Source organism: Salmonella sp. SAL-020 (assembly GCF_017372215.1).
Taxonomy (GTDB): Bacteria; Pseudomonadota; Gammaproteobacteria; order Enterobacterales; family Enterobacteriaceae; genus Salmonella; species Salmonella enterica.
Genome location: NZ_CP071690.1, coordinates 3,963,452 through 4,078,794, shown reverse-complemented (window position 1 = coordinate 4,078,794; position 115,343 = coordinate 3,963,452). Strand labels below are relative to the sequence as shown.

Below are 115,343 nucleotides of genomic sequence, written 5' to 3'. Positions count from 1 at the left end.
GGTATGCCGACTGGTCGTTCCCGATCTTTGTTGGCCTGCTCTCCTCCGGCGTTTTCGCCGGGACGCATATGTACTATCTGTACGGCATCGGCGCATTTAACGAAGTCGCTTTTGTGGCGATGTTGAAAGCGGGGATGGATACCGGCGTCTACGGCGCGGTCGCCGCTTTCGGCGCCAGCTTTTTATTTGCCCGCATTATCGAAGGTTCGCTGGTCGGAATTCTGGATATCGGCGGGGCAATTCAGACCGGCGTGGGCTTAGGGGTTCCGGCGTTATTGCTGGGAGCCGGCTTTGTCTTCCCGGTGGCGAACTTTATCGCTTCGCTGATAACCGGTCTGGTGATTGGCCTGGCGATTGGCTACATCATTATTCTGGCGCGTAAGTTCACCATTAATCAGAGCGACTCCACGTACGGAGCGGACGTCATGATGGGGGCCGGTAACACTTCAGGCCGTTTTCTGGGGCCGTTAATTATCCTCAGCGCCATGACGGCATCGATTCCCATTGGTCTGGGCTCTCTGGTGGGCGCGCTGCTGTTTTATATCTGGCAGAAGCCGATTACCGGCGGCGCGATTTTAGGCGCGATGATCCTCGGTTCCATCTTCCCGATTGCGATTAGCTAACTGTTGATTTGTAGGCCGGATAAGGCGGTTGCGCCGCCATCCGGCAAAGGAGAGAGCGATGTTTGATTTACTCCTGCGCCATGCGCGTCTGGTCGATGACACGCTGACTAATATTGCCCTACAAGATGGCAAAATCGCGGTGTTGGGTGACGTTGATGGTCCGGCGGTGAAAACCATTGACCTGCGCGGCGAGTGTTACGTTAGCGCGGGTTGGATTGATTCTCACGTCCACTGCTACCCGACATCGCCGATTTACCATGACGAACCGGACAGCGTGGGTATTGCCACTGGCGTTACCACAGTGGTGGATGCAGGCAGCACTGGCGCAGATGATATTGACGATTTTTACACCCTGACTCGTCAGGCGACCACCGACGTTTATGCGCTGCTGAATGTTTCACGCGTCGGGCTTATTGCCCAAAACGAGCTGGCTAACATGGCCAATATTGACGCTGATGCGGTTCGGCAGGCGGTAAAACGCCATCCGGATTTTATCGTCGGCCTCAAGGCGCGGATGAGCAGCAGCGTGGTAGGCGTTAACGGCATCACGCCGCTGGAACGCGCTAAAGCCATGCAGCAAGAAAACGGCAACCTGCCGCTGATGGTACATATTGGCAATAACCCGCCGGATCTGGACGAAATCGCGGAGCGTCTGACGGCGGGCGATATCATTACCCACTGTTACAACGGTAAGCCGAACCGTATTCTTCGGCCTGACGGCGAGCTGCGCGCCTCGGTGACACGAGCGCTGGCGCGCGGCGTGCGTCTGGATGTCGGGCATGGTACCGCCAGCCTGAGCTTTGCGGTGGCGAAACGCGCTATTAGCCTGGGGATTTTACCGCATACCATCAGTTCCGATATCTACTGCCGTAACCGCATCAACGGCCCGGTACATTCGCTGGCTAATGTGATGTCGAAATTCCTCGCCATCGGCATGTCGCTGCCGCAGGTCATTGCGTGCGTGACGGCCAATGCCGCCGATAGCCTGAATCTGAAAACCAAAGGGCGTCTTCAGCTAGGTCTGGATGCCGACCTGACCCTCTTTACGCTTAAACGCCAGCCCACCGTGTTGGTAGACGCGGAAAACGACAGCTTACAGGCTGAAGAATTGCTGACGCCGCTTGCCGCGATACGCGCAGGCAAGGGCTATATGACCGAACAAGGGAGCGCGGAACATGCCTTCGATTTTTGAGAAGTATCAATTAAAACAGGTGATTAACGCCTCCGGACGTATGACGGCGCTCGGCGTCTCTACGCCGCGCCCGGAAGTGATAGACGCGGCGATGGCCGGAATGAATCAGTATTTCGAGATGAAAGATCTGGTGAATAAAACCGGCGAGTACATTGCGAAATTGCTGGAGGTGGAAGGGGCGACGGTAGTCTCCTGCGCCAGTGCGGGTCTTGCCCAGTCGGTTGCCGCGGTACTGGTTCAGGACAGCGACTGGCTGCTGGAAAACCTGCACGTTACACCGATTGAAAATAACGAAATCGTCCTGCCAAAGGGCCACAACGTCAACTTTGGCGCGCCGGTGGGAACGATGGTGGCGCTGGGCGGCGGCAAACTGGTGGAAGCCGGTTACGCCAACGAATGTTCCGCCGCGCAGTTGGCGGCGGCCATTACGCCGCGCACGGCGGCTATTCTCTATATCAAATCTCACCACTGCGTACAGAAAAGTATGCTCAACGTGGAGCAGGCTGCGGTGGTGGCGCGTACGCATAATCTCCCGCTGATTGTGGACGCGGCGGCGGAAGAAGATTTGCAGTGCTACTACCGCGTGGGCGCAGATCTCGTTATCTATAGCGGCGCGAAAGCGATTGAAGGGCCGACCAGCGGGCTGGTGATTGGCAAAACGCAGTATGTTGAGTGGGTAAAACGTCAGTCAGCGGGCATTGGCCGGGCGATGAAGGTCGGCAAAGAGGGAATTGTTGGCCTGACCTGCGCCATTGAATTGTACCTGCGGGCGCAAAAAGAGAGCGGCGCGGAGATGGTAGAAAAAATGGCGCCCTTTATCGACACGTTGAACACGTTTAACGGCGTCAGCGCCCGCGTGGTGTGGGACAGCGCCGGACGCGACATCGCGCGCACGGAAATTAAGTTTGATGAAGCCGTTACCGGCATCGCCACAGGCGAACTGGTCGACGCGCTGAAGCAAGGTGAATACGCGATTTACTTTCGCGGATACAAAGCCAACGAAGGGATTATTGAAGCGGATGTCCGCAGCGTCGATCGCGCGCAGTTAGCGATTGTGGCGCGTCGTATTGGCGAGGTGATTAATCAGGAGAAACAAGCATGAAACTGACCCCTAACTTTTACCGCGATCGCGTTTGCCTGAACGTACTGGCCGGTTCGAAAGATAACGCCCGGGAAATCTACGCGGCGGCGGAAGGTCATGTGCTGGTTGGCGTGCTCTCCAAAAACTATCCGGATGTGGCAAGCGCAGTCGCGGATATGCGTGAATATGCGGCGCTTATCGATAATGCGCTCTCCGTCGGACTGGGGGCAGGCGATCCTAACCAGTCGGCGATGGTGAGCGAAATCTCGCGTCAGGTACAGCCGCAGCATGTCAACCAGGTGTTTACCGGCGTAGGGGCCAGCCGGGCGCTGCTGGGGCAAAACGAGACGGTGGTGAACGGTCTTGTCTCGCCGACCGGCACGCCGGGACGGGTGAAAATTTCCACCGGCCCGCTAAGCAGCCGCGCGCCGGACGGCATCGTACCCATAGAAACGGCGATTGCGCTGCTCAAAGATATGGGCGGCAGCTCCGTTAAATACTTTCCGATGGGAGGACTCACCTGTCGCGACGAGTATAAAGCGGTGGCTGACGCCTGCGCCCGCCATGATTTCTGGCTGGAACCGACGGGCGGCATCGATCTGGAAAACTTCGCCGAGATTCTGCACATCGCCCTTGATGCAGGTGTAAGCAAAATCATTCCTCACATTTATAGTTCGATTATTGATAAGGTGAGCGGCAACACCCGTGCGGACGATGTACGTCAGTTACTCGCTATCGTCCGGTCGCGTGTCGGCTAATCATGAGGAGAGAGACGTGCGATTCCCCAACCAACGTTTAGCGCAGCTATTTGCGATGCTGCAAAACGAGACGCTGCCGCAGGATGAGCTGGCGCAGCGGTTGTCGGTCTCCACGCGTACCGTTCGGGCGGATATCGCCGCGCTGAACATGTTGCTGACGCCGCATGGCGCGCAATTTACTCTCAGCCGCGGCAACGGGTATCAGCTCAAAATTGATGATCCGGCACGTTATCAATCCCTGCAAACGCAGCAATCTCCCGCCCTGGCGCGCGGTCCGCGCACCAGCCAGGAGCGGATACACTATTTGCTGGTGCGTTTTTTAACCTCCGCCTTCTCGCTGAAGCTGGAGGATTTAGCAGATGAATGGTTTGTCAGCCGTGCGACGTTGCAGAACGACATGGCGGACGTGCGCGAGCATTTGCTGCGTTATCATCTGACGCTGGAAACGCGTCCGCGTCATGGCATGAAATTGTTTGGCGGAGAGATGGCGATTCGCGCCTGTCTGACCGACCTTTTATGGACGCTGGCGCAGCAGGAGCCCTCTCATCCGTTAATTGTTAGTACCACGCTGAACACCGAGGTGTCTCAACGGCTGCGGTCTCTTTTGCCGGATATTTTCTCTCATTGTCAAATCCGCCTGACCGATGAGGGCGAGCTGTTTCTGCGTTTATACTGCGCGGTGGCGGTACGGCGTATTCGCGAGGGGTATCCGTTATCGGAATGCGTGGCAGAGGAGGTCGATGAAAAAGTGCGCCATGCGGCGCATGAGATTGCGGAGCTACTACAACAGCTGGCCGACAAGCCGCTGTCGGAGCCGGAAGTAAGCTGGCTGAAGGTGCATATTGCCGCCCGCCAGGTACAGGAAATTGCCCCCAGCGCCATTAATGCCGATGATGAAGAGGCGCTGGTGCGCTATATCCTCAATTTTATTAATACCCAGTACAACTATAACCTGTTGAATGATAAACAGCTTCACGCGGACTTGCTGACCCACATCAAAACGATGATCACCCGCGTGCGCTACCAGATCATGCTCCCCAACCCACTACTGGAAAATATTAAGCAGCACTATCCGATGGCGTGGGATATGACGTTGGCGGCGATATCGAGTTGGGGAAAATACACGCCGTATACCATTAGCGAAAACGAAATCGGTTTTCTGGTGCTGCATATTGGCGTTGGGCTGGAACGTAGTTACAACATTGGCTACCAGCGGCAGCCGCAGGTACTGTTGGTGTGCGATGCTGGTAATGCGATGGTGCGGATGATTGAAGCGGTACTGGCGCGGAAATACCCGCAGATTGAGATTGCCCGCACTCTGACGCTACGCGACTATGAGGCGCGGGACAGTATTGTGGAGGATTTTGTGATTTCCACGGCGCGGATCGGCGAAAAAGATAAACCGGTTATCATGATCGCCCCCTTTCCTACCGACTATCAATTGGAGCAGATCGGTAAGCTGGTGCTGGTGGACAGAACCCGTCCGTGGATGCTGGATAAATATTTCGATGCCTCGCATTTTCGCATCGTGGAGGGGGAAATAGATCAACAGACGCTGTTTAAAACGCTGTGCGATCAGTTGCACGAGGAAGGCTTTGTTGATGCGGCGTTTCTCGATTCGGTTATTGAACGTGAAGCTATTGTCAGTACGTTATTAGGCGACGGGATTGCCTTGCCACACGCGCTGGGGCTGCTGGCGAAGAAAACGGTGGTTTATACGGTGCTCGCGCCGCAGGGGATTGCCTGGGGTGACGAAACGGCGCACGTTATTTTTTTACTCGCCATCAGCAAAAGTGAATATGAAGAGGCGATGGCCATCTACGATATTTTCGTCACTTTCCTGCGCGAACGCGCCATGACGCGCCTCTGCGCATGTCAGAATTTTACGCAATTTAAAACGGTCGCGATGGAGTGCGTGAGTCGTTTTTGAGAGGCGTTATCCAGAATTCGATGTAATGCGAATGTAATGCTAAACTGCATTACACATTCGATTCTACTGGAGGCATAATGGCCACGCTGAACGTCCGTCTGGATGACAAACTCAAAAATGAGGCTTATGCCGTGCTGGAAAAACTGAACATTACTCCAACGGAAGCCGTGCGATTACTGTTCCAGTACGTCGCGGAAACGGGGCGCATGCCAGTGAAAACCGTCACTCTTAGCGACAGTGAAGATGCATTGATTCAGACAGTTCGGGAGAGGCTGTCTAGTCCGCAAAAGGGAATCAAGGTTAGTCTGGATGACTTATGAACTGGAATTCGACCCGAGGGCCTTAAAAGAGTGGCATAAGCTGGGCGATACGGTGCAGGCTCAGCTTAAGAAAAAGTTGGCTGATGTGCTATTGAACCCCAGAATCGACTCTGCCCGTTTAAACGATCTTCCTGACTGCTATAAAATTAAGCTTAAATCGTCCGGTTATCGCTTGGTGTACCAGGTTCGGGATGACGTTGTGATTGTGTTTGTTGTCGCGGTCGGTAAGCGAGAACATTCAGCCGTCTATCACGATGCAAACAAACGGCTTTAGCGATCAACGCAAATGATGCACTACCTGGTTGCTGCTACCGCGCCAGATAAGCGCCGGGTCTTTCAGATCCTGCACAAATTTGCCATCGACCAGCACGTTGATGAGATCGACTACCTGCATCTGTGCGGCGTTGAGTTCATCAAGCTTGTAGCCGGTCCACACCCAGATATCTTTCCCCGGGCACTCCGCGTGGATGCGTTGTACCAGTGCCAGGATATCCGGTACGTTTTGCGGATGCAGCGGATCGCCGCCCGACAGCGAGATCCCCTGACGGTGAATGCGCGTGTCGTTCAGATCGGCAATGATCTTATCTTCCATCTCTTTGGTAAACGGCTGGCCGGAGTTCAGCCGCCAGGTGCTTTTGTTATAGCAGCCAGGGCATTCATGCACGCACCCTGACACAAACAGGGTGCAGCGGGTGCCGGGGCCGTTAACGATGTCTACGGGGTAGTATTGATGGTAGCGCATAGCGGGTGTCCAGAAAGCATGTAGGCCGGATAAGGTGCTTGCACCGCATCCGGCAACATTGTGATGCCTGATGACGACGCGATTGCGTCTTATCAGGCCTACGGTCTTTGCAAACGGAGAATTAACCTATCTGCCCATTGCCTAAATGCTTCACGCGGCGCTTCACTTCTTCCTGCTTACCGGCGTTAAACGGACGCGCGTCCGGGCTGCCTAAATAACCGCACACGCGGCGGGTGACCGAGACGCGTGCGGCGTCGTGGTTGCCGCATTTCGGGCAGGTGAAACCTTTACTGGTACATTCGAACTCGCCGGTAAAGCCGCACTCGTAGCATTCATCGATCGGCGTATTGGTGCCGTAATAGGGTACATGCTGATAGCTGTAATCCCAGACATCTTCCAGCGCTTTCAGGTTGTGCTGAATGTTCGGGTATTCGCCGTAGCAAATGAAACCCCCGTTCGCCAGCGGCGGATACGGCGCTTCGAAATCGATTTTGTCGTACGGGTTGACCTTCTTCTCCACGTCGAGGTGGAAGCTGTTGGTGTAGTAACCTTTATCGGTTACGCCCGGCACCACGCCGAACTCGGCGGTATCCAGACGGCAGAAGCGGTCACAGAGGTTTTCACTTGGCGTGCTGTACAGACTAAAGCCGTAGCCGGTCTCGTCTTTCCACTGATCCACGGCCTGGCGCAGACGCTCCACAATCGCGATGCCTTTAGCGCGAAGTTGCTCGCTGTCGTACAGGTGTTCGCCGCCGAACAGCGCGTTAATGGTTTCATGGATACCAATGTAGCCCAGAGAGATGGACGCACGACCATTTTTAAAGATTTCAGACACGTCGTCGTCCGCTTTCAGCCGCACGCCGCAGGCGCCTTCCATATACAGGATAGGCGCGACGCGGGCTTTCACGCCTTCAAGGCGGGCGATACGGGTCATCAGCGCCTTCCGCGCCAGCGCCAGACGTTCATCCAGCAGTTTCCAGAATGCGGTTTCGTCGCCTTTTGCTTCCAGCGCGATGCGCGGCAGGTTAAGGCTAATCACGCCCAGGTTGTTACGCCCGTCGTGGATCTGTTCGCCGTTTTCGTTCTCCCACACGCCGAGGAAGCTGCGGCAGCCCATTGGCGTTTTGAACGAACCGGTGACTTTGACCACCTGATCGTAGTTGAGAATGTCCGGATACATGCGCTTGCTCGCGCACTCCAGCGCCAGTTGTTTAATGTCGTAGTTCGGATCGCCAAACTTGTGGTTCAAACCATCGCGGATAGCGAAGACCAGTTTCGGGAACACGGCGGTTTTGCGATTTTTACCCAGACCGGCGATACGGTTACGCAAAATAGACGCCTGGATCAGACGCGACTCCCAACTGGTGCCGAGGCCAAAACCAAAGGTCACGAAAGGCGTCTGGCCGTTAGCGGTGTGCAGCGTGTTAACTTCGTATTCCAGCGACTGGAAGGCGTCGTAGCACTCTTTTTCGGTGCGAGAACGCGCATATCCTTCGGCATCAGGAATCTGCCACTCATCGGCGGTTTTGCGGTGCTTGTTATAGCTTTCGGTGACAAACGGCGCCAGCACTTCGTCGATACGGTTAATGGTGGTGCCGCCATAAATATGGCTGGCGACCTGCGCGATAATCTGCGCGGTAACGGCAGTGGCGGTAGAGATAGATTTTGGCGGTTCGATCTCGGCGTTACCCATCTTAAAGCCCTGGGTCAACATGCCTTTCAGGTCGATCAACATACAGTTGAACATCGGGAAGAACGGCGAATAGTCGAGATCGTGATAGTGGATATCGCCGCGCTCATGCGCTTGTACTACGTCACGCGGCAATAGGTGCTGGCGGGCATAGTGTTTGGCGACAATCCCGGCCAGCAAATCGCGCTGGGTGGGAATGACTTTACTGTCTTTGTTGGCGTTTTCATTGAGCAACGCGGAGTTGGTTTGCTCTACCAGGCCGCGAATTTCCTGGTTCAGACGACCACGCTTTTCACGCTGAATGTCGCGATCGTGACGGTATTCGATGTAGGCGCGGGCAAGCTGTTTGTACGGGCCGGACATCAGTTGGTTTTCAACCGCAGTTTGGATCTCGTTAATATCCACCTGACTGCGCGCGTTCATTTGGCTGCTAACGACTTCTGCGACGGTGGCACAGTAATCTGCGTCATCGACTCCCGCTGCTTTAGCTGCACGTAGAATGGCTTCCTTAATGCGCTCTGATTTGAATGGCACTTTACAGCCATCTCGTTTCATCACATGCGGTGTCATGATCACTCCATATTTGTAAGAACAGGTTATCCACAGAGGCTGGGGAAGCCATAACAGGTTTATTCATCTCTTTTCCAACGACTTCCCGCAATCCTGACCCAGGTTATCCACAATTCACCTTGTGTCGAGTGAACAGGTGTTGTAGCAATTGTAGTCAATTAATACAACATATTGGGTCGGCGTGCATTTTAAAGTCTATATGTAGTGATTTGCATCAAGGATGTTTGCAATTTTATTGATGTAGAACAAGGTAAAAATCAGAGCGTACAGATGGCGGGCGCTGTAGCGTTTGTAAAAGATAGCAAGAAAAATCTGATTAATTATTCAACAAAAACAGACAGTAACCTGGAGCAACGCCACAGCCCGTGTCAATAGGTTTGTGGCGTTTATCCGTATAAGGACGTCGCGTTAGCGTTGTAACCACCAGATGGCTTCAAATGGGCGGAGCGTCATCGCGGCTGGCTGGCTGGTGACCTCGCCATAATTGTGCAGTAGCGCCTGCCACTGTCCTTTGATATGCGGTGGATGCCACTCCTGACACTGGTTACTCAGATTGGCGACAACCAGCAGGATTTGCCCCTGCCACTGGCGGCGATAACACCATACTGATGGGCTATCCGGGAGGAGATCCTGATAATCGCCCCAGATCAGTACAGGCTGGGTTTTACGTAGCGCAATCAGCTTTTGATAGGTGTAAAACACCGAGTTTTCATCGCGTAATGCCGCCGCGACATTAACCTCCGTATAGTTATCGCACAGGCTTATCCACGGCTCGCCCTGGGTGAAACCGGCGTTTTTACCGTTGTCCCACTGCATCGGCGTGCGGCTGTTGTCGCGGGATTTACTGGCCAGGATAGCCAGTAGTTCGTCGGGGTCGCGTCCGGCGGCGCGTAGCGCGGCAAACATGTTATGGCTTTCCACGTCGCGATAATCGGTGATGCGGGTAAAGTGTGGGTTGGTCATGCCGATTTCTTCGCCCTGATAGATATAAGGCGTCCCTTGCATACCGTGCAGCGCCATCGCCAGCATTTTCGCGGCTGGAACCCGGTATTCACCCTCGTCGCCAAAGCGGGAAACGATGCGCGGCTGATCGTGATTACACCAGAATAACGCGTTCCAGGCGACGTTATGCATCCCCTGTTGCCAGTGGCGGAACAACGCTTTCAGCGCCACATAATCAGGTTTTGCCAGCGTCCACTTTTCGCCATTGGGGTAATCCACCTTCAGATGATGAAAATTGAAGGTCATCGAGAGTTCGTCGCCGCTAAGCGCGGCATATTGCTGGCAGTTTTCCAGCGTGGTAGAGGACATTTCGCCTACCGTCATCAGATTACGCGGCGTAAAAACGTCACGGTTCATTTCGCGTAAAAACGTATGCGCGCGCGGTCCGTCGGTATAAAAGCGGCGTCCGTCGCCCGTCGGATCGTCAGGAAAATCCTGATCTTTGGCGATCAGGTTCACCACGTCCAGACGCAGGCCATCCACGCCGCGATCGGCCCAGAATTCGCAGACCTTTTTCAGCTCGGCGCGCACGGCGGGATTTTCCCAGTTCAGGTCGGCCTGTTCAGGCGCGAAAAGGTGTAAATAATATTGTTCGCTCTGGCTATGCCAGCGCCAGGCGCTGCCGCCAAATTTGGATTGCCAGTTATTCGGGCAGACATCCGGCGTGCCATCGCGCCAGATATAAAACTGACGGTATGGACTCTCTTTGTTCAGCGCTTCGCGAAACCAGGCGTGCTGGGTAGAAGTATGGTTAAACACCATATCCAGGATGATACGAATACCGCGTGCTTTCGCCTGCGCGACCAGCTCGTCAAAATCATCCAGCGTGCCGTAGGTCGGGTCGATAGCCGTATAATTTGCGACGTCATAACCGTTATCCACCTGTGGCGAGATATAAAACGGCGTGAGCCAGATGGCATCTACGCCGAGTCGCTGTAGATAGTCAAGGCGCTGCGTCACGCCGCGTAAATCGCCGGTGCCGCTGCCGGTCGTGTCCTGAAAACTTTTCGGGTAGATCTGATAAATAACGCCGTTTTGCCACCAGAGGGGAATAGTCATTGTTGTTTCCTGCAAGTGCGTTGGGACGCAACTGCGCCCCGAAGAAGAATTAGACAATTTGTAATGTGCCCTGACGATGCTTACGCTGATAGATAAAGGTGGTCAGAATCACCGGGATCACGATCGCGATAACCATCGCCATGCTGTACACCTGCCAGTAGCGCGGCGGTATAGACAGGATGCCCGGCAGGCCGCCCACGCCGATACCGTTGGCGATGACGCCGTTCAGACCGCAGAGCAGTCCCGCCAGACCAGATCCGATCATCGCGCACAGCATCGGAAAACGATACTTCAGGTTGATACCGTACATCGCCGGTTCGGTTACCCCAAGGTAAGCGGAAATGGCGGCAGGAACGGAGATCTCGCGTTCATTGTGTTTACGGCTGGAGATGATGATGCCCACCACGGCGGAGGCCTGCGCGATATTCGACAGCGCAATCAGCGGCCAGACTGGCGTACCGCCCATGCTCTGGATCATCTGCATATCGATAGCGAGCGTTGTCTGGTGGACGCCGGTAATGACCAACGGGGCATACAGGAAGCCGAACAGCGCCGCGCCTATCGGGGCGAAACTGCCGGTCATCAGATAACGTACCGCAAAGGCCACGCCGTCGCCGATCATACGACCAAAGGGGCCGATAAAGGTGTGGGCGAGAAAGACGGCCAGTATCAACGAACACACCGGGACGACGACCAGGTAGAGATAATCCGGCACGATGCGTTTCAACCGCGTTTCAATAAACCCAAGCGCCAGCCCTGCCAGTAGCGCCGGGATAACCTGCGCCTGGTAGCCCACTTTCTCAATGCTAAATAAGCCGAAGTTCCAGACGTCCGGCGTTTGCTGGCCCAGCAGATACGCATTCATCAACTGCGGCGACACCAGTGTCACGCCGAGCACGATACCAAGAATCGGCGTGCCGCCCATTTTTTTCACCGCCGACCAGCAGATCCCCACCGGCAGATAGAAAAAGATCGCTTCGCCGATCAACCATAAAAAATCATAAAGCGTTTTTAGCGCCGGATGCATCTGCGCCAGCGTTTGGCCGTTGCTCATCGGCACATCGCCGATCACGTTACGAAAGCCTAAGATCAAACCGCCGCTGATCAACGCCGGTAGTAGCGGAAAGAAGATCTCCGCAAAGTGGGAAATTAACTGCTCATGCCATTTCATGTTCTGGCGAGCGGCTTTTTTGGCCTGCTCTTTATCAGCATACGCTTTGCCGGTGGTCTCCAGCAGCGCGTTATAGTAATCGCCAACGTCGGTGCCAATCACCACCTGAAACTGACCAGCGTTGGTGAAACAACCTTTAACCATCGGTAATTGTTCGATCTTTTTTGGCCTGGCGTTCGCGGGCTGGTGGAGCACAAAGCGCAGGCGAGTAATGCAGCGGCTCACCGTGGCGATGTTGTCGCGCCCGCCGACCAGGTCAATCAGCCGGTCGATATCGGCTTGTTTTACTTTGCTCATCGTAAAGCCTCATGGCAGAGGAGGTAAGTTATGGGTTGGCGCAAGAGTAGCTCTTCAACGTTGGTTTAAAAATGGGAACGTTCCCGAAACGCAGCGACGATCACAAATTACTCGTGGTATTCCGTTTAATCAGTCACTCAGGCGAGGGTAGAAGGAATGACGATCCGGCGCGGATCGCAGCGGCCATTGATCTGTTCGATCAGCTGCGAAGCCGCCTGCCGTCCGGCTTCAGCATAGCCAGGATCGACAGTGACGATCTCCGGGTGCAGGAATTTTATCAGCGGCGTGTTCCCGACGCTTGCCAGTTGCAGCGTCTCAATACGTTGCTCCTGTAAATACTTACTGGCGCCCAACGCCAGCGTATCGGTGGCGCAGACTAACGCGGTGGTATCCGGCATGATGACACTTGCCGTATGCTCATAGCCCTGCTTCATGGCAAGACCGGGCAGGGCGGCGACGGGATGAAGTTTATGTTTTTTGCAAAACGCCAGGTATGCGTCATGCCGACGTTTGCCGGTGGTAATATCGCTATGGGGAACGCCCAGAAAGCTAATGTTGCGGTGTCCCTGCTCATACAGCCGCTGCATAAGGATATGAATCGCGCCCTCGTCGTCGTAACAGACGGAGGCAAAACCTTGCGCATCTCTTGCCAGCAGCACCAGCGAGGCTTTCCAGGGGGCGATCAGCTCTTCTGTGATGCCGGTAAAGCCAAACAGCACCACGCCATCAATGTTACGTCGTCTGAGCATGCCCAGATGTTCCATTACCAGCGTCGGCGAGAACTGACTTTCCATCATAATAGGGTCGTAGCCCTGTTCATAAAACGCAGGCAGCATGGTCTGAACCGCGAGGTTTTCAGACAACGAATCAAGGCGAGTGACGATAATAGCGACCACTTTATCGCTTTGTCCCCGCATCGCGCGGGCGGAGCGGGACGGGGAGAAACCGTGTTGATTCATCACCGCTTCGACACGCTCGCGGGTACGTTCGCTTACGCCGCTTTCATTGTTAAGCACGCGGGAAACGGTTGATTTCCCTACGCCGCTCAGGCGGGCGATGTCTTTGATAGTGAGCCGGTTTTGCATCCTGTTTTCCCGTGGCGTGACGCTGATGGTGATAAAAAGAGTAACTTTACTCAAGCGAAGGGCAATGGGCAAAGTCTGGTTTATCGTTGGTTTAATTACGTAACGGTATGATACCGCCATAATTGCCACAAAACTTATGGATTTATGCGTATAATCCGCGGCGCAAATTATTTACTTACCGGAGGCGACATGGACCCTGAACCCACCCCTCTCCCGCGATGGAGAATTTTCCTTTTCCGGTAAGCCTGCCTCTGCTGTCTTACCGGTGTGTAAGACAGTGACACAATAACGTCCCTGTTTTTATTTAAACATTGCTCATCGGGCAAGGCTTTGCCGTGCCTGAAGAATTTTCTGCGCCTGACTTCGGCGCGGAGGGATTACCTATGCTAAAAACCATTACCCGCCAGCTTTTTGCCCGGCTTAATCGTCATTTGCCTTATCGTCTGGTTCACCGCGATCCGCTGCCCGGCGCGCAGACCGCGGTAAATGCGACTATCCCGCCTTCGCTGAGCGAGCGCTGTCTGAAAGTCGCGGCAATGGAGCAGGAGACTCTCTGGCGCGTTTTTGATACGCACCCGGAGGGATTAAACGCTGCCGAGGTGACGCGCGCGCGTGAAAAGCATGGCGAAAACCGCCTTCCGGCACAGAAACCCTCGCCGTGGTGGGTGCATCTGTGGGTATGTTATCGCAATCCTTTCAACATCTTACTCACGATTCTTGGCGGCATTTCTTATGCCACGGAGGATCTGTTTGCCGCAGGCGTTATCGCCCTGATGGTCGGTATCTCAACGCTGCTGAATTTTGTGCAGGAAGCGCGCTCGACAAAAGCGGCGGACGCGCTAAAAGCGATGGTGAGCAATACCGCTACCGTACTGCGGGTTATTAATGAAAATGGCGAAAACGCCTGGCTGGAATTACCCATCGATCAACTGGTGCCCGGCGATATTATTAAGCTGGCGGCGGGGGATATGATCCCGGCGGATTTACGGATTATCCAGGCGCGCGATCTGTTTGTCGCCCAGGCGTCGCTGACCGGCGAATCTCTGCCGGTCGAGAAAGTCGCCGCGACGCGTGAGCCCCGGCAAAATAACCCGCTTGAGTGCGACACGCTGTGCTTTATGGGGACGAACGTCGTGAGCGGAACGGCGCAGGCCGTGGTGATGGCGACCGGCGCCGACACCTGGTTTGGTCAATTGGCGGGGCGCGTGTCGGAACAAGATAACGAGCAGAACGCTTTCCAGAAAGGAATTAGCCGCGTCAGTATGTTGCTGATCCGCTTTATGCTGGTCATGGCGCCGGTAGTACTGATTATTAATGGTTACACGAAAGGTGACTGGTGGGAAGCGGCGCTATTTGCGCTCTCGGTCGCGGTAGGGCTCACCCCGGAAATGTTGCCGATGATCGTCACCTCCACCCTCGCGCGCGGGGCGGTGAAGCTCTCGAAACAGAAAGTTATCGTGAAGCACCTTGATGCGATTCAGAACTTCGGCGCGATGGATATTCTGTGCACCGATAAAACCGGCACACTGACGCAGGATAAAATTGTGCTGGAGAATCATACGGATATTTCTGGTAAGCCCAGCGAGCATGTACTGCATTGCGCCTGGCTGAACAGCCATTATCAGACCGGTCTAAAAAATTTACTGGATACGGCAGTCCTGGAGGGAGTAGACGAAACCGCCGCGCGTCAGCTCTCCGGACGCTGGCAGAAAATCGATGAGATTCCGTTTGATTTTGAGCGTCGCCGGATGTCGGTGGTGGTGGCCGAAGATTCGAGCGTGCATCAACTGGTCTGCAAAGGCGCGTTACAGGAGATCCTGAACGTGTGTACTCAGGTGCGCCACAACGGCGATATTGTGCCGCTGGACGACAATATGCTGCGCCGGGTGAAACGCGTTACCGACACGCTGAACCGTCAGGGGCTACGCGTGGTCGCCGTCGCGACCAAATACCTGCCTGCGCGTGAGGGCGATTACCAACGTATCGATGAGTCTGACCTCATTCTGGAAGGGTATATCGCTTTTCTCGATCCGCCGAAAGAGACCACCGCGCCGGCGTTGAAAGCGCTGAAGGCGAGCGGAATTACGGTGAAAATTCTCACCGGCGACAGCGAGCTGGTAGCGGCGAAAGTTTGCCATGAAGTTGGGCTGGATGCGGGCGATGTCATTATTGGCAGTGATATTGAAGGGTTAAGCGACGACGCGCTGGCGGCGCTGGCCGCCCGTACGACGTTGTTTGCGCGTCTGACGCCGATGCATAAAGAGCGCATCGTCACTTTACTCAAACGCGAGGGGCATGTGGTCGGTTTTATGGGCGACGGGATTAACGATGCTCCGGCGTTGCGGGCGGCGGATATTGGTATCTCGGTAGATGGCGCGGTGGACATCGCCCGTGAAGCGGCCGATATTATCCTGCTGGAAAAGAGCCTGATGGTGCTGGAAGAAGGCGTCATTGAAGGTCGTCGTACTTTTTCTAATATGTTGAAATATATCAAGATGACGGCCAGCTCAAATTTCGGTAACGTGTTTAGCGTGCTGGTGGCGAGTGCCTTTTTGCCGTTCCTGCCAATGCTGCCGCTGCACTTGCTGATTCAAAACCTGCTGTACGATGTATCCCAGGTGGCGATTCCGTTTGATAATGTCGATGAAGAACAAATTCAAAAGCCGCAGCGCTGGAATCCGGCGGATTTGGGGCGCTTTATGGTCTTTTTCGGTCCGATCAGCTCGATTTTCGACATTTTGACCTTTTGTCTGATGTGGTGGGTATTTCATGCGAATACGCCAGAAACGCAAACTTTGTTCCAGTCCGGCTGGTTTGTGGTGGGATTACTGTCGCAAACGCTGATTGTGCATATGATCCGTACCCGCCGTCTGCCGTTTATTCAAAGTCGCGCTGCCTGGCCGCTGATGGCGATGACATTGTTGGTGATGGTGGTGGGAGTTTCGTTGCCGTTTTCGCCGCTGGCGTCTTACCTGCAATTACAGGCGCTGCCGTTAAGCTATTTCCCGTGGCTGATTGCCATTCTGGCGGGCTATATGACGTTAACCCAGTTGGTGAAAGGGTTTTACAGCCGACGTTATGGCTGGCAGTAAACACTTTCGTCGGGGATTCGCCAGCGTGCTTAATCCCCGATATCGCTAACCAGGTCAGATGCCCGTAAAGCTCGACAAGTTTAACGCGATCGGCTTTATCTTTAAATTTCAGGGCTTATTCAAGCAACTGTAGAATGCTATATGCAGGCATAAAAAAGAGGAATGTCCAGCTAAGTTTGTAAAATACATTCTCTGCCCCCAATCCGGAACGAGAGGAGGAGATGTCCCACCGCCGGATATGTTTTGCGGATATGCGACGAAAGCGGCGAATATAGCTAATGCAATAAACTAAGTAAGGAGGAATCGCTAAGGCGGCAGTGGGTTTAGGAAACATAAGGGTAAGCAATATGGCTGCGACAATGAAGCATAAAAAGACTATCTTCGCGGTAGATTCTATCTGTTTTAATTCCTGGCGTATGCTTTCAGCATGTTTCTCCTGCCAGCGACGGAGCGTGCTGTTGCTAAATCCATATTCTTCGCATAACGCCTTATTCGGTACGCCGTTTTTAGACTGTTGCAGAAAATCGGCGATTTGTTCCTCGGTAAAACGCGCTCTTACCATTGCCGCCTCTCCATGGCTGTTGGTGCCCCGAACCGGGCAAACTTGCGCCGCCCGGCGGGGATGACGTCCGGCGCTTAGCGACGAACAGCGATCGCTTCAATCTCAATTTTCACGTCTTTCGGCAGACGGGCAACTTCCACGCAGGAACGCGCCGGGAAGGTCGCGTTGTGCTCGGTGAAGAACGCTTCGTAGGTGGCATTGACGGTCGCGAAATCGTTCAGGTCTTTCACGAATACGGTCGTTTTCACAATGTCGCCTACTTTCAGGCCAGCGGCTTCCACGATAGCTTTAACGTTTTCCAGCGACTGACGTGCCTGAGCGGATACGTCTTCCGCTACGGCACCGGTTTTCGGATCGACCGGAATCTGACCGGAAGTGATTACCATGCTACCCAGGTCAACGCCCTGTACGTATGGGCCGATTGCTGCTGGTGCATTTTCCGTCGCAATAGTTTTGCTCATGATTTCTCCTGAATTACAGCGGTAATAGAATGTCCCCGCTCATTATAGGGAGCCAGGATCTCATAACCAACCCAAATTAGTTGGCCAGCACCACATAATGCGAAAACTCTTTTTCACAGTATTTGCATTTGAGGGCGATATCATTGGCGCGTTTTTTCACTGCAAAGCTGGAGGATACTGGTTCCGCGTGGCTGATGCAGTTGCTGTTCGGGCAAACCAGCACATTATTAATACGCTCTGGCAGGCTGGGGCGTGATTTCCCGACTACGTCGTAGTTGTCGATGCGGTTAACGGTGGCCTGCGGCGCGTACAGAGCAAGTTGGTTAACCTGCTCTTCGGTGAGAAAGGTGTTTTCTATTTTGATTAAGTCTTTACGCCCCATCTCGCCAGACGGGAGATTCAGACCGATAGTGATTCGCTGATCGGTCTCGGTCAATTTAAACAGACTCAGCAGTTTAAAGCCTACCTGCGCAGGGATATGGTCAATCACGGTGCCGCATTTAATGGCTTCAACCTGCAGTTTGTTATCGTGTGTCATCGTTTTTCTCCCTTACAGACTCAGTTCGCTATTCAGTACTAACGCCAGTAACGCCTGGCGAGCGAAAATACCGTTGCCCGCCTGTTGGAAGTACCAGGCGTGTGGCGTTTTATCCACATCCGTGGTGATTTCATCAATCCGCGGCAGCGGGTGCAGCACTTTCATATTTTCACGCGCGCCGTTCAGGTCGCTGGCGCGCAGAACAAACTGCGCCTTCACATTGGCGTACTCCGACGGGTCGAGACGCTCTTTCTGTACGCGAGTCATATAGAGGATGTCGACGTCGGCCATGACCTCTTCAATAGAACCATGCAGGCTCCAGGCCATCCCTTTTTCATCAAGCATATCCAGAATGTACTGCGGCATCGCCAGCGCGTCCGGCGCGATAAAATAAAAACGGTTGCCGCTAAATTTCGCCAGCGCCTGGGTTAGCGAATGCACGGTGCGGCCATATTTCAGATCGCCGACCATCGCGATATGCAGGTTATCCAGACGGCCCTGCGTTTCCTGGATGGTGAACAGATCCAACAGGGTTTGCGTCGGATGCTGATTCGAACCGTCGCCCGCATTGAGCACCGGCACCTGACCGGAAAACTCCGTCGCCAGACGTGCCGCGCCTTCTTGCGGATGGCGCATCACAATCGCGTCCACGTAAGTGCTAATCACTGAGATCGTGTCGGCTAACGTTTCTCCTTTTTTCCCCAGCGACGTGTTGGCGCTGTCGGAGAAGCCCACTACGCTGGCGCCCAGGCGATGCATTGAAGTTTCAAACGACAGGCGGGTACGCGTGGAGGCTTCGAAAAAGCAGCTGGCGATCACTTTATGTTTCAAAAGCTCCGGCTGCGGGTTGGCTTTTAATTTCGCCGCCGTGGCCAGTACCAGATTAAGATCGTCGCGGCTGAGGTCGTTTATGGAAATGATATGTTTTTGATATAGCGGGTTAGCCATGTTTATCTCCTGACGCCTGGGCAAAAAAAAGCCCCTCAATTGAGGGGCTTGGTATTGGTTTTCAACGGAAAGAAAAACGGCAGGCCTGCGTCCTTTTTCAGACGCGGTAAGACAGAATGTCGTACACACTGAACCATGCTTCCTCCCGGCAAATTGTCCGCGATTATACTCAGCTCTGTTTGGGGATCAAGCGAATTAATGCATGATTTACTCATCGCAAACGGTTCTTATGAATTTAAATTCATTTTAAGCAAATAATTAATTTGTTTGTGTACCAGCGCCGTACGCTGAACGACCCGTGGTGCGACCCAGACAATACTGCTACCGGCAACGACGCCGAGAATTTCCGGCAATGCGTGGTAATCCAGAATTCTCGCGACGGCGCGACCATAACCTGCCGCCGTATGGATAAGGATAAATTCGCTATTATGTTCAACGCTGACGACCATTTCAGCTATTGAACGTCCGGCATCCGGCGAAGGACGCCGCTGGGGATTTACGGAATAAATCTTTTGTCCCTTCGTATTTCTGATTTTTATTGCGCCCAGCAGCTTGAGCAGGCGCGAAACCGTAGACTGGCTGATACCTTCAAATCCCTCATTTTGTAAATCGCGGCGAATCTCCTCCTGGGACAGGTAACTTTTTTCACTAATCAGGCGCTGACAAACCGCCAGTTGCTGTTGTTCTTTGGCGGAGTAATCATCGTATTCCTTCATAAATGCACCTTATCTTTATTATTAATATCAACGGACTGGCGAAATTCATCACATTTGTCACATCGATTGCGGATCAATCGGGCGGTTTTGCAGGAAAATGAGAAGCCGATCAAAAAAGGTGACGGCGTGCCTGATGGCGCTGTGCTTATCAGTCCTGTCGGATAAGACGCGTCGCCATCTGGCTCGTTACATCATCGCTCCGATGCTCAGTACCGCCATATTCAGCAATGTCAGGATCAGCAACAGCGGCGCGACCCATTTCAGATAGCGGACATAGGGAACCCGCGCGATTGCCAGACCGCCCATGACCACGGCGGAGGTGGGAGTAACCAGGTTCACAATCCCGGAGGCCGACTGGTAGGCGGTTACGACCAAATCCCGCTGTACGTGGGCAAAATCCGCTAACGGCGCCATAATGGGCATCGTCAATACGGCAAGACCGGAAGAGGAGGGCACCAGGAAGGAGAGCAATACTTCCAGCCAGTAGGTTACGTTTATGAAAATAGTGGTAGAGAGGCCGGAAACCAGACTTTCCGCGCTGTGCAAAATGGTGTGGGTAATCATACCGTTATCCATGACCACCACAATGCCGCGCGCGATACCAATAATTAGCGCCACGCCGAGCAAATCCCGCGCGCCGTCGATAAAGGTACTGGTAAACGCTTCCTCACCCATCCGCGTTATCACGCCAACGATAATCGCCGCCGCCAGAAAGACGCCGGAGATTTCCGCCATCCACCAGCCGAGAACCGCCACGCCGTAAATCATCACCGCGAAAGAGGCGGCGAAGATCAGCAGCACCCATTTCCGGGTAGCCGTAAACTCCAGCAGTGTATTGGCGCGATTGCCGAGAAAATGAGCGCGATTTTCCTCCATTTTATCCGCCACGATAGAAAGCTCAGGATGGGCGCGGACTTTGCGCGCATAGCGCATTACCCAAAACACGCACAGTACGTAGCCGACAATTAACAGCAGTACGCGCATCAGCATTCCCTGAGTAAAAGGGATGCCGGCGGCGTTGGCGGCAATGACCGTGGCGAAAGGGTTAATGGTCGAACCGAGCGTGCCTATCCCTGCGCCGAGCAGTACGGTTGCCGCCGCCACTAACGGATCGAAGCGGGCCGCCATCATGACCGGTACCAGCAGCGTGTAGAAGGGCAACGACTCCTCCGCCATGCCATAAATAGTGCCGCCTGCGGCGAACAGCGCCATCAGAATGGGGATCATCCACTCATCTTTGCCGTTGAGTTTGATAGTTACCCGTTCAATACCGGCATCAATCGCCCCCGTTTTATTCACCACCCCCAGAAAGCCGCCGATAATCAAGACAAACAGCGCGACGTCAATGGCGCCGGCGGTGTAGGTTTCGTGGTTATAGAGGCCGTCAATCGGCGCCAGTAAAACAGCGGTAATCCCTTGCGGATGCGCGTCCACGGGGGCATACGTTCCCGCCACCGGCACCTCTTTTCCCAGCGTGGCGTTCATCGCCATTTGGTATTTTCCCGCCGGCACAATCCAGGTCATCACCGCGACCAGGGCAATAAGAATAAACAGGATGGTATAAGCGGTGGGAAATTTAAATTTACCCATGATGTTCTCTCCTGATATCACGGATATGCGCCGCGAGGGCGCATATCCTGTGGGATTAGTCGCCGAGCGTCGCCACCATGACTGCTTTGATGGTGTGCATCCGGTTTTCCGCTTCATCGAAGACTATCGAGCCTGCGGACTCGAACACCTCTTCCGTGACCTCCAGTCCTTTCAGGCCGTAAGCCATTTCGATTTCGCGTCCCACTTTGGTGTGCTCGTTATGGAAGGCGGGCAGGCAGTGCATAAACTTCACATCAGGATTACCGGTAGCGTTTACCACCTGCTGGTTGACCTGATATGGCGTCATCAGACTGACGCGCTCCGCCCAGGCTTCTTTGGGTTCTCCCATCGAGACCCAGACGTCGGTATAGAGGAAATCCACACCGTGAACGCCGTCTTCAACGCTCTCCGTTAAGGTGATACGAGCGCCGGTAACGCTGGCGATTTCCCGGCACTGCGCGACCAGCGCGGCATCAGGCCAGAAGGACTTTGGCGCTATCAGGCGGATATCCATGCCCATCTTCGCCGCGCCCACCATCAGCGAGTTGCCCATGTTGTTGCGCGCGTCGCCCAGGTAGGCGAAGCTCAGTTCCGGCAGCGTTTTGCCCGGCGCATGTTCCAGCATGGTCATCAGATCGGCCAGGATCTGTGTGGGGTGAAATTCATCGGTCAGGCCGTTCCAGACGGGAACGCCCGCGTATTCCCCCAGCTCTTCCACAATGTGTTGACCAAATCCGCGATATTCGATGCCGTCATACATCCGCCCTAGGACGCGAGCAGTATCTTTCATGGACTCTTTATGGCCGATCTGCGAGCCGCTTGGGCCGAGATAAGTCACCTGCGCGCCCTGGTCGAACGCGGCGACTTCAAACGCGCATCGGGTGCGGGTAGAGGTTTTTTCAAAAATCAGCGCGATGTTTTTGCCGATCAGTGTTTGCTTTTCGCATCCGGCTTTTTTTGCGGCTTTCAGCTCAATAGCCAGATCGATGAGGTGTTGGATTTCCGCCGGGGTGTAGTCAAGCAGCTTCAAAAAGTTACGATTTTTCAGTGAAATAACCATTACAATATCCTTGTTAAAATGAATTGCCTGATGGCGCTGCGCTTATCCGGCCCACGGTTATGCGCGCTCTGTAGGCCGAATAAGGCGGAAGCCGCCATCCGGTAAAAAGCCTTATGCGTCAACGTCGGCGGTTTCACACCGAATCAAAGTACCTTTCTCGCCCGCGAGAATGGCTTGCCCATCCGCCAGCGAGCCGATTCCGGCAATGCCGCGGCAATGGCTGACAAACTCAGCGCAGGCGGTCACTTTCGGGCCCATCGAACCGGCGTCGAACTGCATTTCACGAAGCAGCTCCGGCGTAACCTGCGCCAGCGGGCGTTGGGTGGGTTTGCCCCAGTCGAGATACACCGCGTCGGCATCGGTCAGAATGAGCAGCGCGTCGGCGTGAATTTGGCTGGCAAGCAGGGCGGCGGACAGATCTTTGTCGATCACCGCCTCGATACCGTGGTAGCCATCGGCTTTTTCCACTACCGGCACGCCGCCGCCGCCGTTACAGATAACCAGGTGATCGCGGCTAATCAGTGCGCGGATGGCATCGTTTTCCACAATGCGTTTCGGCTGCGGGGAGGGCACAACGCGGCGGAAGGCGTTACCGTCGGCTTTGAATACCCAGCCCTTTTCTGCCTGTAACGCACGGGCCTGCGCTTCGTCGTAAATGGGGCCGATATATTTGGTTGGATTGAGGAATGCCGGGTCGTTGGCATCGACTTCGACCTGGGTGAGCAGGACGCTGATTTCACGCTCCGGCAGATGATTCTTCAGCGCCTGTTGCAGCATGTAGCCAATCATGCCCTGGCTTTCCGCACCGAGAATATCGAGCGGGTAGGGCGTAACGTTAGCGTAGGCGCTATTTTGTAGCGCCAGCAGTCCTACCTGTGGGCCGTTGCCGTGCACTAACACCACGCGCCATTGCCGCGTAAGCTGGGCGATGGTTCTGGCCGCCAGTTCGATATTTTTACGCTGAATATCAGCCTCCAGCGGTTCGCCGCGTTTGAGCAGCGCATTGCCGCCCAGCGCGACGACCAGTGTGCGTTTGTTTTCCATAACGTCTCCTTTAAATACCATCGCGTTCCAGTGGACAGCTCATGCAGCGTGCGCCCCCGCGCCCGCGACCCAGTTCATCGCCGGGAATGGGAAGGACGGTAATGCCGGCTTTGTCGTATTTTTCGTTGGTCCAGATGTTGCGCTCATAGCCCACCACCACGCCGGGACGCAGGGTGAGCACGTTATTGGCGTCATTCCACTGTTCGCGCTCAGCTTCAAATGCGTCGCCGCCAGTGGTGATTAAGCGCACCTGATCGATGCCAAGCGCTTTTTCAAGAGCATGAACCAGCGTGCTCTCCTGGGTTCGTTTCAGACCGCCGCGTCCGTCTGGCGTCAGCGTCCAGCACTGAACGTCCGGGCGAACGACTTCCGGATAGACGGAGAAGGTGTCGATATCAATGTGGGTCATGACGGTGTCAAGGTGCATGCAGGAGCGATGTTTTGGCAGTTCAACGGCAATGACGCGTTCCGCCTGACGATGTTTAAACAATGCCTGCGCCAGGAACTCGACGCCCTGCGGCGTAGTACGTTCAGACATACCGATCAACACCGCGCCGCGGCCAATCACCAGCACATCGCCGCCCTCTAAAGTGGCGTGGTCGTAATTAATGTCCTCGTCGCCGAAATATTTAATGAAATCACCGCCTGCGAATTGAGGATGCCAGCGATAAATAGCACGTAAATTATTCGTTTCACGTTGGCGTGCAGGTTTCGCCATGGGGTTAATTGAGACGCCGTTATATATCCAGCAGGACGTGTCACGGGTAAATAGGTGATTCGGTAATGGCTTCATAATAAAGTCATTAATATCGTGAGTATCGACCACCATATTTTTTATGGAGGCGGGAATTTCGCCGTAAGTTAAACCGCCGCTTAAATGGCGAGCCAGTTCACGGTGCGGCATATCCGCCAGCCAGGCGCGAATATCTGCGGCAAAGGTGGGCCCAAGGCGATAATCGGAAATTTGCGTATCCAGTAGCCAGGCTTTAGCGTCAGCCACATCCAGCGTTTGGGTGAGCAGGTCGGTTAACAGCAACACTTCTATCCCTTGCTGGCGCAGCGTGTTGGCAAAAATGTCATGCTCTTCGCCAGCGCGCTCTACGGATAATACATCGTCAAAAAGTAATTCCTGACAATTTGAAGGGGTAAGTCTTTTTAGGCTGAGATTGGGCCGATGCAACATTACGCTGCGTAATTGACCGATTTCAGAACCGACAAAATGCTTTTCCATCATTATACCTTTTACATAATTTCAAGAATAAAGAAGGAGTGGCTGCAAATATTTAGCGTGCTTGCAGTCGCGGCGTTTCAGTTAAATTCGGGAGCAATGATTGAATTTTATTTGGGTTGTTAATGTGATGAGATTCACATCAATCAAGGAGTGCTATTTTTCTTACTTAATATATGAGCCGGGTCAGAGAAATTCAAAAAACAATAAGGCATTAAATGAATTACTACGCAGCTATATGGTTTGTTATTTTTTTATTGTTAATTATTTGTTTGTTGTATTGAATGATATTTAAATCTTAACTCATTGAAAATAAAATGATTATTTTTAATGGTTGCATAACTATGCGTGAGGGGGATTTTATTATCGGGGATATTTAAATAATTTAAAAATAACTATGGATAGAGAAGTCATTTATGCAGGGAGAGCGAATTGTGATCGCTAAAACGTTTTTATGTTAACGCCTTTAATATCAAAGCGTTGTTAGTGATGGCAATTTGGCGCCGCTGGGGTTTATGCATAGGTACTGCATAAAGTTGGGCGAACTATTAACAATATAGAAACACCGCTGGCGATAAACATGCGCTGGCGCAAAATCGATGAGAGTAAGGGTAGTATGGCAGCCATTTTTCTCGTATAAAGAGAAATATAAAACGCTGTTTTAACTAAGGGGATGCGATGATTATTGGCAATATTGAATATCTGGAGGCCTGGCTGCCGACGGCGTTACGGCAGGCGATTGAGCACGTCAATGCGCATGTCACGGCAACGACCGCGCCAGGTAAGTATGACATTGACGGCGACAGGCTGTTTTATATGATTTCTGAAAATATGACGGAGCCGGGCGAATCGCGCAGCGCAGAGTATCACGCCCGTTATCTTGATATTCAGATTGTGCTACAAGGTCAGGAAGGGATGGCATTCAGTACCCGGCCTGCGGGAACGCCGCACACGGACTGGCTGGCGGATAAAGACATTGCATTTTTACCGACGAGCGTCGACGAGAAAACCGTCGTCCTGAACGAAGGCGACTTTGTGGTGTTTTATCCCGGCGAAGTGCATAAGCCCCTGTGCGCGGTGGGAGAACCGGCGCGGGTACGTAAAGCGGTTGTGAAAATGCTGATGGCGTAATATTTTGTGCCGGATGGCGGCGCCTGCACGTTGCGATCTTGTAGGCCAACCGCCATCCGGCATCATCACGACATTATTTAGACAGCGTCGCTACCATTACTGCTTTGATGGTATGCATGCGGTTTTCCGCTTCATCAAAGACAATGCTGGCCGCAGACTCAAAAACCTCGTCGGTCACCTCCATCCCGCCATGTAAACCGTACTCTTCGGCCATTTTTTTGCCGAGCGTGGTTTCGTCATCATGGAACGCAGGCAGACAATGCAGGAACTTAACCTGCGGATTGCCGGTTAACGCCATCATCTGGCTGTTGACCTGATAATCACGCAGCAGGGCAATACGCTCCGCCCATTTCTCTTTGGGTTCACCCATAGAGACCCAAACATCGGTATAGATAAAATCCGCGCCTTTTACGCCTGAGGCGATATCTTCGGTCAGGGTGATGGCGCCGCCGTTCTTTTTCGCCATGGCGCTGCACTCCGCCACTAACGCGGCTTGCGGCCAGCAGGCTTTTGGCGCGACCAGACGGAGATCCAATCCTGTTAACGCGGCGGCTTCCAGCATGGAGTTACCCATGTTATTACGCGCGTCTCCGGCATAGACCAACGTCATCTCGTTAAAGGCTTTACCCGGCAGATGTTCCTGCATGGTGAGCAGATCCGCCAGTAATTGCGTTGGGTGATACTCATCGGTTAAACCGTTCCATACCGGCACACCGGAATATTCAGCCAGCGTTTCGACGATCTCCTGGCCATATCCTCGATACTGAATACCGTCAAACATCCGGCCCAGGACGCGGGCAGTATCTTTGATGGACTCTTTATGGCCGATCTGGCTCCCGCTGGAACCCAGGTACGTCACGCGCGCCCCCTGATCGTATGCGGCAACTTCGAAAGAGCATCGTGTCCGGGTCGAGTCTTTTTCGAAGATGAGCGCAATATTCTTACCCACCAGCTTTTGTTCTTCTTTACCGTTTTTCTTATCGGCTTTCAGTTTGGCGGCAAGCTGCAACAGAGCAGTGAGCTCGCTGGCGGTGAAATCAAGTAACTTTAAAAAAGGTTTTTGGTAAAACGTAGACATACTTCCCTCACATGGCTTAGGCCTCTCATTGAATTAAAATTCACTTTATATGGATGATTATTCATTTGCAACCCTGTTTGATAAAACTTTTCTCGATAAGGTGGAGGCAACGTCGGCGGTATGTGACAATAAGAGTATCGGCAGGACATCTATGAGGAACGAGCTATGGCAAACCCGGAATTACTGGAAGAGCAGCGTGAAGAAACGCGCTTAATTATTGAAGAGTTACTTGAGGACGGCAGCGATCCGGATGCGCTGTACACTATCGAGCATCACCTTTCCGCTGACGATTTCGAAACGTTGGAAAAAGCCGCGGTAGAAGCCTTTAAACTCGGCTATGAAGTGACGGAGCCGGAAGAGCTGGAAGTGGAAGAGGGCGATACGGTTATTTGTTGCGACATCCTCAGCGAGTGCGCGTTGAACGCCGAACTCATCGACGCTCAGGTTGAGCAACTGATGAACCTGGCGGAAAAATATGATGTCGAATACGACGGCTGGGGAACCTATTTTGAAGACCCTAATGGCGAAGAGGGTGATGACGACGATTATGTCGATGAAGATGACGACGGCGTGCGTCACTAAAGCTGCATAGTATGACGGTACGGCAGCGTCTGCTGTCGTATTTTTTTAACAGGTTACGTATGAATTACCCGCAAATACTCTCTCCGGTGCTTAATTTCCTGCATTGCCCGACGCCGCAGGCGTGGATTGTCCAGGCCCGCGATCCGCAAAATCTTCCTCTTCTGCTTACCGATCACCTGATCTGCGAACTGAAGGCTGCGCAAACCGCGTTGCTGTTGGTGCGTAAATATGTCGCCGATAAATCGGGCGCCGACGCGCTGCTCTCCTGGCTGCAACCTTACGAGGCGTTCGCGTTTCGTCAGGGGCCGGAGCCGGATTTTGTTGCCCTGCATAAACAGATTAGCAAAAGCGCCATGCCGCAAACTGATGACCCCTGGGGACGTCAGCTTATCGACCGTATGGTGTTATTGATTAAAGAGGAGTTGCACCATTTTTGGCAGGTACGCGAGGTCATGCAGGCCAGAAACATTCCTTATGTGAAAATCACCGCCAGCCGCTACGCGAAAGGAATGTTGAAAGCGGTACGCACGCACGAACCGCTCACCTTAATTGATAAGCTGATTTGCGGGGCGTATATCGAAGCCCGCTCCTGCGAACGTTTTGCCGCTCTGGCGCCCTGGCTGGATGAGGATTTACAGACGTTTTATCTCTCGCTTCTGCGCTCCGAAGCGCGGCATTATCAGGATTACCTGGCGCTGGCGCAGCAGATTTCCGCCGAGGACATTTCTGCGCGCGTGCGCTATTTTGGCGAGGTGGAAGCTGACCTTATCTTGTCGCCAGACCGCGAGTTTCGTTTTCATAGCGGCGTGCCAGCCGCCGGATAAAGGGTAAAATTAAAGATTAGCGTTTTTATCTTTTACGCTGTTGCCACCTGCGTGGTCATCCGCCCGGCATCAAACTGCTGGCGAGCAGGAAAAGTCATTTTCATGATATTCTGTCCTGAGTAAAGCCTGCCCTGAGGCAGGCAAAAAGAACTCACTCAGTGTTATATTCCCGAAAGGTTACCGTGAACAATGCCCTTTTTGCATCATCACTACGGGTTCTTGTGTTGAAATACTTACTGTTTCACGCCTTTTGACGCTTCAGAGCAGGTCTTGCCAACAAAGGTTTGTTTAATTTTGTTGATGGAGGTTGTTTTATTACCTCCTGCATCGACATCCGATTTCATGGTCATCGCAAATTCTGTATCGCTTATTTTCGTCGTTTCTACAATAGAGTGCGATTTGACATCAGGATTATTACAGACAGTCTCATTGATCAGTTTGGTATCCGTACTTTCTACAAATGTTGTCGTGCAACCGCCTGCACTGGTAGAAAAACCCTTCACCATTTTTTTAGAATCTTCAGACATTTTAGGGGTATAACACATAAGCGTCGCTATGCCCGAATTTTTTTTCATCCATTAATACTTCTTTTGTATCTGGATTGATGGTGCGCATTTCTATATTTTCCATTTTCCATTCGCCGGGCTGTATATCTAATGCATATACATTAGAGATACTAATAAACATAGCGGGGAAAACAATTGCTGATAATAGGCGTTTCATTTATAACTTCCTTGAATAATAAGTGATTCCCGGATAACAGGATGTTTCCGGGATTACTTATATCAGCAAAAATAATACCTGGCGAGGATAAATAAACGCCTGGTTTTCAGAGATCCTTTAACATCCTCACTTCGCAATCGACATGTCCGGTGCAACCGAGCGGTTCGCTAATATGTTCAAATCCTAAACGTTCGTATAGCGCAATCGCCTCGCGTAAAAAAGCCGTTGTTTCCAGATAGCAGCGTTTAAAACCCTGTTCACGGGCATGATCCAGCGCCATCAGCGCCAGCTTTTTCGCTAGTCCCTGACCACGAATCACCGGTAAAAAATACATTTTTTGCAGTTCACAAATGTCTGGTTCGCTACAGGATAACGGCGCCACGCCGCCGCCGCCCACCACACAACCGTTTTGCTCTACCACCCAGTAGGCCGCGCCCGGTTGGCTATAAACCTGATACAGTTCATCCAGATTGGGGTCGGCAACGGTATAACCTTTATCGGCGGTAAGTCCGTATTCCGCTGAAACCTGACGGATGACACGGGCAATAGCGGCATTGTCAGCGGTAGTGATTCGGCGCACCGTGAGCGTTGGCGAGGCGACATTATTCATAATATGGCTCAATTTTTAAAATTTATTTATAGATTACTTTAATACCACCGTCTTGAGTTACGCGCAAGGAGATCCTGAATCAGACAAAATAAAAGGCGGAAAAATTAAACAAAAATAGTATCGTAGTCAAATCAGTAACAATTTACTGGTTTTTATTATTAATTCTAATAGATTGTAATTCAGGGATATGATTCATGAATAACGTTATCAGTAGTAAAGATAACCATAATCACACGTTGGTGTTTACAGGCAAGGGCGGAAAGTATTTTGTTATTTGCCTTGTGAATTTCTTGTTGACGTGTATCACGTTGGGAATCTATGCGCCGTGGGCGATGGTGAAATGTCGACGTTATATTTATACTAATATGACGCTAAACAATCAGCCTTTTGCTTACAAAGCCACGGGCGGCGCATTATTTATTAGTGTGTTGTTAGTTTTTATTATTTATATTGTTAGCCTCTCTCTTATTGAACACGGTCATCCCGGTCTCGGTTTTACGCTATTCGGCTTATTAATTGCGATTATTCCTTTTATGGCGGTGAAAGGATTACAGTATCAGGCGATGATGACTTCGCTTAATGGCGTACATTTTGGATTCCAGTGTTCCATGCGGCGCGCCTGGTGGTACATGTTCGCTCTTCCTGTACTCCTGATGGTGGCGCTTTATATTGTTCTTTATATTATCTCACTGGTAACCATCGCCGTCGGCGGTTTAGTGTTCAGTATCGTTTTTCTCGGTTTGCTGGCTATTATTGGGATAGGGGTCATTAACGGTATTACCTACAGCAAATGGATGACCTTGTTTGGTAATGGCGCAAACTTTGGCATTCATCGTTTCTCGATTCAGGTTAATGTTAAAACGTGCATCAGAGGGTGCGTGTTGGCAATGTTGACCCTTTTCCCTTTTGCTGTCGTGATTGGTTATCTAATCGCGCCGGTGTTCACCGACATGATTCTTTTGAGTATGATGGGGAATGCGCAGGCAGGAGGGGCGCTTATTCTGCAATATTATGGCCAGATAATGGCATGTTATTTCCTCTATTTTCTCGCGATTATTGTGGTAACCAGTTACTTATATGTGGCGTTACGCAACCTGTTTTTAAACAATTTGTCACTGGCGAACGATTCGATTCGTTTTCATTCCTCTGTCACTGCACACGGTATGCTGTGGCGGTTACTGGTGGTGTTTGTGATTTCCGGCGTGACCTTAGGGCTGGCTTATCCGTGGTTGAAAATTTGGCTGGTGAGCTGGCTGGCGCAGAATACACAGGTCCAGGGCGATCTGGATTCGCTTGAGTTAACCAATGATGAGAAGCCGCTGGAAAACAGCCCGCTAATGTGGATTTCTCGTGGCATCATGCCTTACTTCCCGTTTATCTGATGTAAAAAGGCCGACGTTTACGTCGGCCCATAATTCATGTTGTCGGATGGCGGCGTGAATGCCTTATCCGGCCTACCGATCGCGCCATGTCAATAAGCGAACGTGTAGGCCTGGTAAGCGAAGCGCCATCAGGCTTTCAGATTACAGCGCGCTAATAACTGCCTGCTGCTCAATCAGCTTCGCTTTGGCTTCTGCATAACCTTCCAGCTTCTCACGCTCTTTGGCAATCACCGCTTCCGGCGCACGGGCGACGAAACCTTCGTTGGACAGTTTGCCTTCGATACGGGCAATCTCGCCTTCGATTTTCGCCACTTCTTTCGCCAGACGCGCCAGCTCATCGTCTTTGTTGATGAGGCCTGCCATCGGGATCAGCAGTTCGGCGCCGTCGATGATTTTGGTCACGGAAACCGGGCCTTTGTCATCGGCTGGCAGCACGGTGATGCTTTCCAGACGCGCCAGGGTTTGCAGGAAGCTACGGTTGTCGTTAACACGACGAACGGCTTCTTCACTACAGCCGCGCAGCAGCAGTTCCAGCGGTTTGCCCGGGGCGATGTTCATTTCCGCACGAATGTTACGTACTGCGACGATCGCCTGCTTCAGCCACTCGGTATCGGCCAACGCGGCTTCATCCACCTGTGCGGCGTTATATTCCGGGAACGGCTGCAGCATGATGGTGTCGGCGGTAATACCGCAAATGACCTTCACGCGCTGCCAGATGGTTTCGGTGATGAACGGGATGATCGGGTGCGCCAGGCGCAGCAGACCTTCCAGTACGGTGACCAGCGTATGGCGGGTGCCGCGCAGTTCAGACTCGGAACCCCCGGTCATTACCGGCTTGGTCAGCTCCAGATACCAGTCGCAGAACTGGTTCCAGGTGAATTCATACAGAATGCCCGCGGCGATGTCGAAGCGGAAGTTATCCAGTGCTTCGCGGTAGGCTTTAACGGTCTGGTTGAATTCCGCCAGGATCCAGCGGTCCGCCAGCGACAGCGTCATTTCGCCGCCGTTGAAGCCGCAATCCTGCTCTTCGGTGTTCATCAGCACAAAGCGGCTGGCGTTCCACAGCTTGTTACAGAAGTTACGGTAACCTTCCAGACGCTTCATATCCCAGTTGATGTCGCGACCGGTAGAAGCCAGCGCCGCCAGGGTAAAGCGCAGGGCGTCGGTGCCGTGCGGCTCAATGCCGTTCGGGAACTGCTTCTCGGTACGCTTGCGAATTTTCTCCGCCATCTGCGGCTGCATCATATTGCCGGTGCGTTTTTCCAGCAGTTCCGGCAGGGAGATGCCGTCGACCATATCCAGCGGGTCGATAACGTTACCCTTGGATTTGGACATCTTCTGGCCTTCGTCGTCGCGAATCAGACCGGTCATGTAGACGGTATGGAACGGCACCTGCGGCTTGCCGTTTTCATCTTTGATGAAGTGCATGGTCATCATGATCATGCGGGCAATCCAGAAGAAGATGATGTCGAAGCCGGAAACCATCACGCTGGTCGGGTGGAACTGACGCAGGGCGTCGGTGTTTTCCGGCCAGCCGAGGGTAGAGAAAGTCCACAGCGCGGAGGAGAACCAGGTATCGAGAACGTCTTCGTCCTGACGAAGCTGAATGTCGGCGCCGAGGTTATTTTCCTGACGCACTTCGTCTTCGGTACGGCCAACGTAGACGTTGCCGTCGTTGTCATACCATGCCGGGATACGGTGACCCCACCACAGCTGACGAGAGATACACCAGTCCTGAATATCGCGCATCCAGGAGAAGTACATGTTTTCGTACTGCTTCGGCACGAACTGAATGTCGCCGTTTTCAACCGCTTCCACCGCCGGTTTCGCCAGCACGTCTGCACGGACGTACCACTGGTCGGTCAGCATCGGTTCGATAACCACGCCGCCACGGTCGCCGTAAGGGACAGTCAGATCGTGCGGTTTAATTTCTTCCAGCAGGCCCAGCGCGTCAACGGCAGCAACGACTGCTTTACGGGCAGCAAAGCGTTCCAGCTTCTGGAACTCAGCCGGAATCTCGCTGGAATAAACGTCAGACTCTTCACCTTTGGTATCGAACACTTCCGCGCTTTCGCGGATGTCGCCGTCAAAGGTCAGGATGTTGATCATCGGCAGGGCATGACGTTTCCCGACCTCATAGTCGTTAAAGTCGTGCGCCGGGGTGATCTTCACGCAGCCAGTGCCTTTTTCCATATCGGCATGTTCGTCGCCAACGATTGGAATGCGGCGGTTAACCAGCGGCAGAATAACGAATTTGCCAATCAGATCTTTATAACGCGGATCTTCCGGGTTCACGGCCACGCCAGTATCGCCCAGTACGGTTTCCGGACGGGTGGTGGCGACGACCAGGTAATCTTTACCGTCTGCGGTTTTCGCGCCGTCGGCCAGCGGATAGCGGATGTGCCACATGGAGCCTTTGGACTCGCGATTTTCCACTTCCAGGTCAGAGATGGCGGTGCGCAGCTTCGGGTCCCAGTTCACCAGGCGTTTGCCGCGGTAAATCAGGTCTTCTTTGTACAGGCGGACAAAGACTTCTTTCACGGCATTGGAAAGACCTTCGTCCATGGTGAAGCGCTCGCGCTCCCAGTCAACGGAGTTGCCGAGACGGCGCATCTGACGGGTAATGGTGCCGCCGGATTCCGCTTTCCATTGCCAGATTTTGTCGATAAACGCATCGCGGCCGTAGTCGTGACGGGTTTTACCTTCTTCAGCGGCAATCTTACGCTCAACCACCATCTGGGTGGCGATCCCGGCGTGATCGGTGCCGACCTGCCACAGGGTGTTTTTACCCTGCATACGCTGGTAACGGATCATGGTATCCATGATGGTTTGCTGGAAAGCATGTCCCATATGCAAACTGCCGGTGACGTTCGGCGGCGGGATCATGATGCAGAAGGACTCTTTGCTTTCGTCGCCGTTAGGCTTGAAATAGCCCTGCTTTTCCCAGTGCTCGTAAAGCGGCTGTTCGATATCTTGGGGGTTATATGTCTTTTCCATTATTTCCAGGTTGCCGTATTCAGGTTAAAACCAGCCACGCGGTAGGCTTTGTAGCGTTCGCGCGCCAGTTGTTTCAAAGTTTCTTCGTAAGGGACGAAGTCTACCACTTCTGTGAAAGCGGTGGCAAAATCTGCAAAGCTTGTACGCAGGCTGATTAAAATATCGCGCGGGCTGCTGTTGCGTTTTTGCGGCCAGGCGATTTCAACCGGCGCGCCGCCGCGTGGGCCTTCGCCTGCCAGATTGTGCGGGACAAAACTTTCCGCCGGTCTTGCCCACAGCGCTTCATCCAGCCGAATGGCCTGCTTCTCATCTTCGCAGGCGATCAGCACGCGCTTGCCCGCGCGCCAACGTTCTGCGGCAATTTCACACACCAGTTGTTCAACGGCGCTTAAACCGTTGACGGTGGTGTCATTATCCAGAAGATAGAACGTCGCATTTTTCATATATGGGGCTTCTTGTGGTGGATTTAAATGCGTTGTCATGATGCCTCCCGTAGGCCGGATAAGCGCAGCGCCATCCGGCAAAACGCCTGATGGCGGCGCTAATGCGCCTTATCAGGCCTACGGGGTAATCTCAAACTTACTCTTCGCCGTTAAAGCCCGCACGATTGAGCAGGAACTGCGACAGCAGCGCTACCGGACGACCCGTCGCGCCTTTCGCTTTGCCGGAACGCCAGGCGGTACCGGCGATATCCAGGTGCGCCCAGTTGTACTTACGGGTAAAGCGCGACAGGAAGCAGCCCGCGGTGATAGCGCCGCCAGGACGACCACCAATGTTCGCCATATCCGCAAAGTTGGACTCCAGTTGTTCCTGGAACTCATCGCCCAGCGGCAGACGCCACGCGCGGTCGCCCGCTTGCTCGGACGCGCCGATCAGTTCATGCGCCAGCGGGTTATGGTTCGACATCAGACCGGTAATGTGATGGCCCAGCGCAATCACGCAGGCGCCGGTTAGCGTCGCGACGTCAATGACGGCTTCCGGTTCGAAGCGCTCAACGTAGGTCAGCACGTCGCACAGTACCAGACGGCCTTCAGCATCGGTATTCAGCACTTCAACCGTCTGACCGGACATGGTGGTCAGTACGTCGCCCGGACGATACGCGCGTCCGCCCGGCATGTTTTCACAGCCCGCCAGTACGCCGATAACGTTAATCGGTAGCTGAAGCTCGGCGACCATACGCATCACGCCGTAAACCGCCGCCGCGCCGCACATGTCGTACTTCATCTCGTCCATCCCTTCAGATGGCTTGATGGAGATGCCGCCGGAGTCGAAGGTCAGGCCCTTACCCACCAGCACGATCGGACGCGCGTCTTCGGACGGATTGCCCTTGTACTCAATCACCGACATCAGCGATTCATTCTGCGAACCGTGGCCGACCGCCAGATAAGCGTTCATACCCAGTTCGCGCATTTGCTGTTCGCCGATCACGCGGGTGATGACATTTTTGCTGTAGCTGTCGGCCAACTGGCGCGCCTGTGACGCCAGGTAGGCGGCGTTACAGATATTGGGCGGCATGTTGCCGAGATCTTTCGCAGCCTTAATCCCGGCGGCGATGGCCAGACCGTGCTGAATGGCGCGTTCGCCGCTGGTGAGCTCACGGCGGGTCGGCACATTAAAGACCATCTTACGTAGCGGGCGGCGCGGCTCGCTCTTGTTGGTCTTGAGTTGATCAAAGCTATAAAGCGTCTCTTTGGCCGTTTCGACGGCCTGACGCACTTTCCAGTAGTTGTTGCGGCCTTTAACGTGCAGTTCGGTCAGGAAACAGACGGCTTCCATCGAACCAGTATCATTCAGAGTATTTATCGTTTTCTGAATAACCTGCTTATACTGACGTTCATCAAGCTCGCGCTCTTTGCCGCAACCAATGAGGAGGATTCGCTCGGAAAGAACGTTAGGAACATGGTGCAGCAACAGAGTCTGCCCCGGTTTTCCTTCCAGTTCGCCGCGACGCAGCAATGCGCTGATGTATCCGTCGCTAATTTTGTCGAGCTGTTCTGCAATCGGAGAAAGGCGACGCGGTTCAAAGACGCCCACGACAATGCAGGCACTCCGCTGTTTCTCCGGGCTACCGCTTTTTACACTGAACTCCATGCACTATGCTCCTGAATCTTAAAGACAACAGTGGTGGCTACAGCTATACTCGTCGTCTTTCAAGTTGCAGATGCGTTGGCTGCGCCTGCTCGCCCCTGTCGCTTACCTGATGTAAGCTCCGGGGCTTCACAGTCTTGCCGCCTGCCTGCAACTCGAAATCCATTAGAGTATAGAAATTGAAAGCTTTCGTAACTCATGTCCGCTGTTGCGGTGACTTCGTGTTAATCTTAACGTTATTACGGCATTGGCACGTCAGAACAAGTTCTGAGAGGTGAATCCGCTGAGTATAATGATCTTAGCGATGATTTCGACGACTCAAGAGAATAAATGACGTTTAAGCCATGAAACAAGCTAAATTCCAGCAAAAAAATGGGTTTTTACGGGCGTATTTAAAGTGATAATCATAAGATATCTGGTGCGGGAGACGCTCAAAAGCCAGCTGGCGATACTCTTCATCTTACTTTTGATCTTCTTTTGTCAAAAGTTAGTGAGGATTCTCGGCGCGGCGGTTGACGGCGATATTCCCGCAAATCTGGTGCTCTCGCTTCTGGGGCTGGGCGTACCGGAAATGGCGCAGCTCATCCTGCCTTTAAGCCTGTTCCTGGGGCTGCTGATGACGCTGGGCAAACTGTATACCGAAAGTGAAATTACGGTCATGCACGCCTGTGGGTTGAGCAAAGCCGTGCTGGTAAAGGCCGCCATGGTACTGGCGTTATTTACCGGTATCCTTGCGGCGGTTAACGTGATGTGGGCCGGCCCCTGGTCGTCAAAACACCAGGATGAAGTACTGGCAGAGGCGAAAGCGAACCCCGGTATGGCGGCGTTGGCGCAGGGACAATTCCAGCAGGCGACCAACGGCAGCTCGGTGCTGTTCATCGAAAGCGTTGACGGCAGCGACTTCCACGATGTTTTCCTGGCGCAAATTCGCCCTAAGGGCAATGCTCGTCCTTCTGTGGTCGTGGCCGATTCCGGACACCTTACTCAGTTGCGCGATGGTTCCCAGGTTGTCACCTTAAACAAAGGGACGCGTTTTGAAGGAACGGCGTTGCTACGCGATTTTCGCATCACCGACTTCCAGAACTATCAGGCAATTATTGGCCATCAGGCCGTGGCGCTGGACCCGAACGATACCGACCAGATGGACATGCGCACGTTGTGGAATACCGACAACGATCGCGCTCGCGCCGAGCTGCACTGGCGTATCACGTTAGTCTTTACCGTATTTATGATGGCGCTGATGGTCGTGCCGCTCAGCGTGGTGAATCCACGTCAGGGGCGTGTCTTGTCTATGTTGCCCGCCATGCTGCTTTATCTGCTGTTCTTCCTGATCCAGACCTCCATTAAATCGAATGGCGGTAAAGGCAAACTGGACCCGGTTATCTGGATGTGGGCGGTCAACCTGATCTATCTGGCGTTGGCGATTGGTTTGAACCTGTGGGATACGGTGCCGGTCCGCCGCCTGCGTGCCCGTTTTCTGCGTAAAGGAGCGGTATAATGCAGCCATTTGGTGTACTTGACCGCTATATCGGTAAAACCATTTTTACCACCATCATGATGACGTTGTTCATGCTGGTGTCGCTCTCCGGGATCATCAAGTTTGTCGATCAGCTGAAAAAAGCGGGGCAGGGTAACTACGACGCGCTGGGCGCGGGTATGTACACCCTGCTCAGCGTACCTAAGGATATCCAGATCTTCTTTCCTATGGCGGCGCTGCTTGGCGCGCTGCTGGGACTGGGGATGCTGGCGCAGCGTAGCGAACTGGTGGTGATGCAGGCATCGGGTTTCACCCGTATGCAGGTGGCGCTGTCGGTGATGAAAACGGCTATCCCCCTGGTGCTGTTAACCATGGCGATCGGCGAATGGGTCGCCCCGCAGGGCGAGCAGATGGCGCGTAACTATCGTGCGCAGGCGATGTATGGCGGCTCGCTGCTTTCCACCCAGCAAGGTCTGTGGGCGAAAGACGGGAATAACTTTGTCTATATTGAACGGGTGAAGGGCGACGAGGAGCTGGCCGGCATTAGCATTTACGCTTTCAACGATCAGCGTCGTTTGCAGTCGGTGCGTTACGCCGCTTCGGCAAAATTCGACCCGGAGCATAAGGTCTGGCGTTTGTCGCAGGTGGATGAGTCCGATCTGCAAAACCCGAAACAGATCACCGGTTCGCAGACGGTGAGCGGCACCTGGAAAACGAATCTGACGCCGGATAAGTTAGGCGTGGTGGCGCTGGACCCGGATGCGCTTTCCATCAGCGGTCTGCATAACTACGTTAAATATCTGAAGTCGAGCGGACAGGACGCCGGACGTTATCAGCTCAATATGTGGAGTAAAATCTTCCAGCCGCTCTCCGTGGCGGTGATGATGCTGATGGCGCTGTCGTTTATCTTTGGACCGCTGCGTAGTGTGCCGATGGGCGTGCGCGTGGTGACGGGGATTAGCTTCGGCTTCGTCTTCTACGTCCTCGACCAGATTTTTGGCCCGCTGACGCTGGTATATGGCATTCCGCCGATTGTCGGCGCGCTGCTGCCGAGCGCGTCTTTCTTCCTGATTAGCCTGTGGCTAATGCTGCGTAAGTCGTAATCACAGTAATCGTAGGCCTGATGGCGCTGTGCTTTTCAGGCCTACTCCGGACCCGTAGGCCGGATAAGTCCTTTCCGCCGCCATCCGGCAGACAGCCTGGTATTCCTCGAATGATGTAGCGCGTAACCTGACACGTGGCGCTTTTGGCTACGCGTTAAGCACAGGCAAGCTGCGGGAAAGAGCATAAGCGCAGTAGTTCAAAAAGTTATAATGTGTTGCCGTGATAAATCTGATAACCCAAATCAATCGTATTATGGTTGAGATCGTTATTTTTAATTTTGTTGAGCAACATCTGCGCGGCTCTGCGCCCGATCTCAAAACGAGGGGTAATTACGCTGGCGAGGCTCGGTATCATTTGCCTGCCCATCTCCAGACCGTGGAAGCCGGCGATGGAGATCTGCTCCGGTACGGCCAGTTGACGCTCGCGGCACCACAGTAGAGCGCCCATTGCGATATCGTCGTTAGTACAAAAGACGCCATCCACGTCCGGGTGCGCAGTAAGCGCATCACGCATTAGCTGTATCCCCAGATGGATAGAGGAGATAGCGCGGGGATTGATGCGCAACGGCGCCAGCCCCCGGCGCGTCATCGCATCGCAGTAGCCGTGATAACGCTGCTCATCTCGGATATCGTCTTTTGAACCCAGATAGAGGATTTTTCGCCGCTGGCGTTTATCCAGCATGGTGCTGACCATATCAAAGGCGGCCTGACGGTTATCAAACCCCACCTCCATATCTAAGCGATCACCCTGGATGTCCATGAGTTCTACAATCGGAAGGGTAGCTGAGCGCAGGAATTTGACGGTTCTGAGGGTATGATATTTTTCTGAAAGAATAATGCCGTCGATATTGTAAGACAGTAAATTGATAACGGACTCTTCTTCCGAATCGCGATTGTAATTGTAATTCGCAATGAGAGTTTGGTAGTTATGACCCGACGTTACGGATTCAATCCCGGCAAGAATGTCGGCAAACAACTGGTTCTGGAAAGAGGGGATCAGCACGCCCAGAGTGTAACTTTGCGCGTTTAACAGCATAGCTGGCGCGCGATTTGGTATGTAGTTAATTTCCTCCATGATCTGCGCAATACGCTCGCCGGTTTCCCTGGCGACTTTTTTCGGCGAGCGGATGTAACGGCTCACCGTCATTTTTGTCACGCCAGCAAGCGTAGCGATATCCTGCAAAGAAATTCTGTGATTCCTCATGTTTTCTCCAGTACCGGGGGCGGGAACGTCGCCCCCATGGTTAATTGGGCTGCGGATGATGAATTAATGCAGAACCGCATTCAGCGCCAGTACGCCCAGTAACCCCATGACAGAAATCAATGTTTCCATAACGGTCCAGGTACGTAGGGTTTCCCCGACGCTAAGATTAAAATACCCTTTAAACAGCCAAAAACCGGGATCGTTAACATGTGATGCAATAACGCTTCCCGCGCCTGTCGCCAGTACCATTAACGCCGGATCGGCGTGGGTTACGTTAATAATCGGCAATACGACGCCCGCTGTGGTTATCGCGGCCACGGTCGCGGAACCTAACGCAATACGCAGCACGGCGGCTACCGTCCAGCACATTAATAACGGAGATAGCGAGGTGCCGGTCATTAATTGCGAGATATATTGGCCCACGCCGCTATCCACCAGCACTTGTTTAAACGCGCCGCCGCCCGCGATGATAAAAACAATCATCGCAATAGCGCCAATGGACTCGCCGACGATATCCATCACCTGCTCAACCGTACGTCCGTTGCGTCGGCCCAGCGTAAAAATGGCGATGATAATGGCAATAAACAACGCCACTGCTGGATTACCGATAAATTCGAAGAAAACCCGCACGGCATTCGTTTTTGGCAGCGTGATTTCACATACCGCTGCGATGGCCATCAGAATGACCGGGATCACGGCGGCAAAAATACTGTTCCAGAATGACGGCATCTCTTCTTCACTGAATAGATGAGGATTAAATAATCCTTCAGGCGGCGCTTTCTCAAAGCGCGCCAGCAATTTTGAAAACAGCGGGCCGGCAACAATCACGGTCGGTATGGTAATGATTAACCCATACAGCAGGGTCGTACCGAGATTTGCCTCAAAAATTGTCGCAATAGCGGTAGGGCCGGGATGCGGCGGCAGGAAGCAGTGCGTAACGGATAAGGCGGCGACCATTGGAACCCCGACATACAGCAAGGGCAGTCCCGATGAGGCCACAATCGTAAAAACGAGCGGCAACAGCAGTACGAATCCGACTTCAAAAAACATTGCCAGGCCGACGATAAGCCCGGTGATCACCAGCGCCCATTGCACGCGTTTTTTGCCGAACGTATTAATGAGCGTCGTCGCAATGCGCTGCGCGGCGCCGGTATCGGAAATTAATCTTCCCAGCATCGCGCCAAAACCGAGGATCATGGCGAGTCCGCCCAGAGTACCGCCAATTCCGTTTTGTATGGAGTGCAGGACGTCTTGCGCGCCCATCCCTTCGGCAAATCCCACCACGGCGGCAACCAGAACAAGGGCGATAAAGCCGTTAACTTTAAAGCCAATCATTAAGACCAACAGCAGCGCAACGCCTGCCGCAATAATTATTAATGGCATATTCGTCTCTCTTATTAGCGCCAAAATAGCAGCGCTTACGCGCTGCGTCGTATTTCCCTGGTCAGACGGCAACCAGCATACCGCCATCGACAAACAGCAGATGTCCGTTAACAAAGTCGGAGGCTTTTGACGAGAGAAACACCGCTGCGCCAATAAGCTCCTGGGGATCGCCCCAGCGTGCGGCAGGCGTACGTTTGCATAGCCAGGAGGTGAAGGCTTCATCTTCAACCAGCGCTTTGGTCATCTCCGTTTTGAAGTATCCCGGCGCAATACCGTTGACCTGGATATTATGACGCGCCAGCTCCACGCACATGCCGCGAGTCAGCATCTTCACGGCACCCTTCGACGCGGCATATGGCGTAATCGTGTCGCGGCCCAGCTCGCTTTGCATCGAACAGATATTGATCACTTTTCCTGCCTTACGCGCCACCATACGGCGCGTAACGGCCTGAGAGACGAGAAAAACCGCGGTCTGATTTACGGCGATGACATCATTCCACTCCTGCTCGGGAAACTCAGTAAACGGATGACGGCGCTGGATACCGGCGTTATTTATCAGGACGTCAATGACGCCGATATCTTTTTCGATATGTTCAATCGCAGCTTCAATATCCTGTTTATGGGTGACATTAAAGGGAGCGGCAATAGCCTTTATCCCTTCCTGCTGAAGTTTCGTCACGGCTGTTTCGGCGCGCTCCGGAGTAATATCGTTAACAATAATGCGCGCGCCATAGCGACCAAGACCGGTTGCCAGCAAATAACCAATTCCCTGAGCGGCTCCGGTGATAAGGATATTTTTACCTGCCAGTGAAAAAAGATCGTTCATGATAGTGTCCCTTATTTTACTTTCTCAGAAAATGAGCTGAACTTTTGCCGCCTGTGTTTTGTCTCCGGCAAAGATCAGCGCCGCTTCCAGGTCGGTAAATGGATATTCCGCGCTCAGTAACGGCAGCGGATTGATAACGCGGTTGGCAAGCCAGGAAACCGCAGTATTAAATTCGGTAGTAAAACGGAAAGAGCCTTTCAGGGAGATCTCTTTGCTTATTACCATCATCATCGGGAAGTTGGGGACTGCGCCGCCCATGCCAACCTGCACCATCACGCCTTTGGCCCGTGTGACTTCCAGACACGTTGAGATAGAGGAAGGATGCCCAGAGACTTCAAAACTGATATCGAAATACCCTTTTTCTGCTTTCCAGCCATCAAGAGAATCATGCTGTGGGTTCACCAGCGTATCCGCGCCCATCTGCCGGGCCAGCGAGAGAGAACGGGCGCTGATATCGGCACATACCACTTCCGCCGCGCCCAGCGTTTTTACCGCGCTAACAATCAGGCAGCCGATAGGGCCAACGCCGGAGATAAAGACGCGTTTGCCCTGCAGATCGCCCGCCTCATGAGCCGCATGAATGGCAACCGCCAGCGGTTCGGCAAAGGCCATGGCTTTTTCGTCCGCCTGTTCCGGCCAGGGAATGCACTGAGCGGTATCGACAGCTTTAAATCGGGTAAAACCGCCATCGACATGCGGAAAATACATGGCGCTGCCAAAGAAACGCATTTCAGTACAGTGGTTTTCTTCATGCTGCAGACAGTATTTGCAATGACCACAAGGCTTCGATGGATTAATCGCTACCGGTTGTCCTTCACGTAATAAATCTGAGTCGCTATGAACGATTTTGCCAATCACTTCATGACCTAAAATCATTGGCGCTTTTACTGTAAAATTGCCGACTTTGCCTTCCTGATAATAATGTAAGTCAGACCCACAAATGCCGCCACGGGTAATTTGTACGAGTGTTCCTTTATTATTCCATTCAATATTTTGTTCCGTAACGGCAACAGCACGCTTACCCGCAACAACGCAGGATTGAGTTTTTACTTCCATAAATTCCTCACTGGTCAGGTAGTTACCCTGAACGCATTTAAGCGGTTTTATTTGTCATTATTTGTGACTTACGTCACGCTGGAAAATTGTTACACTACAATGTTACGCATAACGTGATGTGCCTTAGAGTTCTTCTCTATGGAAATTAAAAAACGTGAAATTGTCGAACGTAGAGGCGTAATATTGTGGAGTGGAATATGACTCAGAGGTATTTAAATGGCCGGGGAAAGCTATATTTTAATGGGTGTTTCAGGTAGTGGTAAGTCTTTAATAGGCAGCAAAATTGCAACATTATTTTCTGCGAAGTTTATTGACGGCGATGATCTCCATCCGGCGAAAAACATTGATAAAATGTCTCAGGGAATACCGTTAACTGATGAAGACCGCTTACCCTGGCTGGAACGATTAAATGACGCTTCATACAGTCTTTATAAAAAAAATGAGACGGGATTTATTGTCTGCTCGTCATTAAAAAAACAGTACCGCGATATTTTACGTAAGAGCAGCCCTAACGTACATTTCCTGTGGCTGGATGGCGATTACGCTACCATTCTGCAGCGAATGCAGCGTCGTGCCGGGCATTTTATGCCGCCAGACCTGCTGCAAAGTCAGTTTGACGCGCTGGAGCGACCGTGTGCCGATGAACATGATATTGCGCGTATCGATGTTAATCATGACATCGAGCACGTGACGGAGCAGTGCCGACAGGCTGTACAGGCTTTTCGTCAGGCACTCAGCGCTTCCTGATCATTGTCAAAGCGCTGAGTCAGGCGGTCAGAAGTCAGCTTTTAGCACTACACGATAGCGGGCTTTGCCGTCGCGAACGTGCTGGATAGCCTCGTTGATTTGTGACATCGCGAACAGTTCCGTGGTGGGCGCGACTTTGCTGCGTCCGGCGAATTTCATCAGTTTGCGAAGTTCATATGGCGTTCCGGTTGCCGAGCCTGAGATACTGCGATCGCCGGCAATTAATGTAAACGCCGGTACGGGCAGCGGCTTCAATACGGCCCCAACGGTATGGAAGTTGCCGCCATACGTCAGCGCTTCGAAGTAGGGCTGCCAGTCGAGATCGACGTTGACCGTGTTAATAATGAGATCGAACTGGCCCGCCAGTGCTTTTAACGCTTCCGGATCGCGGCTGTTCACCACGTTATTGGCACCCATCGCCAGCACTTCCTGCTCTTTCGATGGATTGGAGCTGAACGCGGTGACTTCGCAGCCCATTGCATGTAACAGCTTTATGGCGATATGCCCAAGCCCGCCAATACCGATGACGCCAACGCGGCTGGTAGCAGTAATATGGTGCATCAGTAGCGGTTTAAAGACCGTAATGCCGCCACATAACAGCGGGCCTGCGGACGCCATATCCATATTCTCCGGAAGAGGAATTACCCACTGCCAGCCCGCGCGAAGCTTCTCGGCAAAACCGCCACGATTGAGGATAGTGGGCACTGCCCCTTCCAGGCAGTTAATTTGATTGCCGCTGATACAGGCATCGCAGTGTCCGCAGCTGCGCGCCGTCCAGCCGATTCCAACGCGCTGGCCGACTTTTAGTCCCTTATCCTGTGCCGCGCTACCGAGTGCGGCCACCCGACCGATGACCTCATGTCCGGCAACCAGAGGGTATTGAGAGAACCCCCATTCATTGTCGATCATTGACAGATCGGAATGGCAGATCCCGCAGTAGTCGACCCGTACCTCGACATCTTCCGGTTGGAGTTCTCCCGCGTCATATTCATAGAGTTCGAGTTCGCCGCCCGCCTCTTTGGCGGCGTAGCTTTTTATTATCGTCATTGTGCTTCCCTTAATGTGGTGTTGAACTGAAAAGTGTAGAGCATGGAGGCAAGGGACGCCCGGCGTTAATCTGCTGGAGAAGGCGGGAAGTAGCCTGATTATTCTATTTAATCCTCAACGCTGCTGAAATTTTCAGCACTTAGCGATACAGGTGTATGCTCGTGCTTGCATGGCGGCGTATGACAGGTATAATCCACAACGTTTTCCGCATACCTCTTCAGTGCCGAAGTGGCGAAATCGGTAGACGCAGTTGATTCAAAATCAACCGTAGAAATACGTGCCGGTTCGAGTCCGGCCTTCGGCACCAAAAGCATGTAAATGGACCTCAGCTGAGGTCTTTTTTATGTCTGAAATCCGCGCTATACAAGGCCTTCCACGATTTTTCCTTCAACTGAAGTCAATCTAACTCAACCCACATCAACAAGCTTGTGAGTATACTAATGAGTATATTTTCCGATTCTATATTGCTTGTATACTCACGAGATACCAATCGAAGGAGGTCTATCATGACCTAACGGATACTAAAGTTCGTTCTGCGAAACCTGAGGATAAAGAGTATTCACTTGTTGACGGTGACGGCATGTCCTTACTTGTAAAACCTAAATAGCTGCGCCAAATAGTAGATCACTTTGAGGGAACTCAGCCCGGATTGTGCGATCTGATCAATCGCCAAAAATCACAAATCACCAACCGGACTGAGCGATGCCGATCATAGCACCAATTCCCCGTGACGAACGACGCCTGATGTAGAAAGCTATCCATAAAACGCACGATAAAAATTATGCCCGCAGGCTGACTGCCATGCTGATGCTGCACCGGGGCGATTGCGTCAGCGACGTTGCCAGAACGCTCTGCTGTGCCCGTTCCTCCGTCGGTCGCTGGATTAACTGGTTCACGTTGTCGGGTATTGAAGGTCTGAAATCATTATCTGCCGGGCGTACCCGTCGCTGGCCGTTTGAGCATATCTGCACGCTGTTACGTGAGCTGGTAAAACACTCTCCCGGTGATTTTGGCTACCAGCGTTCCCGCTGGAGTACAGAACTTCTGGCAATAAAAATCAATGAGATAACCGGTTGCCAGTTACATGCCGGAACCGTTCGCCGCTGGTTGCCGTCTGCGGGGCTTGTGTGGCGAAGGGCCGCGCCAACTCTGCGTATCCGTGACCCGCATAAAGATGAAAAGATATCTATTCGCTATTTTCAGAAGGGCAGCGGGCATATCACGTTTAAGCGTCTGGATCTGGTGGAGAAGATGAATGATATCGTGGCTAAACACTATCCGGGGATGTTGCCTGTGAAATAAGATGTGATGTTTTTATAGGCACCTCTATACTAATCTTAATAGGAGTTATTAAGTATTATTAAACGAGGTAATCCCTATGGCTTCTTCCGCTAAACAGACCATCAGCGCCCAGATTCCAGTTGAGTTGGCTGCTGCTGTTGAAAATCTGGCAATTGAGTTAGATCGTTCTAAGAGCTGGATTATTAAGGAAGCATTGACCAGTATGCTGGCCGAAAGAGAACGGCGTCATCAGAGCATCCAGGCCGGTCTTGCCGATGTGGATGCTGGTCGTGTAGTGAGTCATTCGGATATGGTAGATTTTGACAACCGTTTAAAGGAAACCTGACAGGCAAAGATGTTGCTATCCGAGATAGTCGCCTCTCATTGCCATTTGCTTAAATATTCCCCATACTAGATACATGTGTTTATTACACGTGTAATTTTAGGAGGCTCTATGCCGGGTATGAGTGTACGACATAAAAAAACAGTCAGTGTCACGCTGGAACCTGCATTGCTTCAGCAAGCCCGTGATGCAGGTATTAATCTGTCAGCGGTGCTTACCGCCGCGCTGAAAGAGGAAATCAGTGCCACAGGCGTTGAACGCTGGAAAGCAGAAAATAGAGCGGGTTTGCAGGAGCTCAATCGTATTACTGATGAGCACGGCCTTTTATCGGACGATTACAGGACGTTTTAATCATGCAATACATGGTTTATCGCAATAAAGGAAACAGCAAGGCTTATCCTTATTTACTTGATGTGCAAAGCGATATTATTGATGAACTGCATACTCGCATGGTTATCCCATTGTTTCCTGTGAGCAGATTGGTAAATAACCCAGTTAAGCGCCTCACGCCCACTCTGAATGTGGAAGGTAATGACTATCTGGTGATGACTCACGAAATGGCGAGTATCAGGCTTTCGCAGATTGGTGATGAGGTGATGGACGTTCGTTCCCACAGGCAAACCATCAAAAATGCTCTCGATTTTATCTTTGACGGGTTCTGAATGGCTTGCAGGTCAAATGGAGAGTTGTTCACCGTTCTGGAGGGGACTTGACGCGCTTGAACCTGTGGAAGAAGATGAGGCGTGATTTTAAGTTAACTGCGTTTTCAGAGAATCGCGCATGAGTATACATGTGAGTATATATAGCGGTTCTCTTGTTTTGTAATCTTATTTACTTCAATAGGTTACGTCGAGAATCGCGGTGCGGCCTTCGCACCATACAAAGCTTTTTTCAAGTCTACTAACGTCTACTTTAGTCGATAAAAACAGTAAGTTAAGCAGGTTTCTGACTTAGCCTAGTCTGTTCACGTCTACTCAATTCCTTGAACATATACCAACCGATGATGGTGTAACTGATGGTATTCCCGGTTCGATTGATTTTGGTACCAACACTGGAGATATCAACTGATGGCTCTCACCGATATCAAAGTTAGGACTACCAAGCCCTCCGACAAACCTTTCAAACTCACAGATGGGCAGGGTATGCACCTGCTGATCAACCCCAATGGTTCAAAATACTGGCGACTCCAATACTGTTTCGTGGGTAAACTGATCCTACCCGCGTAATAGGGATACAACCCTAAGCGCGGTTCTGGTTTTCAAATTGTTCCGGACTGAGACCGCCACAGGCACTGTGGCGACGCCAGCGATTGTAATCGCACTCAATATAATTAAACATTGCTGCCCGCATTATTTCCCGGCTGGCAAAGTCCTCTCCATGAATACATTCCACCTTCAGCGTGTGGAAGAAGCTTTCCGCACAGGCATTATCGTAACAACAGCCTCTGGCGCTCATCCTGCCCCGAAGATTATGCCGTTTCAGTAAGCTCTGGTAATCCGCTGAACAGTACTTACTGCCTCTGTCTGTATATATGATGACTTTTCCGGTCTTTTACGCCGCCACAGCGCTATCTGTAATGTATCGCAGGCAAACTGTGCCGTCATCCGCGAGGACATAGACCAGCCAGTGGCTGACCGCGGCCACAGGTCAATAACCACGGCCAGATAAAGCCAGTCTTCACCGGTGCGAAGATACATGATGTCACCCACCCATTTCTGATTCGGGCCACTGGCGTAAAAGCCCTGCTTCAGCAGATTCTCTGGACTGGCAGACCATGTTCGCGGTAACTGACTGGACTGATCTTCCGTGAAGCTTTCGCCCGCAGCACCTGCCGGCGCAGGCTGGCCGCTACGGTTTTTATGTTATACACCCGTCCCTGAGCACGAAGCTCATCCGTCAGGCGTGGCGTACCGTAGCGCTGTTTTGCGTCACTGAATGCCTCCCGTACGACGTTATCACAGACAAGTCGGAACTGCTGACGCCGGACGTACCAGCTGTTACGGGCAACCTGAAGTACACGGCATATGGCTTTGATACTGAACTCAGCCTGATGTTTTTCGATGAAGACATACTTCATTTCAGGCGTTTCGCGAAGTATGTCGCGACCATTCTGGAGAATGGTCAGTTCCTCATCCCGTTCTGCCAGTTGACGCTTCAGACGGACGATTTCTGCGGACATCTCCTGTTCGCGTTCAGAAGAAGAGAGCTGATTTTGCTGTTTGCTTCGCCAGTTGTAGAGCTGCGATTCATACAGGTTAAGCTCGCTGGTAGCCGCAGCCATCCCAATGCGTTAGCCAGTTTCAAGGCTTCGTCGCGAAATTCAGGCGTATGTTGCTTGCATGGCTTTTTGGTGGTTGATGCTGCTTTTGTCATGTGAGACACCTCTTTCTTGAGAGTTTACTCACTTTGTCGCATGTCCACTCTTGCTGGGTAAGATCAGACAACCCATTCTCTCAATAAATAACATAAACATTTTTATTTGGATGTGTTTTTTTGTTTATGCTTTTTAAATAAAGGGTTGATATGAAATTTTTTAAACATGTGGATATTAGATATTCCACAAAAAGTATTAATGGATCATCCACTTATTAATGGGGATGTTGTGTAAAGATAAAAAAATAGTGATCCTTGTTTTTTTTCTTAAATTTTTAAAATGGCGTGAGTATATTAGCATCCGCACAGATAAATTGTGCGAATGCTAATAGTTGATTTTTGGAGATTTTGTAATATGCGTAAATCAGCATCTGCAGTAGCAGTTCTTGCTTTAATTGCATGTGGCAGTGCCCACGCAGCTGGCTTTGTTGGTAACAAAGCAGAGGTTCAGGCAGCGGTTACTATTGCAGCTCAGAATACAACATCAGCCAACTGGAGTCAGGATCCTGGCTTTACAGGGCCTGCTGTTGCTGCTGGTCAGAAAGTTGGTACTCTCAGCATTACTGCTACTGGTCCACATAACTCAGTATCTATTGCAGGTAAAGGGGCTTCGGTATCTGGTGGTGTAGCCACTGTCCCGTTCGTTGATGGACAAGGACAGCCTGTTTTCCGTGGGCGTATTCAGGGAGCCAATATTAATGACCAAGCAAATACTGGAATTGACGGGCTTGCAGGTTGGCGAGTTGCCAGCTCTCAAGAAACGCTAAATGTCCCTGTCACAACCTTTGGTAAATCGACCCTGCCAGCAGGTACTTTCACTGCGACCTTCTACGTTCAGCAGTATCAAAACTAATTTAATTTAAACTTTATAAATGCCCTCAATATGAGGGCATTTGGATAATTTTATTATTTTAAAAATATCTATTTTGAATAGATAGGTTTTATGCTTCCATGCAAAAACTTAAAGAGGGATTATGTATATTTTGAATAAATTTATACGTAGAACTGTTATCTTTTTCTTTTTTTGCTACCTTCCAATTGCTTCTTCGGAAAGTAAAAAAATTGAGCAACCATTATTAACACAAAAATATTATGGCCTAAGATTGGGCACTACACGTGTTATTTATAAAGAAGATGCTCCATCAACAAGTTTTTGGATTATGAATGAAAAAGAATATCCAATCCTTGTTCAAACTCAAGTATATAATGATGATAAATCATCAAAAGCTCCATTTATTGTAACACCACCTATTTTGAAAGTTGAAAGTAATGCGCGAACAAGATTGAAGGTAATACCAACAAGTAATCTATTCAATAAAAATGAGGAGTCTTTGTATTGGTTGTGTGTAAAAGGAGTCCCACCACTAAATGATAATGAAAGCAATAATAAAAACAACATAACTACGAATCTTAATGTGAATGTGGTTACGAATAGTTGTATTAAATTAATTTATAGGCCTAAAACTATAGACTTAACGACAATGGAGATTGCAGATAAATTAAAGTTAGAGAGAAAAGGAAATAGTATAGTTATAAAGAATCCAACATCATCATATGTGAATATTGCAAATATTAAATCTGGTAATTTAAGTTTTAATATTCCAAATGGATATATTGAGCCATTTGGATATGCTCAATTACCTGGTGGAGTACATAGTAAAATAACTTTGACTATTTTGGATGATAACGGCGCTGAAATTATAAGAGATTATTAGTTTAAGGTGTAAACAAATGAAGAAAACCACAATTACTCTATTTGTTTTAACCAGTGTATTTCACTCTGGAAATGTTTTCTCCAGACAATATAATTTCGACTATGGAAGTTTGAGTCTTCCTCCCGGTGAGAATGCATCTTTTCTAAGTGTTGAAACGCTTCCTGGTAATTATGTTGTTGATGTATATTTGAATAATCAGTTAAAAGAAACTACTGAGTTGTATTTCAAATCAATGACTCAGACTCTAGAACCATGCTTAACAAAAGAAAAACTTATAAAGTATGGGATCGCCATCCAGGAGCTTCATGGGTTGCAGTTTGATAATGAACAATGCGTTCTCTTAGAGCATTCTCCTCTTAAATATACTTATAACGCGGCTAACCAAAGTTTGCTTTTAAATGCACCATCTAAAATTCTATCTCCAATAGACAGTGAAATTGCTGATGAAAATATCTGGGATGATGGCATTAACGCTTTTCTTTTAAATTACAGAGCTAATTATTTGCATTCTAAGGTTGGAGGAGAAGATTCATACTTTGGTCAAATTCAACCTGGTTTTAATTTTGGTCCCTGGCGGCTAAGGAATCTATCATCTTGGCAAAACTTGTCAAGCGAAAAAAAATTTGAATCAGCATATATTTATGCTGAGCGAGGTTTAAAAAAAATAAAGAGCAAACTAACAGTTGGGGACAAATATACCAGTGCAGATTTATTCGATAGCGTACCATTTAGAGGCTTTTCTTTAAATAAAGATGAAAGTATGATACCTTTCTCACAGAGAACATATTATCCAACAATACGTGGTATTGCGAAAACCAATGCGACTGTAGAAGTAAGACAAAATGGATACTTGATATATTCTACTTCAGTCCCCCCCGGGCAATTCGAGATAGGTAGAGAACAAATTGCTGATCTTGGTGTTGGGGTTGGGGTTCTTGATGTTAGCATTTATGAAAAAAATGGGCAGGTCCAAAACTATACAGTGCCATATTCAACTCCTGTATTATCTTTGCCTGATGGATATTCTAAATATAGTGTAACTATTGGTAGATACAGGGAGGTTAACAATGATTATATCGATCCTGTTTTTTTTGAAGGGACTTATATATATGGTCTGCCTTATGGGTTTACTTTATTTGGTGGAGTGCAATGGGTAAATATTTATAATTCATATGCCATAGGCGCAAGTAAAGATATTGGTGAGTATGGTGCTCTGTCTTTTGACTGGAAAACATCTGTTTCGAAGACTGATACATCCAATGAAAATGGTCATGCATATGGGATTAGATACAATAAAAATATCGCTCAGACAAACACCGAAGTATCTTTGGCTAGTCATTACTATTATTCGAAAAATTATAGAACTTTTTCTGAAGCAATTCATAGTAGCGAGCATGATGAATTTTACGATAAAAATAAGAAATCAACAACCTCTATGTTATTAAGTCAGGCATTAGGATCTCTGGGTTCTGTTAACTTAAGCTACAATTATGATAAATATTGGAAACATGAAGGTAAAAAATCAATAATTGCTAGTTATGGGAAGAATTTAAATGGTGTTTCGTTATCGCTTTCATATACGAAAAGTACATCAAAGATTAGTGAAGAAAATGAAGATTTATTCAGTTTTCTACTCAGTGTACCTTTGCAAAAACTTACAAATCATGAAATGTATGCTACATATCAAAACTCATCCTCTTCAAAGCATGATATGAATCATGATTTAGGTATTACTGGTGTGGCATTTAATAGCCAATTGACATGGCAAGCAAGAGGGCAAATAGAAGATAAATCGAAAAATCAAAAGGCTACATTTTTAAATGCTTCTTGGCGAGGTACTTATGGGGAGATCGGAGCAAACTATAGTCATAATGAAATAAATCGTGATATTGGGATGAATGTTTCTGGTGGGGTGATTGCTCATTCATCAGGAATTACGTTTGGTCAGAGTATATCGGATACTGCTGCACTGGTAGAGGCTAAAGGTGTAAGTGGGGCAAAAGTTCTGGGCCTACCAGGTGTTAGAACCGATTTTAGAGGCTATACAATATCCAGTTATCTTACTCCATATATGAATAACTTCATATCTATAGATCCAACAACGTTACCAATAAATACGGATATTAGGCAAACTGATATTCAAGTAGTTCCTACCGAAGGTGCTATTGTAAAAGCTGTATATAAAACAAGCGTGGGTACTAATGCATTAATTAGAATTACAAGAACAAATGGAAAGCCACTAGCTCTTGGCACAGTTCTTTCACTTAAGAATAATGATGGAGTAATCCAATCAACATCTATTGTTGGCGAAGATGGTCAGGCATATGTATCTGGATTGTCAGGAGTGCAAAAATTAATCGCTTCGTGGGGGAATAAGCCCTCCGATACTTGTACAGTTTTTTACTCTCTTCCCGATAAAAACAAAGGTCAGATTAGCTTTTTAAATGGAGTGTGCAAATGAATCAGTATAATTCGTCAATACCTAAGTTCATTGTCTCTGTTTTTCTGATTGTTACTGGTTTTTTCAGCTCAACTATTAAAGCACAAGAACTTAAATTAATGATTAAAATAAATGAGGCTGTTTTTTATGACCGTATTACAAGTAATAAAATAATAGGTACGGGGCATCTATTTAACAGAGAGGGAAAAAAAATCCTCATTAGTTCAAGTTTAGAAAAAATTAAAAATACCCCAGGGGCATATATTATTAGAGGTCAGAATAACTCAGCCCATAAGCTTAGGATAAGAATAGGTGGAGAAGACTGGCAACCAGATAATTCAGGTATTGGTATGGTATCTCATTCTGATTTTACTAATGAATTTAATATTTATTATTTTGGGAATGGAGACATTCCTGTTGACACATATTTAATAAGCATATATGCGACAGAAATTGAATTATAATAAAGGGTGCGCAAATTGGCGCACCTATAACTCTTAATTATAAAGCATAAATGCAGCTTTTTCTCCTGTATTTCTATGCTTATATTTTAGATGGAATTGTTTTGGGGTTAAGCCATAATAGTCAGAAAATAATTTAATGAAATATGATACGCTTGACATTCCTACGGCATATGATACTTTATTAATATGGGTGTCGCTATCAAGCACCAAACGCGCTGCTTTTTGCATCCTGGCATCCAGAAGGATTCTGTAAAAATTAGTATTTTCATTCTCAAGTTTTTTTCTGATAGTCACTTCTGATAAATTTAGTTTTTCGGATAATGTTTTTAATCTCCATTTCGTTGAAATGTCATTATCTATTGTTTTTCTAACAATATCAGAAAAACTACGTGAGACTGAAATGCACAGAGATGTGTATAGCTGCTCGATATTATTCACTTTTGAAAATAAGCAGGCAATTTCATAAATATCATTATTGTTATTTTTTCTCTTTTTAAATATTCAAATAAAATTCCATTAATTCCATTGTCGGTTATAATAAAAACCTTATCGCTAAATGTTCTGTAGCGTATTGGTGATAAACTTTCTGAGCAATTAGAAGCCTCAAATAAGCATAAAACTCTACTTAATAATTCATCTGGCAAAGTAATAATGTCAAATGATTCAATGTCATCCATATATTCAATTTCCACAACGGCTTCTATATTTTTTTCTATTAAGGCTATGTTGCCTCTAGTTATTTTTATTTCCTCTGGCTTTGACTTGTTCTTAATGGTAACAATACAGTTTTTCGAATGTAAAATAGCATAACGATATAGTTTTATTTTTATGGCGTTTTTTTTCAACATGGAATCGCACCTAATTTTCACGCTTCACTGCAGAAGCCGATTTTATATTATTGTAGGTATTGTTTTATGATATAAAAATAACTTTATTAGATATGATTATCCGAAGGTGATGTTTTAAAATATCTAAATGCAGTGTAAGCCATGTGTGGTTGTTATAAGTGCTTTATAGGAGTTGTTGTTTCGTTATGCTCAATTAATTATGTTCATCTATATCCAACGGAGAGCCATGTGATATTTCTTTTAATGCCGGTACTGTACAGTCCGGGCAGGCTTGATTGGATCTATAAAAATAGATATGACTATCTCCTAAGATTTTAAATTCTCCGTATAAATGTTGAATGGGGATACTGCAATGCCTTTGATGTGACGTCTTAAAGGTAGGGCTTTATACATAACCAATACTCGAGTGAATCTGATGAAAGTGAATATGCATAAATGAACCATCAAAATATTCACATATTTTTACTTTTCGTCTTGGTTTGACCATATCGTAATGAGGTTGCTATAGAATGGATTAGTATTATTTTGTGGTAGTGGTAAATACATTTATTTTAACCTTGAAGAGTGGGGCTGTTTATGGGTGAATCCATCATTACAAACATCATCTCCATAATCCGGGAGCGTCAGAGTGCGGACAACGCGCCTGTTAAAATCCGCGATATTGCTGATGCTGCCGGACTCAGTATCTACCAGGTCCGGTCATATCTTGAGCAACTCCGTGCTGTCGGGGTGCTTGAGAAAGTAAATGCCGGAAAGGGAGCGCCCGGATTATGGCGTCTGCTTTGACCGTTTTCCCGGAAGACGGGGACATCAACCGGATATGGTACGATCGGTTTTGTATCGAATTTAACAGCGACGGCGGACTGAGTCCGGCTGAACTGCGGGTTATCCGACTGCTGCTGCAGGGCTATAACTGCGGGCAGATTGCTGCCCTCTGTTTTCGCAGCGTCAAAACCATTTCAGCCCAGAAAGTTCTGGCTTTCAGGCGCCTCGGCGTCAGGAATGATGCCACCCTGTTGCCAACCCTGATGCTTCTGGGGATGGTGACACTGTATACCGACCTGAACCGGTGTCATTCACTGGAGGAGGGCGGCCCGGAATGTGGGTCGGAAGCCGGATAAGTATCACTGAAAGTTATTTTATCATGTTCATGAAATTCGTTTATTACGCCTGTCTGGCCGTCGTCATATTAATGGCAATGGTCTTTTGTGTGTCAGTGCTTTTTATTCTGGAAAACTCATGACCGGAATATTCCGGCTGCCGGCTTAATGACCGTGCCGGATGAATTAAGATTTACTGCTGCTGTCAGGCGGTGCCGTTAAGCGGCCTTTCATTCTGTATATCTGTTATCCATGGAGTGTTTCCGTGACGATGAATTATGCCCGGGAGCTGTTTTTCCTGAGGGGAATATTATTTTCTTTTTTTTTACCTGGCTGCGCCCGTCCTGTGATTGCGCAGGAGTGGGAGTTCATAACGCCCTTGGTGGCTGATGCCCCCGCCGAGGTGGAACTATTTTCCTTTTACTGTCCGCCCTGCTATGCGTTCTCACAGACGATGGGCGTGGCCCAGGCCATCCGGCACGTACTGCCGCACGGTGACCGGATGATCAAGTACCATGTCAACCTGCTGGGCCCCCTCGGCCATGAGCTGACACGGGCCAGGGCGCTGGCCATGATGATGAAGGAAACTGACGTGGTCGAGAAGGCCTTCTTCATGGCCGACATGGTGGAGAAACGCCTGCATTCCCCGGACGATGTCCATCGGGTGTTTATGTCTGCCACCGGTATCAGTCGCGGGGAGTATGACAGAAGTATAAAAAGTCCCGCCGTGAATGACATGGTGGCATTACAGGAACGGTTGTTTAAGGAATATGGCGTGAGGGGGACGCCTTCCGTGTATGTCCGTGGCCGTTACCACATCAACAATGCCGCCTTCAGCGCATTCTCCGTCGAAGACTTCAGGAGCCGTTATGCTGCGGTGGTCCGGAAACTGCTGGCCGGTAACCCTGATGCCGACTGATGATAAAGGCACCATACAGGCCGGAGATATCCTCCCGCTCCGTGCGCTGATTCTCCTGCTGCTGACCAGCGTCTTTATCTCCGGCTTTCTGACCGGCGTCCTGGCCATGCTCTGGCTTATCTGCCGTGGGGCATGATGTGAAGTCCGGTCTCCCCTGTAACAGAAAACATAACTTTCACCACCACGATGTTCAGATATTTATGTAACCAGAAAGCAGCACTGCTGACCGCCATTCTCCTGATGGCGGCCGGCGTGCTCACCCTGTGTTTCCCGGAGTCCTGGTACCCGCAGGAAACAGAATGGCAGCTCACGGCAGAAAAAGAAATTACCGGGATACACGGCGGCCTCTCCGGCCTGACATGGAACCCGGACAGCAGAACGCTGTTTGCCGTGACCGACCACCCCTCCTCGGTGGTGGAGCTGGACACGGAAGGGAACGTGCTGCGGGTGATACCGTCAGACGGCGATCACGATTTTGAGGCCATCGAATACCTCGGCGGGAACCGCTATGCCCTGTCCCGGGAGCGGGAACGGACGCTCACCACCCACTGCATTGACAGCAGCACGACCGTCCTCCCGCCGGCAACATACAGCCTGACGCTGGATGTGAACAGGCACAGCGACAATGCCGGTTTTGAAGGCCTTGCCCAGGGGCGGGGAGAGCATGCCCTGATGGTGGCGCAGGAGAAAAAACCTCTGCGGCTTTACGTGACGGACCAGAGCCCTGATGCGCTGTCGGTGAGTGACTCGCTGACACACCGGGCCTCCCTGCCATGGTTCCTGAAGGATATCTCCGGCCTGCATTATGACCGGAACAACGGGCTCCTGTATGTACTTTCTCATGAGTCTGACGTGGTCGTGGTGTCGGACCTGGACGGCGGGAGAAAGGTGATGTCGCTGCGCCGGGGACACTATGGCCTGCGAAGGGATATCCCGCAGGCGGAGGGGATAGCCTCAGATGACCGGGACACGCTGTGGATAGTCAGTGAACCGAATCTGTTTTACCGCTTCACCCGCACGGCTTCGTCCTGAGGATGAGGCGGCGTGGAAGGTGAAGTAAAATTCGCCGCGTGAAGCCGGCCGGCATTGGTGCCGGTGTCAGCGGTGGATGCTGACAGTGGAAAGATGATGAAAAACATAACATTCAGCGCATCTTTTTTCAGGGAATTATTCTGGTTTGTGGTGATGGTGGGAAGCTGGTTGATGACCTTCCCCTGTAAGTATCCCGCATAATCGTGCCATTCACATTTAGAGATCCTCCGGCATAATCAATCTGCCAACAAAGGAGATCGCTATGCGTAAAGCCCGTTTTACTGAGCATCAGATCATTGCCGTAATTAAATCGGTTGAAGCCGGACGAACCGTTAAAGATGTCTGCCGGGAGGCCGGTATATCTGAAGCCACCTGGTACAACTGGAAGTCCAGATACGGCGGCATGGAGGCTTCTGATATTAAAAAGATCAAGGATCTTGAGGACGAGAATCGGCGTCTCAAACAGATGTTTGCCGACCTGAGCCTTGAGAACCGGGCGCTGAAAGACGTTATCGAAAAAAGCTTTAAAACCAGCCTTTAAGCGTGAGCTGGTCACTCATCTGATAACGACATTTGGACTCAGTATCCGTCAGGCCTGCCGGAGTCTGAACCTGAGCAGAACGGTTTACCATTACCGTCCGGATAACACGCGTGACGAACCCGTTATTGTCGCGTTGCAGGCAGTGGCAGAGCGATACCCACGGTACGGTTTTCCAAAACTTTTCCAGGTTCTGCGGCGGCAGGGATACCCGTGGAATCACAAAAGGATCCATCGTATTTATTGTCTGCTGAAGCTGAATTTTCGCCGTAAAGGCAAACAACGGTTGCCGGTGCGTAATCCCTCGCCACTGGCCACACCGGAAGCGCTTAACCAGAGCTGGTCTGTCGATTTTATGCATGATGATCTGGTCTGTGGCCGTCGTTTTCGCACGTTCAATGTCGTTGATGACTTTAACCGTGAGGCATTGTCGATTGAAATCGATCTGAATCTGCCAGCTTTGCGCGTGGTCCGTGTACTCGACAGGACCGCGGCAAATCGCGGCTATCCGGTTATGCTACGCATGGATAATGGTCCGGAATTTATCTCACTTGCACTGGCTGAATGGGCAGAGCAACATGCAGTAAAACTGGAATTTATTCAGCCGGGTAAGCCGACGTAGAGCGCTTTTATTGAGCGCTTTAACCGAACATACCGTACAGAAATACTCGATTTTTATCTGTTCAGAACGCTGAATGAAGTGCGGGAAATCACTGAAAGATGGGTGTCAGAATATAACTGTGAACGCCCTCATGAATCACTGAACAATATGACGCCGGAGGAATATCGGCAACACAATCATTTGGCCGGGATCTCAAAAAATGCCTGGAACTAAAACGGGTCTATTTACAGCGAGTCCGGCCTTCGCACCAAAAGCATATAAATGGACCTCAACTGAGGTCTTTTTTATTTCTAAAATCCAGAAGTTACCTACCTTTCTCGGTTGAGCGCTGTGTTTTTTCCGTTGTTATCAGAATGCTAACTGTCAGTACAGAGCCGACAGACAAAAAGTATGTCTGCAATAATGTCTTGAATGTACATATAGTTGCGAGCATCATCGCAACTATGTGCTCATGGATTCTTCAACGTAATGACCTCTGACAAAACCCTAAAGCAAGCGATATCAAATATTACTATCTGGCGCAAAGGCGAACAGCGAGCGCCGCATAAGCCGTTATTGCTGTTATATGTCCTCTCGCACTATCGGCAGGGCCACGATCGTCTATTTGATTATGGTTCTGAAATTCATGAGTAATTGCTGGATTTACTGGAGCGCTATGGGCCACAGCGCCGTGAACAGCGCCCGGATATGCCGTTCTGGCGTCTGAAGGGCGATGGTTTCTGGGAATTGCAAAACGCGGAATTCTGCTCAACCAGCGGTAGCCGCCAGCCACCTAAACGTGAACTCATTGAATATAATGTTGCTGGTGGGTTTGATGCCGTCAATTTCGCGCTGGTAACAAAAAAACGTAAGCTAATCGACACGCTGGCGCAGCAGATCCTTGAGGCGCATTTTCCGACCAGTATTCAGGAAGACATCGCTGACGAGATGGGTTTTGATATTCGCACCTCTCTCCGTCAACGCGATCCGAAGTTCCGCCAGGCGGTGCTACGAGCTTACAATTATCAATGTGCGGTCTGCGGCTTCAATATGCGCCACGACAACGCCCCTATAGCGCTTGAAGCAGCCCATATCAGATGGAAGCAGCATCATGGTCCTTGTGAAGTACCTAATGGCCTGGCGTTGTGCGCAATCCATCATAAAGCGTTCGATCGTGGTTCGATTGGCCTGGATGAAAATATGCGCGTGGTGGTTTCCGACGCGGTGAATGGTGGCGGGGTGGTACAGCGGCTGTTCTGGGATTTTGCGGGGAAAGAGATCGCGTTGCCGCAGATGAAAGAAAATTATCCGGGTGAACGGTTTGTGGAATGGCACAAGAGGGAGGTGTTCAGAGGAGGGCATTGATCTGGGGGAGTATTTTGAGTGTGGTATACGTTATCTGTAAAAAATAGCTCCACATCAAAGGCATCAAAGTAATCGGCCACGGTTCTCGCACTATGGTCTGTAGCGCGCTGGTGGAGTCACACCTGTGGTCAATCGACGCGTAGAGCGCCAGATGAGCCATCATGAGCGCAAGCGGAATTTATAAGGCGCGGCGCCTTAAAGAGCACAGGGAGATTGTAAGTAGCCCGATATTGCTGGCTTTTGCTTAGCTTGCTGACGGGATTCGTCGTATGAAACATGAAAATTACCTCATGTTTTATATAAGGATTCGACACTATATCAAAACCGGTAACTCTCAATCTTTCAAAGCTATGTGTCAGATCAGGTCGTGATAAGACACGTAAATTTAAAGATCTATATATCTGGCCAGATAGACTTTTTTATAACAGCTTTATAAATTAAACAAATCTGTCATAGAGACAGATTTGTTTAATTTATAATTAGAGGTTTGCAACGTTATGATATACTTTTTGCACATCATCATCATCTTCAAGGGCATCAACAAGTCCTTCAAAGATTTCTAAATCTTCTGGTGAAAGTTCAACTTCTGATTGAGCAATCATTTCTAATTCTGTTGTTGAAAATTCAGTAATTCCAGCTGCTTTTAGCGCTGCAATTCCTTTGTGCAGGTCTGTAGCTTCAGTATAAATAACGATGTTTCCTTCTTCTTCGGTTACATCACGAACATCAACTTCAGCATCAAGCAAAATTTCGAAAATATGGTCAGGGTCTGTTCCTTTAAATACAATCACTCCAGTATTGTCAAACATATAGCTGACAGCACCTGCCGCTCCGATATTCCCGCCTTTTTTATTGAAAATTGTGCGGATATTAGCAATCGTACGGTTAACATTAGACGTCAACGTTTCAGCGATAACCATTGAACCATTGGGTCCAAAGCCTTCATAACGCCCTTGCACGAACGTTTCATCTCCGCCACCTTTGGCTTTATCAATAGCTTTATCAATAACATGTTTTGGAACCTGTGCTTGTTTCGCACGTTCAATAACGAATTTTAAAGCTGAGTTTGATTCCGGGTCTGGTTCACCTTGTTTAGCCGCAGCATAGATTTCTACACCAAATTTTGCATATACTTTAGACGTTGCACCGTCTTTAGCCGTTTTTTTAGCAACAATATTTGCCCATTTACGTCCCACTGGAAACATCTCCTCAAAGAATTATTTACATTAATGGCAGGTTAATAATCTGCATGTTTTTCTGCCGTATTATATCATAATATATAAATTCTCGTCTATGAGAAATAAAAAGTTCCAGCTTTTACGGAGGATTACTTTGATTTTAACAATAGCTAATATGGTGGGTAAGTCATTTTTTAATTTTCTTCTGGTTCTTTTTTTATTCTTAATAATTGAATCGCAGCAATAACGTCTTATTGATGGTGGTTTCGTTCATCAGGTGAGGTGGAACGCTTGCACGTTTTGCGACATATTGTGGCAGAAACTTAATGGCGAAATTAAGAGCCTATCCCATTAGGGCTATTTTACTTGCCATTTTGGACCTGGGCAGTGCTCAAAATCCTCACGTACTACGTGTACGCTCCGGTTTTTGCGCGCTGTCCGTGTCCAAACTGGCTGCGCCAATAACGCCTGGTGGGATAGTCTCTAAGACGATATATTCCCGCCTTGAGCCGCGTTAATTTGTTGCATACTTTTAAATGGAGGTATACCTCTTGTAGGCTATACCTCCTGCTTCACGTTATCGCGCGATTAACGCAAATACGCCCCAGCCAAAGTATTCTCGCGTCCAGGTGACGTGACGTTTGGGGGCTACCGTCAGTTCTGTTCGAACCTCCTGCGCAAACTCATCGTCAGGGTTTTCCTCCAGCCAGCGACGCATGGTCATCCACTTCGCGGCTTCATATCTGTCCCAGCCTTGCGGGTCCGCCAGCACCATTTCCACTACGTCATAGCCGAGTTGGTCGAAAAAGGCGACCAGCTCGGGCAAGGGGCGAAAATCGGCGACGGATGAGACGCCACAGGCGTGGGCGATCTCTTCCGTTGCGGGGATCTGACGCCAGTACGGTTCACCGATGAGAATGATCCCGCCAGGTTTGAGGCTTTTGGCCAGCAGATCTATTGTCCCCGCGACACCGCCCGCAATCCAGGTCGCGCCTACGCAGGCCGCCACGTCATATTTTTCCTCGTCGATATAACCGGCCGCGTCGTTATGAATAAAATGTACGTATTCACTGACGCCGAGCTCTTCTGCACGTTGTTTTGCCTGTGTGGTGAAGAGCGGGCTTATGTCAATGCCAGTACCTGTAACACCGTAATCGCGAGCCCAGGTGCAGAGCATCTCACCCGAACCGCTACCGAGATCGAGAATCCGCGTGCCTGGCTTCATGCGTAACGCATGGCCCAGTGTGGCGTACTTTTCCGCTGTAAACGGATTATGGATACGGTGTTCGCTTTCGCTAATGGTAAAAATACGTGGGATATCCATTGGGTTATTCCTTTTACTGAGGGTGATTCCCTCAGCGGGAGGGGCTTTTTCAGCCAGTAGCGCAAACAGCTTGCCTGCAAAAGTCTCGCCGACCGGCCAGGTGTGACTGTCCGGGCGCTGCAACACAGTGAAGCCAGCATCACCAAGCAGGCTGATATATTCATCATCGCGCCAGGCCTTCATTTGACTGCCGAAACGGGTGGTACAGCCGTTTTCCGCTATCGCCCAGAACTGCGTTGAGCTGGTTTGGGCCTCTTCATCCCAGGCATTTTCCGTTAACAGCAGATGAGGCTCGGCAAGAAACAGGCCGTGCGGACAACGCTGCCAGCATGGCTGCGCCATGCCCTGGCGTTTAACTTCATCGAAGGTATGCACTTCAACAAGCAGTTTGCCGTCCGGTTTCAACCACTGCGCGCAATGACTGATGAGGCTTTGCGCATCCGCAGCGCTAAAGACATTCAGTTCCCCAAACGTCATCATAATGAAATCGAAAGGTTCCGTGGGGTGGTATGTACGAATATCTTGCTGAATGTAGTCAATATTCAGGTTTGCGGCTTGCGCCTGCTGGCGAGCCCATGTGATGGATGCCGGAGAGAAATCTACGCCTGTGCAGTGAAACCCACGCTCCGCTAACAGGCGGGTATAAAAACCGGGTCCACAGCCGAGATCCAGAATGCGGGCGCCAGCGGGTAACTGACGGGTAATCCATGTTACCTGTTGCTCAATCACGGTTAGCCGGCGGCTGGCCCAGTCGTGGTCCTGTGACAGATGATTTTCCAGCATGCGTTGGCTGAAGGCTGGCTCGTCCCAGGGGATTTTGCCTTCATCGGGTAATAGCCGAATGCGATGCGTTGCAAAAATAACGGCGCTGATATCCATCATCATCTCCTTAGCGATTATCAGGCTGGGCGCGAACGTTGTTCAGCCCGGTTGTATTAATGCGGTAGGGCTGACCGTTAACGGATTTGATCAGCTTTTTGGTTTTGAGTTTTTTGAATACAGCGAGCGTGCAATCGGCGAGCAACAGCCCTTCGCGGCTATAGCACTCAACGGCGGTGACGCGGCCTGACGCATCGCGGATGTGCGTAATGCGTCCGCCTTTGGCGAGAACGTGTAAGGTACGTTGTTCCTGACGGGATAAATTCATACTGAAGAACCTGTTTAATCATCATAGGCAAAACGTGCAAACACACTGCGGTGTCCGCATTCGATTTCGGCACATTGATAATCAGTCCGGCCTGAAAAGGTCGGGGAACTGATTATCAGATGATGACATTCTCCAGCATCAAAGCCTCGGGTTGAGTTGAAAGGTATTTACGTCGTGAATGATAACACCTGATTTCTGTAAGTGAATAACCGGGAGTGAAAAGTGTGATCTCAAAGGGAGGATCATGCGTTTAGTAAGTCAGTTGAATAGATCCCGCCGCTACCATAATGAATATTGATTAAATTCATATACCCGATAATGGCCGCTTTGATAATCTCGGCGTATCTTTTTAGCCATTGACAGGGTTGTTGCGTTGGAAATCTTTTTTTAACCCACTGAAAAATATCACTTAAATATTTTTCATACATAAACATTTATGGTCCGCTGAGTTCGGATCCGGTTTTGTATGGGTTAAAAAAGGTACGTTATGAAAGTCATATGGACTGTCACTCCTGTGGGGTATCAGCGCATAGCGAAACGTTGCCCTTCATGCAGCGTAAAACGGGACTTCACGCCTTCTGGGGCATTTCGGGTTAATTCGCAAAAGAAGGTACTCGATGTCTGGAGTATCTATAAATGCACACACTGCGATTACACCTGGAATATCTCCCTGTTCTCGCGCCTGCCAGTCAGCAAAATTAACCGCGATCTTTATGGCCGACTGATGGCGAATGATGCCGCCACGGTGCAATATTTTGCTTATGACAACGCGATCCTGAAGCGAAACAATGCTGAATTATCGGGGCAGCCTGATTTTCACATTCAGGAACGGTGGCTGGTCAGTATCGCCTCCCACAAGCAGGTCAGTGTTAGCGTCAGGATTTCCCGTTCTTTTCAGGTCAGCCTGCTGTCGATTTTGAAGAAGCAACTCCTGTTAAGCGCAGCCGAAATCAAGAGACGGATTGAAACAGGGCAAATAAGTGGCGTCACGATGAAAATGCTTAAATCGCGAAAACTGAAGAATGCGAAATATGATTTGCAGCTCTCAGTTGAAACACTGTATGACCGGCGAAGGATTGTTCTGACCCGTCGATAAAAATAATAAGCTCACCTTATGTTTAAGTGTGCTGGTATGGCAACGACGCAACGGAATGAAAGAAGGATTAAGGGACAGGTGAGCTTTAGTTGAATAACGCTTGTCTGTGGCATTCAGTGAAGGCTGAATGCCATGGATAATCCAGATTTTCGCACCAGTGATGATCAGCAGAATGACAAAGGGCGATGGGCTACAATTATCTGTAGAGTAAATAAATATTCACGCAACACCATTAAAAAATAAGAAAAAATGGCTCACTGTTGAACTGATATTAATACCTGAACCACTGAATTAGAGTAATGTGGCGCTATTCATAGCGTAATTTTTTCTGTTGCGGTTACAGGGGGAGGAATGCACACCTTTAGACCATACTCACTAAGGCATAGCGATCTGTTATATGAAGATATTCCGTTAGAAATACGCGAGCAAATAATCTTATTGATTATCAATACGCTAGGAAACTGCTCCTCTTTTTATGATATGACATTATACTGCTATCATAATAGTCATTCTGACGAAGTTTATCGAAGAATATGTAAAACGTTGCGCAAAGAGTATGGCTTATTCACCTTATATGCGCATTCAACGTCATATCTGGATGAAATGAGTAATCTGTTATTAAAAACAGATGATAAAAGAAAGCATATTGATACCATTGAGCTTGCTTTTAACTATATAGATACTTACCTTCGGACCTATGAAGTTACGCTTGGGTTAGAACCGGATAAGGCGATTAGTGAATTAAACAATATATTTCATGAGCATAGTTTAAAATATCGCTATGAAAATGGTAGAATTGTAAGGCTGCGCAGAATAAAACGGCTTAAAAACATATGTTATTATTTGTACTCTCCTGGAGAGTATGGCTTTGTCGAATATGATCTTATGGAAGCGTATAATCGCCTGATACTTAATGATTTTGCCTGTGTCGTAAGGGAATGTCATGCAGCCTTCAGAAGCGTTCTTCTCAGAATTCATGAGAGAAAAGGTATCGTATATCATGAACAAGATAGTTTAAATACACTAATGGCTAATCTGATGGCGAGAGGCGTTATATCTGCTGAATATGTACATAAATTTCATTTTTTAAGTGACGTGCTGGAGTCAGAAATATTTCTGCCGATGGCGCCAGAAAAGTCGCATCATCACTACGCAATGATGCTCCGTATCTCTGAAGAGTTGGCCTGTAGTATCTATTATCTTACTGAGCGGAGTATATTTTTTCTTACCCAGCGGGCTGAAGAAGACAGTGTCGCGCCATAATAATGATCGCGCTGTCGCTCAGTCAGACTGGATCATCGTTATTTAAATTTGTTCAGACGTCGGAATTTTTTGTTCTGCCGTCTGTTTTTTTAGTGATGAGCTGTTCAGTGCAATAATAAGGGGTACAGTACGATGACTGATTTTTAAACTGCATATCATCTGTGTCGCATTTACTCATGGGTATTGGGTCAGGGAGAGAGAAGAATGAGCACTATTTTAAAGCCTTTTTTATTGGCGGTAACCCTGATGTTAATCTTAATAAGGCTTGGCTTTGCAACGGAGGATGGAGCGATAACCATGGTTAAAACCTACAGCGCTTATGACTATTTGCAGACCCGAGCGCGGTTGATGCACGCTGTCGCCGATCACGGTCTGGTGTTATTTGGGGAATTTGATCATGCCAGAGCGGCACAGAATGTTAACCTGAAAATGCCGCCGACAACGGTTCTGGTCTTTGGCAATCCTAAAGGCGGAACGCCTCTCATGCTGGCGCATCCCGAACTGGCACTGGATTTACCGTTTCGGGTGCTCATTAGCCAGCAAGCCGATGGGCGAACGTTAGTCAGTTATCATCCCGCTGAAACGCTGCAACGTTATGGTCTTGATGCCGCAGCCATACAGGCTTTGAAAAAACTGGAACAGCTCGTTGAAAAAAGTCTCCACTAAAGCTGAAAATATGGCTTCAATCGGGCGATGTGTTTGCACGAGTGATGTCGCGAATAAATGCGCTCACATCGTCCATTACCTGATGCGATAAGGCGGCATCGAAGGTGGCGCTATCAGCATCACAGAACCCGTGCCGCGCATCGTACATTTTACACCGCACCCAGGGTCGCTTTTCCAGCGTCTGTCGCATGGCGAGGGGATCAAACGCCGGCTCATAACGCGCGATAATAACCAGTGTCGGACAGAGAGGCGCAAGATGAAGGTACTGGCGTATACGGGAACCGTAATAGCAAATGACGCCATCGCATAACCCACTGGCTGCACTTAGCCATGCGAGCGTTGCGCCGACGCTATACCCTACGACGATTAGCGTCTCGTACTGCGTTCTGAGATCGTGGAGTAATGTGGTAACGACGGCGGGATCAAAGCCGACATTTGCTGAAAAGTGACGGTAAGCCTCCTCCTGCTGTTCATAGCGAAAGGGGGTATGGTGAGGAAACAGCGCGGGAATATAGATGTCGAATCCACGCGTCATCCATTCATGGCCTGCGCGTTGGATATGAGCGTTAATACCATAAATTTCATGCAGAATAATCGCTGCCCGGCGATGGCGGCTCGACAAACTGGAGGCGTTGCTTCCCCCGGATACGCCTGGGGCGAAAAACACGGTGTCTTTTATCATAACGCGTTTTTGATACAAAGAGAGCGGCTGGATTTTCGCCGATCACGCTATGTCAGAGGCATTGTTCCTGTCAATGTACAGACACATTTTATGGCCTGATTTTTGGTTGATAAATTTTATATTGGTAAACCAATATGCTGTTCATATTCAGGCATCAGGGCTAAAGGTGGAACATCAGTCGTGTATTGTCTATTGCCTTTCCTTTCATCTGGCCTCACTAGCGAAACGGGGCGCATTATTATTTTGTTGGTTGACCAGTTTCGCGTTTTTGGTGTGCTACGCGTGCTATCCCTATTTACAAATGCTATAGTCTGATACCGGGAAATCGCATCGGACGGGCACGACCAATATGAAATCAAACACTTCTCAGCAAAGACCTTACCAGGAAGTGGGCGCAATGATACGGGATCTGATTGTTCAGACGCCGTACCGCCCCGGGGAGCGCTTGCCGCCGGAAAGAGAGATCGCTGAGAGGCTCAATGTGACGCGTACCGTCGTGCGTGAAGCGCTGATCATGCTGGAAATTAAAGGTCTGGTTGAAGTCCGCCGCGGCGCCGGGATCTACGTGCTCGACAGCGCGGATAATAACGAGATGGAAGGCGCTGACGTCAATCACTGTAATGACGCCGGGCCGTTTGAACTGTTACAGGCGCGTCAGTTGCTGGAAAGCAATATCGCTGAATTTGCCGCTCTGCAGGCCACCCGCGAGGACATCATTAAAATGCGCCAGGCGTTACAACTGGAAGAGCGAGAGCTCGCCTCCAGCGCGCCGGGCGGCTCAGAAAGCGGCGATATGCAGTTTCATCTGGCCATTGCCGAAGCGACCCATAACAGTATGTTGGTAGAGCTCTTCCGTCAGTCCTGGCAATGGCGTGAAAATAATCCGATGTGGCTCCAGCTTCATAGCCATCTGGGCGATACGCTTTACCGTAAGGAGTGGCTGGTCGATCATAAGCAGATCCTCGCGGCGTTAATTAAGAAAGACGCCCGCGCAGCGAAGCTGGCGATGTGGCAGCACCTGGAAAACGTGAAGCAGCGTCTGCTGGAGTTTTCCAATGTTGATGACATCTACTTTGATGGCTATCTGTTTGAGTCATGGCCGCTGGACAACGTTGATGCCTGATTATACCTGGAATAGCGTGGGCAGGCCCAGTCCACGTTTTACTTCCTGTAGCGTCTTTTGAGTGACCTCATGCGCCCGCTCGCTACCTTTTTTCAGTAATTCCATTAGCATTCCCTTATCTGCAATAAAGGTTGCCCGTCGTTCGCGTATGGGCGCGATCAGTTCTTGCAGGCAGGTCTCCAGCTCATTTTTACAGACACGGTCGCCTAATCCGCCTTGTTGATAATGTGCTTTCATCGCCGCGACTTTGGCTTTATCCGGATGGAACGCATCCAGCCACGTAAAGACGACGTTACCTTCTATTTTTCCCGGATCGCTAATTTTTAAATGGTTGGGATCGGTGTACATCGCGCTGACCGCACGGTGGATGGTCTCTTCGCTGGCGGAAAGAAGCAGGGTATTGCCGAGCGATTTCGACATCTTGGCGCTGCCGTCAATGCCTGGCAGACGGCCCATATCGCTCAGGAGCGCCTGACAGGGTCGCAATACCGGCGAGGAGAAAAGACTATTCATCTTATGAACGATCTCATTCGTTTGCTCAATCATGGGCAATTGGTCGTCGCCAACCGGTACCATTTCGGCCTTAAAGGCGGTGATATCTGCCGCCTGGCTAATGGGATACGCCATGAACCCGACCGGCAGGGAACGGGTAAAGCCTTTTTGGGCAATCTCATTTTTTACCGTAGGATTACGCTCCACTCGGGCGACGGTAACAATATTCATATACAGCACCGTTAATTCGGCGAGGGCGGGTAACGCGGATTGCAGGCAGATCGTCGTCAGCGTGGGATCGATGCCGACGGCCAGATAGTCAGCTAACACTTGCGGAATATTATCGCGGATTTTTTGCGGATTACTGCCGTTATCGGTGAGTCCCTGCAGGTCGGCAATCAGGACATACTGTTGGTGATCCTGCTGTAGCGCGACGCGCTGGCGCAGTGAACCGACATAATGGCCGAGGTGCAGCGAGCCGGTGGGGCGATCGCCAGTCAGAATGATAGGAAGGGTGTTCATTAAGGACTCCTTTATGCTTACTGTAAAGCCGAAAGACGTCCCGAAACGCAGTAGCCGCCTTTCGGCGGCTACTTAAAGAGGGATAGTGATCCGTGCCGCCTTCAGGAAGGCAGCCACCAGCGGAGATGACGTTGCGTAGCGTTGGATCGTTTCGTGTTCATGTGATCTAACGTATCACGACTAAACGTAAGGGTAAAGCGGCTGGCGTATCGTCCGGGCATAAAGTCATATCGCCTGAACAGATAACATGTCACTGACTTTGAAACGCGATTTTATAATTTGCTGCCCAAAAATACGTGGCGCTGAAAGGCGCATTTTTGATGCAAATCATTTATTACTGTGATAACACTGCGCGCGATAAAAACATTAAATATATTCACATAGTAAATATGTTCTATTGGAATGGTTGTTTTCGATATGACAAAAGTCTAAAAAACCCATTGATGTGAAAAGGAATAAGAATTGTCTATATTCCGATTCGGTGGAATTAAGTAATTTCTCGGATAAAAATAAGAAATGATATTGATATTTCTTTTTTGATATGGTTCTTATAGCGGCTATGGTTATTCAGGAAACGATGCTTGAATGCCTGGCGTAATAGATTTCAGGTCAGTAGCGCTATTGTAAAATGGATTGTTGATGGCAGAAGGTATTTAGCAAGAATCCAGTTATAGCAGATTGTCGGTATTTAATCTGGTATACAGAGACACCAACGAAATGGCTGGAAAATGGAACGTTCTTTCATTGTTGGCGTTCCGTCCTTGTCAGCCTGCTTTGCCGCATGATAATCACGGAGGGGGGATGGACGCCATCTATTTAAAACTGGACGGTATTGAAGGCGAAAGCCGGATCAAAGGTTTTGAAAACCAAATAAAACTTATTGCTTACAACCACAACCCGACAAAACGGGAGTCCGGCGAAGCGAGAGGGACATATATTGGAGGGTTGACGCTGACAAAGCCAGTCGATCTTGCTACACCAGGCCTCTATGAGCACTATTGTAACGGGAAAACGGTGAAAGAAGGCGTGCTGACATTATGCCGTCGTGATAAGGGCGCAATGCTGCCATTTATTATTTATACGCTCACCAATGTGCGAATTTCACGCATGAGCAATCATGGCGACGCCGAAGGCAGCGCCACGGAGACCGTGGATTTGGTTTATAGCCATATTCGCTGGGATATTCCCGCATTAGCGTCGAAAAGCAAAACACGGCGGCCTCTTCACCGACAGGCGCTGTGGCGATGAGGACAAAACAAGCTTGCGGACTCGCAGTGGGCGATGCTGTATAGCGAAATGGCATTTAGCGGCTTGCGAAGGTCGATGAGCGCTCATGTAACCAATCGATTGCCTAAAAAGGCGATAACGCATGGCCCTTACACCCGTTATGATTTTTACGCATAGCCGCTAATAAAACGGCATTTTTTATATACACATCAAGTTGATAGTGTGTTTCTGACCTTGACGTAAATAAGCGGGAAAAGCGATGAAACACACCATTGGGATACTGGGGGGGATGGGACCTGCGGCAACGGCGGATATGTTGGAAAAATTTGTTGAATTGCGACATGCCAGTTGTGATCAACAACACATCCCGCTCATTGTCAGCTCTATCCCTGATATTCCCGATCGTACAGCATGTCTGTTATCCGGCGGGCCTTCGCCATACCGTTATCTGGAGCGTTATCTGCATATGCTGGAAGACGCCGGGGCGGAGTGTATCGTTATCCCATGCAACACTGCGCATTATTGGTTTGATGATTTACAGAACGTCGCGAAAGCGCGAATGATCAGCATCCTGGACGCCACCCTGGGGGATATTCCGCCATCGGCGCGGCACGTTGGTCTGCTGGCGACCAATGCGACGCTGGCGACCGGGTTATATCAAAAGAAAGCTCTGGCGCGGGGGCTGACGTTAATTCAGCCAGAAGAAGCGGGACAGGCGTTGGTAATGCAGGCTATTTATACGCTTAAACGTGGCGATAAAACTGTGGCGCAAGCGCTGCTGCTGCCGCAAATCGATAGCCTTATTGCCCGTGGCGCTCAGGCAATTATTATGGGGTGTACCGAAATTCCGCTTATTGTGGCCGGACATGAACGCGCGATAGCGTGCCCGATGATTGATTCCACAGCGTCGCTGGTGCGCGCGGCGATTCGTTGGTATGAGTCCTGGCCAGACACCCGCGCCTCTTTGACCGGGGAACAACGCCTTACCGCCTGAGGTGTTTACAGCGCGGCCTGAAGCCCACGCAGGTCGCGCCAAAATGTTTCGGCTACCTGACTCATGCGGGTATTCATGCGATAAGCATAAGCCTGAATCGGAATAACCAGTTCGTCGGCATCAAGCACTATCAGGCGTCCGTCGGTAATCTCCTGACGGATAGCATACTCGGGCAACCAGGCGATTCCGCAGCCGTCCATCGCAACCTGTTTTAACAATTCACTCATCGAAGAGACGAAAAATGTACTGAAACTCAGTTCAGCATGGCGAGTCAGAGTACGATTTATCAGCCGGCCCATATAGGAGTTCTGACTGTAATTAAGCAGGGGAAAGTGCGGCTGCTCAAGCGTATAGCGCGGCTCGCCCCGGCCATTGTTGGCGCAAACCGGAAACAGTCTCGACTCAAACAGGCGGATATTATCAAACGGCGCTTGTTGCAGGTTTTCATCGTGATAGGAAAAGATAAAATCGCTTTGCCCCTCACGTAACATATCCACCGCCTGGTCGACATCTATCGCCTCAACGGCGTAGGTAAACTGCGTCGGCATCTGCTTAACGATGGTCGGCAACAGGCCGAGGGAGAGCGAGTGGGCGGCGGCAATCTTGATTTTACGCAGCGTATAATCGCTGCCGCCGCGCAGTTCGGTCAGATTGCTTTCCAGCTGCTGTAACAGGTGGCGAACCTGAGAGTGAAAGATTTTACCCTGTTCGGAAAGCTGTAGCGGCGAGACCTGGCGGTTAAACAGTTCAACGCCCACGGCATGTTCCAGGGCGCGAATCCGCCGGCTAAAAGCGGGTTGCGATACGTTGCGGATAATGGCGGCCTGAGAGAAATTGCGGCACTTTTCCAGCGTCAGAAAATCATATAGCCATTTTGTCTCAATATTGTGCAAACCTGCTCCAGTTACATCCATTTACCGTTATCCTGTCAGTCGCCCGAAGGGGCATTCTACGTCCATTCGGGCGGCTGACAACCGCTTATCCCGTCCTCTTTCAGAATGCCGTGATGGGGCAGCCTGAAACTAGCGGGAATTACGCCGGTTCAAAGGTACCTTTTACGCAGGCTTTCCCCTCATTGACCATGCGTTTGCCGCGCGCATACACCTGCTCAATGCGTAAATCTGCGCTAAAGACAAGCAGATCCGCATCGTTACCGGGACGGATTTCGCCTTTGCCGTCCAGACTGAGGAAGGCGGCTACGCTGGTCGTCAGCGGACGCAGAGCATCGGTCAGGCTGAATCCGTAGTGGTTAACCAGCGTCTGCAACGTCTCCAGCAAACTTTCGAAGCCCGCGACGCCGATGCCCGTCAGATTTCCGGCAGCGTCAAATAGCGGCTGGCTGCCGTTGCCGTCTGAACTGAGCGTCACCCGGGAAAGCGGGACGCCGGCTTTTACCGCTCTGGCAATGCCCTCCGCCGGCGCGACGGGATCCGGGATACTGGTGGTCATGTCGATTACGCCGCCTTTAAGCGCAAACGCCAGCGCCTGCTCGAAAAGCGATTCGCTACGGTTGACGTGGGTAGGCAGCAGTTTACCGATTGGCACGTCGCTGTTTTCCAGGATGTCATACAGCGGCTGTAACCCTTTTTTGCTGCTGCCCATATGAAAAACGCTGACACCGGGTTTGCCGCCCAGCAGGCCGCCAACGCGTGATTCAGCGGCCATGCTGGCGAGTTGATTCCCGCTGGGCGCGGCGGAACGGTGGTCGGAGACTGCGCATTTCACGCCAATGACGCGGTCGATCAGCGCGACGTCTTTTTCTACCGAGCCAGTAATGGTCGGCGACGGAACGTGATAAGCGCCCGTGAGCATCCAGGCGGTGATCCCCTCCTCATTTAGCGCTCGCGTTTTGGCTAACAGCGACGCGGGATGACGGCTGACGGAGTCGGTGCCAAGCAGGCCGACGACCGTTGTTATCCCGGCTTCCGTCAGGCGGCTCAGGGAGACTTCCGGCGTCCGCGTCGTCGGCCCCGCTTCGCCGCCGCCGCCGATCAGATGAACGTGTTGGTCGATAAAGCCCGGGCACAGCATACGACCGCTAAGATTAATCACCGCACAGTCCGGTACGATATCGCCGGGGATGTCAGCGCCGACGGCAATAATTTTGCCATTCGCGAGTAGAACATCGCAGATGCCCCGGTCTTCTGGCGCAAACAGGTGCGCACCCTGTAATAAGGTAAACTCCGCGGCGGATAAATCAGGCATGATAGCTCCTTATTAAACAATAAGCTGCATGACCCAGATCGACAGCAGCGCATTGATGGCGCAGACTGCGATAATATGCGGGTAATATTTGGCGTTGACTTCGGCAGTACCGAGACAGCGGCCGACATTCTGTACCGGGTTTCCCATCAGGTAAATGGCTGGCAGTAGTACGGTAACATCGTGGCCGCTTAGCGCGCCGGCGGTAGCCAGACTGGCCGCCACGCCAACGGCGCCGCCCATACTCATCAGCGAAGCCAGAAGCACCGTAGCCGCTTCGCCGGGAAGCCCCCACAACGCCATCACGGGCTGGCAGATATGGCCTACCCAGTCGAGCAGACCGGTAATTTTCAGCGCCTGAATAATGACAAATGCCATGACCACATTGGGTAACAGGTTGGTCGTGGCGATGGTAAAACCGCGGCGTGCGCCATCGATAAACATATCCATGACATTCTTACGTACTTGAGTCGTCATGATTGGGCTCCTTGCGCAGGGTGACGGCGTTCTTCGATGTTAATCCAGACGCGCAAAAGGTTTGCGCCGATAAATTTGAATAGCAGAATGACCACCAGCGGAATGATGACTGACGTCCCCAGAAAGGCGAATACCGCAACGCCGGAGGAGAAATAGTTGGTGATAATAGCGCTGCCGCTGGTCTGCCAGGCGGCAAAAATCACTTTATCGCGTTCGGTGATTTCACCTTCCTGCGCCAGCTCTTTAGTCATACCCGCCGCGGCGTCGGTATTTTGCAGGTTGGCGATCAGCGCCAGTGAGCAAATGCCGGGAATGCCAAGCAATGGTTTCAGGATGGGCGTCATCAATTGCTGTGCCGCCCGCAGACCGCCAAGCCCATCCGTAATCGCGATGATACCCAGAGAAAGGATAACCGACGGCGCCAGCTCCAGCGCAAAAAGGAAGCCATCTTTCGCGCCCGTTCCGCCCGCGCCGCGAAAGGTCTGCGTACCGGTCACATGACCGAATGACCCGTTGAGTACGGTAAAATCAAAAACGCGCCACCAGCCTTCGCTTCCGGAAAATACGCCGGAAAAGAAAATAATGGTGAGAAAAAACGCCAGGTATCCCTTTATCCCGACCTTTTCTGTATCAAGCGGCATGGCCGCCCCGTCCACTTGTTGCGCCATAGCGATCCCCGAATTTTTTTGATGATGTGTTGGTTGTAGCCACAGGCCAAAAAGCCCGAAACAGAAAGACCTTATCAGCCATAAGGGTAAGGACAAAATGCAAGTATGTATCGTGCTATGCGTTTCTTGCATAGCAGCGCGAAAAATCACCATCCTCGCTACTGCCGGGGGCGCGGGGAACCGTGGACGGTATAACGCGAGGTAAAAAAGCAAAGAAACAGGTGTTGACGCAGGCCGGAGCTGGGAGCAGGAAAAAAGGAGAAATAAATTTGACGTTAGTCAATTTCACGCCACTTAATTATCGTTGTTAAAAAATAGGATTTTTTAACCTAAATTTTACTTTTTTACTGTAATTTTTCACGCCTTAAGAGGAATTGTCACGGTCAGGTCAGTAGCCGCTGATAGGTCAGCTTGCGCCCTAAGAATCCTACGGGCAGGTAATAAAAAACGAATAATCGAATTAATTTCATGATGTGATTTATTTATAATTGTGATGATTTGAGAGGCAGCGATAATCATCATAATGGAATATATACCCAAAATAATTCGAGTTGCTTAAAGGCTGCAAGGGAGTGAGTCCCCGGGAGCATAGATAACGATGTAACTGGAGTGAGCAACGGCCCGTCAGGGCGAGGCCCATGGATGGGCCGGGTAATCCGTAGCCAACACAGAAGCCACTTGAAGTAGGAAGGGTATATAAAATAATAGACAGATTGATAACACTAAAAACCATAGAATAAGTATAGTTTTTAGTGGCATCTTTACCTTGAAATAACGTGTTGAGGATGTGCTATTAAAAACAGATCCGCATTGCGCCGCGAATAGCATTAAAGATACAACCCGGTGCAGATAGCGCGGGTTTACTCTACCGCTTATTCACGTATCACAAACCGTTTTTGTTTTATCTGCTGCGCGGCGCTGATCAGCGCGGCAAAAAAGAGCGCCGCGGCGCCGCAAAGCGTGGCGTTGATAATTGCCGACGCGCCATTGCCTGACAGACTGGCGGCGAGCGGACCGAGAATTTGCCCAATACCATACGTTAGCGTCACCAGGCCTAATAAATTAATATTGCCCGGCGCGCTGAGCTGTCGGGCTAGCGGCATCACCAGCGAGGTTGTGCCCATAAACGTGGCGCCAAAACCAATACTGCTCAGTATTAACAGCAACAACGAGTCGCTGGCGAGAGACAGCAGCACGCAGGCGCTCTGGATCAACAGGTTCGCGGTCAGGCATGGCAGGACACCCCAATGTTTTGCCGCCCACAGCCAGCCGAAGCAGCCGGGAATGATCGCCAGGCCGACCAACGACCAAAGGTGCGCCGTGAGTAGCGGAGAGCCCGCGCTTTTCGCCATCAGCGGCAAATAGGTAGCGACAATGATGTAGCCGAATCCGGCGAAACCGTACAACAGCGCCAGTTGCCACCAGGGCATAGGCTGATTTTCGATTCTTGCTAAAGGCGCAGGCGGCAGCGCATGAGCGCGGGGGGGAATCAACATTGCCACGATTAATAGCAATATACCGGCGAGCGCCCCGGCCCCCAGCCATAGCGAATGGGCCGAAAGCGCATAATGTAAACCGCCAATGACATATTCGTTACCCAGTGCAATCCCGGCCCCGACGCCGGAAAAGAGCGCGGCGATCACAAACGGATGGCGGGTATGATGCAACACAATCATTGATCCAAAAATCATCATTCCCGCACTCGCGACGCCTGCCAGGAAGCGCACCAACATGACGACCGCGGGCTGAGTAAATATCGCCATAGACAGAATAAGAATACCGGTGGCGACCGCCGAAGCCAGCAGCATGGGGCGTAGACGAGAGGGGAGATGAAAAAGGCCAAAGGAAAACAGTAAGCTTCCCGCCAGGTACCCTGCATAATTGGCGCTGGCAATCCAGGAGAGCTGATTAAACGTTAGCTGCTTTTCCGCCAGCATTACCGGCAGCATGGGCGTATACAGAAAGCGGCCAACTCCCATCCCCAGCGTCAATACCATCATACCGAAAAGCGCCGTAAAAATGGGATGGCGAGGTGAAGCGCTCTGAGCATGAACCATGGTTTTTCTCTTTGCTAAAGTAAGGCAGGAGTGCCGGATTGTTGTTGTAAATGATAATAAAAAGTAAAATTAATGTTTCAAATTTGCAAGAAAAGAAAGTGAAGCGCAGGCGAATAACGGATTGAGAAGAGGGGCATCGGTGGGAAATGGCATTAAATTAATGCCTCCCACGTGCGGGGTTTGGCAGTTAATCTGAACGAGAATTGCGCCTTCCCCTTCTTAGATACTGAGCAGTGCCGGTATTTGCGACAGTAAATATAACACCAGACCAATAGCGCCGCCGACCAGCGTGCCGTTCACGCGGATAAACTGCAAATCTTTACCGATATTAAGCTCAATCTGCTGCGACATATCGCGCGCATCCCAGCCTTTTACGGTATCGCTGATGTGGCGCGTCAGGAAGGCGGCGAATTCCGGCGCGACGCGGTGCGCGGCCTGTTCCAGATGACCGTTAAGCGAGGCGCGTAATGCGTCGTCGGCGATCAGCGTCTCGCCAAACCATTGTCCGGCATGAGCGATGCGCTGCTTCCCCTTTGAGTCTTCGGCGTTGATATCTGTTTTTAACCACTGGCGTAGATCCGCCCAGATTTCGCCGAGATAACGGTTAAACGCCTCATCTTCCTTCAGGTAACTTTTAATGTTTTCTGCCCGGGCAGCCATTTCCGGATCATGTTTAAGTTTATCGATCAGCTTATACGTCGCACGATCGAAGGCATGACGAATCTGATGCGCGCGGTCGTGACTGATATCATCCAGCAGAGAATTTACCGCGTCGGAGACCAGTTCAGCGCTGTGTTCTCCCAGCCATTCAGTCGGCAGAATCTTCGCTTTTAACGGATGTTCGGTTTCCAGCCAGCGTATGATCTGTCTGGCGATAAATGTTCGGGAGCTGTCACGCTGTAACAGGGCGATAAGCTGGGCGATCAGCGTATCGAGTAACACCTGGTGACGATCGTTTTTGGTCATGCTTTCCAGCATCAGGGCGCTGGTGCCGGAAAGATCCACTTTATCAATCGCCTTATGTACCGCTCGCTTGAGCAGCCGCTGAATACGGGCGTCATCGGTTAGTTCCAGAAAGCCGCTCATAATTTGCAGCAGATGCTGCCCGACCCGGCTGGCGTTGTCCGGCTGGCTGAACCAGTTTCCGATAAGCAGCGCGGGTTCATGGCGGCGGATTAGCGCGATCAGCGACTGCGTATCAAGGAACTTCTCCTGTACAAATTGCCCAAGATTTTCGCCGATTCGGTCTTTGTTACGGGGAATAATCGCCGTATGTCGTGAAATAAACGGAATGGGAATGCGGCGAAACAGCGCCACCACGGCAAACCAGTCCGCCAGCGCGCCAACCATCGCCGCTTCGGCAATAGCTTTTACGCCCAGCACCCAAAAACTGGGCGGCAGGAAAAGCGTGGTTACAAACGTCGCGGCGGCTATCAGCAACAGTGAGAGCGCCAGGCGTTTGGCGCGTTTGAGTTCGGCGATTTTATTCATAGGGTTAAGGATAGAGCCAGACGGCAGGAACGTGCAAAAAACATCAGATTATCCTGTGCCGGATAAGCCTCTATCCGGCAGAGTGTTTACTTCTCAGCGGCCAGTTCTGCCGCCTCATGCTGGCGCACGCGCTGTAATAGTGTCGCCAGAGTGAAGACCACAATCACCCCGGCCACCGCTGCCAGCAGGTGAAACGGCAGTCTCCCGCCGTGAAACCACAGCCAGCGGCCAACTTCGACCGACACCGCCATCACCGTCAGAATCACCATGTTCAGCGAGGCTGAAACTGTCCCTTTTGGCAAGTTGTTGGAAAAAAGCGTGAAGCGAAACAGCGTCGGGAAAATCATGCCAATGCCGAACGCGTACAGGCTGGTGCCCAGCACAGACCAAAGCCAGACGTGCGGCAGAAGAAGATTACCGAGGAGCAATGTCGCCAGCCCGCTTAACTGGATTGGTACGGCGCGCCAGATAAAACGCGGTCGGGTCGGATCTTTCACCAGGCGCACAACGATCATATTGGCCACGATCACCGCGCCGAATACGGGCACCTGCGCCCAGGCGAATTGCGAAGTACTCATCCCGCCGGCATCGATCAGGATCACCGGCGACACCGCCACCCAGCTCATCATCGGGATGTAGCTCAACGACAGCGTCGCCGCCCCGGTGAGAAAAATCGGGTTGCGAAACACATTACGAAAATCGCGCAGTACGCTCACCGCGCTGAACGGCACCGCGCCGCGTTGCACCGTTTCTGGCATCGCCAGCAGCAGGCCGCACAATGCCAACAGTCCCATCACCGCAATAATACCGAACAGTACCTTCCAGTGAACGAAGTGCATCAGCGCGGCGCCGGAGAGCGGGCCGATAACCGGAGCGACCAGCACAATGGAGGTAATAATCGCCATCAGCTTAATGGCTTTGGTTTGACCGAAGGCCTCCTGTACCGTGACGTAGCCGACCGTTGCGATAAAGCAAATGCTGGTGCCCTGCACAAAACGGGCAACCAGAAACTGCGTCATTGAGGTCGTCAACAGCGTTGCCGCGCAGGCGAGAGTAAAAATTAATGCGCCTGCAATCAGCACTGGCCGGCGGCCAATCCTGTCGGATAGCGGCCCCAGAAGCCATTGCAACGCCATTCCTCCCGCCAGATAGAGACTGACCGAGGCCGGCGCAAGACTGACGTCAGCATTAAAATCGCGCACGACGTTAATGATGCCAGGCTGAATCAGATCCGTCGTCAGATAGGCGGCAAAATCGTACAAAATCAGCGCCATCGGGAAAAATAACGTTGTGGCGCGTTGGGAGAAAAACTGAATAATCCGTTGCATAAAAAATGCGCTCCATGTCGGAGAACCCCATGATGGGATAGCGAAACTCAATACCGTCATCGTGACGTCAGGCAGGCGATGGAAACAGCGGCTGCGGATGTACTGAATTTCATGTAATCAAAAACGCTGCCGGTGAAAACACAGACAGGAAGAGACGCGTTCTGAATCTCGTCAGAACGTGTGGCGATTACAGATAACAATCAGCACATCACACCTCGGGAAATTTACGTTGCACGGAAAATATACACATTAAGTGTAATTAAATTTTGATGTTAATCAAAAGAGTTTGTCTGGTTAATAAAGATAAAGGCAGGGCGCGCAGACTGGCATTTTGCGTGTTCAGTTCCGAAAATGCATGTGCATTACAGATAACAGGATTTATCTTCCGTCGCGCCTCGCAATGCTGAAAAGGTACGGATGAGAAAGGAATTTTCAGGAGGTAGAGTCGCAGCATCCTGGTTTGGGGTGACGGAGCGCCATGAAAAAATCGACGACCTCAACACCGCATGATGCGGTGTTTAAAACCTTTTTGCGCCACCCGGAAACCGCCCGCGATTTTATGGAGATTCATCTGCCGGTGTCGTTACGCCAGCTTTGCGACCTGCGGACGCTAAAGCTGGAGCCCGGCAGTTTTATTGAAAAAAATCTGCGAGCCTATTATTCCGATGTGCTTTGGTCGCTGAAAACGCGCGAGGGCGACGGTTATATCTATGTCGTGATTGAACATCAGAGCACGCCGGATGCGCATATGGCGTTTCGGCTGATGCGGTATGCGATGGCGGCAATGCAACAGCATCTGGATGCGGGGCATAAGCATCTTCCGCTGGTGGTGCCGATGCTGTTTTATCACGGTGTTGATAGCCCGTATCCTTTTTCGCTGTGCTGGCTGGATGAGTTTGCGAACCCGGAAGTGGCAAGAAGACTCTATGCCGCTGCCTTTCCGCTGGTCGATATTACGGTGGTATCGGATGATGACATTATGCAGCACCGCCGCATTGCGCTGCTGGAGCTCATCCAAAAACATATCCGCCAGCGGGACCTGCTGGGACTGGTTGAACGGATTGCTTCGCTGTTAGTTACTGGTTGCGCTAATGACAGGCAGCTTAAAGCGCTGTTTAATTATCTTATGATTCAGCACGGACATACGCCTCGTTTCACCACGTTTATTCGTGATGTGGTAGGGCATGTCCCGCACACTAAGGAGAGACTGATGACGCTGATAGAGAGGATCCGCGCAGCGGATCGCAGAAAAGGGGAACGGCAAGGAAGACAGGTCGGTCTGGAGGAAGGATTAGAAAAAGGGCTGGAAAAAGGTCAGCATGTTGCCGCATTGCGTATCGCCAGACAGATGCTGGCGGACGGACTTGACCGCGAGACTGTCCAGCGGTTCACCGGCCTTACGGCTGAAGAGCTTCAGGATGTTAGTCACTAACACGGTTCCAGTCTGAATGTTGCAGGCCCGGTGCCCACCGGGCAACGCTCTCTATAATTATCGTTGATAACCGCACGAATATACCGAACTTTACCGATAGCGCCAGCCATCTCTACTACCCTTATTGTTCTGAGCGGCATTTACGGCTGCCTTAATGACGATAACAAGGAGACATGTGATATGGCTTACCAGACAGTGAATCCTGCCAATAATCAGCTCATTAAAGAGTATCCCCCGCACACGGGCGCGGATATTGAAACCGCGCTGCAAAAAGCTGACGCGCTCTATCACTCCGACTGGTCCAAGGGAGAGATTGACCAACGTCTGCCGGTACTGCATAAGCTGGCTGACTTGATCGACAGCCGTGTTGAAGAACTGGCAAAAATCGCCAGCCAGGAGATGGGCAAGCTCATCGAGCAGAGCCGTGGCGAAGTCAAACTGTGTGCGCAGATCGCTCGCTATTATGCGGATAACGCGAAGCAGTTTCTTGCCCCGGTGCCTTATAAAACCGAGTTTGGCGACGCGTGGGTAGAACATCATCCGATTGGCGTCATCATGGCTGTTGAGCCGTGGAACTTCCCGTACTATCAGTTGATGCGTGTGCTGGCGCCGAACCTGGCCGCTGGTAACCCGGTGCTGGCGAAACATGCCAGCATCGTACCGCACTGCGCCGAGACATTTGCCCATCTGGTGCGTGAAGCCGGCGCGCCGGAAGGCGCATGGACCAACCTGTTTATTTCCTCCGATCAGGTGGCGAACATCATCGCCGACCCGCGCGTGCAGGGCGCGGCGCTGACCGGATCTGAAAAAGCGGGGAGCGCCGTGGCGGCACAGGCGGCGAAGCACATTAAAAAATCGACGCTGGAACTGGGCGGGAACGATGTGTTCGTCGTGCTGGACGATGCCGATCTTGAGAAAGCGGTGAAAATTGGCGTGCAGGCACGGCTCACTAATGCGGGGCAGGTATGTACGGCGGCGAAGCGCTTTATCCTGCATGAGAAAATCGCCGATCAATTCCTCAGCCAGTTCACCGAGGCGTTCAGGAAGGTGAAGGTGGGGGATCAGATGGACGCTTCTACCGAACTGGGGCCGCTGTCGTCGAAAGATGCTCTGGATACACTGACCAGACAGGTCGAGGAAGCGGTGAAAAATGGTGCGACGCTGCACGTTGGCGGCACGCCGCTGGAAAGCAAAGGCAACTTCTTTGAGCCGACCATTCTGACCAATATTACGCGTGACAACCCGGCGTACTTTGAAGAGTTCTTCGGCCCGGTGGCGCAGATGTATGTGGTGAAAGACGATGATGAGGCGGTGAAACTCGCCAACGATTCCCACTACGGCCTGGGCGGCGCAGTGTTTAGTCAGAATATCGAACGCGCTAAACGCATGGCCTCCCGGATTGAAACCGGGATGGTTTATATCAACTGGCTGACCGACACCGCAGCGGAGCTGCCGTTCGGCGGCGTTAAGCGTTCGGGCTTCGGACGCGAGCTATCGGATCTGGGGATTAAGGAGTTTGTGAACCAGAAGCTGGTAGTGGTGCGCCGCTAATCCCTGTTGCCCCTCTGAAATCGGGAGGGGCCTGGCTTTTTGCAGCGAAGGACGCAGATCTTAAATCAGAACGAAATAAGCGAACAAAACCCCCTCAATTGCCCTCCTTATTTATCCACGTTGCACTAACCGTGCTTTTTATCCCGGTATTGTTTGTACAGACATTCATGATGCCCGCATTTTCTGTTCTATGCGGAGGCTGGTATGGAATTTTACGAGAACCGCCCCAGGCAACCATTTATTGGCTTTGTGCAGCTCAGACGGGCGCTAAAAAGGTGGTGGCTGCGTAAGCGGGCCTGTCAGGCGCTGCGACGAATGAGTGATGAGCAGTTAAGGGATATTGGGTTGGAAAAGAAGGATGTGGAATAACAGATAAGAGCCAGTAAAACTGGAAAGGCTGGATAATCTTATCTTAACCTCTCCAGTAGGCGGGTATCCTGGAACGCTAATTTTCCTGCCAGGCTTTCTCGATCAGCAGTTTGGCTTTATCCAGATCGTGTTCGTTACGCACAATCAATTCGACGTCGCCGGTTCCCCAGTGGCCAATGTTTGTGACGTCCCGGCTAAATCCTTCTTCAAGCTGGATATGCTGTGGATTGATTTTCAGCCACAGGCGTAGGTGTGGGTCGGTCACGGGATAAACGGCTACGCACAGAAAGTTGCGAATGAGGCGGAAGGCGTCATAGAGCTTAAGCTCTTTAAACTGAACCTCATCACTGAGTGAGAGCACATAACTTTTTAGCTGTTCATATAATGAAAGCAGCGCGGGAGAGGCTGAAGAGAGCTGTTCGCGCTGCGTGCGGGTATGGCGTTTACCGCTGCTGACGGAACCGTTCGCGATGATGTACTGAGGGCTATTTTCGACCACGGCGTTAACCAGTTCCAGCATTAACAGGTCGTCGGCAAAAAGCTTGTAGCGGATCAGGTTGATATTGCGGTTGATTTGCTGAACGGCATGTTCGTCGTATTTATTAAAATCGGCGGCAATACAGATTAACCGTGTGCCGGACCAGTCAATGGCTTTGGCCGCGGTTTTACTTATTTTTTCCATCACCAGCAACTGAAATTCCGCTTTATGATCGAGCAGCCAGTCGAGATAAAACAGCCCCTGGTTAATGACGTTTTCATTGCTGTGGCGCTTATATTCAATAATCACCGGGCAGTTATTTTCATCGAGGCCGAGGGAATCAATTCGCCCACGATGGGTTTTACCCGTGTGGTATTCGGTCTCGAGAAAGCGGACGCCAAGGAACGTTTCCATATGGGATTCGATCAGCATTTGCAGATCTTTTTCAATGGCTGCGGCTTTGCCCGGCAGTTCTTGTACTTTCCCGCCACCGAGGCGGAAAAGCTGGATATCGCTCATGGATCCCTCCTGAATTTTCTGCGCACTATCATACGTTATGTGAAAAGAGATAAAAGCGGAAATCGGGCTTTTGGAGGTGAGATATGTTATAAGCCCGACAGCAGGTGGTTACCGGGCAGCGGGCCGTAGGTCGGATAAGCGTTAGCGCCATCCGACGCTAAAATTAATGCAGCGTATGACTATGGTGCTGCTTAAAATTCTCCGCCTGCGACAGCACGCCCATATACACATCATCATTCGCCACCGGCGGGAACTTGTGCTTGTGCAGCAGCAGGATTAGCTCCACCTTCAGCTTCGCCTTAATATCATCACGCTTGCTCCAGTCCGGATACTTCGAGGTGTTATCGACCACCGCCTTCATCTCTTTTGCCAGCGCCAGCATCTTGTCGTCCTCATAGGTAAACTGATACTTATCACGCATATGCGCCAGAATGTCGTAAAAGGCTTTCTCTTCGATATCAATACCCATCTCGGCATAGGTGCCCATCTCGGTTTTAATATCGTAGATAATATCGGTCATCTCCTGGCTGAAGTTATCAAACTCTTCACCGTTGAGGACGTCATCTTCCCGGCGCTCGTTATATTTATCCATAATGGACTGGAAACGACGGGTGAAATTGATCCCCTGAAGCTGGTTGATCTGTTTAAAGTCGCTGATGGCTTTTTCCAGCAGCTTTTGCAGCAGCTGAATTTTGGTGGCCGGCAGTTTGATCTTATTAATGCGCGCCAGATAATCATCGTCGAAAATATCGATCGACTCCGCTTTCTTGTCACCGAGGAAAAATAGCTCTTCCACGCCGTCGGCTTTCAGCGCTTCGGCGATCATCTCGCGCACGCGAGCGTTCATCTGTGTGAGGTCCGGCGCGTCGCCTTTGGTCAGCTTGAAGACGATAGAGCGCACGGCAATGTAAAAATGGATATGGTCGCGCTCGGCCTGCGACAGCGCCTCGCTGCCGCAGCAGACGTCATAGGCCGCTTTCAGCCGCTTCACCAGCCCCATAAAGCGGCGTTCCAGCTTCTGGGTGCGCATGACAAATTCTGCCGCGAAGTTCAGGCAGGCAAGCTGCGCCTGCGGCTCGCCGCTGAAATAAGGGCGGCTGTCGAATTCATGGAACACCTGCGCCAGCAGATCGAGATGATTTTTCACCTCAATGACTGACTGCTGAATATCTTCAAAGTTGGTGGCGTCAATGCGCGAATACATCGCCAGCGCCTGGTTCATCTGGCGCTTAATGCCGATATAGTCGACGACCAGCCCTTTGCTTTTGCCTTCCATCTTGCGGTTAACGCGGGAGATGGTCTGGATCAGGTTATGCTTTTGCAGCGGCTTATCGATATAAATGGTGTCCAGCTCCGGCACGTCAAAACCGGTCAGCCACATGTCCACCACGATGGCGATTTTGAAATTCGACTTCGCGTTTTTGAACTGTTTATCCAGCTCTTTGCGGTACTCTTTACTGCCCAGCAAATCGTACAGTTTCGCGTCATCGTCTTTACCGCGTGTCATCACCATCTTGACCATTTCGGACGGCGGCAGCTCTTTCTCCTCCTGCCCGGTCAGCTCAACCCCCTCCGGGGCCTGCTTAACTTCAAACCACGCGGGACGAAAGTCTTTCAACTGACGATAGAAATCCCAGGCAATCTCGCGGCTGGCGCAGACAAACATCGCTTTGCCTTTCACCGTTGAGCCTTCGGCGACACGTTTTTCATAGTGTTTCGCAAAGTCTTCCGCCAGCGCTTTCAGGCGGTCTTCATCGCCAAGAATGGCGTTCATGGTGGCGCTGGCTTTTTTGCTCTCGTCGATTTGCCACTCGTTGGTGCCCGCATTGGCGCACTCTTCGTAATACTTTTCCACCTCTTCCAGCTTACCGGCATCGAGGATGACCTTCGCGGCGCGGCCTTCGTAGACGATGCGCACGGTGATCTCATCCTGCACGGATTCAGTCATGGTGTAGCTGTCCACGATAACGCCAAAGACGTCCATCGTGGCGTCGATAGGGGTGCCGGTAAAACCAACGTAGGTGGCCCGCGGCAGCGAGTCGTGCAGATATTTGGCGAAACCGTAGGTTTTACGCACCCTGCCGCTCTCTTTATCGACGATCACTTTCTGATCGAGGTTGACCTGGCTGCGGTGCGCTTCATCGGAAATACAGATGATATTGCTGCGCTCGGAGAGCAGTTCGGTATCTTCGGTAAATTTATGGATGGTGGTCAGGAAGACGCCGCCGCTGTTGCGACCGGCCAGCTTCTCCCGCAGATCGTCGCGGCTGGTGACGGGCACCACGGTGTCGTCGCCGATATAGTTTTTGGCATTGCACATCTGCGCTGAGAGCTGATCGTCCAGATCGGTGCGGTCGGTGATCAGCACGATCGTTGGGCTGGCGAATTCGACGCTTTTCATCAGCAGGCGGGTTAAGAACTGCATGGTGTAGCTCTTGCCGCAGCCGGTTGCGCCAAAGTAGGTGCCGCCCTTGCCGTCGCCGAAAGGTTTACGCGCCCGTTCGATGCTGTAATACAGCTTGCGTGCCGCATAGTACTGCGGGTAGCGGCAGCAGATTTTCACTTCGTGTTTGGCTTTATCCGGGAAGCAGATAAAGTTTTTGATCACGTCCAGCAGGCGGACCGGGTGAAACAGCCCCTGAATCATCGAGTGCAGGGAAGGGATGCCGTTCTGCTCGCGGTTTTCATTGCCGGTGACTTTGCGCCAGGAATAGAAATACTCGTACGGCGCAAACAGGTTGCCCATGCGGTTATTGACGCCGTCGCTGATAATGCACAGCGCGTTATAGACAAACAGCTGCGGAATATCGCGGCGATAGCGGGTGCAGAGCTGTTTCCAGGCATCGCCAATATTGGCTTCCTGCTCGCGCACCGCACTTTTAAATTCAAACACTACTAACGGCAGGCCGTTGATATACAGAATGGCATCCGGGATACGCGGCTGGTTTTCTTTGCCGGTGATGGTCAGCTGATTGACGATTTTTACCCGGTTCAGCGGCTGGATAAGATGATAACTTGCCGGCGTTTCTGCGGCCTGTTGCAGCGGCACATCTTCGGTATCGAACAGTTCACGCAGCGCGGCGGGCAGATGCCGGGTGTCGAGCAGTTCGATATAGAGATCTTTCTGCTGGCGATCGTCGCGTTTAAACAGGAAACCGTTGGCCAGCCAGGCGCAGAAGGTTTTGTTGCTTTCATAGAGATCGGAGGCGGGCAGGGTGGTGAACTGTTTGATCAGCCGCTGGATCTCCTCTTCGGTGATGCCGTCGGCCTGATAGCGTGCGGCGAGGTAGTGACGAAGATCGTCTTCGATAATCACCTGATCGAGGCTGGAACGCGGCACATTATCGCCGATCAGGTGCTGATAGCCCTGATCCTGTAACAGTTCAATTATCGCCTGTTCTAACTTCGCTTCACTGAATGAGAGATGCATATCTCGCTCCGGCCCTGGCTGATTTTCTGGTAAGGGTTCCTGTAACAGAGAAAACCTTAACAGAAAGCCCCTGATTTTTCAGGGGCAAAATGGGTTATGCGGGTTCGGTTTGTTTGGCTAAGTTTGGTAGATCCTCCAGGGACAGCTCGCCGGAGATGAGTTTGGGGAGCAGGGTGTCGCGGAGGTTTGTTAAAGCAATATTTTGATAATTATTATTCAGTATTTTTGAAAAATAATTTTTAACAAGCAAAGAATAGCTATTTGTTAATTCTTCATTGCAAAAAGGAACTTTAATATTTTTGAATGTATCTCTTGTTATTGTGTTGAAAACTGAGCCGTGTCCCATTTGTTGAAGGGTTTGGACTGCATTTTTTAATTGGAAGTAAATATATTCATCAGAAATATTATTTTTACCGATAACACCATAGCATGACTGATTCATTGCCATCGGTACAGCAACCATAGCGCATTTCCCTACAGTTCCTCTGGCGCTGATTATTGTTGTTCCTTTTCTTAATAACTTTGCGGAGGAATTGTTGAGTCCTTCAATGGTAATTTTTTTCTCTGTAGTTAATACGTATACGTCGGATTCACTAGGTGCATCGACGACAGAGAACCATGGAATATCTCCATTCCAGAACTCTTCTACAGAGGTTTTAGGTGTGCCACCACCAATTAGTTCTATCAAATCGTTGAAAGATGTTGTTATCCAACCTTTCGGCATCCAACCTAACTCTGTTTCTTCAAATTCAGCCGGGAACAGTGCACGAATATCCGCCGGAAGTGGTTTGAAATCTGCACTATTGCGAATTTTTTGACGCAGTTCAGCGCGAGATTGCAGCGCTTCCGGGATTGGGTTTCCCGCATCCAGCGCGTTGTCAATCACCGGGTCGAAATCCACAAACCAGGATTTGAACAGGGTTTGGGATATTTGTTCCAGGGTATGGTTGAGCTCTTTATTTAATTTTATTTTATCATCTAAAATGCCAATAATATCAGAAGCTTCTTTTTCATAACTATAGCTGGTATCCGCTACGAGTATTCCACTAAGGTGATTTCTATTTAATGTGGGCACACCTGAGCCAACATTAAATTGGCTAAAATCAATACTTCTAAGTAAATAATAAACAAATCTAGGGTGGTGCCCCTTAAAATCCTTAACCCACAATGTTGTGTTTAAAGGCCAAAAATTAGTTGTTATATACTGACCACCACCAATGCTACCACTTCGCCCGATAACAACACCTGGAGCTAGAACTTTCTCTTCATTGTGGTAACCAACAACTCCCGTTGAAGCTACGACTGGAATATCGCCCATAACTCTTTTATCTTGAGGTAAATCGAAACCTCTTTGAAGAGTGATAAATTCATTGAGTGGGATTGTCTTTTCAAATGCCATAACCCAGCACCTCCAGATTCTGACGAATCGCGTTATCCAGTTCTTCCGCCTGCTTCATCTGTGCAAACAACGTCTGCGACAACTCGCGCATTTTGGTTTCAAACGCTACGCCGTCGTCTTCCTGCTCGGCGGCACCGACATAACGGCCCGGCGTCAGCACAGAGTCGTTCGCCCCTGAGCTTTAATGCCGACGCTGGATAAGGTGAAGTCGAGCGCTTTCTTTTTCTGATAAATTGATTGTGCATCATCATAAAGGAAAAGCAGTGTGTTATTTTTGGTGTCTGCCATTCGGGTAAGAATTCTTAGCCACTCAGGATTAAAATCGTGGCCTTCGTCGATCAGCACGGCGCTGTACTGCTCTGGCTGGATGATTCCATCCTCAAAGGCGATAGAAAGGGCATTTTCCATTAGCTCAACAAAGTTTTTGCTTTTTGGCGGTAGCCGTCCATAAGACTGTAATTGTTGATGACACCATAAATGAAAATGTGTGACCTCAACAGGAAGCCTGAGCGTATGTTTCTCAATAAGGGCTTTGAGTTTTCTGGCGAGCGTAATGTTGTAGCAAATGACCAAAACAGGTTTTTCGTTTTCAATATTATTTGCAAGTTCGAGGCAACGGTGAAGTAATATCAGTGTTTTACCAGATCCTGCAACGCCATGAATCACCCGATGTCCGGACCCCATGCTTCTTGCAAGTTGTTCCTGTTGCCGGTCCATAATGGATATAATACTTGGTGTGTGGAGTGTGAAATTCTTTACATCAGCTTGCTTAATGGGTTTATGGATTCGAATATCAGGATAAAGATGCCATCTTATACGATCCAGCTGCTGAGGTGTAGTCTGGTGAGCAAAGTTGTATTTGGCAAGTAATGCGAGCCTGGCAGCTACTTTTTCCTGAGACATAAATTCATTGAGTTCATCCTTACATATCACCTTATCGGTAGGGAGTATGTCTGCAAGTTCGGTAGGTGAAAAGGCTTTCTCAAGCTGAGAGCGAGAAATATTGGACAGATACACGCCGTATCCATACGGCATAACAAAACTGCCCTGATATTGGCCTTCTTGCTGGCGAAGTTGTGGATCTGTTTTGAGGCTATTAATGGTCTGGAAAGCATACTGACGAACTTGCTCAATAGGATTTTTTAAACTTTCTATACCATTTTTAGTTTCATACTGGACATATGTTTTATTAGCACCTTTGATTTTTGTAATAAACCAGTCCTTAACTTCAATGAATAATATACCTTTGTCGGGGGTCAGAATAACAAAGTCAGGATGACTATGTTGTTTGCCCATCGGCGTGTCGTACCAGCAGGTACAGCTATCGCTTAACCCTCTCTCCAGTAGCCTTGCCAGCCTTTTTTCGCCTGCTGTAATTTTCTCGCTACAGCTACTTACGGTGGGAATAATGATTGCCATATTACACCTATATATTCATGCGATTTATGCTATTCAAGCAAAATAACGCAAAATCAAATAAATTAAAAACTTCGTTTTATTTTGATAATTTTAACAAATATTACTGAAATCATAAAGAAGAAGAATATTTATGATAAATTAATCATTCCCTTTTCGGAGGGGGAATGGACGGAGGCGATAGACGCCTAATGCCATTCTGCACGAAGCGATGCTGCGAGAGCAAAATAAGAAATAGCCAGAAGATGCCGGATGCCGGATGCCGGATGCCGGATGCCGGCTGCGCCTTCTGCGGCCTACTCTTCTGGTCAATTTTCTTTTATCTCGAATACGCAAATTGTGAAGCTATTTCCAACAATCCAGGTATAATCGTAAGATAATTGTATATACATTTTTGTATATACAATTAGGGAAAACACATGCCGATGGAGTTTGAATGGGATGCGAACAAGGCTAAAAGCAACCTGAGGAAGCACGGTGTCCGCTTTGAGGATGCGGTACTGGTGTTTGACGATCCCCGACACCTGTCACGTCAGGAGCGTTATGAGAATGGAGAATATCGTTGGCAGACCCTCGGCCTTGTTCATGGCATTGTGGTCATTCTGGTTGCTCATAGCGTTCGGTTCGAAAGTGGTTTTGAAGTTATCCGTATCATCAGCGCTCGCAAGGCAGACAGAAAAGAGAGGAATCGTTATGAGCATGGTTAAACATAAACGCGGCAATGCATCCGCGCTGAGTGCTCAGCATGAGGCTGAACTGAAGGCGCTGGCGAAAAAATCAGATGATGAGATTGATTACAGCGACATTCCCGCTTCGGAGGATGGGCAGTGGTCTGAAGCAGTGCGTGGTAAGTTTTTTCGCCCGTTAAAAACTCAGGCCTCGGTGCGTATTGACGCCGATGTGATGGAGTGGCTGAAACGGCCAGGAAAAGGCTACCAGACGCGGCTCAATGCCATTCTGCGCGAGGCGATGCTGCGCGAGCAAAATAAGAAATAGCCCGAAGATGCCGGATGGCGGCTGCGCCTTATCCGGCCTACAAATTCCCGCCAGGCCAGATAAGCGCTTAATGGTTACTTCCTTAACCCCGCAAACGCCGCTCTGATCTCGTCTTCCGGCAACTGGATCCCGATAAATACCAGCGTGCTGTGCGGCGTTTCGTCGCCCCACGGTCTGTCCCAGTCGGCGCTGTAGAGGCGCTGCACGCCCTGGAACAGCAGGCGGTTGGGTTCGCCGTCGATCCACAGCATCCCTTTGTAACGCAGCAGTTTATCCGCTGATTCCAGCAGCAGGTTTTCCATCACCCGCGAAACCTCGCTGATATCCACCGGGTAATCCAGTTCCACCACAATTGACGACACATCGTTCTGTTTATCGGCAATAAAGTGGAAACGCGGTTGGCTTGCCAGCACGCTCTCTTCCAGCATAAAGCCGCTGGTATTAAACAACTGACTCAGGTCAATATCGCCGTGTACCACGGTGTAAACCGGGGCGCGGGCGTTGATACGCGCCAGCCGCTCGCGCAGTTTCTCGCTGTCGCCTGCCACGTCGGTTTTGGTCAGCAGGATACGGTCGGCGTAGCCTATCTGCGACTGGGCGATGGTGAACTGGTTCATCTGCTCGTTAGCGTGCACCGCGTCGACCAGCGCAATCACGCCGTCTAACAGGTAGCGTTCGCATAATACGTCATGGGAGAAAAAGGTCTGAATTATCGGGCCGGGGTCAGCCATGCCGGTGCATTCAATCACCAGGCGGTCGAAAGCAATATCGCCGCGGTCGCGGCTGTCGAGCAGGTCTAATAGCGCATCTTCCAGCTCGTTGGAGCGGGTACAACAGATGCAGCCGTTAGTCAGGGTTTTGATCTGTGTGGCGCGATCGCCAATCAGTTGATCGTCAACGGAGACTTCGCCAAATTCGTTTTCGATAACGGCGATTTTAAAACCATGTTGTTCGTTGAGGATATGGCGTAGTAGGGTGGTTTTGCCGGCACCAAGAAAACCGGTAAGTAGGGTAACTGCAATCGGGGTCATAGTCTCTCCATTAACAACAGCGCATACCGCCTTTGCCATCGCCGCCGTAACGTGCTTGCTGACGTTCGCGGAAGAACTCTTCATAGGTCATGTACGGCTTGTCGGGATGGTTGGTTTTCATGTGCTCGACATAGTTGTCGTAGTCCGGAATACCAATCAACATTTTTGCCGCCTGGCCGAGATATTTTTTTGCCTGACCTAAAGTATCAAACATTCTGCCGTCCTGTTAATGAATAAAGCCGGATGGCGGCTTGCGCCTTATCCGGCCTACACTAGCCGGGATCGCTGTGCGCTACCCGGCATCAGTTTTAGTGGTGTGAAGAGATCTTCACGCCGCCCTCCGGCACGGGCACATACGGGGTTTCTTTGTCGGTACGTTTATCGCTGTTGCGTACCTTCATCCAGGTGGTGAAACCGTAGAAGATAATACTGTACACCACCACCAGGAACAGAATACTCAAACCAGCGTTAGTGTAGTTGTTCACCACGATATGGTTCATATTGGCAATCTGCTGCGCGGTCAGGTTGGTGCCGTTGGCAATCTTCTCTTTATACAGGTTTGCCATGTAGAAGAAACCTTCCATCTGTGGGTTGGCGCTGAACAGTTTCAGGCCCAGTGCCCAGGTGGTGCAGATCAGCAGCCATACCGCCGGGATTACCGTCACCCAGATGTACTTGGTGCGCTGCATTTTGATCAGTACCACGGTGCTCAACACCAGCGCCACGGCGGCCAGCATCTGGTTAGAGATACCGAACAGCGGCCACAGGCTCTTCACGCCGCCCAGCGGGTCGACCACGCCCTGATACAGCAGATAGCCCCACAAACCGACGCAGCCTGCGGTACCGATGATACCCGCGACCAGAGAATCGGTTTTTTTCAGGAACGGGACGAAGTTACCCAGTAAATCTTGCAACATAAAGCGGCCGGAACGGGTACCCGCATCCAGTGCGGTCAGGATAAACAGCGCTTCGAACAGAATACCGAAGTGATACCAGAAGCCCATATCCGCCATCGGCAGGACTTTGTGGAACACATGCGCGATACCTACTGCCAGCGTTGGCGCGCCGCCTGCGCGGTTCAATACTGACGGTTCACCGATATCTTTCGCAGTTTGCAGGATTTGTTCCGGGGAAATCACAAAGCCCCAGGAGCTGACGGTCGCCGCTGCATGTGCGGTAACGTCTTTCAACTGCGCCATAATCAGCGGCGCGTTCTCGCCGCCCATCTCGTGCAGGTTTGGCATGGTAATGCCCAGACCTGCCGGCGGGGTGTTCATCGCGAAGTAGAGACCCGGTTCAATGATCGAGGCCGCCACCAGCGCCATCACTGCAACAAAGGACTCCATCAGCATCGCGCCGTAGCCGATAAAACGCGCATCGGTCTCACAGGCCAGCAGTTTCGGTGTGGTGCCGGAAGAGATGAGCGCGTGGAAGCCAGAGACGGCGCCACAGGCGATGGTGATGAACAGGAACGGGAACAGAGCGCCTTTCCACAGCGGGCCGGTACCGTCGACATACTGCGTCAACGCCGGCATTTTCAGTTCTGGGTTGAGGATCACAATCCCCAGCGCCAGACCGACGATCACGCCGATTTTCAGGAAGGTAGCGAGATAGTCGCGCGGGGCGAGGATCAGCCATACCGGCAGCAGCGCGGAAACAAAGGCGTAGCCGATCAGCGCGAAGGTAATGGTGGTGTCTTTAAAGGTCAGCGCCGGGCCCCAGTAAGGGTCGTGGGCAATCACGCCGCCGAAGTAAATAGACGCCACCAGCAGCACGATACCAATAACGGAGACTTCGCCTACGCGTCCCGGACGCAGGAAGCGCATGTAGATGCCCATAAACAGCGCAATCGGCACCGTGGAGCAGACGGTGAAGACGCCCCACGGGCTTTCGGCCAGCGCTTTAACCACGATTAATGCCAGCACCGCGAGGATGATGATCATGATTAAGAAGCAGCCGAACAGCGCGATGGTGCCTGGAACGGTACCCATCTCTTCTTTGATCATCTCGCCAAGAGAGGCGCCGTTACGGCGGGAAGAGATGAACAGCACCATAAAGTCCTGCACTGCGCCCGCGAGCACCACGCCCGCCAGTAACCACAGTGTCCCCGGCAGATAGCCCATCTGCGCGGCCAATACCGGCCCGACCAGCGGACCTGCGCCAGCGATGGCGGCGAAGTGGTGACCAAACAGCACGTAGCGGTTAGTCGGCACGTAGTTCAGGCCGTCGTTATTGATAACCGCCGGCGTCGCGCGCGTCGGGTCGAGTTTCATGACCTTCTGGGCGATGTACAGGCTGTAGTAGCGGTAAGCCACCAGATAGACGGAAACGGAAGCGACCACGATCCACAGGGCGCTCACGTGTTCACCCCGACGTAGGGCAACGACCGAGAGGCAGAAAGCACCGATGATTCCGAGAATCACCCAGGGTATGTGCTTGAATATCTTTTTCGTATCCATAGTAAAACCTGGTTGTAAGTTTAATTATCAGCCGAAGCTGGGTGGACATTGAGTTCGTGTTTGAGGAGGTAGATTGACTGCTATGCTGAGAGGATCTTGCCAGATCATCGCGCGCGTAAAGTTAGGTAAATCAGTGAGTGGTTGTATGGCGGTTTAAGCGGTCGGACGTACCGGTAAGCGGTTTCGCGGAGGAGGGCGTGGGCTATTTTATGTGATTGAGATCACGATATAAAATGGGACGATCCTTGTTGCGCGGGGCGTCATAACGACTTCACTGAGCTAATCGTGATATTAATGGCGCGCATCCCATAAAGTTTTCCCTTTCCAGGCCGAAAATTCTGTATCTGTCTAGCGGAAAGAGAAAACATGTTAAAGCGAATTAAAATTGTTACCAGCTTACTGCTGGTATTGGCGCTATTTGGCCTTTTACAACTGACATCCGGCGGGCTGTTCTTCAACTCGCTGAAGAATGACAAAGAAAACTTCACCGTATTGCAAACCATTCGTCAGCAGCAGTCTGCCCTGAATGCAACCTGGGTGGAGCTGTTGCAAACGCGTAATACCCTGAATCGCGCGGGTATCCGCTGGATGATGGACCAGAGCAATATTGGCAGCGGCGCAACTGTCGCTGAACTGATGCAGGGGGCGACCAATACGCTGAAGCTGACCGAAAAAAACTGGGCGCAGTATGAGGCGTTACCGCGCGATCCACGTCAGAGTGAAGCGGCTTTCCTTGAGATCAAACGAACCTATGATATCTACCACGGCGCGTTGGCGGAGCTTATTCAGCTTCTTGGCGCGGGTAAGATTAACGAGTTTTTTGATCAACCGACTCAAAGCTATCAGGACGCTTTTGAGAAGCAGTACATGGCCTATATGCAGCAAAACGATCGTCTGTACGATATTGCTGTTGAGGATAACAACAGTTCCTACAACCAGGCGATGTGGGTACTGGTCAGTGTGCTGATTGCCGTTCTGGTGGTCATTATCGCCGTCTGGTTCGGCATCAAACTGTCGCTTATCGCCCCGATGAATCGTCTGATTGAAAGCATTCGTCATATCGCCAGCGGCGATCTGGTGAAGCGTATCGACGTGGAAGGCTCCAACGAAATGGGGCAGTTGGCTGAAAACCTGCGTCATATGCAAAGTGAACTGATGCGTACCGTTGGCGATGTACGTAACGGCGCGAATGCGATCTATAGCGGCGCCAGCGAGATTGCGATGGGCAACAACGATCTCTCTTCCCGTACTGAGCAGCAGGCAGCGTCTCTGGAAGAGACCGCCGCCAGTATGGAACAACTGACCGCCACCGTGAAACAGAACGCCGAAAACGCCCGTCAGGCCAGTCACCTGGCATTGAGCGCCTCTGAAACAGCGCAAAAAGGCGGCAAAGTGGTGGATAACGTCGTACAAACAATGCGCGATATCGCCTCCAGTTCGCAGAAAATCGCCGATATTATCAGCGTAATCGACGGTATTGCTTTCCAGACCAATATCCTGGCGCTGAATGCGGCGGTAGAAGCGGCGCGCGCAGGCGAGCAGGGACGCGGGTTCGCGGTGGTGGCCGGTGAAGTCCGTAATCTGGCCCAGCGGAGCGCGCAGGCAGCGCGGGAGATCAAGAGTCTGATTGAGGATTCCGTGAGCCGTGTTGATGTAGGTTCGACGCTGGTCGAAAGCGCCGGTGAAACCATGGATGAGATCGTCAATGCAGTGACCCGCGTGACCGATATCATGGGCGAGATTGCCTCGGCGTCTGACGAGCAAAGCCGTGGTATCGACCAGGTGGGCCTGGCGGTAGCGGAGATGGATCGCGTAACGCAGCAGAACGCCTCGCTGGTGGAAGAGTCCGCCGCCGCGGCTGCGGCGCTGGAAGAGCAAGCCAGCCGTCTGACCCAGGCCGTCGCGGTGTTCCGTATTCAACAGCAACAGCAGCGTGCGCGTGATGTGGCTGCGGTAAAAACCCCGGCAGCCGTGTCGTCACCAAAGGCCGCTGTGGCCGACGGCAGCGATAATTGGGAAACGTTTTAAGGGCGTATGGTGAACAGTCGGCCTACAGACGACCGTAGGCCGGATGAGATGTTCACACTTTTGCCTGATGGCGTAGCGCTTACCAGGCCTGGCAGTCCGCGCAGGCCGATTTTAAACCAGCATCAGGCGCATGGTGCAGCGTGATTCATACGCCAGGCCGTGCGCCGCTTCCTTCTCTCTTTTCTGATATCGCGCGCTAATCCAACGTTGAGTGAAGGTGTGCGGTGATCCACAAAAAATGAATAAAGCGAGAGAACGCACGGCAGGAGAGCCTTGTTTCGCGGCATCATAATTGCTGATGTGGTAATCGTGAGAGGATACGATGCGCAAAGATGCCCTGCTTGCTTTCCTGATGAACCAAACGGATTTTTTTGATCCGGAAAATGTCAGTGAGGTGTTTACCGCGCGCTATCTGGCGCAGCGTTTTAATATGCAGCGTAATACCGCCAGCCATTATCTGAACCAACTGGTGGCGCAGGGCGTGCTCTGCAAAATCAATACCCGTCCCGTCTATTTCCTGCATAAGCAGGCATTTAGCCAACAGTTTTTTACCCTTTCGCGTAATGAATACGCCAGCGTCGCGGAGCTGTTAGCGCACGGGGAACAGGAGTGCGCGCCGGACGATCACTTTTCTCTGTTGATTGGTCATAACGAAAGCCTGAAGCGGCCGATTGAGCAACTGAAAACCGCGCTGTTTTATCCCGACGGCGGACTGCCGCTACTGATGACCGGCGAAAGCGGCACCGGGAAAAGTTATCTGGCGCAGCTCATGCACGAATATGCCATCGCCCAGGCGCTTCTGTCGCCGGATGCGCCATTTATCAGTTTTAATTGCGCCCAGTATGCGAGCAATCCCGAACTGCTGGCTGCGAATCTTTTTGGCTATGTGAAGGGCGCGTTTACCGGCGCGCAGAGCGACAGACCGGGCGCGTTCGAGGCGGCTGACGGCGGCATGTTATTTCTGGATGAAGTCCACCGGCTGAGCGCCGAAGGGCAGGAGAAGCTCTTTACCTGGCTCGATCGTGGTGAAATTTATCGGGTAGGCGACACCGCGCAGGGGCATCCGGTTTCGGTACGTCTGGTATTTGCGACGACCGAAGAGATACACAGTACCTTTCTGACGACATTTTTGCGACGCATCCCGATTCAGGTCAACCTGCCGGATCTCCAGCACCGTAGCCGCCAGGAAAAAGAGGCGCTGATCTTACTGTTTTTCTGGACGGAGGCGAAAAAACTTTCGGCCACGCTTATCCTCAAACCGCGTTTGTTGCAGATCCTCAATCAATATGTTTATCGCGGCAACGTCGGCGAGCTGAAAAATGTGGTGAAGTATGCGGTGGCGACGGCATGGGCGAAAAAGCCTGGGCAGGAAACCGTTACCGTGTCGCTGCACGATCTGCCGGATGCCATGCTGTCGGCATTGCCGTCACTGAATGAACCGCTGGCGGACGACACGCCGGTGAGCATCTCGCCCGACACGAACCTTACCTGGCTGCTGCGCGCCCGCGACGAGATGCAGGGCATGATCCATGATACGCAGTGTCATGTGCTGGCGCTGTACGAGCTGGTACGTAGCGGGAAAGAGGGGTGGGAGACGGTACAAAAAAGAATGGGCGATGAAATTGAGACCCTCTTCGATCGCCTGATTTTTACCGGCGACGATAATGTGCACTCACAGCGGTTGCTGTTAATTACAAGCCAGGTGCGGGAAGAGTTTTATCGTCTGGAGAAGCGCTTCAATATGCAGCTTAACGGCAACTGTATTTACGCGCTTAGCCACTATTTAATCCATCGTACCGCACTGGCGCCTTCTCGTCTCAACAGCGAGCAGATCCGCCAACTGGACGCCTTCCTCGCCCAGAAATATCCGCTACTGTACAGCTTCTGTTTACAAATTCTGGAGACGCTGGGCCAGAAGCTGGATCTGGAGCCGAGACGCATTGATATGCTGCTGCTGGCGCTTTGGCTGCATAAACAGGGGGCTAACAACCAAAAACAGGTGACGCATGCGGTGATTCTGGCGCACGGCTATGCCACCGCCAGCAGTATCGCCAACGTCGCCAACCGGCTACTGAAAAATACGATTTTTGAATCGTTCGATATGCCGCTGGACGTCACGCCGGAGGCGATAGCGCAGCAGGTGATGCGCTATCTGGAAGAGCATCCGCTCGCCTCCGGCCTGATGATTCTGGTGGATATGGGATCGCTCAAGGCCATTCATCGCCATTTTGATCGCGCGCTTTCCACGCCGGTGACGATTATCAACAACGTCTCGACCAGCATGGCCCTGTATGTAGGGGAGCGTATTTTACAGGGGCATTTTATTGAAGAGATCGCCCGCGATATCGCCCGGGATGTGCCGGTCGAGTATCAGCTCTACTGGCCGAAAAGCAACAAACCGCGCGCCATACTGACCACCTGCGCGACCGGTATCGGTGTGGCGACGAATCTTTGCGCATTGCTGAGCGCCAGTATTCCACAGGCGCTGGAGATTGACGTCGTCGCCTGCGATTATGCGATGCTGGCGAACAATAAAACCCAGGAGCCGGTATTTATGCGCTACGACGTACTGGCGATAGTTGGCACGCTGGACCCGCACATCGCCAGCGTGCCGTGGATTTCGCTCGACTCGCTGATCTCCGGCGAGGGGAACCACTACCTGATGCGGCTGTTTGGTTCGCTAACCACTCCGGAGCAGGTGGCGGAGATCAACAACCTGCTGCTGAAAAATTTCTCGCTCCGACGAGTGATCGAATCCGTCACCATCCTCGACACCAGCAAAGTCATCAACCACGTTGAGCAGTTTCTGCTGCGCTATGAGCATCTGGCGGGCGTTACCGTCTCGAATGAAAGAAAGGTGGCGCTCTATGTGCATATTAGTTGCCTGATTGAGCGTCTGATCCGCCATGCGGGCATTACTGCCTGGAGTGGGCAACAGTGTCCGGAACAGGAACTGAATCGGCTACGGGAAGCGTTTAGTGTCATTGAGAGTAACTACAGTGTCAAAATCCCCACCGCCGAGCTTGGCTATATTCATAATATCCTGACCTTCGAAACAGAACTTATCGAGCAAGATCAACAGTTTTAACTATTTCCCTCTGTTAACCCGCATCTTTTTTCGGCGCGCCACTTTTTCTGGCACGCCGCTTGCTCTCTTTTATCACAGTGGAATGTGTTTTAGAGGTCAGGATGAAGAGACATTATATTTTCGCCAGCCACGGCACGCTGGCCAGCGGAGTTTTAAACTCCGTGGAGCTGATTTTAGGCAAACGGTCAAATGTCTGGACGCTGTGCGCTTACGTTGAAGAGAGCGTGGATTTAAGCCAGCAGGTAGATACGCTAATTGCCCGGATCCCGCCGGAAGATGAAATTATTGCGCTGACCGATATTTTTGCCGGCAGCGTGAATAACGAATTTGTCCGTTATTTATCACGGGAAAATTTTCATCTGCTGGCAGGGATTAACCTGCCGCTGGTTATCGATCTCTTTATGTCGGAAAACGATGGCAATACCACGCATACCATAATGACGGCGTTAGCGGATTCAAAAGAAAATATTCAGTACTGCAATCAAACTATCACCAGCGCCATGCAAAGCGATAAAGATTTTTAAGGGGAGGAAGCGTCATGATTGTTTTTTTACGGGTGGATCATCGTTTATTACATGGACAGGTCGCCTTTTCCTGGACGCAGTACGTTGGCGCAGACTGTATTTTAATTGCCAACGACAGCGTACCTAATGATGACCTGCGTAAAACCACCATTAAGATGGCGAAGCCGCCCGCGGTGAAGCTGGTTATTAAAAATATTGCCGATTCAATTGAAGCGATAAAAAGCGGCGTTACCGATAAATATAAACTTTTTATTGTTGTTGAATCCGTGGCGGATGCGTACCGGCTGGCGCGCGAATTACCCGACATTAAAAGTATTAATTTAGGCGGCACGAAGGTACGTGAAGGGAGCCAGAATATTGCTAAAGCCATCAATCTGTTAGCGGATGAAATGACTCAACTTCGGGAGCTGGCGGCTGGCGGAGTAGAGATAGAAATTCGGCTGGTGCCTAACGATCGTAAACAACTTTTTGCCTGAGCGGATACCCTCCTGAGGACATATTATGGTAGAGGCGCTTTTACTTGGACTGGTGGCGTTTATCGCCCAGTCTGAATATGCATTAGGGACGTCGCTGATTTCCAGACCTATCGTGACCGGACTTTTAACCGGACTGGTGCTGGGCGACATGGAAACCGGAATTGTGATGGGCGCGACGCTGGAGTTGGCGTTTATCGGTTCCTTTTCGGTGGGCGCGTCGCTGCCCCCGGATGTGGTCACTGGCGGTATTTTAGGTGTGGCCTTTGCGATTAATTCCGGCGCTGGGGCGGAAACCGCGCTGTTATTAGGTTTGCCTATCGCGACACTGGCGTTAATTGTGAAAAATATCTATAACGGAATGTTTATTCCGTTGCTCTGTCATAAAGCCGATGCTTACGCTGAGGTGGGGGATACCCGGGGCATTGAGCGTATGCATTTAATCTCCGGCATTGGGCTGTCGCTGATGCTGGGGATTATCGTCACGGTCTCTTATTTAGCGGGCGTGAATATGGTTAAAGGTTTTCTGGATGCCATTCCAGAATTTATTAAACATGGATTAAGCGTTGCCACCGGTATTATTCCCGCGCTGGGTTTTGCCATGCTGGCGCGCTTATTAATTAATAAAAAGGTCGCCCCCTATTTTTTCCTCGGTTTTGTTTTAATGGCGTATTTAAAAATTCCGGTGACGGGTATTGCGATTCTCGGCGCGATCGTCGCCGTCGTGATGGTCAATATACCGAAATTTGCGGCCTCGCAACCGGCACCTGCGCAAGGAGCGTCTCATGACGATGAAGATGATTTCTGATAAAGACCGCCAGCAGGCGGAAACCACTGGTCTGGTCACCGCGCGTGATTTACGCCGCGTCTTCTGGCGGTCATTCCAGATGGAGTTTTCCTGGAACTATGAACGACAAATGAACCTGGCGTTCGTCTATACGCTCATTCCGGTATTAAAGAAACTGTATAGCCGAAAAGAAGATCTTGCCGAAGCGCTAAAACGCCATCTGGCTTTCTTTAATACCACTCCGCACATTGTGACGTTGATCCTCGGTATTACCGTGGCGATGGAGGAGAAAAATAGCCAGCAGAAAGAGATGGACGCCAGTTCTATCGATAACGTCAAAGCGTCGTTAATGGGGCCGCTGGCGGGTATTGGCGACTCTTTTTTCTGGGGAACATTGCGTCTTATCGCCACTGGCATCGGTACCAGTCTGGCGCTGAAAGGCAATATTCTGGGGCCGATTTTATTTCTGCTGGTGTTTAACGTACCGCATATTCTGGCCCGCTGGTTCTTTACCCGCTGGGGCTATGTGCTGGGAACCGGCGTACTGCAACGCATTCAGCAAAGCGGAATGATGGAAAGCCTAACCTATGGCGCCTCGATTATCGGTCTGATGGTGGTTGGCGCGATGACAGCCTCCATGATTGATATCACCATTCCCATTACGTTTGGTACGGGAGAGGCGAAAACCCATGTTCAGGACATTATTAACGACATCATGCCTTGTCTGCTGCCGTTAATTAGCTTCGCCATTGTGTACTGGCTTTTAGGGAAAAAAGTGAAACCGTTAACCATCATTGGCGGTATTGCGCTGGTGGGAATTTTCGGTTCCTGGATAGGGTTATTTTAAGAGGGATACACAATGTCACCAACCATGCTGACCTATATTAACGAAGAGTCTGACGTCCTGGCGAATATTATTCGCTGCCATCGCCAGTCGCTGGAAGAAGTATCGCGGTTCGCCAGCCAAAAAACGTTACGACGAATACTGATATTAGCCACCGGATCGTCATTGAATGCCGCCTTTTGCGCCCGTTATTTCTTTGAGCGCTGCGGTATCTCTATCGATATTAAAGAGCCGTACACCTTTAGCCAGTATGAGAATAGCGATCCGCAAGCCGATATGGTTATTGCTATTTCCCAGAGCGGGAAAAGCGCTTCTACCCTGGAGGCGATGCGTAAAGTTCAGGCGCAGGGACGTCCGGTATTCGCTCTGACCGCCGATCCGCAAAGCCCTCTTGGCAAGGCCAGTGATTATCCACTGGATATTCTGACCGGGATTGAGTCCGTCGGCTTTGTTACCCGTGGATTTAGCGCGACGGTACTGAATCTGTTGCTTATCGCGTTGTTAGTTGCCCGTCAGCAGCAGCTGACGGAATCGCAGGTCGAGGAGTATGTGGCGCAGCTTCAACGCATCGCGGCAACCCTGCCGTTGGTTATCGTGCGTACGGAAGCGTTTATTCACCAGCACCAGGCCGTTTTACGAAACGGGACGCGTTTTGTGGCGACAGGCTACGGCGCGCTGGTTGGGGTGGCAAAAGAGTTGGAAACTAAATTTACCGAGACGGTGCGTGTTCCCTCAAGCGGGTTTGAGCTGGAAGCCTATATGCACGGCCCGTATCTGGAAGCCAATGCGGAACACGTGATGTTCTTCTTTGAGGACCGGCCCGACGCGCGCTCCAGGGCGCTACGGGAGTATATGACGCCTGCGGTCGCCAAAACCTTTACTCTCACGCTGGCGAAGGCGGCGCAGGATGACCAGACGCTTGCGCTGGATGTAGCGGTTGATCACCATTTCTCGCCATTACTGTTGATTGTGCCGGTACAACTCATGGCGTTTCATATCGCCTCACTGAAAGGCATCGACCTTTCGGTACGCATTTTTGACGATTTCGATCGCGTTTTAAAAAGTAAAATCTGAACAATCAGGAGAAAAATATGTTGGGTTTTAATCAGGACGAGTACCTGACGAGTGCTCGTGAGATCATCGCTGCGCGCCAGAAGGCAGAACAGGTTGCTGACGAGATTTATCAGGCCGGGTTCAGTTCTTTATTTTTCGCCTCTGTTGGCGGTTCACTGGCGCCAATGATGGCAATTAATGAATTTGCCAAAGAATTAACAACGTTGCCGGTTTATGTTGAGCAGGCGGCAGAATTAATTCATAAAGGAAATAAGCGGCTGAATAAAGACTCTGTGGTTATTACGCTGTCTAAATCCGGCGATACCAAAGAATCGGTGGCGATCGCCGAGTGGTGTAAAGCACAGGGAATACGCGTAGTCGCTATTACCAAAAATGCGGACTCTCCGCTGGCGCAGGCGGCGACATGGCATATTCCGATGCGTCACAAAAATGGCGTGGAATATGAATATATGTTGCTGTACTGGCTGTTTTTCCGCGTGCTGTCGCGCAATAACGAATTCGCCAGTTACGATCGCTTCGCCAGCCAACTGGAAATTCTGCCGGCGAATCTGCTGAAAGCGAAACAAAAATTTGATCCGCAGGCGGACGCTATCGCCAGCCGTTATCATAACAGCGATTATATGATGTGGGTCGGCGGCGCGGAGATGTGGGGCGAGGTCTATCTGTTCTCCATGTGTATCTTGGAAGAGATGCAGTGGAAGCGCACGCGCCCCGTCAGCTCTGCGGAATTTTTCCACGGCGCTCTGGAGCTGCTGGAAAAAGACGTTCCGCTCATTCTGGTGAAAGGGGAAGGGAAATGCCGCGCGCTGGATGAACGCGTTGAGCGTTTTGCCAGTAAAATTACCGATAACCTGGTGGTGATTGATCCGAAAGCGTATGCGCTGGACGGCATTGATGATGAGTTCCGCTGGATCATGGCGCCCTGCGTCGTCTCGACACTGCTGGTTGATCGGCTGGCGGCGCACTTCGAGAAATATACCGGCCACAGTCTGGATATTCGTCGCTACTACCGTCAGTTCGATTATTAACAGAAAGGGGCGTGTAGCATATACAGTGCCTGATGGCGCTTCGCTTATCAGGCCTGTGCGCCAGTTTATTGATAAAGATGATGTGTAGGCCGGGTAAGGCGCAGCCGCCACCCGGCATATATGACATTCTCTTTTAACTTTCAACATTCACCACTTTGATCTCCACCATGCCAATCCCCAATTTGCGCGGCGAATGGCCCAAAATATTACCTTCGTTGGTGGAGACGGGAGCGGGCGGCGCAATGACTAAGGTATTCGCGTCCGTCGGGTTGTTGAAATGCAGCGTGATAGTGGACACATCGTGACCCAGCACCAGCGTCTGTTCTTCGTTGCCTACGCGTACCGGAATCGGCCGATTCGCGTTGTCGCCGAAGGCTTTGGCGGTGATCACCAGATCAAACTTTTTCGGCAGCGGCGCTTTATATTCGATTTTAACCTCATCGCCCAACTGCGCATTTGACCAGCGCCCCCAGGACTCCGGCCGGGAAATGCCGCTAAACTGTTTCACCTCTTCCGGCGCGCCCGCGACGTTAAAGATAAAACTGTCGGCTTTGTAGCGAATGTCGTTATCAACAATCTTCAGTGTATCGACATTGCCCTGGTAACGCGTCACGTCGATGACCGTCTCTTTAAACGCCGTCTTGCCTTTCCACTGCGCTTTATCGACATGCTGTACGGTTTGCTGCCCGCCAAGCTGCCCCTGCGAGACGCACCAGTCGGTAGAGAGCGCCAGCGCCGGCGCCCATAGCTGCGCCATTTTGTAGCAGCGATCGATCCAAACGAAATTATCGCGCGGGGCGAAGTCGGCCAACTGGAACCGTAGCGGAGCGGAGTATTCACTTTCCGGTAACGGCTCGACGCGCTTATCCGATACGCGCAGTAGTAACGGCAGGCGGAAGTGGCTCCCGGAAAACGCGATCATGTTTTTGTCCCGATCGACGGTAAAATCTTTTATCTCTTTCGGGAAATTCCACAGGCGAATGATATCCGGCTTCATCGCCAGCACTTTCTCTTTTACATTCAGGAACACTTCCGACAGCGACTGCCCGGAAAGGCTGCTACGTCCCAGACCGATAAAATTATCGCCGCCGAGAATATCCAGCACCGTTGCGCCGTTGTCCATCGTGTTGCGTTTGACCGCCAGCGTCTCCTGCTGTGGTTTATCGCCGCGCAGAATGAAAAACAGATTGTTGCGATCTTGCTTATTCAGGTATTTCCAGGCCGTATTATTCATCGCCAGATGGTCGGAAGAGACGACGATAACGGTATCTTTAAACCACGGTGACGCTTTGATTTTGTTGATAAACTCGGCGATGTTTTCCTGGCTGCAACTTACGGCGCTAAAGGACTGGTTGGGCTTACCGTCGTAATCGTAGCGTTTGCGGTTGCAGGTCCGCGAGATAAAACCGTCCGGGTGATGGGTATCTACGGTCAGAGTAAACAGCGAAAAGCGCTGGCCTGAGCGGGAAAGCGCTTCAAATTTCTTCCATGCCTCATCAAGCACCGTATCGTCGTAGAAGCCCCAGTCGTTACGATAAGACGGGTCCGCCACCACCGTTTTTAGCTCTTCAGCGCCGTACAGATGATCAAATCCGTGTGATTTCAGGAACACGTCTTTCCCGGCAAAACGCAGGTTAGCGCCCTGCACGAAATAGTTCTGGTAGCCGGAGTTTTTCAGAATATCGCCGAGGCAGATATTCTGCGGGAAGAAGCTGGAAACCGACGCGGACGCATTGCCCTCAAACGGCGCAAACAGCGGAATACCACACTGGGAAGCCACCATCCCGGCGATGGTGTAATCCGTTCCCGGCAGTTGCATGGTATGGCTGAAATCCAGCCCCTCATTTTTCAGCGCGCCCAACTCTGGCGTGAGATTGGGGAACGCGTCATTATCAAAATAGGTCCGTTCCAGGCTCTCGCCGTAGATATAGACCAGATTGAGCTTCGGATTAGGAATGGTTTTTGCTGGTTCTTTATAATAAACGGCAAAATCCGGATCGCCATCGCGCATTTGTGATTTTACCAGTTCGGTAATCTGGCGAAACGCCGGGCTGGCGTCGACCGAACCCAACGCCAGCAGTAACGCCAGCAGGCTGTAACCGACATGATGAGGATGGTGACGGCGGCGGCGTAGTACCCATCCCAGCGCGCCGAATACCGCCACTAACGCCAGGGCAATGCCGATTCCCGGCAGAATATATTTGCCGACTCCCGCTCCCGTCAGACTATTCGTGAGCGTATAAAGCACTGCGTCGTTGATCCCGTCGCCGGTAAAATAGTCGCTGGCATACAGGGTAATATTCAGAATGACAAAAAGTCCCAGCACCGTGAGAGTGGCGGCAAACCACCAGGTGTTACGGCCCGCCTTCCAGGCATATATCAGCACAGAGGCGAGAAACAGAGCGACAGAGAGCAACTCGGACAACTGACGATCCTCAATAAACCAGGCTTATCGCTGGCAGGAAAAAATTTCTAACAATGTAATAGCGATGTCACATTGCTGCAATTCTAATAACTTTACACGGCGCTGTTATTTAGAATGAGTTTAGAAAGTTGGTTTTTTGATCGGCATCACTTCCTGCCATAGCGGTTAATAACAGGAAAAGACGAAGAGAAAAATCGGGTTAATGCCGTGTTGGCGGGTAAAGGGCCAAAACACGGCTTTTATCAGGGCGTCCCGGCGTGGCGCACGGTCAGAAAAACGCAGTCAGGAGAGGAAATTCAGCCCTTGCTGCAATACCAGATCGCAAGCTTTGGTTTTCACCTTTTCCGCCAGCGGCGTACTGCCGATATTATTGAGGTTCAACTGCTGGCCGTCCTTCGTCTTGAGCAACCCTTGCAGGCCGTTCAGGTAGTTAGTGTCCTGCTCCTGCTGTGTGGTATCCAACCCCAACTTGTTCAGAATCTGATTTTTAACGTTTTCCACGTTGGTAGCGGACGCCAGTTTCTGTTTGGCGCAGTACTGCAAAATACCGGCGGCATTATTCATATTATCGGCGCTGAGCGACTGGGCACCTCTGCTGAGCAGACCGGTTAGCGCAGAAAGCGACATCCCGCCCTGCTGTGCGTTCGCGCCCTGAGCGCTTAGCTGACTGGCGGCAATACCGCTGGTGGAAATCAGTACGCTGGCGATCGCCGCGCAGCACAGAACATGTTTCGCTGTATTCATGGTAATCACCTGTGTTATGCCAGCCAGGCGTCGTATCGCCCTGGAGCACGTTGCAATTTAATACTCTTTACCCGTCACCCGGCTGCGGTAACTGTCCCAGGTAAAATTAACCCATAAACTGTTGCCGAGACGCATACGGTCCATGACGCGTTCGCCAAGCATTTTCGTCATCTCTTCCATATTGCTGTTCGTCAACATGCCGGTGGGACGTTTTGACGAGGAACGACGATCGACAATTTGATTGATGATCACTTTTTCATAGCGGGATTCGGTCTGCACGCCGATCTCGTCGATCACCAGCAGATCAACGTTACTCAGATCGTTAAGCAACTGCTCTTCGCTGGTTTCCCGATTGCTGAACGTGTCTTTCATCGCTGACATAATATCCGCTACGGTGATAATCAGTACCGACTTTCCGCGCAGCAGCAGCTCGTTACAAATAGCCGCGGCGAGATGGTTTTTACCGGTTCCAGGCTTGCCGGAAAAGACAAAGCTGGCGATATTGCCGTCAAACTCATCAACGTACTGTCGGGCTTTGCTTAACGCGTTCATTTGTCCGTCGCACTCAACCCGATAGTTATCAAACGAGCAGTTCTGATGCAGCGGTCGAATGCCGGAACGGTTAAAGGTGCGCTGCATTTTCATCGCCCGATTTTCCCGCGCCAGCGCCGCCGCCCCGATCTCGCCTTGCTCTTTCTGCCACGCCAGCAGTTCTTCGCCCGTTTTAAACGCCGGTGTAATATGCGCAGGCATCATTTTTTGTAGACGCTGCATCAGGTCGCCAACATTTTTCATCGTTACCCCCTAAAACCTGGTGGAATATGATTGTCAGGTTCGCTGACGCTATTGATGTCGCGCTGCGGCATTCCGCCATTGCTGGAACGGCTGATTTGCACGCTGCGCGCCAGCTTTTGCTGCCACTGGATATGGTGAAAAACCTTACCTTCCGCCTGCCAGTAGGCGATAAACGCCGCCAGCTCTTCTGCGGTGACCGGCTCCCGAAGCGCCACGCCCCAAAGGGCAGCCTGACGCTGAAAATCCGCATCCGGTTGCCAGGCGGGATACATGGCGAATTTTCCGCAGGGAATCGCAACGGGGGCGGCTTCGGGTTCTTCGTAAAATTGTGCGTCTAACGCCACATCGCTTCCCGGACGTGATAACTTTTCTTCAAGCGCCAGCAGTTCAGCCATGCGTGCAGGCGTCACGGCATAAAAGGCAGGCGCATTATTAGCGAATACCGCCACTGCGCCGCCCGTTGACTTCGCCAGCACAGCATGATGATCGTGTAAAAGGGCGTCAATACCGATGACGTCCGACGTTAAAATTCTGGAAGACATAATGTTTCTCAATATGGAACAACAACCGAGAAGGGCGACTGTTTTTATAGTACCACACAGACCTGTAAGAACAGCAGGAGGCGTTCTACCATTCACACGCGGGGGCGTTTGCGGTACAGCCATAATCCCGGTACAGAGAGGCCAATTGAGAGCGCGCCAACAATGGAAGAGGCTTTCAGAAAATTGGTCAGCAGCGTAATCATCATCGGTTCGCTATAGCCCAGATGGCTAATTTTTACTGCGGAAATCATCGCGGTATAGGCGGAAATCCCCGGAAACATCGGGATCACGGCCGCGACGGTAAACACTTTAGGGTGAGCGAGATACCAGCGTGACCACTGAATACCAATACTGCCGACCAGCAGCGAAGCCATAAACGTCGACCATTCGATATTAAAGCCAGCGCTCATCATTAGCATACGCGAGCCATGACCCAGCGCCCCCAGTAGCGCGCACCACGGAAGCGCCCGGTGGGGAACATTAAAGACCATCGCAAACCCGACGGCGGGGATCGCAGACAAGATCATGTCCTGCATTAGCGCCAGTAAAAAGTCGATTATACCCATCCTCGTAGCCCCCATACTGTCATTGACATCACTACGCCCACACAGGTGGCTAGTGTCAACAGGCTGGCGATAGCCCAGCGCGCCAGCCCGGTATTAATATGTCCTTTAAACATATCTGCGACGGAATTAATCAGCGGAAAGCCCGGCACCAGTAGCAGTACGCTTGCCGCCATGGCGATAGTGGGCGTCTGGCTAAAGGCGGGAAGAGTGAGCATCAGCCCGGAAATCGTGGTAGCGACAAAGGCGGTAATGCAAAAATTGATCTGCGGATGTAAATGCCGCTGCGCCAGCATCTGACGGATATACATGGCTATCATACTGGCGAAAAAGGTGATAACCGCGCCATCCCAGCCGCCATTATTCAGCTTACAAAAGCAGGAGCAGGAAAGACCGACCATAAACGCCACCAGCCAGCGCGGATAACGCAGCGGGCGGAGCTGGCTAAAGCGTTTTTCCACGCCTTTGTAATCCAGCAGACGATGTTCCGCGAGGATAACGATATGCTGAACCTCCGTGACGACGTGCATATTAATGCCGCGATCCTGGTTTTTACGTGTCGATGTCAGACATTGTCCGTCTTTAATGGTCGTCAGGACAATGGCGTTAGAGGAGATCGCGCTTTCGACGCTATCCATACCGAGCGCCAAACCGAGGCGGGTGGAAAGCTCATCAACCAGTGCGCTTTCCGCCCCGTGCTGCAATAAAAACAGCCCGCATTGAATACATAACCGTGTTACTGCTCGTTGAATTGATTGCTCTTCTTGCATGACTCGTCCTGTCCAAAAAGACATTCTATGCGCCGCCACTATGACAGAGGCTTCCTTTTTAACACGAAGCGCAGGCATGATGGCGTTGGTTAAGATCAATTTCTTGTTGATAAAAACGTCAGCCGCCAGACGCAACGCATAAGCTTCTTGAGACGTGCGCTTCGTCACAGGCAGGATATCCTTATGGGCGACGGTTCTCGTATGTCCGTTTCCAGAATAGAGGCATTATGCCAGCCTGGCCGCTCATTTTTGAATCAATGATGTGGTGAATTTTATCAACGATATGCATTAATGGTTTAACCACAATGGCGTGAGCAGCGGGCGTAAAATTAGGCATGACTTAGTGTAATTCGCAGATATTACATGGGTTTTATGGATTGTAGACAGTATTGTTGGGCTTTTGTTTTAGGACTTAGCAATATGAATAAAGAGCGAACTCATATTTTAAATTTATTAATATGATGAGTTTTCGTTAGAATTACTAATGTGCAAATTTAGTTAATTTAATTGTCTTGCTTCTGGTTTTATGAGTAACTATGCGATAGTGATTTCATGTTTTTGTGCTATGTGGATTGTAGCGCAATCAATGTTAGATATTTAAAAATAAAACAAGGATAATTAATCCACTCGGTCTATATTTCTTTGCGCTCATTGTTAATAGTGTTTTTATTAATGGGGCAATGAAAGGGGGCGGCGTGGGTGCGGAGGAATTATGCTGCCAGGATGCTGCAAAAATGGACTTATTATCAGTAAAACCCCTCTTATACAGGAAGGCCTTAAAGGGGTTATAACAGGTAATTTCCCCGATTATAAACTGGCGTATTGCCGTACGATAGAAGAGCTAACGCTGCTACAGCTACGCCGAAGTAATTTAGTTATTGCTGATTTAGCAGTTAACAATGCCTCTCCCCGCGCTATCTGCGAATATTTTTATAGCTTACTCTCGCAATATCGCGACATACATTGGGTATTTCTGGTTCCTAAATCCTGCTATCCACATGCAGTTGATCTCCTGATGGGCCCCGTCAGCACCTTGCTTTCAGACGAAGAGCCAATCGAGAATCTTATTAGCGTTATCCATGCGGGAAACGCTCGCTCAGAAAGAATAAGCAAAACATTATTATCGCCTCAGGTACCGTCTGAAATTCAGCAGTCCCACGACAGGCCGATTGTCCTTACGCTGTCTGAACGAAAAGTATTACGCCTTTTAGGAAAAGGGTGGGGCATTAACCAAATTGCGGCGTTACTTAAAAAAAGTAATAAAACAATTAGCGCCCAAAAAAATAGCGCCATGCGACGCTTATCAATACACAGTAATGCAGAGATGTATGCATGGATAAACAGTTCTCAGGGAGCCAGAGAATTGAACCTACCTTCGGTATATGGAGAAACCATGGAATGGAAAACAGAATCAGCAAGAGAAATGTTGCGCTCGTAGAAAAATGCGTGATGAGCACCATTGGTATTAAAGGGCTATTTGATGCAATGCCGGATTGCCGACATACGCTTCATATTTTTTCAAAACCATCCACGTTTTATAAGGCTGCGCTAAAGACGCCGTTTTCTGCCGTTATTTTTTCTCTTTCTGCGTTAAGAACTGAACGCCGGACAGGATTATCCAGTCTGACGGAACTGGCGATAAATTATCCCCATATGCGGCGTCTGGTGATTGCCGATGATGATGCTGAAGCCCGCTTAATCAGCGCGCTATCCCCGCTGCCGCTGGATGGGGTCATCAGCAAAGCGTCGCCGTTGGATGTTTTACAGGATGCCTTATTTACATCGCTTAATAGCGCCCGGCGGACAACGGAGCGTACAGACAATCTTTGGGAACTTCACCAGAATTGTATGCTTAGTCCAACCGAGCGGGAGATTCTGCGTTTCATGTCGAACGGCTACTCAATGCCGCAAATTGCCGTCCAGTTAGAACGTAACATTAAGACTATCCGGGCGCATAAGTTTAATGTGATGTCCAAGCTGGGCGTGAGTTCTGATGCCGGGTTACTCGATGCGGCGGATATTCTGTTATATCTGCGCGCCGGAGATGCTACCGCGCTCCAGCATCGGGTATAGCCCGCGCCGGATGCGCCGTGCTTGTTCGGGGAATCCGGGGGCCAGGCACGTTATTGGCACACGTCTACCCAGGTCGCCGATGTCAGTTCAGCCATTCTTTCCGGCGTGATGCGTACCGCGCTGTGCGTGGCGCCTGCGGCAGGCAATACTTCGTTATACCCCTTCAGAGAGATGTCGCAATAAACGGGCAGCGGGTGCTCCAGCCCGAAAGGACATACGCCGCCGACAGGATGTCCGGTTGCATTGACCACTTCATCGCTGCTCAACATACGGGCTTTTGCGCCGAAAGTGGTTTTAAGCTTCTTATTATCCAGGCGGGCATCGCCTTTCGCGACCACCAGGATAATGGTGTCTTTTACTTTAAGCGAGAGCGTTTTAGCTATCTGCCCTGGCTCTACGTTGTGCGCTTTGGCTGCCAGCTCGACAGTCGCTGTACTTTGATTTAATTCGATAATTTCAATATCGGGAGCATGATCGGCCAGAAATTGCCGTACAGATTGCAGACTCATTCTTCTCTCCTGAGACCTTACTACCTTACTAATAGCCACGGTAGACCCAAAAATGGCAAAACGTAATTTGGCATACGGAGAGCGCCGCTGTAAATATAATAATGTGACAGGCCAGCAGCAGTAAGCCGTGACGATAACTGAAGGCAACGTAACGCGGTTTACTTTAGCGTGCAGTCGCCGCACTGTTGTACGTCAGGTAAGCGGTAACGTTGGCAGCAGGTTCTGCGTACCAGAAGACCGTCGCGCATTACGACGGTCCGCCACAGCGGGTTATCCTGACCGTCGGATAGCTGCTTTTCAAAAAAACAGCGCTGGCGTAGCGTTGCCAGCAGGGCTTCGCCAAGCAGCGGTTTCATCTCAGTCAGATACCAGTTGATTAAATAACCGGTATTGCTCCAGATAAGTTTCGCGTTGATGTAGCCAGTCGCCTCCAGCGCCTGAATGACCGGCTGTAGTGCGGAGACTATTAGCGTTTCCATTCGTTCTTCCGGGGAACGCTCCGTTGCCAGGTTATCCTGATGCACATCAAGCCAGAAACACGCGGCGCGCCCGGTTTCATGAAATTCAACGTGAATATGTTCTGCCGAGACATTGATAGCGCGCGCTTGCGTCAGTAATGCCAGCATCAGCGGCGGCGCCATCAGCCCGATATACCATTGCGCCCACAGGGAGAGTAACGGCTTATTTTCACGTGGCAGGCCTGGCGTGTGTCGATAGATGTGATCGGAATAGGCGGCCAGCAATGAACGAAACGTCGCGGGGCGCGTCCACTGGGCAAGAGTCATCGCCGTTGGCGGCGGCGTTTCATCCAGCCGGATGAAGTCCAACAGGTGCTTACGGGTAGAGGCGATCGTCTCGCGTACTGCGTCCGCCAGCGAGGCGTCTTCCGGCTGGGGAGCAGCTCGCCAGATAATATCGTCAGCAATCGGTGCGGAACGGTAGGCCATAGCGCAGTTTAATGATGTTAATCTAAATGATAATGATTGCTAATCCTATCGATAGCGATAAACGATGGCAAGCGGTTTATGGTTAACGCTGTTGGCGTAGCACGATTACGTCAGCAGGATTCATAGGGCGCGCATGTCGTCGCTGACCAGAATGTGGTTACGTCCAAGATGCTTGGCTTCGTAGAGCGCTTTATCCGCTTTTTCGATAGCGTCTCCGATATTGCGATCCGTCAGGGGCGCAATGCCGATACTGACAGTGACATTGGTGGCGACGCTTTCGTTAAACATATGCGGGATTTTAAGATCGTATACTTCCTGTCGGATACGTTCTGCGGTAGCGCGGGCTTGCTGTGGTTCGGCGGTGGTCAGCAACACCAGAAATTCTTCCCCGCCAAAACGGCAGACGACATCGCGCGATCGCACGGCGTCCCGAATTGCCGCTGAGACGCGGATTAACGCCTGATCGCCCATCATATGACCGTAGTGATCGTTATACGCTTTGAAATGATCGATATCCAATAGCAGGACGTAGTGTTCATGGCTGCCCGGCGCCTGTAACGTATCCAGCCGATTTTGCAGGCCACGGCGGTTATATAAGCCGGTTAATGGATCAAGCATGCTCAGGCCATTGAGGGTTTCCCGCTCGGCCAGCAGCTTAAACATGAGCTGTTGGGCAAAGTTATCGTAGCGTTTCTGGATAACATGTTGAATAGCGATTCCCACCATTGGCAGGGCCAGCAAATAGAGAATTCGCAAACCTTGTTCATTATCGTTCAGCCACAGGCAGACCGCGACTGGCGGTAGCGAATAGAGCGTAAACGCGACGATATTCGCGGCAAAGGCTATCGAGCCGATAAACAGAACGCTAAGCAGGGAAATCAGTAAAAAAGAGAAATCATAATGGCCTAACGCCGGATACTTTAGCGCAATATGCGCCGCCCATATTCCCCCAAAGAGTAGGGAGATAAAGGGGAGATTAATTCTTTTTTGTCCATATTTCCCATGCCATATCAACAGTAATACGCTCAGGACCACTATCCCGATCATTGGCGTGCAAAATACATTGATCTGATAAA

The 115,343-nt window shown here is 50.9% G+C and carries 104 protein-coding genes, 1 tRNA gene and 9 pseudogenes (2 of these 114 running past the window's edge); 55 read left to right on the top strand and 59 right to left on the bottom strand.

All coding sequences use genetic code 11. From position 1 onward, the window contains the following. From J1G48_RS19815 to J1G48_RS19785, 7 genes are all read left to right on the top strand, one after another. Positions 1 to 623: the 3' portion of a DUF4310 family protein gene (locus tag J1G48_RS19815; protein ID WP_000392127.1), read on the top strand. 22 nt of this gene lie to the left of the window's left edge; 623 of the gene's 645 nt are visible here — the last part of the coding sequence; its start codon lies off the left edge, out of view; the stop codon is at positions 621 to 623. Positions 624 to 681: 58 nt separating this feature from the next. After that, positions 682 to 1,815 (top strand): amidohydrolase/deacetylase family metallohydrolase, encoded by a 1,134-nt coding sequence (locus J1G48_RS19810; protein WP_000459957.1) that lies wholly within the window; start codon positions 682 to 684, stop codon positions 1,813 to 1,815. Then, entirely contained in the window at positions 1,799 to 2,917 is a 1,119-nt protein-coding gene (locus J1G48_RS19805; protein WP_001139169.1) for a DgaE family pyridoxal phosphate-dependent ammonia lyase, read from the top strand. The genes J1G48_RS19810 and J1G48_RS19805 overlap by 17 nt, the downstream gene beginning before the upstream one ends. After that, on the top strand, positions 2,914 to 3,654 hold the full coding sequence (locus J1G48_RS19800; protein WP_000779259.1) for a KDGP aldolase family protein: 741 nt from the start codon (positions 2,914 to 2,916) through the stop codon (positions 3,652 to 3,654). The genes J1G48_RS19805 and J1G48_RS19800 overlap by 4 nt, the downstream gene beginning before the upstream one ends. A gap of 16 nt (positions 3,655 to 3,670) precedes the next feature. Further along, positions 3,671 to 5,584, top strand: coding sequence for a BglG family transcription antiterminator (locus tag J1G48_RS19795; protein ID WP_001212142.1), 1,914 nt, complete (start codon positions 3,671 to 3,673; stop codon positions 5,582 to 5,584). 77 nt (positions 5,585 to 5,661) lie between these two features. Further along, positions 5,662 to 5,904 carry a type II toxin-antitoxin system RelB/DinJ family antitoxin gene (locus J1G48_RS19790; protein ID WP_000212724.1) on the top strand — a complete coding sequence of 81 codons (243 nt, stop codon included), beginning with the start codon at positions 5,662 to 5,664 and terminating at the stop codon, positions 5,902 to 5,904. Then, positions 5,894 to 6,178, top strand: coding sequence for a type II toxin-antitoxin system RelE/ParE family toxin (locus J1G48_RS19785; RefSeq protein WP_000220582.1), 285 nt, complete (start codon positions 5,894 to 5,896; stop codon positions 6,176 to 6,178). The genes J1G48_RS19790 and J1G48_RS19785 overlap by 11 nt, the downstream gene beginning before the upstream one ends. 3 nt (positions 6,179 to 6,181) lie before the next feature. On the opposite strand, the gene nrdG is transcribed toward J1G48_RS19785, so the two are convergent. From nrdG to treR, 5 genes are all read right to left on the bottom strand, one after another. Beyond that, entirely contained in the window at positions 6,182 to 6,646 is a 465-nt protein-coding gene (gene nrdG / locus J1G48_RS19780) for an anaerobic ribonucleoside-triphosphate reductase-activating protein (protein WP_001268859.1), read from the bottom strand. Positions 6,647 to 6,767: 121 nt separating this feature from the next. Next, positions 6,768 to 8,906, bottom strand: a complete 2,139-nt coding sequence (nrdD, locus tag J1G48_RS19775; RefSeq protein WP_000187818.1) for an anaerobic ribonucleoside-triphosphate reductase — start codon at positions 8,904 to 8,906, stop codon at positions 6,768 to 6,770. 408 nt (positions 8,907 to 9,314) lie between these two features. After that, positions 9,315 to 10,967: an alpha,alpha-phosphotrehalase gene (gene treC, locus J1G48_RS19770; protein ID WP_000155048.1), complete on the bottom strand. Its 1,653-nt coding sequence runs from the start codon at positions 10,965 to 10,967 to the stop codon at positions 9,315 to 9,317. A gap of 49 nt (positions 10,968 to 11,016) precedes the next feature. Next, positions 11,017 to 12,435: a PTS trehalose transporter subunit IIBC gene (treB, locus tag J1G48_RS19765; protein WP_000048842.1), complete on the bottom strand. Its 1,419-nt coding sequence runs from the start codon at positions 12,433 to 12,435 to the stop codon at positions 11,017 to 11,019. A 137-nt stretch (positions 12,436 to 12,572) separates the two neighbouring features. Continuing rightward, complete coding sequence (gene treR, locus J1G48_RS19760) at positions 12,573 to 13,520, bottom strand: trehalose operon repressor TreR (RefSeq protein WP_001181297.1); 948 nt, start codon at positions 13,518 to 13,520, stop codon at positions 12,573 to 12,575. A gap of 383 nt (positions 13,521 to 13,903) precedes the next feature. Here treR and mgtA point away from each other — a divergent pair, with 383 nt between their 5' ends. After that, positions 13,904 to 16,612, top strand: coding sequence for a magnesium-translocating P-type ATPase (mgtA, locus tag J1G48_RS19750; RefSeq protein WP_000920861.1), 2,709 nt, complete (start codon positions 13,904 to 13,906; stop codon positions 16,610 to 16,612). 115 nt (positions 16,613 to 16,727) lie between these two features. Here the strand turns inward: mgtA and J1G48_RS19745 are convergent, their stop codons facing one another. The 5 genes from J1G48_RS19745 to pyrL all read right to left on the bottom strand — a co-directional run bounded on the left by J1G48_RS19745 (position 16,728) and on the right by pyrL (position 19,258). Then, positions 16,728 to 17,174 (bottom strand): transposase, encoded by a 447-nt coding sequence (locus J1G48_RS19745; protein ID WP_000251085.1) that lies wholly within the window; start codon positions 17,172 to 17,174, stop codon positions 16,728 to 16,730. A gap of 74 nt (positions 17,175 to 17,248) precedes the next feature. Then, positions 17,249 to 17,635 carry a 2-iminobutanoate/2-iminopropanoate deaminase gene (gene ridA / locus J1G48_RS19740; protein WP_000047544.1) on the bottom strand — a complete coding sequence of 129 codons (387 nt, stop codon included), beginning with the start codon at positions 17,633 to 17,635 and terminating at the stop codon, positions 17,249 to 17,251. Positions 17,636 to 17,711: 76 nt separating this feature from the next. After that, positions 17,712 to 18,173: an aspartate carbamoyltransferase regulatory subunit gene (pyrI, locus tag J1G48_RS19735; protein WP_000148570.1), complete on the bottom strand. Its 462-nt coding sequence runs from the start codon at positions 18,171 to 18,173 to the stop codon at positions 17,712 to 17,714. A 12-nt stretch (positions 18,174 to 18,185) separates the two neighbouring features. After that, entirely contained in the window at positions 18,186 to 19,121 is a 936-nt protein-coding gene (gene pyrB / locus J1G48_RS19730; protein WP_000013055.1) for an aspartate carbamoyltransferase, read from the bottom strand. Between the two features lie 35 nt (positions 19,122 to 19,156). Next, on the bottom strand, positions 19,157 to 19,258 hold the full coding sequence (gene pyrL, locus J1G48_RS19725) for a pyr operon leader peptide (protein WP_000249504.1): 102 nt from the start codon (positions 19,256 to 19,258) through the stop codon (positions 19,157 to 19,159). Between pyrL and J1G48_RS19720 the strand changes: the two are divergent. After that, positions 19,238 to 19,379 (top strand): annotated as a pseudogene (locus J1G48_RS19720) (hypothetical protein). The gene pyrL and the pseudogene J1G48_RS19720 overlap by 21 nt on opposite strands. Here J1G48_RS19720 and J1G48_RS19715 read toward each other — a convergent pair. The 5 genes from J1G48_RS19715 to arcA all read right to left on the bottom strand — a co-directional run bounded on the left by J1G48_RS19715 (position 19,349) and on the right by arcA (position 24,762). Next, positions 19,349 to 19,837, bottom strand: coding sequence for an arginine repressor (locus J1G48_RS19715; protein WP_000666051.1), 489 nt, complete (start codon positions 19,835 to 19,837; stop codon positions 19,349 to 19,351). The pseudogene J1G48_RS19720 and the gene J1G48_RS19715 sit on opposite strands and share 31 nt — an antisense overlap. A gap of 186 nt (positions 19,838 to 20,023) precedes the next feature. Beyond that, positions 20,024 to 21,427, bottom strand: coding sequence for a YfcC family protein (locus J1G48_RS19710; RefSeq protein WP_000514424.1), 1,404 nt, complete (start codon positions 21,425 to 21,427; stop codon positions 20,024 to 20,026). A 55-nt stretch (positions 21,428 to 21,482) separates the two neighbouring features. Then, complete coding sequence (gene argF / locus J1G48_RS19705; protein ID WP_000237031.1) at positions 21,483 to 22,487, bottom strand: ornithine carbamoyltransferase; 1,005 nt, start codon at positions 22,485 to 22,487, stop codon at positions 21,483 to 21,485. Between the two features lie 111 nt (positions 22,488 to 22,598). Beyond that, on the bottom strand, positions 22,599 to 23,531 hold the full coding sequence (gene arcC, locus J1G48_RS19700) for a carbamate kinase (protein WP_000428751.1): 933 nt from the start codon (positions 23,529 to 23,531) through the stop codon (positions 22,599 to 22,601). A 10-nt stretch (positions 23,532 to 23,541) separates the two neighbouring features. Beyond that, positions 23,542 to 24,762: an arginine deiminase gene (arcA, locus tag J1G48_RS19695; protein WP_000410844.1), complete on the bottom strand. Its 1,221-nt coding sequence runs from the start codon at positions 24,760 to 24,762 to the stop codon at positions 23,542 to 23,544. A 675-nt stretch (positions 24,763 to 25,437) separates the two neighbouring features. On the opposite strand from arcA, the gene J1G48_RS19690 reads away from it, so the two are divergent. Then, positions 25,438 to 25,890, top strand: a complete 453-nt coding sequence (locus J1G48_RS19690; RefSeq protein ID WP_000583462.1) for a YhcH/YjgK/YiaL family protein — start codon at positions 25,438 to 25,440, stop codon at positions 25,888 to 25,890. Between the two features lie 73 nt (positions 25,891 to 25,963). Here the strand turns inward: J1G48_RS19690 and argF (J1G48_RS19685) are convergent, their stop codons facing one another. After that, entirely contained in the window at positions 25,964 to 26,968 is a 1,005-nt protein-coding gene (argF, locus tag J1G48_RS19685; protein WP_000103041.1) for an ornithine carbamoyltransferase, read from the bottom strand. 165 nt (positions 26,969 to 27,133) lie between these two features. Between argF (J1G48_RS19685) and rraB the strand changes: the two genes are divergently transcribed. Together rraB and miaE are read left to right on the top strand one after the other, a co-directional pair. Beyond that, positions 27,134 to 27,550, top strand: a complete 417-nt coding sequence (gene rraB / locus J1G48_RS19680; RefSeq protein ID WP_000002940.1) for a ribonuclease E inhibitor RraB — start codon at positions 27,134 to 27,136, stop codon at positions 27,548 to 27,550. Between the two features lie 11 nt (positions 27,551 to 27,561). Further along, the gene (gene miaE, locus J1G48_RS19675; protein ID WP_000218459.1) at positions 27,562 to 28,374 is read left to right on the top strand and encodes a tRNA isopentenyl-2-thiomethyl-A-37 hydroxylase MiaE; all 813 of its coding nucleotides are present in this window, start codon (positions 27,562 to 27,564) and stop codon (positions 28,372 to 28,374) included. 233 nt (positions 28,375 to 28,607) lie between these two features. Here the strand turns inward: miaE and J1G48_RS19670 are convergent. Both J1G48_RS19670 and J1G48_RS19665 read right to left on the bottom strand, forming a co-directional pair. Further along, a pseudogene (locus tag J1G48_RS19670) lies at positions 28,608 to 29,097 on the bottom strand (DUF3617 domain-containing protein). A gap of 106 nt (positions 29,098 to 29,203) precedes the next feature. Beyond that, positions 29,204 to 29,707 carry a GNAT family N-acetyltransferase gene (locus tag J1G48_RS19665; RefSeq protein ID WP_001519079.1) on the bottom strand — a complete coding sequence of 168 codons (504 nt, stop codon included), beginning with the start codon at positions 29,705 to 29,707 and terminating at the stop codon, positions 29,204 to 29,206. A gap of 194 nt (positions 29,708 to 29,901) precedes the next feature. On the opposite strand from J1G48_RS19665, the gene J1G48_RS19660 reads away from it, so the two are divergent. Beyond that, the gene (locus J1G48_RS19660) at positions 29,902 to 31,089 is read left to right on the top strand and encodes a YjgN family protein (RefSeq protein WP_001066984.1); all 1,188 of its coding nucleotides are present in this window, start codon (positions 29,902 to 29,904) and stop codon (positions 31,087 to 31,089) included. Positions 31,090 to 31,230: 141 nt separating this feature from the next. On the opposite strand, the gene J1G48_RS19655 is transcribed toward J1G48_RS19660, so the two are convergent. The 3 genes from J1G48_RS19655 to pepA all read right to left on the bottom strand — a co-directional run bounded on the left by J1G48_RS19655 (position 31,231) and on the right by pepA (position 36,177). After that, entirely contained in the window at positions 31,231 to 34,086 is a 2,856-nt protein-coding gene (locus J1G48_RS19655; protein ID WP_000416339.1) for a valine--tRNA ligase, read from the bottom strand. After that, a complete protein-coding gene (gene holC, locus J1G48_RS19650; protein ID WP_001523689.1) occupies positions 34,086 to 34,529 on the bottom strand; it encodes a DNA polymerase III subunit chi in 444 nt (147 codons plus the stop codon). Before holC ends, J1G48_RS19655 begins: the two co-directional genes overlap by 1 nt. 136 nt (positions 34,530 to 34,665) lie before the next feature. Continuing rightward, positions 34,666 to 36,177, bottom strand: a complete 1,512-nt coding sequence (gene pepA / locus J1G48_RS19645; protein ID WP_000397158.1) for a leucyl aminopeptidase — start codon at positions 36,175 to 36,177, stop codon at positions 34,666 to 34,668. A 280-nt stretch (positions 36,178 to 36,457) separates the two neighbouring features. On the opposite strand from pepA, the gene J1G48_RS23450 reads away from it, so the two are divergent. From J1G48_RS23450 to lptG, 3 genes are all read left to right on the top strand, one after another. Next, positions 36,458 to 36,508 carry a hypothetical protein gene (locus J1G48_RS23450; RefSeq protein WP_212724070.1) on the top strand — a complete coding sequence of 17 codons (51 nt, stop codon included), beginning with the start codon at positions 36,458 to 36,460 and terminating at the stop codon, positions 36,506 to 36,508. A 63-nt stretch (positions 36,509 to 36,571) separates the two neighbouring features. Beyond that, positions 36,572 to 37,672: an LPS export ABC transporter permease LptF gene (gene lptF / locus J1G48_RS19640; protein ID WP_000584132.1), complete on the top strand. Its 1,101-nt coding sequence runs from the start codon at positions 36,572 to 36,574 to the stop codon at positions 37,670 to 37,672. Next, a complete protein-coding gene (gene lptG, locus J1G48_RS19635) occupies positions 37,672 to 38,754 on the top strand; it encodes an LPS export ABC transporter permease LptG (RefSeq protein ID WP_001182242.1) in 1,083 nt (360 codons plus the stop codon). Before lptF ends, lptG begins: the two co-directional genes overlap by 1 nt. 205 nt (positions 38,755 to 38,959) lie before the next feature. On the opposite strand, the gene J1G48_RS19630 is transcribed toward lptG, so the two are convergent. The 4 genes from J1G48_RS19630 to idnD form a co-directional block, all read right to left on the bottom strand. After that, a complete protein-coding gene (locus tag J1G48_RS19630; protein ID WP_001244064.1) occupies positions 38,960 to 39,958 on the bottom strand; it encodes a LacI family DNA-binding transcriptional regulator in 999 nt (332 codons plus the stop codon). Between the two features lie 63 nt (positions 39,959 to 40,021). Further along, the gene (idnT, locus tag J1G48_RS19625) at positions 40,022 to 41,341 is read right to left on the bottom strand and encodes a gnt-II system L-idonate transporter (protein WP_001128356.1); all 1,320 of its coding nucleotides are present in this window, start codon (positions 41,339 to 41,341) and stop codon (positions 40,022 to 40,024) included. A 61-nt stretch (positions 41,342 to 41,402) separates the two neighbouring features. Then, a complete protein-coding gene (gene idnO / locus J1G48_RS19620; protein WP_000998685.1) occupies positions 41,403 to 42,167 on the bottom strand; it encodes a gluconate 5-dehydrogenase in 765 nt (254 codons plus the stop codon). 24 nt (positions 42,168 to 42,191) lie between these two features. Further along, complete coding sequence (idnD, locus tag J1G48_RS19615) at positions 42,192 to 43,223, bottom strand: L-idonate 5-dehydrogenase (RefSeq protein WP_000453347.1); 1,032 nt, start codon at positions 43,221 to 43,223, stop codon at positions 42,192 to 42,194. A 216-nt stretch (positions 43,224 to 43,439) separates the two neighbouring features. Between idnD and idnK the strand changes: the two genes are divergently transcribed. Then, the gene (idnK, locus tag J1G48_RS19610; protein WP_000896758.1) at positions 43,440 to 43,970 is read left to right on the top strand and encodes a gluconokinase; all 531 of its coding nucleotides are present in this window, start codon (positions 43,440 to 43,442) and stop codon (positions 43,968 to 43,970) included. Between the two features lie 27 nt (positions 43,971 to 43,997). Here idnK and J1G48_RS19605 read toward each other — a convergent pair whose 3' ends face one another. Then, positions 43,998 to 45,017, bottom strand: coding sequence for an NAD(P)-dependent alcohol dehydrogenase (locus J1G48_RS19605; protein WP_000152558.1), 1,020 nt, complete (start codon positions 45,015 to 45,017; stop codon positions 43,998 to 44,000). Positions 45,018 to 45,239: 222 nt separating this feature from the next. Here J1G48_RS19605 and J1G48_RS19600 point away from each other — a divergent pair. The 6 genes and pseudogenes from J1G48_RS19600 to J1G48_RS19575 form a co-directional block, all read left to right on the top strand. Then, positions 45,240 to 45,324: transfer RNA gene (locus tag J1G48_RS19600), tRNA-Leu, on the top strand. 449 nt (positions 45,325 to 45,773) lie between these two features. Continuing rightward, positions 45,774 to 46,205, top strand: a pseudogene (locus J1G48_RS19595) (helix-turn-helix domain-containing protein); the annotation flags it as partial. Between the two features lie 190 nt (positions 46,206 to 46,395). Then, positions 46,396 to 46,644, top strand: coding sequence for a ribbon-helix-helix domain-containing protein (locus J1G48_RS19590; RefSeq protein ID WP_000168388.1), 249 nt, complete (start codon positions 46,396 to 46,398; stop codon positions 46,642 to 46,644). A gap of 108 nt (positions 46,645 to 46,752) precedes the next feature. After that, positions 46,753 to 46,992 (top strand): type II toxin-antitoxin system CcdA family antitoxin, encoded by a 240-nt coding sequence (locus tag J1G48_RS19585; RefSeq protein ID WP_001118105.1) that lies wholly within the window; start codon positions 46,753 to 46,755, stop codon positions 46,990 to 46,992. A 2-nt stretch (positions 46,993 to 46,994) separates the two neighbouring features. Then, a complete protein-coding gene (locus J1G48_RS19580; RefSeq protein ID WP_001199743.1) occupies positions 46,995 to 47,303 on the top strand; it encodes a CcdB family protein in 309 nt (102 codons plus the stop codon). Between the two features lie 405 nt (positions 47,304 to 47,708). After that, positions 47,709 to 47,849 (top strand): annotated as a pseudogene (locus J1G48_RS19575) (Arm DNA-binding domain-containing protein); the annotation flags it as partial. 31 nt (positions 47,850 to 47,880) lie between these two features. Here the strand turns inward: J1G48_RS19575 and J1G48_RS19570 are convergent. Continuing rightward, positions 47,881 to 49,014, bottom strand: a pseudogene (locus tag J1G48_RS19570) (IS3 family transposase). Between the two features lie 355 nt (positions 49,015 to 49,369). On the opposite strand from J1G48_RS19570, the gene sefA reads away from it, so the two are divergent. The 4 genes from sefA to sefD all read left to right on the top strand — a co-directional run bounded on the left by sefA (position 49,370) and on the right by sefD (position 53,633). Further along, positions 49,370 to 49,867 (top strand): SEF14 fimbria major subunit SefA, encoded by a 498-nt coding sequence (gene sefA, locus J1G48_RS19565; RefSeq protein ID WP_001679247.1) that lies wholly within the window; start codon positions 49,370 to 49,372, stop codon positions 49,865 to 49,867. Positions 49,868 to 49,988: 121 nt separating this feature from the next. After that, positions 49,989 to 50,729 carry an SEF14/SEF18 fimbria chaperone SefB gene (gene sefB / locus J1G48_RS19560; protein ID WP_001676217.1) on the top strand — a complete coding sequence of 247 codons (741 nt, stop codon included), beginning with the start codon at positions 49,989 to 49,991 and terminating at the stop codon, positions 50,727 to 50,729. A 16-nt stretch (positions 50,730 to 50,745) separates the two neighbouring features. Continuing rightward, the gene (gene sefC / locus J1G48_RS19555; RefSeq protein ID WP_000753927.1) at positions 50,746 to 53,190 is read left to right on the top strand and encodes an SEF14/SEF18 fimbria usher protein SefC; all 2,445 of its coding nucleotides are present in this window, start codon (positions 50,746 to 50,748) and stop codon (positions 53,188 to 53,190) included. Beyond that, positions 53,187 to 53,633, top strand: coding sequence for an SEF18 fimbria major subunit SefD (sefD, locus tag J1G48_RS19550; protein ID WP_001077813.1), 447 nt, complete (start codon positions 53,187 to 53,189; stop codon positions 53,631 to 53,633). Before sefC ends, sefD begins: the two co-directional genes overlap by 4 nt. A gap of 33 nt (positions 53,634 to 53,666) precedes the next feature. On the opposite strand, the gene J1G48_RS23440 is transcribed toward sefD, so the two are convergent. Both J1G48_RS23440 and J1G48_RS23435 read right to left on the bottom strand, forming a co-directional pair. After that, entirely contained in the window at positions 53,667 to 53,927 is a 261-nt protein-coding gene (locus J1G48_RS23440) for a helix-turn-helix transcriptional regulator (RefSeq protein WP_227773088.1), read from the bottom strand. A gap of 140 nt (positions 53,928 to 54,067) precedes the next feature. Further along, positions 54,068 to 54,481: a hypothetical protein gene (locus tag J1G48_RS23435; protein ID WP_223163854.1), complete on the bottom strand. Its 414-nt coding sequence runs from the start codon at positions 54,479 to 54,481 to the stop codon at positions 54,068 to 54,070. Positions 54,482 to 55,057: 576 nt separating this feature from the next. Here J1G48_RS23435 and pefI point away from each other — a divergent pair. The 7 genes and pseudogenes from pefI to J1G48_RS19510 all read left to right on the top strand — a co-directional run bounded on the left by pefI (position 55,058) and on the right by J1G48_RS19510 (position 60,036). Further along, positions 55,058 to 55,267, top strand: a complete 210-nt coding sequence (pefI, locus tag J1G48_RS19540; protein ID WP_000504711.1) for a transcriptional regulator PefI — start codon at positions 55,058 to 55,060, stop codon at positions 55,265 to 55,267. Then, positions 55,252 to 55,602 (top strand): helix-turn-helix transcriptional regulator, encoded by a 351-nt coding sequence (locus tag J1G48_RS19535; protein ID WP_000135401.1) that lies wholly within the window; start codon positions 55,252 to 55,254, stop codon positions 55,600 to 55,602. Before pefI ends, J1G48_RS19535 begins: the two co-directional genes overlap by 16 nt. A gap of 244 nt (positions 55,603 to 55,846) precedes the next feature. Next, positions 55,847 to 56,500 (top strand): DsbA family protein, encoded by a 654-nt coding sequence (locus J1G48_RS19530; RefSeq protein WP_000178594.1) that lies wholly within the window; start codon positions 55,847 to 55,849, stop codon positions 56,498 to 56,500. After that, entirely contained in the window at positions 56,490 to 56,636 is a 147-nt protein-coding gene (locus J1G48_RS19525) for a hypothetical protein (RefSeq protein WP_001141717.1), read from the top strand. Before J1G48_RS19530 ends, J1G48_RS19525 begins: the two co-directional genes overlap by 11 nt. A 50-nt stretch (positions 56,637 to 56,686) precedes the next feature. After that, complete coding sequence (locus J1G48_RS19520) at positions 56,687 to 57,532, top strand: YjiK family protein (protein WP_000490321.1); 846 nt, start codon at positions 56,687 to 56,689, stop codon at positions 57,530 to 57,532. A gap of 262 nt (positions 57,533 to 57,794) precedes the next feature. Beyond that, a pseudogene (locus J1G48_RS19515) lies at positions 57,795 to 58,905 on the top strand (IS3 family transposase). Between the two features lie 255 nt (positions 58,906 to 59,160). Next, positions 59,161 to 60,036: pseudogene (locus J1G48_RS19510) on the top strand (phosphorothioated DNA-binding restriction endonuclease). Positions 60,037 to 60,515: 479 nt separating this feature from the next. Here the strand turns inward: J1G48_RS19510 and J1G48_RS19505 are convergent. From J1G48_RS19505 to J1G48_RS19495, 3 genes are all read right to left on the bottom strand, one after another. Continuing rightward, complete coding sequence (locus J1G48_RS19505) at positions 60,516 to 61,232, bottom strand: YebC/PmpR family DNA-binding transcriptional regulator (RefSeq protein WP_000532939.1); 717 nt, start codon at positions 61,230 to 61,232, stop codon at positions 60,516 to 60,518. Between the two features lie 559 nt (positions 61,233 to 61,791). Then, on the bottom strand, positions 61,792 to 63,423 hold the full coding sequence (locus J1G48_RS19500) for a class I SAM-dependent methyltransferase (RefSeq protein ID WP_000979782.1): 1,632 nt from the start codon (positions 63,421 to 63,423) through the stop codon (positions 61,792 to 61,794). A 4-nt stretch (positions 63,424 to 63,427) separates the two neighbouring features. Continuing rightward, positions 63,428 to 63,685 carry a YjhX family toxin gene (locus J1G48_RS19495; protein WP_001054380.1) on the bottom strand — a complete coding sequence of 86 codons (258 nt, stop codon included), beginning with the start codon at positions 63,683 to 63,685 and terminating at the stop codon, positions 63,428 to 63,430. 487 nt (positions 63,686 to 64,172) lie between these two features. Between J1G48_RS19495 and J1G48_RS19490 the strand changes: the two genes are divergently transcribed. The 3 genes from J1G48_RS19490 to J1G48_RS19480 all read left to right on the top strand — a co-directional run bounded on the left by J1G48_RS19490 (position 64,173) and on the right by J1G48_RS19480 (position 66,710). Then, a complete protein-coding gene (locus tag J1G48_RS19490; protein WP_000864865.1) occupies positions 64,173 to 64,781 on the top strand; it encodes a DUF1062 domain-containing protein in 609 nt (202 codons plus the stop codon). Positions 64,782 to 65,132: 351 nt separating this feature from the next. Beyond that, entirely contained in the window at positions 65,133 to 66,044 is a 912-nt protein-coding gene (locus tag J1G48_RS19485; protein WP_000556772.1) for a hypothetical protein, read from the top strand. 204 nt (positions 66,045 to 66,248) lie between these two features. Continuing rightward, complete coding sequence (locus tag J1G48_RS19480) at positions 66,249 to 66,710, top strand: DUF302 domain-containing protein (protein ID WP_001676975.1); 462 nt, start codon at positions 66,249 to 66,251, stop codon at positions 66,708 to 66,710. A gap of 16 nt (positions 66,711 to 66,726) precedes the next feature. Here the strand turns inward: J1G48_RS19480 and J1G48_RS19475 are convergent, their stop codons facing one another. Continuing rightward, positions 66,727 to 67,392 (bottom strand): dienelactone hydrolase family protein, encoded by a 666-nt coding sequence (locus tag J1G48_RS19475; protein WP_001576579.1) that lies wholly within the window; start codon positions 67,390 to 67,392, stop codon positions 66,727 to 66,729. Positions 67,393 to 67,741: 349 nt separating this feature from the next. On the opposite strand from J1G48_RS19475, the gene uxuR reads away from it, so the two are divergent. Continuing rightward, the gene (gene uxuR / locus J1G48_RS19470; protein ID WP_000841654.1) at positions 67,742 to 68,515 is read left to right on the top strand and encodes a Uxu operon transcriptional regulator; all 774 of its coding nucleotides are present in this window, start codon (positions 67,742 to 67,744) and stop codon (positions 68,513 to 68,515) included. Here the strand turns inward: uxuR and trpS are convergent, their stop codons facing one another. After that, complete coding sequence (gene trpS, locus J1G48_RS19465) at positions 68,516 to 69,529, bottom strand: tryptophan--tRNA ligase (protein ID WP_001094620.1); 1,014 nt, start codon at positions 69,527 to 69,529, stop codon at positions 68,516 to 68,518. It lies immediately after the preceding gene. A 717-nt stretch (positions 69,530 to 70,246) separates the two neighbouring features. Here trpS and J1G48_RS19460 point away from each other — a divergent pair. Next, positions 70,247 to 70,777 (top strand): Hcp family type VI secretion system effector, encoded by a 531-nt coding sequence (locus tag J1G48_RS19460; RefSeq protein ID WP_000907671.1) that lies wholly within the window; start codon positions 70,247 to 70,249, stop codon positions 70,775 to 70,777. Positions 70,778 to 71,015: 238 nt separating this feature from the next. Then, positions 71,016 to 71,750, top strand: a complete 735-nt coding sequence (locus tag J1G48_RS19455) for an aspartate/glutamate racemase family protein (RefSeq protein ID WP_000683252.1) — start codon at positions 71,016 to 71,018, stop codon at positions 71,748 to 71,750. Positions 71,751 to 71,755: 5 nt separating this feature from the next. On the opposite strand, the gene hypT is transcribed toward J1G48_RS19455, so the two are convergent. From hypT to mdtM, 7 genes are all read right to left on the bottom strand, one after another. After that, complete coding sequence (hypT, locus tag J1G48_RS19450) at positions 71,756 to 72,664, bottom strand: hypochlorite stress DNA-binding transcriptional regulator HypT (protein WP_000383509.1); 909 nt, start codon at positions 72,662 to 72,664, stop codon at positions 71,756 to 71,758. Between the two features lie 118 nt (positions 72,665 to 72,782). Continuing rightward, entirely contained in the window at positions 72,783 to 73,955 is a 1,173-nt protein-coding gene (gene iadA, locus J1G48_RS19445) for a beta-aspartyl-peptidase (RefSeq protein ID WP_001113059.1), read from the bottom strand. Between the two features lie 12 nt (positions 73,956 to 73,967). Next, positions 73,968 to 74,429, bottom strand: a complete 462-nt coding sequence (locus J1G48_RS19440; RefSeq protein ID WP_000211979.1) for a YjiG family protein — start codon at positions 74,427 to 74,429, stop codon at positions 73,968 to 73,970. Beyond that, a complete protein-coding gene (locus tag J1G48_RS19435; protein ID WP_000068752.1) occupies positions 74,426 to 75,097 on the bottom strand; it encodes a nucleoside recognition domain-containing protein in 672 nt (223 codons plus the stop codon). The genes J1G48_RS19440 and J1G48_RS19435 overlap by 4 nt, the downstream gene beginning before the upstream one ends. An 872-nt stretch (positions 75,098 to 75,969) precedes the next feature. After that, positions 75,970 to 77,154 (bottom strand): MFS transporter, encoded by a 1,185-nt coding sequence (locus J1G48_RS19430; RefSeq protein WP_000233266.1) that lies wholly within the window; start codon positions 77,152 to 77,154, stop codon positions 75,970 to 75,972. A 219-nt stretch (positions 77,155 to 77,373) separates the two neighbouring features. Then, positions 77,374 to 78,645: a DUF445 domain-containing protein gene (locus J1G48_RS19425; RefSeq protein ID WP_001033031.1), complete on the bottom strand. Its 1,272-nt coding sequence runs from the start codon at positions 78,643 to 78,645 to the stop codon at positions 77,374 to 77,376. An 86-nt stretch (positions 78,646 to 78,731) separates the two neighbouring features. Beyond that, positions 78,732 to 79,973 (bottom strand): multidrug efflux MFS transporter MdtM, encoded by a 1,242-nt coding sequence (gene mdtM, locus J1G48_RS19420; RefSeq protein WP_001188918.1) that lies wholly within the window; start codon positions 79,971 to 79,973, stop codon positions 78,732 to 78,734. A 478-nt stretch (positions 79,974 to 80,451) separates the two neighbouring features. Between mdtM and J1G48_RS19415 the strand changes: the two genes are divergently transcribed. Both J1G48_RS19415 and J1G48_RS19410 read left to right on the top strand, forming a co-directional pair. Next, a complete protein-coding gene (locus tag J1G48_RS19415) occupies positions 80,452 to 81,405 on the top strand; it encodes an Rpn family recombination-promoting nuclease/putative transposase (protein ID WP_000749994.1) in 954 nt (317 codons plus the stop codon). Positions 81,406 to 81,585: 180 nt separating this feature from the next. Then, positions 81,586 to 82,956 (top strand): NAD-dependent succinate-semialdehyde dehydrogenase, encoded by a 1,371-nt coding sequence (locus J1G48_RS19410; protein ID WP_000331438.1) that lies wholly within the window; start codon positions 81,586 to 81,588, stop codon positions 82,954 to 82,956. A gap of 94 nt (positions 82,957 to 83,050) precedes the next feature. On the opposite strand, the gene J1G48_RS19405 is transcribed toward J1G48_RS19410, so the two are convergent. Continuing rightward, positions 83,051 to 83,194: a hypothetical protein gene (locus J1G48_RS19405; RefSeq protein ID WP_001752348.1), complete on the bottom strand. Its 144-nt coding sequence runs from the start codon at positions 83,192 to 83,194 to the stop codon at positions 83,051 to 83,053. Between J1G48_RS19405 and yjiS the strand changes: the two genes are divergently transcribed. After that, positions 83,161 to 83,325, top strand: coding sequence for a DUF1127 domain-containing protein YjiS (gene yjiS, locus J1G48_RS19400; RefSeq protein ID WP_000397916.1), 165 nt, complete (start codon positions 83,161 to 83,163; stop codon positions 83,323 to 83,325). The genes J1G48_RS19405 and yjiS overlap by 34 nt on opposite strands. Before the next feature lie 76 nt (positions 83,326 to 83,401). On the opposite strand, the gene J1G48_RS19395 is transcribed toward yjiS, so the two are convergent. The 5 genes and pseudogenes from J1G48_RS19395 to J1G48_RS19375 form a co-directional block, all read right to left on the bottom strand. After that, positions 83,402 to 84,322 (bottom strand): DUF5655 domain-containing protein, encoded by a 921-nt coding sequence (locus tag J1G48_RS19395; RefSeq protein ID WP_001280242.1) that lies wholly within the window; start codon positions 84,320 to 84,322, stop codon positions 83,402 to 83,404. A 163-nt stretch (positions 84,323 to 84,485) separates the two neighbouring features. Beyond that, entirely contained in the window at positions 84,486 to 87,752 is a 3,267-nt protein-coding gene (locus J1G48_RS19390; RefSeq protein ID WP_000550712.1) for a type I restriction endonuclease subunit R, read from the bottom strand. A 94-nt stretch (positions 87,753 to 87,846) separates the two neighbouring features. Beyond that, complete coding sequence (locus J1G48_RS19385; protein WP_000863534.1) at positions 87,847 to 89,151, bottom strand: type I restriction-modification protein specificity subunit; 1,305 nt, start codon at positions 89,149 to 89,151, stop codon at positions 87,847 to 87,849. Continuing rightward, positions 89,141 to 89,320 (bottom strand): annotated as a pseudogene (locus J1G48_RS19380) (DNA methyltransferase); the annotation flags it as partial. The gene J1G48_RS19385 and the pseudogene J1G48_RS19380, both read right to left, overlap by 11 nt. Further along, positions 89,314 to 90,570 (bottom strand): annotated as a pseudogene (locus tag J1G48_RS19375) (NERD domain-containing protein/DEAD/DEAH box helicase); the annotation flags it as partial. The pseudogenes J1G48_RS19380 and J1G48_RS19375, both read right to left, overlap by 7 nt. Positions 90,571 to 90,986: 416 nt before the next feature. On the opposite strand from J1G48_RS19375, the gene J1G48_RS19370 reads away from it, so the two are divergent. Then, entirely contained in the window at positions 90,987 to 91,274 is a 288-nt protein-coding gene (locus J1G48_RS19370; protein WP_001131963.1) for a BrnT family toxin, read from the top strand. Next, positions 91,261 to 91,563 (top strand): BrnA antitoxin family protein, encoded by a 303-nt coding sequence (locus J1G48_RS19365; RefSeq protein ID WP_000063142.1) that lies wholly within the window; start codon positions 91,261 to 91,263, stop codon positions 91,561 to 91,563. The genes J1G48_RS19370 and J1G48_RS19365 overlap by 14 nt, the downstream gene beginning before the upstream one ends. Positions 91,564 to 91,637: 74 nt before the next feature. Here J1G48_RS19365 and yjiA read toward each other — a convergent pair whose 3' ends face one another. From yjiA to btsT, 3 genes are all read right to left on the bottom strand, one after another. After that, positions 91,638 to 92,594, bottom strand: coding sequence for a GTPase (yjiA, locus tag J1G48_RS19360; protein ID WP_000187843.1), 957 nt, complete (start codon positions 92,592 to 92,594; stop codon positions 91,638 to 91,640). Positions 92,595 to 92,604: 10 nt separating this feature from the next. Further along, entirely contained in the window at positions 92,605 to 92,808 is a 204-nt protein-coding gene (locus J1G48_RS19355; protein ID WP_000460616.1) for a YbdD/YjiX family protein, read from the bottom strand. Between the two features lie 94 nt (positions 92,809 to 92,902). After that, complete coding sequence (gene btsT / locus J1G48_RS19350) at positions 92,903 to 95,053, bottom strand: pyruvate/proton symporter BtsT (RefSeq protein ID WP_000379928.1); 2,151 nt, start codon at positions 95,051 to 95,053, stop codon at positions 92,903 to 92,905. Between the two features lie 366 nt (positions 95,054 to 95,419). On the opposite strand from btsT, the gene tsr reads away from it, so the two are divergent. The 8 genes from tsr to J1G48_RS19310 all read left to right on the top strand — a co-directional run bounded on the left by tsr (position 95,420) and on the right by J1G48_RS19310 (position 104,899). After that, positions 95,420 to 97,081, top strand: coding sequence for a methyl-accepting chemotaxis protein (gene tsr, locus J1G48_RS19345; protein ID WP_000919512.1), 1,662 nt, complete (start codon positions 95,420 to 95,422; stop codon positions 97,079 to 97,081). 322 nt (positions 97,082 to 97,403) lie between these two features. After that, entirely contained in the window at positions 97,404 to 100,169 is a 2,766-nt protein-coding gene (locus J1G48_RS19340) for a sigma-54-dependent transcriptional regulator (RefSeq protein WP_001224208.1), read from the top strand. A 101-nt stretch (positions 100,170 to 100,270) separates the two neighbouring features. Then, entirely contained in the window at positions 100,271 to 100,693 is a 423-nt protein-coding gene (locus J1G48_RS19335) for a PTS sugar transporter subunit IIA (protein WP_000820693.1), read from the top strand. Positions 100,694 to 100,707: 14 nt separating this feature from the next. Then, complete coding sequence (locus J1G48_RS19330) at positions 100,708 to 101,169, top strand: PTS system mannose/fructose/N-acetylgalactosamine-transporter subunit IIB (protein ID WP_000634729.1); 462 nt, start codon at positions 100,708 to 100,710, stop codon at positions 101,167 to 101,169. Between the two features lie 25 nt (positions 101,170 to 101,194). Then, the gene (locus tag J1G48_RS19325; RefSeq protein ID WP_000228864.1) at positions 101,195 to 101,974 is read left to right on the top strand and encodes a PTS mannose/fructose/sorbose/N-acetylgalactosamine transporter subunit IIC; all 780 of its coding nucleotides are present in this window, start codon (positions 101,195 to 101,197) and stop codon (positions 101,972 to 101,974) included. Then, positions 101,952 to 102,800, top strand: a complete 849-nt coding sequence (locus tag J1G48_RS19320) for a PTS system mannose/fructose/sorbose family transporter subunit IID (RefSeq protein ID WP_000178065.1) — start codon at positions 101,952 to 101,954, stop codon at positions 102,798 to 102,800. The genes J1G48_RS19325 and J1G48_RS19320 overlap by 23 nt, the downstream gene beginning before the upstream one ends. Before the next feature lie 12 nt (positions 102,801 to 102,812). Next, on the top strand, positions 102,813 to 103,871 hold the full coding sequence (locus J1G48_RS19315; protein ID WP_000075420.1) for an SIS domain-containing protein: 1,059 nt from the start codon (positions 102,813 to 102,815) through the stop codon (positions 103,869 to 103,871). A 17-nt stretch (positions 103,872 to 103,888) separates the two neighbouring features. Further along, positions 103,889 to 104,899 (top strand): SIS domain-containing protein, encoded by a 1,011-nt coding sequence (locus J1G48_RS19310; RefSeq protein WP_000900307.1) that lies wholly within the window; start codon positions 103,889 to 103,891, stop codon positions 104,897 to 104,899. Positions 104,900 to 105,032: 133 nt separating this feature from the next. Here J1G48_RS19310 and opgB read toward each other — a convergent pair whose 3' ends face one another. The 6 genes from opgB to J1G48_RS19280 form a co-directional block, all read right to left on the bottom strand. After that, complete coding sequence (gene opgB / locus J1G48_RS19305) at positions 105,033 to 107,324, bottom strand: phosphatidylglycerol--membrane-oligosaccharide glycerophosphotransferase (RefSeq protein WP_001292722.1); 2,292 nt, start codon at positions 107,322 to 107,324, stop codon at positions 105,033 to 105,035. 282 nt (positions 107,325 to 107,606) lie between these two features. Further along, positions 107,607 to 108,068: a DUF2501 domain-containing protein gene (locus J1G48_RS19300; RefSeq protein WP_001090314.1), complete on the bottom strand. Its 462-nt coding sequence runs from the start codon at positions 108,066 to 108,068 to the stop codon at positions 107,607 to 107,609. A gap of 57 nt (positions 108,069 to 108,125) precedes the next feature. Continuing rightward, positions 108,126 to 108,863 carry a DNA replication protein DnaC gene (gene dnaC, locus J1G48_RS19295; protein ID WP_000799921.1) on the bottom strand — a complete coding sequence of 246 codons (738 nt, stop codon included), beginning with the start codon at positions 108,861 to 108,863 and terminating at the stop codon, positions 108,126 to 108,128. 2 nt (positions 108,864 to 108,865) lie between these two features. Beyond that, entirely contained in the window at positions 108,866 to 109,405 is a 540-nt protein-coding gene (gene dnaT, locus J1G48_RS19290; RefSeq protein WP_000098573.1) for a primosomal protein DnaT, read from the bottom strand. Positions 109,406 to 109,497: 92 nt separating this feature from the next. Beyond that, positions 109,498 to 109,971: a threonine/serine exporter gene (locus tag J1G48_RS19285; protein WP_000511329.1), complete on the bottom strand. Its 474-nt coding sequence runs from the start codon at positions 109,969 to 109,971 to the stop codon at positions 109,498 to 109,500. Further along, positions 109,962 to 110,738, bottom strand: a complete 777-nt coding sequence (locus J1G48_RS19280; RefSeq protein ID WP_001674846.1) for a threonine/serine exporter ThrE family protein — start codon at positions 110,736 to 110,738, stop codon at positions 109,962 to 109,964. The genes J1G48_RS19285 and J1G48_RS19280 overlap by 10 nt, the downstream gene beginning before the upstream one ends. A gap of 712 nt (positions 110,739 to 111,450) precedes the next feature. Here J1G48_RS19280 and J1G48_RS19275 point away from each other — a divergent pair. Beyond that, a complete protein-coding gene (locus J1G48_RS19275; protein ID WP_000936669.1) occupies positions 111,451 to 112,176 on the top strand; it encodes a response regulator transcription factor in 726 nt (241 codons plus the stop codon). Then, positions 112,137 to 112,811: a DNA-binding transcriptional activator BglJ gene (gene bglJ, locus J1G48_RS19270; RefSeq protein WP_000431553.1), complete on the top strand. Its 675-nt coding sequence runs from the start codon at positions 112,137 to 112,139 to the stop codon at positions 112,809 to 112,811. The genes J1G48_RS19275 and bglJ overlap by 40 nt, the downstream gene beginning before the upstream one ends. Positions 112,812 to 112,861: 50 nt before the next feature. Here the strand turns inward: bglJ and J1G48_RS19265 are convergent, their stop codons facing one another. The 3 genes from J1G48_RS19265 to J1G48_RS19255 form a co-directional block, all read right to left on the bottom strand. Beyond that, a complete protein-coding gene (locus tag J1G48_RS19265) occupies positions 112,862 to 113,320 on the bottom strand; it encodes a YbaK/EbsC family protein (protein WP_000058276.1) in 459 nt (152 codons plus the stop codon). Positions 113,321 to 113,478: 158 nt separating this feature from the next. Further along, positions 113,479 to 114,267: a siderophore-iron reductase FhuF gene (fhuF, locus tag J1G48_RS19260; protein ID WP_000331543.1), complete on the bottom strand. Its 789-nt coding sequence runs from the start codon at positions 114,265 to 114,267 to the stop codon at positions 113,479 to 113,481. Between the two features lie 120 nt (positions 114,268 to 114,387). Next, a protein-coding gene (locus tag J1G48_RS19255) for a GGDEF domain-containing protein (protein WP_000211206.1) crosses the window boundary here: on the bottom strand, positions 114,388 to 115,343 show its 3' portion. It continues 109 nt past the right edge of the window; the window shows 956 of its 1,065 coding nt (coding positions 110–1,065); the start codon falls outside the window, past its right edge; its stop codon occupies positions 114,388 to 114,390.

What these genes read in the sequence shown, in the direction of transcription:
- J1G48_RS19495 (WP_001054380.1), bottom strand. Translation starts at nt 63,685, where the DNA reads ATGAATTTATCCCGTCAGGAACAACGTACCTTACACGTTCTCGCCAAA.
- J1G48_RS19300 (WP_001090314.1), bottom strand. Translation starts at nt 108,068, where the DNA reads ATGAATACAGCGAAACATGTTCTGTGCTGCGCGGCGATCGCCAGCGTA.
- J1G48_RS19385 (WP_000863534.1), bottom strand. Translation starts at nt 89,151, where the DNA reads ATGGCATTTGAAAAGACAATCCCACTCAATGAATTTATCACTCTTCAA.
- J1G48_RS19455 (WP_000683252.1), top strand. Translation starts at nt 71,016, where the DNA reads ATGAAACACACCATTGGGATACTGGGGGGGATGGGACCTGCGGCAACG.
- treC (WP_000155048.1), bottom strand. Translation starts at nt 10,967, where the DNA reads ATGACTATTCCCCTCTGGTGGCAAAACGGCGTTATTTATCAGATCTAC.
- J1G48_RS19665 (WP_001519079.1), bottom strand. Translation starts at nt 29,707, where the DNA reads ATGAATAATGTCGCCTCGCCAACGCTCACGGTGCGCCGAATCACTACC.
- nrdD (WP_000187818.1), bottom strand. Translation starts at nt 8,906, where the DNA reads ATGACACCGCATGTGATGAAACGAGATGGCTGTAAAGTGCCATTCAAA.
- nrdG (WP_001268859.1), bottom strand. Translation starts at nt 6,646, where the DNA reads ATGCGCTACCATCAATACTACCCCGTAGACATCGTTAACGGCCCCGGC.
- J1G48_RS19485 (WP_000556772.1), top strand. Translation starts at nt 65,133, where the DNA reads ATGCACACCTTTAGACCATACTCACTAAGGCATAGCGATCTGTTATAT.
- hypT (WP_000383509.1), bottom strand. Translation starts at nt 72,664, where the DNA reads ATGGATGTAACTGGAGCAGGTTTGCACAATATTGAGACAAAATGGCTA.
- yjiS (WP_000397916.1), top strand. Translation starts at nt 83,161, where the DNA reads ATGGAATTTTACGAGAACCGCCCCAGGCAACCATTTATTGGCTTTGTG.
- sefD (WP_001077813.1), top strand. Translation starts at nt 53,187, where the DNA reads ATGAATCAGTATAATTCGTCAATACCTAAGTTCATTGTCTCTGTTTTT.
- treB (WP_000048842.1), bottom strand. Translation starts at nt 12,435, where the DNA reads ATGAGCAAAGTAAAACAAGCCGATATCGACCGGCTGATTGACCTGGTC.
- J1G48_RS19745 (WP_000251085.1), bottom strand. Translation starts at nt 17,174, where the DNA reads ATGGTAAGAGCGCGTTTTACCGAGGAACAAATCGCCGATTTTCTGCAA.
- J1G48_RS19710 (WP_000514424.1), bottom strand. Translation starts at nt 21,427, where the DNA reads ATGGGTAAATTTAAATTTCCCACCGCTTATACCATCCTGTTTATTCTT.
- holC (WP_001523689.1), bottom strand. Translation starts at nt 34,529, where the DNA reads ATGAAAAATGCGACGTTCTATCTTCTGGATAATGACACCACCGTCAAC.
- sefC (WP_000753927.1), top strand. Translation starts at nt 50,746, where the DNA reads ATGAAGAAAACCACAATTACTCTATTTGTTTTAACCAGTGTATTTCAC.
- pefI (WP_000504711.1), top strand. Translation starts at nt 55,058, where the DNA reads ATGGGTGAATCCATCATTACAAACATCATCTCCATAATCCGGGAGCGT.
- J1G48_RS19440 (WP_000211979.1), bottom strand. Translation starts at nt 74,429, where the DNA reads ATGACGACTCAAGTACGTAAGAATGTCATGGATATGTTTATCGATGGC.
- J1G48_RS19810 (WP_000459957.1), top strand. Translation starts at nt 682, where the DNA reads ATGTTTGATTTACTCCTGCGCCATGCGCGTCTGGTCGATGACACGCTG.
- J1G48_RS19410 (WP_000331438.1), top strand. Translation starts at nt 81,586, where the DNA reads ATGGCTTACCAGACAGTGAATCCTGCCAATAATCAGCTCATTAAAGAG.
- J1G48_RS19325 (WP_000228864.1), top strand. Translation starts at nt 101,195, where the DNA reads ATGGTAGAGGCGCTTTTACTTGGACTGGTGGCGTTTATCGCCCAGTCT.
- arcC (WP_000428751.1), bottom strand. Translation starts at nt 23,531, where the DNA reads ATGGAAAACAAACGCACACTGGTCGTCGCGCTGGGCGGCAATGCGCTG.
- sefB (WP_001676217.1), top strand. Translation starts at nt 49,989, where the DNA reads ATGTATATTTTGAATAAATTTATACGTAGAACTGTTATCTTTTTCTTT.
- pyrL (WP_000249504.1), bottom strand. Translation starts at nt 19,258, where the DNA reads ATGGTTCAGTGTGTACGACATTCTGTCTTACCGCGTCTGAAAAAGGAC.
- bglJ (WP_000431553.1), top strand. Translation starts at nt 112,137, where the DNA reads ATGGAAAACAGAATCAGCAAGAGAAATGTTGCGCTCGTAGAAAAATGC.
- J1G48_RS19605 (WP_000152558.1), bottom strand. Translation starts at nt 45,017, where the DNA reads ATGACGATAATAAAAAGCTACGCCGCCAAAGAGGCGGGCGGCGAACTC.
- mgtA (WP_000920861.1), top strand. Translation starts at nt 13,904, where the DNA reads ATGCTAAAAACCATTACCCGCCAGCTTTTTGCCCGGCTTAATCGTCAT.
- J1G48_RS19790 (WP_000212724.1), top strand. Translation starts at nt 5,662, where the DNA reads ATGGCCACGCTGAACGTCCGTCTGGATGACAAACTCAAAAATGAGGCT.
- dnaC (WP_000799921.1), bottom strand. Translation starts at nt 108,863, where the DNA reads ATGAAAAATGTTGGCGACCTGATGCAGCGTCTACAAAAAATGATGCCT.
- J1G48_RS19285 (WP_000511329.1), bottom strand. Translation starts at nt 109,971, where the DNA reads ATGGGTATAATCGACTTTTTACTGGCGCTAATGCAGGACATGATCTTG.
- J1G48_RS19655 (WP_000416339.1), bottom strand. Translation starts at nt 34,086, where the DNA reads ATGGAAAAGACATATAACCCCCAAGATATCGAACAGCCGCTTTACGAG.
- mdtM (WP_001188918.1), bottom strand. Translation starts at nt 79,973, where the DNA reads ATGCAACGGATTATTCAGTTTTTCTCCCAACGCGCCACAACGTTATTT.
- J1G48_RS19785 (WP_000220582.1), top strand. Translation starts at nt 5,894, where the DNA reads ATGACTTATGAACTGGAATTCGACCCGAGGGCCTTAAAAGAGTGGCAT.
- tsr (WP_000919512.1), top strand. Translation starts at nt 95,420, where the DNA reads ATGTTAAAGCGAATTAAAATTGTTACCAGCTTACTGCTGGTATTGGCG.
- fhuF (WP_000331543.1), bottom strand. Translation starts at nt 114,267, where the DNA reads ATGGCCTACCGTTCCGCACCGATTGCTGACGATATTATCTGGCGAGCT.
- argF (WP_000237031.1), bottom strand. Translation starts at nt 22,487, where the DNA reads ATGGTTATTTCACTGAAAAATCGTAACTTTTTGAAGCTGCTTGACTAC.
- pepA (WP_000397158.1), bottom strand. Translation starts at nt 36,177, where the DNA reads ATGGAGTTCAGTGTAAAAAGCGGTAGCCCGGAGAAACAGCGGAGTGCC.
- J1G48_RS19590 (WP_000168388.1), top strand. Translation starts at nt 46,396, where the DNA reads ATGGCTTCTTCCGCTAAACAGACCATCAGCGCCCAGATTCCAGTTGAG.
- idnD (WP_000453347.1), bottom strand. Translation starts at nt 43,223, where the DNA reads ATGGAAGTAAAAACTCAATCCTGCGTTGTTGCGGGTAAGCGTGCTGTT.
- J1G48_RS19275 (WP_000936669.1), top strand. Translation starts at nt 111,451, where the DNA reads ATGCTGCCAGGATGCTGCAAAAATGGACTTATTATCAGTAAAACCCCT.
- J1G48_RS19425 (WP_001033031.1), bottom strand. Translation starts at nt 78,645, where the DNA reads ATGAATAAAATCGCCGAACTCAAACGCGCCAAACGCCTGGCGCTCTCA.
- J1G48_RS19585 (WP_001118105.1), top strand. Translation starts at nt 46,753, where the DNA reads ATGCCGGGTATGAGTGTACGACATAAAAAAACAGTCAGTGTCACGCTG.
- btsT (WP_000379928.1), bottom strand. Translation starts at nt 95,053, where the DNA reads ATGGATACGAAAAAGATATTCAAGCACATACCCTGGGTGATTCTCGGA.
- treR (WP_001181297.1), bottom strand. Translation starts at nt 13,520, where the DNA reads ATGCAAAACCGGCTCACTATCAAAGACATCGCCCGCCTGAGCGGCGTA.
- arcA (WP_000410844.1), bottom strand. Translation starts at nt 24,762, where the DNA reads ATGGAAAAGCATTTTGTCGGTTCTGAAATCGGTCAATTACGCAGCGTA.
- J1G48_RS19370 (WP_001131963.1), top strand. Translation starts at nt 90,987, where the DNA reads ATGCCGATGGAGTTTGAATGGGATGCGAACAAGGCTAAAAGCAACCTG.
- J1G48_RS19335 (WP_000820693.1), top strand. Translation starts at nt 100,271, where the DNA reads ATGAAGAGACATTATATTTTCGCCAGCCACGGCACGCTGGCCAGCGGA.
- sefA (WP_001679247.1), top strand. Translation starts at nt 49,370, where the DNA reads ATGCGTAAATCAGCATCTGCAGTAGCAGTTCTTGCTTTAATTGCATGT.
- J1G48_RS19535 (WP_000135401.1), top strand. Translation starts at nt 55,252, where the DNA reads ATGGCGTCTGCTTTGACCGTTTTCCCGGAAGACGGGGACATCAACCGG.
- J1G48_RS19490 (WP_000864865.1), top strand. Translation starts at nt 64,173, where the DNA reads ATGAAAGTCATATGGACTGTCACTCCTGTGGGGTATCAGCGCATAGCG.
- lptG (WP_001182242.1), top strand. Translation starts at nt 37,672, where the DNA reads ATGCAGCCATTTGGTGTACTTGACCGCTATATCGGTAAAACCATTTTT.
- J1G48_RS19690 (WP_000583462.1), top strand. Translation starts at nt 25,438, where the DNA reads ATGATTATTGGCAATATTGAATATCTGGAGGCCTGGCTGCCGACGGCG.
- J1G48_RS23435 (WP_223163854.1), bottom strand. Translation starts at nt 54,481, where the DNA reads ATGTTGAAAAAAAACGCCATAAAAATAAAACTATATCGTTATGCTATT.
- idnO (WP_000998685.1), bottom strand. Translation starts at nt 42,167, where the DNA reads ATGAACGATCTTTTTTCACTGGCAGGTAAAAATATCCTTATCACCGGA.
- J1G48_RS19365 (WP_000063142.1), top strand. Translation starts at nt 91,261, where the DNA reads ATGAGCATGGTTAAACATAAACGCGGCAATGCATCCGCGCTGAGTGCT.
- J1G48_RS19390 (WP_000550712.1), bottom strand. Translation starts at nt 87,752, where the DNA reads ATGCATCTCTCATTCAGTGAAGCGAAGTTAGAACAGGCGATAATTGAA.
- J1G48_RS19315 (WP_000075420.1), top strand. Translation starts at nt 102,813, where the DNA reads ATGTCACCAACCATGCTGACCTATATTAACGAAGAGTCTGACGTCCTG.
- J1G48_RS19355 (WP_000460616.1), bottom strand. Translation starts at nt 92,808, where the DNA reads ATGTTTGATACTTTAGGTCAGGCAAAAAAATATCTCGGCCAGGCGGCA.
- J1G48_RS19310 (WP_000900307.1), top strand. Translation starts at nt 103,889, where the DNA reads ATGTTGGGTTTTAATCAGGACGAGTACCTGACGAGTGCTCGTGAGATC.
- J1G48_RS19280 (WP_001674846.1), bottom strand. Translation starts at nt 110,738, where the DNA reads ATGCAAGAAGAGCAATCAATTCAACGAGCAGTAACACGGTTATGTATT.
- J1G48_RS19520 (WP_000490321.1), top strand. Translation starts at nt 56,687, where the DNA reads ATGTTCAGATATTTATGTAACCAGAAAGCAGCACTGCTGACCGCCATT.
- argF (WP_000103041.1), bottom strand. Translation starts at nt 26,968, where the DNA reads ATGTCTACGTTTTACCAAAAACCTTTTTTAAAGTTACTTGATTTCACC.
- miaE (WP_000218459.1), top strand. Translation starts at nt 27,562, where the DNA reads ATGACGGTACGGCAGCGTCTGCTGTCGTATTTTTTTAACAGGTTACGT.
- yjiA (WP_000187843.1), bottom strand. Translation starts at nt 92,594, where the DNA reads ATGACCCCGATTGCAGTTACCCTACTTACCGGTTTTCTTGGTGCCGGC.
- pyrI (WP_000148570.1), bottom strand. Translation starts at nt 18,173, where the DNA reads ATGACACACGATAACAAACTGCAGGTTGAAGCCATTAAATGCGGCACC.
- J1G48_RS19395 (WP_001280242.1), bottom strand. Translation starts at nt 84,322, where the DNA reads ATGAGCGATATCCAGCTTTTCCGCCTCGGTGGCGGGAAAGTACAAGAA.
- J1G48_RS19800 (WP_000779259.1), top strand. Translation starts at nt 2,914, where the DNA reads ATGAAACTGACCCCTAACTTTTACCGCGATCGCGTTTGCCTGAACGTA.
- J1G48_RS19430 (WP_000233266.1), bottom strand. Translation starts at nt 77,154, where the DNA reads ATGGTTCATGCTCAGAGCGCTTCACCTCGCCATCCCATTTTTACGGCG.
- iadA (WP_001113059.1), bottom strand. Translation starts at nt 73,955, where the DNA reads ATGCCTGATTTATCCGCCGCGGAGTTTACCTTATTACAGGGTGCGCAC.
- rraB (WP_000002940.1), top strand. Translation starts at nt 27,134, where the DNA reads ATGGCAAACCCGGAATTACTGGAAGAGCAGCGTGAAGAAACGCGCTTA.
- trpS (WP_001094620.1), bottom strand. Translation starts at nt 69,529, where the DNA reads ATGAACACCCTTCCTATCATTCTGACTGGCGATCGCCCCACCGGCTCG.
- J1G48_RS19435 (WP_000068752.1), bottom strand. Translation starts at nt 75,097, where the DNA reads ATGGCGCAACAAGTGGACGGGGCGGCCATGCCGCTTGATACAGAAAAG.
- J1G48_RS19265 (WP_000058276.1), bottom strand. Translation starts at nt 113,320, where the DNA reads ATGAGTCTGCAATCTGTACGGCAATTTCTGGCCGATCATGCTCCCGAT.
- uxuR (WP_000841654.1), top strand. Translation starts at nt 67,742, where the DNA reads ATGAAATCAAACACTTCTCAGCAAAGACCTTACCAGGAAGTGGGCGCA.
- pyrB (WP_000013055.1), bottom strand. Translation starts at nt 19,121, where the DNA reads ATGGCTAACCCGCTATATCAAAAACATATCATTTCCATAAACGACCTC.
- J1G48_RS19630 (WP_001244064.1), bottom strand. Translation starts at nt 39,958, where the DNA reads ATGAGGAATCACAGAATTTCTTTGCAGGATATCGCTACGCTTGCTGGC.
- J1G48_RS19320 (WP_000178065.1), top strand. Translation starts at nt 101,952, where the DNA reads ATGACGATGAAGATGATTTCTGATAAAGACCGCCAGCAGGCGGAAACC.
- dnaT (WP_000098573.1), bottom strand. Translation starts at nt 109,405, where the DNA reads ATGTCTTCCAGAATTTTAACGTCGGACGTCATCGGTATTGACGCCCTT.
- J1G48_RS19805 (WP_001139169.1), top strand. Translation starts at nt 1,799, where the DNA reads ATGCCTTCGATTTTTGAGAAGTATCAATTAAAACAGGTGATTAACGCC.
- J1G48_RS19460 (WP_000907671.1), top strand. Translation starts at nt 70,247, where the DNA reads ATGGCTGGAAAATGGAACGTTCTTTCATTGTTGGCGTTCCGTCCTTGT.
- idnK (WP_000896758.1), top strand. Translation starts at nt 43,440, where the DNA reads ATGGCCGGGGAAAGCTATATTTTAATGGGTGTTTCAGGTAGTGGTAAG.
- J1G48_RS19480 (WP_001676975.1), top strand. Translation starts at nt 66,249, where the DNA reads ATGAGCACTATTTTAAAGCCTTTTTTATTGGCGGTAACCCTGATGTTA.
- ridA (WP_000047544.1), bottom strand. Translation starts at nt 17,635, where the DNA reads ATGAGCAAAACTATTGCGACGGAAAATGCACCAGCAGCAATCGGCCCA.
- J1G48_RS19715 (WP_000666051.1), bottom strand. Translation starts at nt 19,837, where the DNA reads ATGAAGGAATACGATGATTACTCCGCCAAAGAACAACAGCAACTGGCG.
- idnT (WP_001128356.1), bottom strand. Translation starts at nt 41,341, where the DNA reads ATGCCATTAATAATTATTGCGGCAGGCGTTGCGCTGCTGTTGGTCTTA.
- J1G48_RS19415 (WP_000749994.1), top strand. Translation starts at nt 80,452, where the DNA reads ATGAAAAAATCGACGACCTCAACACCGCATGATGCGGTGTTTAAAACC.
- J1G48_RS19340 (WP_001224208.1), top strand. Translation starts at nt 97,404, where the DNA reads ATGCGCAAAGATGCCCTGCTTGCTTTCCTGATGAACCAAACGGATTTT.
- J1G48_RS19580 (WP_001199743.1), top strand. Translation starts at nt 46,995, where the DNA reads ATGCAATACATGGTTTATCGCAATAAAGGAAACAGCAAGGCTTATCCT.
- J1G48_RS19475 (WP_001576579.1), bottom strand. Translation starts at nt 67,392, where the DNA reads ATGATAAAAGACACCGTGTTTTTCGCCCCAGGCGTATCCGGGGGAAGC.
- J1G48_RS19330 (WP_000634729.1), top strand. Translation starts at nt 100,708, where the DNA reads ATGATTGTTTTTTTACGGGTGGATCATCGTTTATTACATGGACAGGTC.
- J1G48_RS19525 (WP_001141717.1), top strand. Translation starts at nt 56,490, where the DNA reads ATGCCGACTGATGATAAAGGCACCATACAGGCCGGAGATATCCTCCCG.
- J1G48_RS19500 (WP_000979782.1), bottom strand. Translation starts at nt 63,423, where the DNA reads ATGATGATGGATATCAGCGCCGTTATTTTTGCAACGCATCGCATTCGG.
- J1G48_RS19405 (WP_001752348.1), bottom strand. Translation starts at nt 83,194, where the DNA reads ATGGTTGCCTGGGGCGGTTCTCGTAAAATTCCATACCAGCCTCCGCAT.
- J1G48_RS19660 (WP_001066984.1), top strand. Translation starts at nt 29,902, where the DNA reads ATGAATAACGTTATCAGTAGTAAAGATAACCATAATCACACGTTGGTG.